Below are 115,343 nucleotides of genomic sequence, written 5' to 3'. Positions count from 1 at the left end.
CCGTATCTTAAAACCGGAAGCCGGACGCAGTAAGCTGGATCATAAAGTATACGGACGGGTATATGCCGACGGAAATATCATGGAAGGTTATCCCGAGATTACAAAAGATAACTGGAACGGTGGTATTCAGATTGAGACTCAGCCGAATACCGACGGATATACAGAGTATATGAGAAGCTACCAACCGTTCGAAATGCCATATATTAATATTATGAGTGCAAAGGACGCATACGATTATGTATTGAAACATGTAGGTGCAAATATCCCTTGCCGTGACATTGTAGACGAACGCGTTATCGAAGAAGTAAGAACCGGTATTCCTTATTACGAAAAGAAACTTCCGAAAGATGCATACGGTGATTTGACAGGATTATCTCCAAAGTCAATGGGTGAAGATGGACAGTTTAAATATCGTCGTCTGCCGAAAGACTCGTACAAACAAGGAATCATCACAGATATTCGCCAGATGGGCGGCTATCCCGAATACAAAGGTACTCCATACGTAGATACGGATGGCGATGGTATGCCGGATGAGTGGGAAAAAGCGAATGGACTGAATCCGAACGATCCGAGTGACGCCAATAAAGACTGTACCGGTGACGGATACACTAATATCGAAAAGTATATCAATGGTATCAGCACTAAGCACAAAGTAGATTGGAGAGACTTGAAAAACAACTATGATACTTTGGAGGAAAAAGGGAAGTTAATGTAAATGATGAAGTTAACGTAAACTAAGGTGCTGAAATGTCATTATTATACTAAAAAATAATATCAATGAAAAAGATACTGATAATTTCTCTGTTACTGCTCTCTACTTGGATGTCCGCCGGAGCAGTTGACCTGAACAAAGAGAACCGTGATCCGAAATATGTGGAGTCTATCATCAACCGTTCTCAGAAGATTGTAGATAAGTTGGGACTCACAGATAAACAGGTTGCTGAGGATGTCCGGAATATCATTGCCAACCGTTATTTCGAATTGAATGATATTTATGAGATACGCGATGCGAAAGTCAAGAAGGTAAAAGAATCCGGATTGACGGGTGAGGCTAAGAATGAAGCATTGAAAGCAGCCGAGAATGAAAAAGATGCGGCTTTATATCGTTCCCATTTCGCATTTCCCGCCAATTTATCTCTTTTCCTTGATGAGAAGCAGATAGAAGCGGTGAAGGACGGAATGACTTACGGGGTTGTGAAGGTGACCTACGATTCTCACCTCGACATGATTCCGACACTTAAAGAAGAAGAAAAAGCGCAAATATACGCTTGGTTGGTGGAAGCTCGTGAATTTGCTTTGGACGCTGAAAATTCAAATAAAAAACACGCTGCTTTTGGAAAATATAAAGGACGTATCAATAATTATCTGGCTAAACGCGGGTATGACTTGAAAAAAGAACGTGAAGAATGGTACAAACGTGTGAAAGCACGTGGAGGATCCTTATAAGATTCTCTTCCCATAATAAAAATGGTTAGTTTGTTTGATGACGGAAAGGGTGGCTCGGAGAGTCGCCCTTTTATCGTATATAAAATTCAATCGGAAGATGAAGAATCTATGAATATATTTGAGTACAAATTAGTCCTTTTATCGTCTCCTTTGTATAAAGGATACAATTTATAGATTATAATAGCAATGAAAAGGTTAAGAGATACATTAGCGGCAATAGGTATTTTATTTTTTGTTTCTTGCGGAGGAAGCAAGGACTATTATATGTTTACTTCGTTTCATGAACCCGCTGATGAGGGCTTAAGATATTTATATAGTGAAGACGGAATGCATTGGGACAGTATTCCCGGTGTCTGGCTGAAGCCCGAATTAGGACAACATCAACTGTTGCGGGACCCTTCGATGGTACGTACTCCCAACGGAACTTTTCATCTGGTCTGGACGACAAGCTGGAAAGGCGATCTAGGGTTCGGCTATGCAAACTCCAAAGACCTGATTCATTGGTCAGAGCAACAGATGATACCTGTCATGACAGAAGAACCGACCACAGTCAATGTATGGGCTCCGGAGATTTTCTATGATGAAGATAGTGAACAGTTCATGGTAGTATGGGCTTCTTGCATTCCCGGCCGTTTTGAGAGAGGAATAGAAGAGGAAAACAATAATCATCGTTTGTATTATATCACTACGAAAGACTTTAAGACTATTTCTAAAGCGAAAGTCTTGTATGATCCGGGATTCAGTTCGATTGATGCAGTCCTTGTAAAACGGGATAAGAACGACTATGTGATGGTACTTAAGGATAATACCCGCCCGGAACGCAATCTGAAAATTGCTTTTGCCGATTCCCTGACAGGACCTTACTCACCTGCGTCGCAACCATTTACCGAATCGTTTGTAGAAGGTCCGACTGTAGAAAAGATAGGAGAGGAGTATCTTGTTTACTTTGATGTCTATCAGAAAAAGATATACGGTGCTATGCGCACAAAAGATTTTATAAATTTTACCGATGTGACGAGTGAAGTAAGTGTACCTGCCGGACATAAACACGGAACAATATTCAAAGCTCCCGAATCGGTAGTAAAAGCGTTGTTGACACATACCCGCCTTAATCACTAATCATTCACCGATAATCACTAAATAACATGAATAACTCTACAAAGATTCTCTTTGCATTGGCTGCCGGATGGTTGACATCTACGGTTGCAGCGCAAGACAGAATCCATTACACAGGAAAAGAATTATCAAATCCTGCTTATCATGACGGGCAACTGTCTCCGGTAGTAGGAGTGCATAATATCCAATTGGTACGCGCCAACCGGGAACATCCCGATCCGTCGAACGGCAATGGATGGACATATAACCATCAACCGATGTTGGCCTATTGGAACGGCCAGTTTTATTATCAATATCTGGCTGATCCTTCGGACGAACATGTACCGCCTTCCCAAACATTTCTGATGACATCAAAGGATGGCTATCAATGGACGAATCCGGAAATTGTATTTCCGCCTTATAAAGTTCCGGACGGATATACCAAGGAATCTCGTCCGGGTATGCAAGCCAAAGACCTGATTGCTATTATGCACCAACGTGTAGGTTTCTATGTCTCCAAGTCCGGCCGATTAATAACAATGGGAAATTACGGAGTTGCCTTAGATAAGAAAGACGATCCGAACGATGGAAACGGTATCGGTCGGGTAGTACGCGAAATAAAAAAGGACGGTTCGTTCGGTCCTATTTATTTTATTTATTACAATCACGGATTTAACGAGAAGAACACCGATTATCCGTATTTCAAGAAAAGTAAAGACCGCGAGTTTGTGAAAGCCTGCCAGGAGATTCTTGACAATCCGCTGTATATGATGCAATGGGTAGAAGAGGCAGACCGTGAAGATCCTATTATCCCCTTAAAGAAAGGATATAAGGCATTTAACTGTTACACACTTCCCGACGGAAGAATTGCCAGCCTTTGGAAGCACGCGCTCACTTCTATCAGCGAAGACGGAGGATATACTTGGGAACAACCGGTACTCCGTGCTAAGGGATTTGTCAATAGTAATGCGAAAATCTGGGGACAACGTTTGAGTGACGGCACATACGCGACGGTATATAATCCTTCGGAATTCCGTTGGCCGTTGGCTATCTCATTGAGTAAGGACGGACTGGAGTATACAACGCTGAATCTGGTGCACGGTGAAATCACACCGATGCGTTACGGTGGTAATTATAAATCATACGGTCCTCAGTATCCTCGTGGCATACAGGAGGGGAACGGGATACCTGCAGATGGCGATTTATGGGTTTCTTATAGTGTGAACAAGGAAGATATGTGGATTTCCCGCATTCCTGTGCCGGTGGAACTCAATGCTTCTGCACACGCTAACGATGACTTTTCAAAGTCGAAAGCAATATCGGAATTGACTGATTGGAATATTTACTCTCCGGTTTGGGCTCCGGTTTCCCTGGATGGACAATGGTTGAAACTGCAAGATAAAGATCCTTTTGATTATGCAAAAGTGGAACGGAAAATTCCCGCTTCTAAAGAATTGAAAGTCTCCTTTGATTTGCAAGCCGGACAGAATGATAAAGGTACGCTTCAGATTGAATTTCTGGATGAGAATGGAATTGCCTGCTCCCGTTTGGAACTGACACCGGATGGCGTTTTTCGTGCAAAGGGTGGTTCCCGGTTTGCGAATATGATGAAGTATGAAGCAGGAAAAACCTATCATGTAGAAGCTGTCCTTTCAACTGCCGACCGTAATATTCAAATATATGTAGATGGCAAGAGGGTAGGGCTGAGGATGTTCTATGCTCCGGTGGCAAGTATCGAAAGAATAGCTTTCCGTACAGGCGTGCCACGTACATTCCCGACAGTGGATACTCCGGCCGACCAGACATACGATTTGCCCGGTGCCGGTGAACAGGAGCCGATAGCCGAATATCGTATAGCTAATGTAAAAACGTCTTCCACAGATAAGGATGCATCTTCCGCTTTCTTGAAGTATAAGGATTTCAGCCATTATGCGGATTATTTTAATGGAATGGAAGATGAGAATATCGTTCAAGCGATTCCTAATGCAAAAGCTTCGGAGTGGATGGAATACAACATTCCTTTGTTTGAATGCCCGCAACGTAATTTTGAAGAGATGTATTATTATCGTTGGTGGTCATTGCGCAAGCATATCAAGGAAACTCCTGTGGGATATGGTATGACGGAGTTTCTCGTTCAGCGTTCCTATTCTGATAAATATAACCTGATCGCTTGTGCGATCGGACATCATATTTATGAGAGCCGTTGGTTACGTGACCCGAAATATCTGGATCAGATTATTCATACATGGTATCGCGGTAATGATGGAGGACCGATGAAGAAAATGAATAAGTTCAGTTCATGGAATGCAGATGCGGTATTGGCACGCTATATGGTCGATGGCGACAAAGACTTTATGCTGGACATGAAGAAAGACCTGGAGACCGAGTATCAACGCTGGGAAAGTACGAACCGCTTGAAGAATGGATTGTACTGGCAGGGGGATGTGCAGGATGGAATGGAAGAATCTATCAGTGGCGGACGGAAGAAAAAATATGCCCGCCCGACAATCAATAGTTATATGTATGGTAATGCGAAAGCGCTTTCGTTGATGGGAATTCTTTCCGGTGACGAGGGGATGGCTATGAAATATGGTATGAGAGCAGACACGTTGAGAAATCTGGTAGAAAATGAGTTGTGGAATACCCGTCACCAGTTTTTTGAAACGATGCGTACAGACTCTTCAGCAAATGTCCGTGAAGCAATCGGATATATTCCCTGGTATTTCAACCTGCCGGATACGACAAAGAAATATGAAGTTGCCTGGAAAGAGATTCTGGATGAAAAAGGCTTCTCTGCTCCTTACGGATTGACTACTGCAGAGCGTCGTCATCCGGAATTCCGTACACGTGGAGTGGGTAAGTGTGAGTGGGACGGAGCTATCTGGCCGTTTGCTTCTGCACAGACATTGACAGCAATGGCTAACTTTATGAATAATTATCCGCAGACCGTATTGTCTGACAGTGTATATTTCCGTCAGATGGAATTGTATGTGGAGTCACAGTACCATCGTGGCCGTCCTTACATTGGCGAATATCTGGATGAGGTGACCGGTTATTGGTTGAAAGGGGATCAGGAGCGCAGCCGTTACTATAATCATTCTACTTTCAACGATCTGATGATTACAGGACTGATTGGACTTCGTCCGCGTCTGGATAATACAATTGAAGTAAATCCGTTGATCCCTGTCGACAAATGGGATTGGTTCTGCCTGGATAATGTACTATATCACGGTCATAATCTGACGATTCTTTGGGATAAGAATGGCGATCGTTATCATTGTGGAAAAGGCTTACGCATTTTTGTGGATGGTAAAGAAGTCGGTCATGCAGATACATTGACAAGAATCGTTTGCAAGGATGTACTCAAATAATCATTTATCTGATAATATAGATAGGATAGTCTGAACAATGAATATAAAGAAATATCTCCTTCTTTTTCTTTGCCTGCCATGTTTTATGCAGGCAAAGACTATAACAATCAGCCGCCTTACCTGTGAAATGCAGGAAGGTCTGGTAGTGGTCGAAGGTTCACCTCGCTTGGGATGGGTGATGGAATCGCCGGAAAATGGAACACGACAATCAGCTTATGAGATTGACATCCGGGAAGCTTTTACAGGACGTTCCGTTTGGAATAGTGGAAAAGTCTATTCTACGCAGAGCCAGCTGGTTTCTATAGAGGGGGCAGATATACGGCCTGATAATCCATTCAATTATAGTTGGCGGGTTCGTGTTTGGGATGAGACAGATGCACCCTCTGAATGGAGTCGTGAAGCAAAGTTCTGCTCTGCTTCTTCAAGACTCTCTGAAGGAAAATGGATTGGAGCTATCACTCGTCAGAATGCTCATTTACCGGAAGGACGCAAGTTTCATGGTGGAGAGTTGAAGAAACCGGAGGTAAAGGCAGCTTGGGAAGCAGTGGACACTTTAGCAAAGAAAAGTATTTGTTTGCGAAGAACATTCCAGGTGGGAGATAGGACAGAAGGGAATACAAACCGTCAATCGGGCAAGAAAATAGTAGAAGCAACCGCATACGTTTGTGGTTTGGGATTCTATGAATTCTCTTTGAATGGCAAGAAAGTAGGCAACAGTGAATTTGCTCCGCTGTGGAGTGATTATGATAAAACTGTTTACTATAACACGTATGATGTAACGGAACAATTGCGGCATGGTGAGAATGCCGTGGGAATCTTATTGGGGAATGGATTCTATAATGTGCAGGGAGGACGTTATCGCAAATTACAGATAAGTTTTGGTCCTCCTACACTTTTATTTGAACTGGTTATTAATTACGAAGACGGAACATCTACAACACTCCGTTCTGACAATGACTGGAAATATGATTTTAGTCCGATAACTTTCAATTGCATATATGGAGGTGAGGATTACGATGCGCGTCGTGAGCAAAAAGGATGGAATCAGGTTGGCTTTGATGATAGTCATTGGCGTCCGGTAGTTATACAGGAAGCTCCTAAAGGAATACTACGTCCACAGATGGCGCCTCCGGTGAAAATCATGGAACGATATGATATTCAAAAGGTAACCAAACTAAATGCAGAACAGGTTGCTTCAGCTTCTAAATCGACTAAAAGAACTGTCGATCCTTCTGCTTTCGTGTTGGATATGGGGCAAAATCTGGCTGGCTTTCCGGAAATAACAGTACGTGGCAAACGTGGACAGAAAGTGACTCTGCTCGTAGCCGAAGCATTGACGGATGAAGGTGCCTGTAATCAGCGACAAACGGGACGTCAACACTATTATGAATATACACTGAAAGGTGAAGGTGACGAAACCTGGCATCCTCGTTTCTCTTATTACGGTTTTAGATATATTCAAGTCGAGGGGGCTGTCTTAAAAGGTCAAAAGAATCCGCAGAGATTGCCTGTGTTGAAGAATATTCAATCCTGTTTCGTCTTTAATTCAGCTAAGAAAGTTTCCACTTTCGAATCATCCAACCGAATATTTAATGCTGCCCATCGATTGATCGAAAAAGCAGTGCGTAGCAATATGCAGTCTGTGTTTACAGATTGTCCGCATCGTGAAAAACTAGGCTGGCTGGAACAGGTGCATCTGAATGGTCCTGGGCTATTATACAACTATGATTTGACAGCTTATGCTCCGCAGATTATGCAGAATATGGCAGATGCGCAACATGCCAACGGTGCCATGCCGACAACTGCTCCGGAATACGTGGTTTTTGAAGGTCCGGGCATGGATGCATTTGCCGAATCTCCGGAATGGGGTGGTTCTCTGGTTATTTTCCCATTTATGTACTATGAGACGTATGGAGATGACTCGTTGATTAAGAAATATTATCCGAATATGCGCCGTTATGTGGATTATCTGAAGACTCGTGCAGAGATGGGTATTCTTTCTTTCGGCTTGGGAGATTGGTATGATTACGGAGATTTTCGTGCCGGATTCTCTAGGAATACACCGGTTCCCCTGGTGGCTACCGCGCATTATTATATGACAGTAATGTTTTTAATAAAAGCTGCGAAAATGGTTGGCAATGACTTTGACATTCATTATTATACTTCTTTGGCACATGAAATACTTGCCTCATTTAATAAATGTTTTCTCAATAAAGAGACAGCACAGTATGGTACAGGGAGCCAATGTAGTAATGCACTTCCGTTATTCCTCCAGATGACGCAGGATTCAGATGAACAAAGCAGTTATCAACCGGATGCAAAGTTGGATGAGAAAGTACTTATGAATCTGATTAAAGATGTGGAAGCACATGGCAATCGCTTAACGACCGGTGATGTGGGTAACCGCTATCTGATTCAGACACTGGCGCGTAATGGTCAGCACGAACTTATTTATAAGATGTTCAACCACGAAGAAGCTCCCGGATATGGCTTCCAGTTGAAATTCGGTGCAACAACCTTAACCGAGCAATGGGATCCCCGCCAAGGTTCTTCCTGGAATCATTTTATGATGGGACAGATTGATGAATGGTTCTTTAATTCACTGGTCGGTATTCGTCCATCTACAACCTATCAAAAGTTTATCATCGCTCCCCAGCCTGTAGGAGATTTGAAATATGTCAAAGCATCGTATGAAACTTTATACGGTACTATTGTTGTGGATTGGACTAGCCAGAATGGAACTTTCACTTTAAACATATCTGTTCCGGTGAATACTACGGCTGTTGTTTATCTTCCGGGAGAAAAAGAACCCAAAGAGATACAGAGTGGAACATATCAATTAGTTTGTGCAAAATGAAAGAACCTTTTGCATATATTTGTAGAATTAAAAAAACAATGTATTCATGATTTTTTAGAAGACAATGATGAAATATAATTTAATAATATCGATTATGAATTTACGGACAACTCTTCTCGTCTTTCTTTGCTTCTGTGCAACCACAGTTCTTCGTGCCGAGCGTGTGGATATGTTGAAGGCCGGTGCAAAAGCAAATGGTAAGGCTCTTAATACAAAGCTAATCAATTCAACGATTGATCGTTTGAACCGTGGCGGCGGAGGTACTCTTTTCTTTCCTGCCGGGACTTACCTGACAGGAAGTATCCATCTGAAAAGCAACATTACACTGGAGTTGGAAGCCGGAGCTACTTTGCTCTTTTCTGACAACTTCGATGACTACCTTCCTTTTGTCGAGGTTCGTCATGAAGGAGTGATGATGAAAAGCTTCCAGCCTTTGATCTATGCGGTAGATGCCGAGAATATTACCATCAAAGGAGAAGGAACTTTGGACGGACAGGGAAAGAAATGGTGGATGGAGTTCTTTCGTGTCATGATTGATTTGAAAGATAACGGCATGCGTGATATAAATAAATATCAACCGATGTGGGATGCAGCAAACGATACGACAGCGATTTATGCTGAAACAAACAAAGACTATGTCAGTACCTTGCAGCGCCGTTTCTTCCGTCCTCCGTTTATCCAACCCATCCGTTGCAAAGAGATAAAGATTGAAGGGGTAAAAATTGTCAATTCCCCCTTTTGGACGGTAAATCCGGAGTTTTGTGATAATGTGACCATCAAAGGCATTACAATTGATAACGTTCCTTCTCCTAATACGGATGGTATTAATCCCGAATCATGCCGCAATGTACATATAAGCGATTGCCATATTTCGGTAGGCGATGATTGTATCACGATAAAATCCGGTAGGGATGCCCAAGCCCGTCGATTGGGAGTACCTTGCGAAAATATCACCATAACCAACTGTACCATGCTTTCCGGTCATGGAGGCGTTGTTATCGGCAGTGAAATGAGTGGAAGTGTGCGCAAAGTCACCATCTCCAATTGTATATTCGACGGAACGGATCGTGGAATCCGCATCAAGTCAACCCGTGGAAGGGGAGGCGTGGTTGAAGATATTCGCGTCAGTAATATTGTAATGAGTAATATAAAACGGGAAGCTGTCGTGCTAAACCTGAAATACAGTAAAATGCCTGCAGAACCAAAGAGTGAACGCACCCCGATCTTCCGTAACGTACATATCAGTGGAATGACTGTGACAGATGTAAAGACTCCGATCAAAATAGTGGGTTTGGAAGAAGCGCCGATATCTGACATTGTTTTGCGTGATATTCATATTCAGGGAGGAAAACAGAAATGTATCTTCGAAAATTGTGAGCGTATCACGATGGATGACGTAATCGTCAATGGCAAAGTAATTAAAAGCCCCACAGATACCACAAATTAACACAGATATTTAATCCGGCTAATTTGTAAGAATAAGAAATCTGTGAGAATCTGTGTAATCTGTGGTGAAAAAACAACTTGTATAAATTAAAGATAAATGAAACGAATCCTTTTTACCATGCTTCTTGCCGCATCTCTTTCGGCTGAAGCGCAGACACAAACATACGAGACGGAATTTGCCCGTCCCTTGAATGAAGTACTGACGGATATTCAAAACCGTTTCGGAGTCCGCCTGAAATATGATATTGATACAGTAGGAAAAGTGTTGCCTTATGCCGACTTTCGTATTCGTCCTTATTCTGTAGAAGAATCCCTGACGAATGTATTGGCACCTTTCGATTATAAATTTGTCAAACAGAAAGGAAATATGTATAAGCTAAAAGCGTATGAATATCCACGTCGTACGGATGCAGACGGAGAAAAGATGCTGGCTTATCTGAATACTCTTTATGCAGATCGACAGGCTTTTGAACTTCGCGTTGATTCTTTGAAAAAAGAAGTGCGTCAACGTTTGGGTATCGACACTTTACTAGCTCAATGTGTTAAATCCAAACCTATTCTTTCGAAGATACGTAAGTTTGATGGCTATACAGTGCAGAATTTTGCACTTGAAACACTTCCCGGCTTATATGTTTGCGGTTCTATCTACACACCTCAATCAAAAGGAAAACATGCGTTGATTATTTGTCCTAACGGACATTTTGGTGGCGGACGTTATCGTGAGGACCAGCAACAACGTATGGGTACTTTAGCACGTATGGGAGCTATTTGTGTGGATTATGATTTGTTCGGATGGGGAGAGTCGGCTTTACAAGTTGGCAGTGCGGCACATCGTAGTAGTGCGGCGCACACTATTCAGGCAATGAATGGCTTGCTGATTCTTGAGTCTATGCTTGCGTCCCGTAAAGATATTGATACCAGTCGTATTGGTACAAATGGTGGTTCAGGAGGGGGCACTCATACTGTTTTGTTGAGTGTATTAGATGATCGTTTTACTGCTTCTGCTCCCGTGGTGAGCCTTGCTTCTCACTTTGACGGTGGCTGTCCGTGTGAAAGCGGAATGCCCATTCAACTTTCTGCAGGAGGAACCTGTAATGCGGAGCTAGCTGCTACTTTTGCCCCTCGTCCACAACTCGTGGTATCTGATGGTGGCGACTGGACGGCTAGTGTTCCTACTCTTGAATTTCCTTATTTGCAACGAATCTATGGATTCTATAACGCGAAAGACAAAGTAACGAATGTACATCTCCCCAAGGAGAAACATGACTTTGGTCCGAACAAACGGAATGCTGTTTATGATTTCTTCGCAGACGTGTTCAAGTTGGACAAAAAGATGCTGGATGAAAGCAAAGTTACCATTGAACCGGAATTTGCTATGTATAGTTTTGGAGAAAAAGGAGCTTTGCTTCCCGAAGGTGCAATCCGGTCATTTGACAAGGTAGCCGCCTATTTTGACAAGAAGGCCTTTGCTGATTTAAAATCAGATGCTTCTCTTGAAAAGAAAGCCATGGACTGGGTAGCTTCTTTAAAGTTGGATGATGAGAAAAAGGCAGGTTTTGCGACAACAGCTATTTATAACCATCTTCGTAAAGTTCGCGACTGGCACAATGAGCATCCCTATACAACAATTCCCGAGGGTATCAATCCTCTTACAGGCAAGCCGCTTTCCAAGCTCGACCGTGAAATGATTGCAGATTCTGCTATGCCGAAAGAAGTACATGAAAGGCTAATGAAAGAGTTACGCAGAGTATTGACTGAAGAACAGATAGAACAAATCCTCGATAAATATACGGTAGGTAAAGTTGCTTTTACCTTGAAAGGTTATCAGGCCATTGTGCCCAATATGACAGAGGAGGAAACTACTTACGTCCTGGAACAGTTGAAGCTGGCTCGCGAACAGGCTATTGACTATAAGAATATGAAGCAGATCTCTGCCATCTTCGAAATTTATAAAACCAAATGCGAACAGTATTTCAATGAGCACGGCCGTAACTGGCGTCAGATGTTCAAGGATTATGTGAATAAGCGAAACGCAGAAAAGAAGGCCCAAGGAAAGAAATAAAATGATGATAAATCTTTAATATTCCTATTTTTCGGAGTATAATTCGGGATAACTAAGAAGAACATAATAGAGCTATGCTTTGCAACTGACAAAGCATAGCTTTATCACTTCTAAAGCTATGCTTTACGTCTCAAAAAGCACGTCATTACTTTTTCTTCACGATTACTAAACATCTTTTTCGTAGAAAATGTGTTATTTTGTGGATGGCTAATAGAAATAGACATGATATGGATAAGCAAAAAGTAGCATTGGTCCTTTCTATGGGAGGAGCACGTGGAATAGCGCATATAGGAGTAATTGAGGAATTGCTCCGTCACAATTTTGAGATCACCTCTATTGCAGGAAGCTCGATGGGAGCTATGGTGGGGGCGATGTACGCTTCAGGAAAAATGGAAGAATGTAAGGAGTGGCTATATAGTTGGGATAAACGTAAGATGTGGGAATTGGCGGATATTACTTTAAGCCGGGATGGATTGGTGAAAGGTGACCGTTTTATCAAAGAACTGAAACAGATTATTCCGGACATGAATATTGAAGACTTACCTGTCCCTTATGTAGCCATGGCTACGGATATTGTCCGCGATCAGGAAGTGAGGTTTGACAGAGGGAGCTTACATGAAGCTATCCGTGCATCTATTTCTATCCCCATGCTTTTCCGTCCGTTGAGAAAAGACGGTATGGTTTTGATTGACGGAGGCATTCTGAATCCTCTTCCATTGAGTCATGTAAAACGCATTGAAGGAGATATCCTGATAGCTGTCGATGTGAATGCACCCCTCGATTCCGGAAAGAAAAAGAAAATATCTCCTTATAATCTATTGACAGAATCTTCAAGAATGATGATGCAACAAATCACTCGTTACCAGATAGAGCGTTGTCAGCCGGATATCTTAATTCAGATGTCCGGTGATACCTATGATATGTTGGAGTTTCATCATGCAGCTTCGATAGTGAAGACAGGAGTGGAAGTTACCCGAAGCGTGTTGAAAGAGTCTCGTGAAGATTAATGATATAATAAAGATATATCATTGTATCTGATAAATTCTCAAGTTACTCCAGATAAATCATCTTTTTCGTCATTCCTCCGTCAATCGTTATATTTTCTCCATTGATGAAATCATTGTTTTCTTCACAGAGAAACAAACACATACGGGCAATATCTTCCGGTTTACCTACTCGTCGTGAAGGATGCTGTGAATGATCTTCCGGCCGGAGTTGGTCATAATCATGAGTTTGTATCCATCCCGGAGCAATAGAGTTGACGGTGATATTCCATTCAGATAATGATAAAGCCAGTGCATGAGTTAAAGAATAGATACCACCTTTCGAAGCTGCGTAACCTTCACTTCCCGGTTCACTCATCAGGTAACGTGTGGAGCAGATATTGATAATCCGGCCGTATGGGTTAGGAGAGGACTGTTCTTTACGATGTATGGCAAGCAGGCGGGAGGTGATAAATACAGGGCGTAGGTTGATAGAAAGAATTTTGTCGAAATCCTCTACGCTCGTTTCGGTGATAGACGAAAATTGACTAATACCGACGTTGTTGACAATAATATCAATATCATTCCATTCGGAAAGAATACGTTGTATACAACTTTCAAGTGCATCCTTATCGCTGACATCGACTTTATGGAATATAGATCCGGTTGCTTTTGCAGTCTCTTGTCCCGCTATTTCATTTATATCACAAAAAGCGACTTGATCGCCGGACAGGCAAAAAGCTTCTACTATTGCCTTGCCTATACCTTCCGCTCCTCCTGTTACAAATATTCTTCTTTTGGAGGGGGATGATTTTGAGGTCATTGGAGTACACGAAGCCGATTCAGCCGGATGAACGGTTGTAGATTTCTTCTTACCATATTTCTGTGCTTGTTTCCAAGCAGCTTTTCTTGCTTCGTATAGCTCTTGCTGTTTTTCTATATAGTTGTCTGCCATCGTTCTTTTTATTTATTGCAAATGTAAAACATAAAACGGATAAATACAAAGAATCGACCGCTCGATTGAATAAGAACAACCGCTCGTATGCGGAGAAAGGACCGTAGGATTATGACAAATCGACCGCTCATTCCTATCCGAACGAGCGGTCGATTTATGTAAAATGACTATTCGATTTTTAGAACTTCAGCGGATCTATCCCAGCATATTTTATCCGTTGACGACGCCAAGTGTAAATGGCATGCAGCTTTCCATCTTTACCTTCAATAATGCTAGGATAAGAATATTGACTGATCGGGCTATCCTCCAATGTGAGAACAGGCTTCCAGCTGATTCCATCCTCCGATATAGCTACACAAAGCGGTGTGCGAGGGCCTTTCGGAGTTCCGGGCAATGTAGAGAAATTGTTATAAATAAGCACATGCCTGCCATCTTTCATTGTCACGGCGTCTGTACCGGAATTATTATTCGGAACATCCAGCAGCGTTACTTTGCTCCACGTATCGCCATTGTCACTGCTCCAGGCTGTTGCAATCTGTGCATTGCGCGTACGGCAGAGTATCTGCAATTTTCCGTCCTTATGCTTTAAAATACTAGGTTGTATCGCATAAATAGGTTTAGCGCCTTCCCCTTTGATGGCTTCCCCGCCTTCCTGATCATCCGTATTTATTCCTCCTTTTTTACGGTTCTGAGTCGGTACGGACAGTTCTGCTTCCAAAGGTCCTACCATTTTCCAGGTTTTTCCTTTATCATCAGAAATCTCGAAATGAACACGCCAGCCCTTACTGCCTTCCGTACTGGAGGGACAGATGATACGGCCGTTGATATATTCCGGCTTATTCTTGATAGGACCTAGAAAACCTTTGGGAAGAGGTTCACGCTTGCTCCAGGTCTTTCCTCCGTCACGCGAACGAACCAACCATCCTGTCCAGTCACTCACTTTCAGACCTATTTTGTAGAAGAGAATCAAATCTCCGCCCGGAACTTGAAACAGTACCGGATTCCAACACGCTTTCCGGCGTGCGATGAGTTTCCCTTTTGCATCTTTTACCGGTGTACAGGTGGAGTCGATTCCCGCTAATACAGCTTGCGGATCTTTGAGTGAAAACACACCGTCGGCAGCAAGTTTGGGAGCACTCCACTCTTTGGCGCCTTTCGGCTTACGGCATACCCAGATACAACAATCGGGATTGCGTTCTTTCGTTCCTCCAAAGAAAGAGGCAACAAGATCTCCGTTCTTCATCTCTACAATAGTAGCTCCGTGACATTCGGGGAAAACGGCCTTTTCGTACAGAAATTCATCACTTAGAATGGCTGTGTTCTTAGTCGGTATATCTACACTAAAATGATGTTTTCCCGAACCGATCTTCTCTTTTCGACCATCCGGCAAATGTACTTCGCCTGTTGTATTGGCAGGCAATTCAATATCCCATTCCAGATGCATGGGCGTTTTCTTCCATCGGCTGGTTATTTTTCCATAGATACTCATATAAGATGTATCTACATTGCTTAACTCTTGAATCTCAAAAGCCGGCTGGAAAATAATATGTTTGTAACCGGACTTCCAGCGGTCTGCCCGGATACCTGCCAGATTATTGAAACACCAAGGCAATAAATCTCCTAAAAGCATGATATGGTTGCCACTGTTCATTTCAGGATTTGCCGTATCACCGTTCCATAATTCCCAAATGGTGGTAGCACCTTTTCCAACCATATACCCCCACGAAGGATACGTTTTGTTGGTAGCCAGCAAGTAAGCCACATCGGCATAACCACGACGGCTTAATTCACGCAACAGCCATTGCACACCAATGACTCCGGTGCTGATATGTCCCTTATTGGTGGTAATAATGGAAGTTACGGCATTTTTGGCAACTTCATGGATGTAATTCTTTGGCACTAACCCGAAAGCAAGTGGCAGAATATTGGCAGTGACCGTATTATTACCATAGTAGATACTGTCCGGATATAATGTATGTCCCGGCACATGGGACGTTCCCTCTTTTATATGCAAGAAGCGGGCATTGAATGCGTCTTTCATACGATGTTCCAGATCTTCCCATTCTTCTGCATCGGCTTTCAGTCCTTGCAGGCTGGCAAAACGATGCATCAGTTGCAACACTTTCAAGTAATAGGCAGTGGCGATCAGCGCACCGTCAGTCTTGCGGGAAGGATCCTTACTGTGAATCAGCTCCAATGATTCGGGAGGAACACACCAGTCACCATATTTATCTTTGGTTATGATATATTCCTTTGTCATATAGTATTCACGGATATGAGCCACCCATTTTTTGATAGCTGGATAATTCTCCTCTATCGGACGTTTATCTCCGAAATTGGTAAAAAGCATATCACAAGCCATAGGCAACGCCGCAGGCCAAGTCACATTGTCCGAGTAATAGTTCCAGTAGGCCGGAGCGACATCGGGAATACAACCGTCTTCACGTTGCGCTTCGCGGATATCACGTGTCCATTTGGTATACATTGCGTAATTATCGAAAAGCATACTCTCTCCCCAACATCCCATGGTGCGGTCACCCAACCATGGTTGACGTTCATTCCGTTGCGGACAGTCTACCGGCATACCTTTATAATTACTCCGGATTCCCCAAAATGCATTACGGACAATCTTATTCAATGTCTCGTCAGAGCAACTGAAAGATCCTGTATGCGTCATCTCGTCTTCCACGACTTCAGCTACGAAGTCTCCAAGTTGCGCATCCGGATAATTGCTGACCTCCACATAACGGAAGCCATGATACACGAAACGAGGTGCCCACGTAGCGTCCTTCACTTCGCGTCCGCTTACGATATACGTATCTGTGGAACGGGCGTCACGTAGATTCCGGATAAAGAGTTCCCCATTGGCTTGCAAGGTTTCTGCAAAACGGAGACGAATACTGTCACCGGCTTCTCCTTTAATGCGGAAGCGCACCCAACCAGCCATATTCTGACCAAAATCAAGAATATACTTATCACCAAGTTTTTGGATGGAAACAGGTTTTAATGTATCCATTACTTTCATACCCGGCATTATTTGGGCACGCAATGTTCCTGAAGGAATACTGACTCTTTGTGCCGCTATCCAGCTTTTATCGTCATAACCGCTTTGTGTCCAGTTGCCCAATTCCTTGCGGGCATCATATTCTTCACCGTCATATTCGTTATTGCTACGGATAGCACCTTCGGTTGTCAGTTTCCATGAAGTGTTTGTAGCAATCGTTTCTTTACTGCCATCCGTATATTCCACAATCAAATTCAGGCGGAGTTTGGGATAGCCGAATGTCGGTATCTTGTACGGTTTGTAATTCTGGCGCATCGTATAGAAACGTCCGTTGCCCAATGTCACACCAATAGCATTCTCTTTTTGAAGTTGCGGCGTCACATCGTAAGTGTTGTACAGAATTGTTTTCCGATAGTCGGTAGGAGCGGGGGCCAACACTTGATCGCCGATACGCTGTCCGTTGATAAATAATTCATAAAGTCCCATTCCGGCAATGTGTACCGTTGCACGTTTCACCTCTTTGCTTAAAGCAAATTCTTTGCGGAGATAACGGGCTGCTAAGCGGCTCCATTGGGTTTCGCTGTCACCGGGAGCGGCACGGTCTAATCCAATCCACTGGCCTTGCCAGTCCGCTTCATTCAGCAATCCCATACTCCAAAAGGCCGGAGTACTCCAGTCCGCTTCCCCTCTATTGGTATAGACCTTCACTTTCCAATAATAGCAGGCATTACGCTTTAGCGGTTCCCCTTGATAAGCAATCCATTGGGAGGCGTCGGACTCTATCTTTCCTGAATCCCAAATATCTCCTTTTCCTTGCGCCAGCAAGTCGGCGGAAGAAGCAACAAGAATGTGATACGCTGTTTGCATCACATTCTGTTCATCCGATTCGATGCGCCAACCCAATCGGGGCTGGCGCACGTCGATACCTAGCGGATTCTTTAATTGCTCCGTTCGCAGTTCGGTTATGCCTATGGCTGCATAGGCATAACCTGCTAAAAACAGAAACGCAAAGAATGCTACTATAAATATTCTCTTGTTCATCATTTATCGCTGATATATTTCAGTTGGGCATCGGGAAGTTCCGTCCATGTCTTATCGAGGTAGTTTTTATTGCTGTCCACCACAATCAGAATATGATCGTTTCCACTGCAATAACCGCTATCGTGTTGGAAGGTATGCACACCGTTATTAAATTCACCTATATATTCCAGCTTACCGTCCTTTGTCGTATACCACCAGGCATTTTTCTTTGCCCCGCTAATCTTGCTGAAATCAACTTCCATCGGACGTCCGGTATAATTATACACCATCAGATAATCATTACCGCGTGTAGCGATGGCACGGTCGTAACGTTCTCCGTTCTTACCTGCGATGACAGACTGATCCGGTATACGTTCGAAGAACGGGAAAGTCAGCATCAGGTTTTTCAAATATTTCATTTGATTATAACCGGGATCATTCAATGCTTCATACCAAGGCTTCTTGGCTCCGTATGCACCACCCACACCCGGTTTGATAAACTGCATAATGGAATTATGCCCATACGTATGCCCGAAGGAACCGGCGAATACGGACCAATAAGCATAGCGGCGTACATCGTAATCTTTCCATAACAACTCGTTTTCGTCATGCAGGCCGTGAGGAATTTCTTCATAGATAGGTTCTCCATCGATAACCGGTTTCATGGGTTTCATAGCCATACTGCGCTCAACGAAACGCCAGTTGTCTTCTTCCGTATTCTCTTCGATGGGATAGTCTCCGTCGCCAAAACGTTGTCCGTAACGACGGTGTCCGCTTTGAAACATATTGAAGTCCAGCCAGGAAGCGTTGTTGAACCAAGTTGCTGAGGTTGTTCTGCCACGCGGATGGAAGGTCATCAGGTGATTCTTGTCGATTGCTTTGATAGAAGTTGCCAATGCCTCCCATTCGGCTGTTTTCACATCACCGCGAATATCTCCACCGATAAACCAAATGATATTCGGTTCGTCCTTATAACGTTCCGCCAGGAACTTTCCGTATGCTTTCGCCTGTTCGACAGTCATTTCTCCACGATTCACGGGACTTCCCCAGATACAAACCATACCGATATACAGCCCTTTTTTTGCAGCCGTACGAATGATATAATCCATGTGATCCCAATAACCATATATACCTTTCCGGTCGATGTTCTTGAAGTTATATCCGTCTATCATGGAATATTGTCCGTAGATATTCATGGATGGCACATTATTCAAGGTCTGAACTTGAATTACATTGTATCCGCGACGTTTGCACTGTTCCAGATAATATTCGGCTTCGTCACGATTCAGACGCTCTGGGAGCAACCATCCTGTTTCCCCCAACCAAAAGAAAGGAGTACCGTTTTCGTGTTTCAGATAACGTCCCTCTTCGGAAACTACTAGTTTACCGTTACTCCAGGGAATATACGTCTTTTGTGTTTTCTTTTGTGCCGCTACCGGGATAGCCAAAGTCAGCAGCAGTAGTAAGAGAGGAAGAATCTTGAATTTTCTCATTGTATTTTATCGTTTTTAGTTTATAATTCACCACAGATTACACGGATTAACACAGATTTTTTATCTGACAGAATGTTAGAAATGTCACATAATTATTTTAGAATCTCTGTTAATCTGTGTAATCTGTGGTGAAGATTATTTCTCAATCATTTTTTCAAATTCGATTGCAGCCAGGATAAATGCTCCTACTGACTTCGGATCATTCTCGATAATCGGTTCGCTGATATAATACTCAAATGAACCGTCACGGTATCTTTTAGAGTCTCCGCCCAGTCCGGCTACGGCACAACAATTGGTGATGGTATAACTTCCGTCTTCCTCCAGACGGGTGAAATTTCCGGTCATGCCGTTGAAAGCCTTTCTTACCGGTTCGATATATTCATTTCCGATATATCCTTTGTTAATGGCTTTGGCGAGCGTATAAACAAACAAGGCGGTTGCCGAAGACTCCAGGTAATTACCTTTACGTGCACCTTGATCAGTCACTTGATACCATGTACCGGATTGAGGGTCCTGATATTTTACAATCGCTTCGGCCAGCCCTTGAAGAATCTGTATGACGCTGTCCCGTCCTGCTGTTTCTTGTGGCAGATAATCCAGAACATCCACTATCGCAGCACCATACCATCCGATACTGCGGCTCCAGAAATTCGGAGAACACCCGGTTTCGGGATTTGCCCATTTCTGTTCTCGGCTTTCATCCCATCCGTGATAGTAAAGACCGGTAACCGGATCATACGTTTTACGGGCAATCAAAAGTATTTGCTTCACCGCTTCGTCAAACAAAGCCGGTTCCTGGAAAGTCGCACCATATTGTGCCAGATAGGGAGAAGCCATAAAGATACCGTCCAACCACATCTGATGGGTATATTTCAATTTGTGCCAGAAGCCTCCTTCACTGGTACGCGGTTGTTCGGCCATTTGCTTACGAAGCGTATCCATAGCCGTTTTGTAACGTTCATCTCCCGTCTTTGCGTAGAGGTCAAACAAAATCTTACCACCATTTACATTGTCGATATTGAAAGAAAGATATTTCATGGTCTTTATACGTCCGTCAGTGTCAATCAGACTATCCGCATAAATCTTGGCATACTCGTAATATGTACTGTCACCCGTATGTTTCCATTCTTCAAGCATTGATTTTACCACAAGACCATGCGTATATCCCCATCGTGGTTTTTTAGCTTTTTCAATCATCCAGGGCTCTGGGAAACGTTTCATTTCGGAACGTGCCATACGTTCACTCCACTTTTCGGTTTCTGCTTTCTTGGTGGTCGTACAAGCAATAAAGCAGACAATTCCGCAGGCAATAATCGCCTTAAATAAATTTTGATTCATATAGTTGAGTTTTTATTTTCCGATCAGGATATATTCTTTTCCCGCTTTTGTGGGCAGGTCATACAAATAGGTTTCCGTCAGCTCTATTTTATTCAATTTTGCTTTCCCGTTAATCAATGGTTTGGTAATAGCGGGGACGGCAAAGAGAGGATTAGGGTTCTCGCCTTTGGCAGATTTCAGTCCTTTACCTTTTAGCGGGTTGAGTGAGCGGAGACGACAGTTTCCTCCTTTGTGGGATTTTACTATCAGATGATTTACTTTTCCGTCTTTCCAACTCAAGTCAAGCTCAAAACCGCCACGTGCGATAATACCTTTCACCGAACCTTCCTTCCACAAAGTAGGGAGGGCGGGAAGTAAATAGATGAATCCGTCATAACTCTGCATCAGCATTTCTACGATTCCTGCCGTACAACCGAAGTTCCCGTCAATCTGAAAGGGTGGATGCGCATCGAACAAATTAGGATAAGTACCACCTTTTTTCTTTTCGTTGCGTACAAGAGTCAACTGATCTGTTATCAGCTTATAAGCATGGTCACCATCAAGCAGACGCGCCCAAAGACAAACTTTCCATCCCATACTCCAGCCGGTAGACGGATCCCCGCGATGGATGAGCGAGGTGCGTGCCGCATCAAACAATTCCGGTGTGCGATATGGAGAAATCTGATTGCTGGGGAACAATCCGTAAAGATGGGAGACATGACGATGTACGTCGTTCGGATCATCCCAATCGAACATCCACTCTTGCAATTGTCCCCAATGACCTATTTGCATAGGAGGCATTTCTTTCAAGCGTTGCTTTAGATGAGTTGCGAAATCTTTGTCGGTATCTAGAATTTCGGAAGCTGAGATAATAGCCGTCCAAAGATCGAAAATCAACTGATTATCCATCGTACATCCGGTGGCTGTCGTTGCCTTTCCATTACTGCCCGAATGTACATTCTCCGGTGAATTGCTAGGACAAACCACCAACCAGTTGTGTATCGGTTCCTTTACCATGATTTCATCGAAGAAACGGCCGGACTCTTTCAGTATAGGATAGATGGAACGCAGAAAATCGGTATCTCCGGTATATAGGTAACGTTCCCATAAATGCCGGCAGAGCCACGCTCCACCACTAGGCCACATACCCGAAGGGGCTTTGTCAATTGCTCCTGTGACGCGCCAGATATCTGTGTTGTGATGGAGTACCCAGCCATTCGCTCCATACATGATTCTAGCCGTTTCCTTGCCTGTCTCGCTGACCTCTTTTATCAGTCGGAAAAGAGGCTCGTTCAGCTCGCTAAGATTGGTAACTTCAGACGGCCAATAGTTCATCTCCAAGTTGATGTTGCAAGTGTATTTGCTGTCCCAAGAAGGAAACAATTTGTCATTCCAGATACCTTGCAAGTTAGCGGGTTGTCCTCCGGGTTGTGAAGAACAAATCAATAAGTAACGCCCGAACTGGAAGTAAGTAGCTACCAAATGAGCATCATTTGTATCTTTGAAGTTTTCTACACGTTTATCGGTTGTGATGTTTCCATATCGGTTTTTACCTAAGTTCAAAGATACTCTGGTCAAGTATCGGCGATAGAAATCGGTATGATTTTTTTGGGCTTCCGGAAATGGATGTTTCATTGCTTTGGAAAGATAGTCTTTAGCCCGTTCTATCTGATTTCCTGTGATATCCAGATAATTATTGAAATTGGTGGCTATTGACACGTAAATGACAGCTTCATCAGCTCCTTCTACCGAGAGAATTCCATCCGCACATGCTATTTTCCCACCTCTATTCCGTGCAGTCAACCGTCCTTGAAATTCCACTTTCCCTTTGAGACCTTCATGCCAAGAAGAGACACCGGAAAGCGTGACGCAATTTCCTTCCTCAGAGGAAATCATTACATCCTGATGAGGAGAGGTCAGTTGGGCATTAAAGGTTATTTGCCCCGGACGGCTGGCTGTCAGTCTGACCATTACCACTTGATCGGTAAATGAGGTAATCGCTTCGCGTTGGTATTGTACTCCGTCTACCTCATATCGCACGATGGCGCGGGCGGAATCCAGACTTAGCTCCCGATAGTAGTCCGAATAACGGGTATGTCCGGGAAAAGCGATTCGCAAGTCCCCGAAACTTTGATAAGGCATTCCCGAGTTTGTCTTAGCCATCACCTTCTCGGTAGCGAGAGTTTGCGCTTCGAGATATTTTCCTGCAAAGACCAGTTCACGCACTTTGGGAATATACTCAAGGGCGTCCGGGTTGGCGTTGTTGTTAGGGCGTCCCGCCCAAATGGTTTCTTCGTTTAGTTGTATTTGTTCTGTACCCGGTGTTCCATATACCATAGCTCCCAAACGGCCATTACCCAAAGGCAAGGCTTCCGTCCATACTTGTGCGGGACGGTCATACCATAACTTATATTCCTGCGTAGAAGTATTCGTTTCCTGTGCATGAATAGAAGTTACAGACAGCATGACGAGCGCATATCCGATCAATCTCTTTTTATTCATTATCATCTAACGTCTTTTATACTTTTATAAAAGGACGGTTGAACGGACATTTTGTACCCAATAAGTCGCTAAAAGAATGTAATTACTCGGACATTATTTTTATCTTTTCAATCGGCTGCTGTCTGACGGTATCCATTGGAACAGCCTGATAATGCACTTTGGAAAAATCAATAGAGTGCAAATCAATGCTGCGGATCGTACTGTTGTACATCGTTCGGAAATAGATAATCCGGTTATTCATATCCGTTGCTGATGTCCATTGCGTGGCACTTGGAATATCAGAAGGAACTTGTCCTAACGGAAATTCTATACCTTCGGGGATATCAAAGTTATTCAATATCTGAAAACATTGAAGAACCGTTTTCAGAGCTGTATCCTGTTGAGGAGCCGTTGCCTGATAGAAAGCCGCACGGACAAAGCGGGATGGGGGAGTCACGTCACCCGGAATACCAAGAAAACCACTTCCTGCGCCAAAAGAACTCAACTCAATGTTGCCAAGCCGTTGTGCGGGAGCTGTACCGGGAAACAAATTGACATAATTGTTCAGATTCGTAAGATGCCATTCGAAACCGGGAGAGTTGGTGAGCACACCCAGTTTGTTCTCATAAAAATGTAGCTCGCCATTAGTGATTTCAAGAACGAGCTGGCGTCCCGAAATATCTGCAAATCTCCAATGAACAGTCGAAGCGCGTGGATCAATATTGATAATATGCACCTTCCGGGCTGCCTCTTTTACTTCATCCACTGTAGCACATTTTCCTAATATCCAAGAGACAAGCTGTAGATCAGAGACGCTTTTCGCTTTTTTAGCAGAATCATACTTTTCGTATTGGCCATAATTCGGAAAATAGAATAATCCTGCCGAAAGTCCGGCTTCGTTCAGCCCTTCGGCAACAAACTCTTTTTGTTCGACAGCCAGCCCCACATATCCATAACGTGCCGTAAAAGACATACCGTCAATCCCGTCAGGTGTGTAAGACCGTTCGGTATAGCCTCGCGGAACAATAACATATTGACTGTTCAGATTACTTCCTCCCCATTCGATAGTGCGTGCGACAATTGTTGTGTCCTTTTGACTTTTTAGGGTGATACCGGTACAGGCTTTTATTGGAGACGGATAAAAGAATGCGCCGGCAACCAGCAATGCCATAGTTGCAGATAACTTTATTTTCATAATGATCGTTTTTTATATAACAAATTACTTTGAAAATAAGTTTGAAGGGAGACTGTCTTATTATCTGTATTTTTTTGTCATTTGAATATACTTTCCTATTTTTGAAGAAAAAAAGAAGAAAAGAACAATATGGAAACTATAAAGATTATACGATATCAATCGCCCGTGGGCGAGATGCTTGTCGGTTCTTACGGCGATAAGCTGTGTATTTGCGATTGGGCGGTGGAGAAACGGCGAGGTACGATAGACCGCCGCATACAGCGACATCTGAACGCGAAGTACGAAGAGGGGACTTCCGACATCATCGAACGGGCAATCGAGGAACTCGAAGAATATTTTGCCGGACACCGTAAGATATTCGACATTCCCGTTGTCTTTACCGGCTCGGAATTTCAATGCACCGTATGGGAAGAACTGATGAAAATACCCTATGGAACGACCATATCTTATGGCGAGCTTGCCTGCCGCATCCATAACCCGAAGGCTGTGCGTGCAGTCGCATCGGCCAATGCCACCAATCCTATCTCTATCTTTGTTCCCTGCCATCGGGTAATCGGCAGCAATCATAAACTCACGGGGTACGGAGGTGGTCTCGATGCAAAAAAAGGATTATTGGAGTTGGAATGTTCTAAAACGATGGGGCTCGGTTTATGGTAGATTTAATATACAAAATCACGAAAAGTGCCATTCACGCGAAACGGTGAGTGGCACTTTTTATTATTTTTCAGTGAAATAAATGGCTATATGCCTGTATTTGGACTTGCTGGGCGTACCGAAATAGGGGCTTCATTTTTTTGTTTTATTGAGTACAAAATATGGATAATTGCGTCTTTTTATAAAGATATTGTGTAAATTTTAAATTATCCATATTAATGAAACAGATAAAACTGTTACTTCTTTTAGCTTCCGCCTCCGTTACGGGAGCACTTGCGCAAAGCAATGGATTGACGGATATGAGTCAGAGCCGTTTTGCGAAGATGGCGAATACCGGAATCGGCGCCGTACATTGGACGGATGGATTCTGGGGAGATCGCTTTCAGGTATTTAGCCGGACTTCCCTGCAAAGTATGTGGAACACTTGGAACGCGCCGGAGATCTCTCACGGTTTCCGTAATTTTGAGATTGCTGCCGGGGTATGCAAAGGAGAGCATTGGGGACCTCCATTTCATGACGGAGATATGTATAAATGGATGGAAGGTGTGGCTTCTGTCTATGCAGTTAATAAAGATCCGGAGTTGGATAAGTTAATGGATAACTTTATTACTTGTGTTGTAAAAGCCCAACGTGCAGATGGTTATATACATACTCCTGTTATTATCGAAGAACTGAATAAAGGGATTGATTCCCATACAACAGCATTGGGTGATCAGCATAAACAGACGGTCATTGGAACGAAAGTAGGTGATGAGAATGAAAAAGGAGCTTTTGCCAATCGGCTGAACTTTGAGACTTATAATCTGGGACACTTGATGATGGCGGGTATTGTGCATCGTCGTGCCACCGGAAAGACTACTCTTTTTGATGCTGCTGTGAAAGCGACGGATTTTCTCTGTCATTTTTATGAAACGGCTTCTGCCGAACTGGCTCGCAATGCTATTTGTCCCTCTCATTATATGGGGGTGGTTGAAATGTACCGGGCTACCGGAAATCCCCGTTATCTGGAACTTTCAAAGAATCTGATTGATATCCGTGGTATGGTGGAGAACGGTACGGACGATAATCAGGACCGTATTCCTTTCCGCGATCAATATCGTGCGATGGGACATGCCGTACGCGCCAACTATCTGTATGCCGGAGTAGCGGATGTATATGCAGAAACCGGTGAGCAGCAATTAATGAAGAATCTGACTAGTATCTGGAATGATATTGTGACCCGGAAAATGTATGTGACCGGTGCTTGCGGTGCTCTTTATGATGGTACATCGCCCGATGGAACGTGTTATGAGCCGGATAGTATTCAGAAAGTGCATCAGAGTTATGGACGTCCCTATCAGTTGCCGAATAGTACTGCTCACAATGAAACGTGTGCCAATATCGGTAATATGCTGTTCAACTGGCGGATGCTGGAGGTGACAGGGGATGCGAAATATGCTGATCTTGTGGAGACTTGTCTTTATAATAGTGTATTGAGCGGTATTAGTCTGGATGGAAAGAAGTATTTCTACACGAATCCGCTTCGTATCAGTGCCGATCTTCCTTACACGCTTCGCTGGCCGAAGGAACGGACGGAATATATCAGTTGTTTCTGCTGTCCTCCGAACACATTGCGTACGCTGTGTCAGGCACAAAACTATGCATATACATTGAGTCCGGAAGGGATTTATTGCAATCTGTATGGGGCAAATACATTGACAACGACTTGGAAAGAGAAGGGAGAAGTAGCTCTGACGCAGGAAACGGATTATCCTTGGGATGGAAATGTACGCGTAACGTTGGATAAAGTTCCTCGTAAGGCGGGTACTTTCTCGCTCTTCTTACGTATTCCTGAATGGTGCGAAAAGGCTACGCTTACGGTGAATGGACAGCCGTTGCAAGTCAATGCGAAGGCAAATTCGTATGCGGAAGTAAATCGTGCATGGAAGAAGGGGGATGTAGTGGAATTAGTGATGGATATGCCTGTGCGTTTGCTCGAAGCTCATCCGTTGGCAGAGGAGATTCGTAATCAGGTGGTCGTGAAGCGCGGACCGTTGGTTTATTGTCTGGAAAATATGGATATAGCGAATGGAGAGAAGATTGATAATGTATTGATTCCTGCTGATATAAAATTGACTCCGAAGAAGATCACGATTGAGGGTAGTCCGATTGTAGCGCTCGAAGGTAAAGCGCGTCTGGCATCTGCAACTTCTTGGGAAGGAGTACTTTATCGTCCGGTGGTTCGGGCAGAGAAGACGGTGGATATTCGTTTGATTCCTTATTATGCCTGGGGAAATAGAGGAAAAGGAGAGATGACCGTATGGATGCCTCTTGCCAGATAAATCATGATACAGAAATGAAGAAATGAGGATGAGAAAGTTATTTTTGACGGCTATATGTATTTTGTGCAGTCATTGGTTATGGTCCGGTGAGATATGGGTTTCTCCCAAAGGTAATGACTTTAATGATGGAACCCGTAAAGCTCCCAAAGCAACGCTGACTGCTGCTTTACGGCAGGCGCGTGAGTGGCGGAGGATGGGAGATGACCGTGTACAGGGAGGAATCACTGTTTATATGGAGGGTGGAACGTACGCTCTGTATGAGCCGGTTTTTATTCGTCCGGAAGATAGTGGAACAAAGGAATCACCGACGGTGATCCGTTCGGCAGCCGATGAAGAGGTGGTGTTGAGTGGAGGAGTCCGTATCAAGAATTGGAAGAAACAAGGAAAGCTCTGGGTGGCAGATGTGCCGGCATTTAATGGGCGTCCATTGGATTTCCGTCAGTTGTGGGTGAATGGAGAAAAGGCTGTCCGTGCACGTGATGTAGAGGATTTCGAAAAGATGAACCGTATTTGCAGTGTGGATGAAAAGAATGAAATTCTTTATGTTCCTGCGGTTGCGGTACGCAGACTTATTGATAATAAGGGAAAATTGAAGGCTGAATATGCCGAGATGGTGATCCATCAGATGTGGTGTGTGGCTAATCTTCGGATTCGGTCTATTGAGGTGCAGGGAGATAGTGCGGCGGTACGTTTTCACCAGCCGGAAAGCCGGATTCAGTTTGAACATCCTTGGCCGCGTCCAATGGTGACGACGGACGGACATAATTCCGCTTTCTATCTGACGAATGCCCGTGAGCTATTGGATGTACCGGGCGAATGGTATCACGATATGGATGCCCGCAAAGTGTATTATTATCCACGGGAAGGAGAGAATATGCAGGAGGCGAAAGTGATGGTACCTGCCATTGAGACGTTAGTACAGGTAGAAGGTACTTTGGATCGTCCTGTGTGTCATATTCGTTTTGAGAAAATTACTTTTTCTTATACTACGTGGATGCGTCCGTCGGAGAAAGGACATGTGCCTCTTCAGGCAGGTATGTATCTGACAGATGGGTACCGGATTGATCCAAAGATGCAACGGGATTATCTGAATCATCCGTTGGATAATCAGGGATGGTTGGGTCGTCCTGCGGCTGCTGTCCGGATAGCTGCTGCCAGGCAGATTGATTTTGAGCGTTGCCGATTTGAACATCTGGGTTCTACCGGACTGGATTATGAAGAAGCGGTGCAGGGTGGTATTGTTCGTGGTTGTCTCTTTCGCGATATTGCTGGAAATGGTTTGCTGGCCGGTAGTTTTTCTCCGGCTGCTCACGAAACGCATTTGCCTTATGATCCTGCTGACCGCCGGGAAGTATGTACACACCAACAAATCAATAATTGCTATTTCACGGAAGTAGGTAATGAGGACTGGGGATGTCTCGCCATTGCTGCGGGGTATGTGAGTGATATTAATATCGAGCATAATGAAATTAGTGAAGTTCCTTATAGTGGCATCAGTCTTGGTTGGGGATGGACACAAACTGTGAATTGTATGCGTAATAACAGAGTTCATGCAAATCTGATTCATCATTATGCGAAACATATGTATGATGTAGCGGGTATTTACACACTCGGCTCACAGCCCAAAAGCTATGTAACGGAGAATTGTGTGCATAGTATCTATAAACCGGGGTATGTACACGATCCTAATCATTGGTTCTACCTTTATACAGATGAGGGTTCTTCTTTTATTACTGTTCGTGATAATTGGACGGAAGGGGAGAAGTATTTGCAAAATGCCAATGGTCCCGGAAATGTGTGGGAGAATAATGGTCCGAAAGTGGATGATGCTATTCGTGAACGTGCAGGATTGGAAGCTGAATACAAGGATTTGCTGAACATTCGATAGTAGTTGGTAACTCATTTAACTGCAATATGCGGTTCGTTCCACAGATATGGAACTAAAGGAAAACATATGTAGAACTAAAGGGAAACAGATGTGGAACTAAACATTAACAGTTGTAGAACGAATTGTTTCTTATAACGCAGTCGGTTAATAATAGAAAGAATAATGAAAAAGAAATATATGATATTACTCAGTGCCTTGTCTTTGGCAAGCAGCACATTTGCCCAGACCTGGATTTGGTATCCGGGAGATTATGAAATCTGGCTGGGAAATCAAATGAACAACCGTCGTACAGAACGGGGTGCATTTTTCCCTCCTTTCTGGAAAACGGACAGTCATTATGTAGTTGTTGAATTCAGCAAGCAACTGAATCTTTCCGAGCCGGAAGAGATTTTTATTGCTGCAGAAGGAAAGTATAATGTCAAGCTGGATGGAAAGCTTCAATTCGGTATGCCGGAGACGATGACTCTTCCTGCCGGTAAGCATAACCTGAACATCAAAGTCTGGAATCAGGCTACTCCTCCCACTATTTATGTAAAAGGGAAGACGGTGAATTCTGATTCCTCCTGGCGAGTGACTTACGAAGATAAAGAATGGATTGATGAGAGCGGAAAAGCCAGTGACACATCTGCTACGATCTATATGGATGCCGGATGTTGGAACTTTGACGGGGCTACCCAGCTTCCTTCTCAATTCAGTCTGATGCGTGAACCACAGCAATCTGTTGCAAAGACAGAACAGGCTGAAGGAGGTATTCTTTATGATTTTGGAAAAGAGACATTCGGATTCATCACATTGAAGAATCTTTCCGGAAAAGGAAAAATAGAGATTTATTATGGTGAAAGTCCGGAAGAAGCAAAGGATAAAGCATATTGTGAAACTTTGGACAAACTGTTGTTAGAACCGGGACAAGTGACTGACCTCGCCATCCGTAGCACTTCTCTCTTAAATAGTTCTGATAACGAATATACGTTGGAGAACAGTAAAGCTTTTCGATATGTCTACGTTACCCACGAACCGGGTGTACAAATAGGAGAAGTATCCATGCAATATGAATATCTTCCTGAAGAGTATCGTGGAAGTTTCCGTTGCAATGATGAAGAATTGAACCGTATCTGGGAAGTGGGGGCCTATACCATGCATCTCACTACCCGCGAGTTCTTTATTGACGGTATCAAACGTGACCGCTGGGTATGGAGTGGTGATGCTATACAAAGTTATCTGATGAATTATTATCTTTTCTTCGATAGTGAATCCGTGAAACGTACAATCTGGCTGCTTCGTGGCAAAGATCCTGTGACCAGCCATAGCAATACGATCATGGACTATACTTTCTATTGGTTCCTTAGCGTATATGATTATTATATGTATAGTGGTGACCGCCACTTTGTCAACCAACTGTATCCACGTATGCAAACGATGATGGATTATGTATTGGGACGTACAAATAAAAATGGTATGGTGGAAGGTATGACCGGTGATTGGGTATTTGTGGACTGGGCGGACGGCTATCTGGATAAAAAAGGAGAACTTTCTTTTGAGCAGGTTTTATTTTGCAGAAGTCTAGAAACAATGGCTTTGTGTGCTGATTTAGTTGGGGATGAGATTGGGAAGCAGAAGTATGAGAAGCTGGCCGCTGCTCTGAAAGCAAAGTTAGAACCTACTTTCTGGAACAATCAGAAACAGGCATTTGTGCATAATCGTGTGAATGGTCGGCAAAGTGATGCTGTGACGCGTTATGCCAATATGTTTTCTGTATTCTTCCAGTATCTGAACGCAGACAAGCAGCAAGCCATCAAGAACTCTGTTCTTCTGAATGACAGCATTCTGAAAATCACAACGCCTTATATGCGTTTTTATGAATTGGAAGCTCTTTGTGCTTTGGGTGAACAGGAGGCTGTCATGAAGGAAATGAAAGCTTACTGGGGCGGCATGTTGAAGGAGGGTGCTACCTCTTTCTGGGAAAAATACAACCCTGAAGAAACTGGAACGCAACATCTTGCCATGTACGGCCGTCCTTATGGCAAGAGTCTGTGTCATGCCTGGGGAGCAAGTCCTATCTATCTGCTCGGCAAATATTATTTGGGTGTGAAACCTGTGAAAGAAGGATATAAGGAATTTGCTATTGCTCCTGTATTGGGAGGACTGAAATGGATGGAAGGTACTGTACCCACTCCGAATGGCGATATCCATGTTTATATGAATGGCAAAACGATGAAAGTGAAAGCTACAGAAGGGGAAGGGTATTTGACGATCAATAGTCGTCGTCCACCCAAAGCAAATATCGGAACACCGGAGAAAGTATCGAAAGGAGTGTGGCGTCTTTGGATTGATTCACCCGAAGAAAGAATTGTTACCTATCATTTATAATTCATGGTTAATTAATATCAATCCACCATTGGCATTATCTTTATCACCAATATATTGCTTGTAAAGTGTAAAACACCTATATTTGCAACAAAACCATCAATAGAAAAGCGGATATAGCTGGTATAAATACAATATAAGAATGAAGCAGGAAGAGAAAAAAACTCGAAACAGACGGACCAATGAACAATTGGACAGGGATGTAATGTCCGAGCTCGAAAAGCTTGTGGCGGAACAGGGCTTCGGCAATGTCAATCTAAGCACTTTGACGAAAGCCGCAGGAATGGAAGCCAATGTATTCTATAGAAGATACGGTTCGATGGATAATCTCTATGACAAACTTGCCAAGCAATATGATTTTTGGATGAACAATGCCATCGATATTTCCAACTTGAATGTGTTGGGATCTAAAAAATTCTTTGCTGAAACATTCAAGATACTCTTCAAGAACTTGTCTGATAATCCCGTTATGCAAAAGCTGTTGCTTTACGAAATGTCAGTCGTCAATGATACCACAAAAAGAACAGCGGAAACACGAGACATCATGAACCTTAATTTGATTACATATTACGAAACGCTGTTTAAACCTGCAAATGTCAATATTAAAAGCATCGCCGCAATCTTGATCGGAGGAATTTACTATTTGATACTTCATAAGGAGTGTGCCAAAATCTGCACGATAGACTTTAATACCCCGGAAGGAGAAAAAGCCTTTTCAGAGGGAATAGACTTCTTGACTGATATCATTTTCAATAGATTGGAAGCGTATGAAAGAGACAGAAACGCAGTCCGGCAAATGCTGGCTGACGGTATAAGCGAGCTAAAGATATGCAAATACATGGGTATTAGTAAGAATGACTTGAAAATGTTGCTCTCAAAATAGACACGGTACAACTTTTTATATAGCCATATTTTATATGGCTATATTTTTTTATACAATGCGATTGGGATAATCGCATTTCCTTTTTTAAAAGGATTCAGATAAAATGATATTCATCTATAAATCAATATGCTAAAAACTTATTTGTTGTGTGTTTATTCGAAACACAGGCAAGTTTATTTAGCTCAAATCCCATAATATTTAAAATATATATCACATTTATAAGCAAAATACTTTTCTTATAATTTATTTATGCTACTTTTGTCGATTGAGTAATAAAACAAAAAAGCATGAAGAAAATTATGTTACTGCTCCTTTTCGGAGTAATGGTACTTACGAGTACGGCACAGGAAAAAGTTTACCAAATAGAAGAAATCACCGTTATCAACTATGGGGATGGCCGGTTGCTCTTTCGCTTGAACAATGAAGAAAAGACCCCGCTCAACGGCTCTCACCGCCTGATTGACGGCTACCATTCGGAGTACATTCTCGCTGACTTTAAGGATGGCATGTATCATGGTAATTACCGACATTTCAAAGAGAACAAACTACTTGAAGAGTGCCGTTACAAAGAGGGAAACAGGGATGGACTATACAAGCGCTATTATGGTGACGGACAGACCGTGCAAAGTGAGCGAACGTTTATAGACGGTAAACGCGATGGCAAATGGACTGAACATTTGTCGGACAACGCAGGTGATGTGACCCGCATCAGCTTCTACAAGAACGGCTTGCCCGACGGTCAGTGGAGCGAAACATGGAAAGACGGCAAGCCCCGTAGCAAAAGCAGCTATAAAGACGGCAAAAAAGAGGGTGTCTGGATTAGATATGGTAAAGGCGGCAAACCCGAAAAGTCTACCACTTACAAAAACGATGAAAAGAACGGAGAAGAGATTACTTATTTCACTGACGGCACTCCTGAAAAGTCGTCAAACTACCTCAATGGCAAATTGAACGGAGTAACAAAGGAATTCTATTTTGAATCAGGCAAATGTAAATCGGAATATACTTTCAAGAACGGTAAGCGTGAAGGAGCATATAAACGTTACTTTGATACCGGAAAGTTGCGGGAAGAGGGTCGTTGTGAAGCTGACAGCGAGGTCTATCGCAAGGAGTATTACGCTAACGGCAAGCTCAAATCGGTTGCCGAGCGCAAGGGCGGAGGCTGGAATACCATTGAAAGATATGATTCGGAGGGTAACAAAGAGTAAATATTATAATATCCCTATTCCAAGCAGGTAATATTTTGGCAATTTTACCATTTTTGATAAATATCAAATTGAATAATTGGTTGGCTTTAGCTGTATATATATGACAAGAAAACAGATGAAATGAAGCAACGGAAAAAAAAGAGCAACAAGCAATCGAGGCGTGAAATCATAGCCGATGTCAAGCGTAGAGAGGCTGAGTGGAGAAAGAAAAAGAGAAAGGAAAGGTGGCGTATATGCAAATCCCATATCATGTTGTGGGGCACATTTATATCTTTCTTCTCATTACTTATATTCGTCATGCTGTCAGATATACGTAATACCTTCACCAACGTCATGCTTGGATTGATAGCCATTAACGGTGGGATTTACCTGTTTATGTACATCCTGTCTAAAGAAGCCCGGAATCTGACCATCCGGATACCTCTGAAAAATGGCGAAAGTACGGGAAATACGCAATGGTTGCCGGATTTTTCGGAAACTTTGGTAGAGCCTGAATATTTAAGCCGGTGTGATGACAAACAGATTGTCATTGATAATGATTACGTATTGGCGAGGATTTTTCTATTTTTGCTCCTTTTTATTATCTTTTTAGCCTTGGTCTATTTTGCAGATGCCACTCCTTCAAAACTTACAACTGAAGATTATGGAAGTACATTACTGCTTCTTGAGTTGTACTTGCTTATTCTGACACTAGGAATAAGTGCCATTCTACAGCCTTGGCGGCGAATTGTTTTTGATCGTGTTTCCAGGACCGTAACTATACCAGGACGACTTCTGCTGCATAAAAAAGAAACGATACCTTATAGTCAGGCTGAACTCACGATTCGTTATTACATGGGGCGTGGTTCGCTAGGGTGTGTGTCAAGTATAATAATTTCCAATTCCAATTCACCCAGTCTGTTAAGTGGAGTTTCCTTGATGGACGGTGATATGGATAAAGCCAGACGTTTTGCCCGCTTCATACAACTATACATGGAGGAAGAGGAATTGCCGGATATACCGGAATTTGAGAAATACAGGAATAAGAAGGAGCAGGAACATACTGAAATTGAGAAAGAAATCCCTATATGGAAGAGATGAATGTACCTTTAGATGCAAGAAGGCTTCTTTATCACGAAGCAAAGACTGTATTAGAACAAGTATTTATATCTCCAAACAGTAAAGATGTGTGGAATTTTTAAAAATAGAAACAGTTATGGAAATGGAAACAGATAGAAACCGCCCCTCTACAATCAGAATTATAGCCGGAATCATTGTATTGTTATGCGGATTTCCGGCATTTGGGGTTTGTTGTTATGGAATGTGGCGCTTTACAAATTGGTCTTATGAGGAGCTATGGATTTTTGAGTATGTATGGGGTAAGCTATTAATACTCTTCGTATCCGGAATGATATTTTTGATGTCGATAGGACTGATTTTGGTAGGTGTATTAATCGCAACAAAGATATGGATGGGGAAAAGCAGAATGATGGAGCATATTATATATCCCTTTCCAACTGTATTAACGGCTGAACTTGCCGATAGCATGAATGTAGAAAGAGCTGATGATAAATTTTTCGTCTTCAATCCGAGTTCCTTAATCCGGAGTACTTTGATAGTCATCGGGGGGATTCTTTCATGCGTAGGAATAATCGTCATTTATCGAGAAATAAATGATCCATCTAGTGATCTTTATTCACCTCCCATAAGTGGAGGAATAGTAGCCTCTTTTTTTCTGCTTTTAAACGGATTACTTGCTCCTTCCCGTCGTTTTGTACTAGACAGAATGAAGGGTACTGTGACTTTTCCCCGCCATTTGTTTTTTCCACGTTGTACCATTCCCTTTTCAAAAGTAATTCCGGGGTATTCTAACGGAAACTTAGGTTTTGCACATCCTTACAGTGGAATTGTCATTCCTGTCCTTGGTGCGTATGATTCCGGCTGGTGGTCATTTTATGTCCTCTATATGGATAAAAATCGTCCGTTACCTCAAGGGGACACTTTCGATCCTTACAGGGAGAAAGACTTTTTACGCCGGAAGGCAGAAGGATTCCCTAAACCGATATATCCTAATACCATACTTGTTACAGATGCTTATATGGGTTATATATATGGTACGGATGAGTTTAAGCAGAGATTATCTAAAATAAAACACAGAATAGTATATTATTATGACAGAGTGTCATGGTATTGTCAGAAGCATGAAATAGAAATACCGAATGATAACGATTTGGTCTTAATCGGCATCTGGAAAAAACAATTTGTATTTAAGTTGTTTGCTCCTGAAAATGTGGAATATATCGTACTTCCCGACGACACTGTATTGACCGACTGTTTTCTTTGTGATAGTAACACAGCAGAGGTAAAATATATCAAATAGCCTGATATATTTACAATAGCGTTAGATTGATATAATAATTGGAAATGGGAATTTAATTAAGTGCAAACATTATCAGGGAGAGAGAAAAATGAGAAAAGGAAAGAAAGTAGAAAATGCTTGAAATAAGAATAGGATTATGGATATTAAGACACTTTTGATTATGGGATTACTAAGTTTGGGACTTGGCGGATGCGCTAATGCGCAAAATAAGCAAGGGAACTCAAATGTTAAGGAACTTACTAAAAAACAAAAAGAGAAGTTGAAAGAAATGTATGAGATGTACCGGTATTTTCAGATGAAACCGGGCATTTCCGAAAATGTGACTGTGGAAGAAAGGTCTGAACCTTTACCGTGGGTGGAAACGGAGAGGAAGGTTGATTCATTTCATGTGAAGGAGTGGCTTAGAAATGCCCAATTAGGGTTTGGAGAATTTTATATGGTAGACGGTAGATTGTTGCTACATGGTACATATGGGGCGTGCAAAGACCAGAGGGAGACAAAAGAATACCCGCAAGTGACACCCTCCGATAATCCTTATGAGAATAAACTTGCTAACATAAACATGCTTGGAAACATGAGAATCAACCTCATATCTCGCTTGCGGAGTACGGATGGAGATACACTGAAATTATCCACATTCTCTCGGTTGGATATTTCCGATGACAAAAAAGAACTGTCTATGTTGTTCCGCCCCATCTATGGAGACGCTGCCGACTTCGAGGGAGGTATCGAGGTAGAACTTCTTCCCCCTCTGCGCTGGAAACATGTACGCATCTCTCTTTTGCCGGAAGACGAAGGAAAAGCATATGAATTTGACGGTGTAAGATTCAATGTGTTCAAATCCAATCCCGGCGATGTGATACTTGAATATGACGTGAAGTATGCTGAACAAATGGATAACTGTAAACTTATTCTGATCAAGGGACAAAAGTTAATAGACCATGGCAATCAAATGACGAGTGGCGGCAAAGAAATATTGCAACTTTATAAACATCCTGACATGGGTTTTGGAGAGTGGTGTATCACCTTCATGGAAGTAAACTATGATTCGCTTGGAACAACACCGGAAGCGTTGAAACTTGCAACAGAAAACCACTATCAGCCGTCACCGGAAGAAATCCGTCACTTTCATGAAACATCAGGTGAGATAGTGGGATGTCAGCTAACGGATATACTAAACGATATTAATCCGAAAAGCTACAAGGAGTTTTATCAACAATGGATAGAAAAAGGCTATGAGGCTGCCATAGAGTTCAAGGGGAATTACGATGATGCAATGGGATGTTTCTATGAGCGTTATGGAAATGACAGTGAACCGTATATTGCTTTTTTACGTGGTGTAGACATCGGTTGTTCGTATGTGAAAGCTAGCCTGAAACCCGATTGGAATATTATAAATAGCTGTGCTATTGATTTTCTAAATAAATACAACAGTGCCGACGAGGATTCATTATTCAGTATTGTTGTAAAGCATAGAGAAGAATATATAAACCTTGTCGTATCACGAAGAGAGACATTATCATTCTTGACTGATAAAGATATAGAATATCTTTCAAAAGATATAGTTGAAGATGAAAGTCCAATCATGTATTGCTGGTATAAAACCAATACAGATGCAGATGCCATGTATATTTATAAACCGGACGAAACGACGAGTGATAAACCTCTTATTAAAGTTCGTTATCATCTGGGCGGAGATAAGCCGGAAATTATTTATCCTGAATAACTATCGGTTGTAAATGAGGGAAAAGAACGATCTGAATAATCACTTTTAAAATATATACGAAATGCGAACTATTACACGTGAATACAGGACTTTAAAGTAAGGATGATGAAATCGTACGATACCATCATGAGTTGCAGGAACGAAAACGATGTACAAAGAACAAGTCAAAGAGTGAACAGGAGATTTCGATATAACAATTTAACCAAAGAATATGAACAAGATTATAATGATTGCAGCCTTATCGGCAGTTTGTGCGTTTACGGGATGTAAAAATACGTCCAAACAAAGAGTCGGGAATACCAGTTCGGGAACCAACTTGCCTTCATGTCAGAAGACATCACAAGACAAACCGAATGTGATAGAGATTAGCGGTACACCGTATCTTGCACTGAATAAGTTACTGGTATTACCGGATGATGTGAAGACCGTGGCGATACCCTTGCCTGTTTCATTCTACAGCTATTATAAATATATACAAAATGGCGAAAATCCAGGATATCAACCTGCCGATAGTTTGATCTCTTTCTTAAAAGCACTCGGATTCGAGGGTGCGGAATTTCATACGTGTCATACGCTTCCGTTCAGAAATAAGAATATTCTTCCGGTATTACTTTGTCTATCCTTAGGAGACAACGACAGCTATCTGGTCGTGACCGTTGATGCCGAGCGAGGTAAAATAATTGACCATTTGAAAGTAGGCGAATCAACCGATAACGGTATAATTTCATTCCGTATAGATAAAGAGTTCAATATTGCGAAATTCAGCGCAGAAATAGTATACAATGAAACGGACAATACTTATGAAGAGGTCTATAAAGAGAAATTAGGTAGCTATCAAATCGGATCTGACGGCAAAATCAGAAAGGAAAGTATTTCAAAGGCAAGTCGATAATTTGTTATATTCGCTATTATTGTTGTCCGACAAAATGACAACAAGCATTGCGAAGTAATTCAAAATCCGAAAAAATATTTTATTATGAAACTAAAAACGATTTCAATAGCAGTGCTTGCAATTTTAGTTATGGGATGTAATCCCTCATCAAATAAATCAGTAAACAACACTATTAACAGTGAAATAAAAACTGATTCAACAGAATATTTAAAACCTGAAGATCTAAACATTACAGAAGAAAAGTGGCAAGAGATACTCGACAGAATAAAGGTCATTCGTAAACAAGAAGAGGAAGAAGGATTTGAAACCTATGTTTTTGAAGATATAGATCAAGAATTGGGTATATTTATTTTAAATAAACTCTTCGAAAAATGTGGTTGGCAACCTGTTGTAGATTCGCAATATGTTGAGCGTGTAAAGTATATTCTCGGAATAGACTTGGATGGTCATAAATACCCCATTGATAATAAATTTCAAAAGCGGAAGGACTATACAGCTTATTTCGTAAGTAATCCTGACCTACAATATGAATATGCTATTAATAAGAATGATGTCTATTTTTACCGAAATTTAGGAATTATATGTTCGGACATGCCTGTACCACAATCATTTGTTAAATCCAATGAATCAGGAGACTATTTTATTAATCGTGAATATTTTGACTTGTTTGATTATCATTGGAACAACTATTTGTTGAAAAACAACAAAGCAAGCTTAGCAAAATTAGTCAATGGAGAAGAATACTTTTATCCTGTCTACGATTTACTCTATATTTTTGGTTTTGACAAAGAGGAGATTATAAACAGAAAAATATTGCGAGAAAACAATGATAACTATAGTAATTACAATCATTTATTTGCAGCCCACGATATCTATGGAGAATTGGATATTAGGGCTGGATTGTTATCAACGGTTGTAAATCTAACCAGTAAAGATATTACTACATATTACTCTATGTTAGAAAATTATATTCGCTGTTGTGTAGAAGCCCCATTGGTTGCAGGTAATGACGGACAAGATGTTCTTTTCCAAGAGTTCAATGCTGACGAACGTCGTGAAATCATAGCACACTGCATCCCCACATTACAGTTCTTATACAATAAGTATTATTCTAATGGTAAAGATACCGTATGCCCCACTATATTGGAAGCAATCCAGACCGATCCAGAGATACTTCTTGAGTGGAAGACAAATGATTATTACAAGGATATAATAATTGGAAATGGGAATTTTAATTAAGTGCAAACATTATCAGGGAGAGAGAATGAAGAAAAGAAAAAAAGTAGAAATACCTATAAGCCACAAAATGCAAAATAGATTGCTTTTTCTATTGTCGCTATTTATGTTTGTCAATATGCAAACCGGCTGCACAAATCATCGCATTCCATTCAACCGGAAAGGTTGGGACGAATGGGACGGACATTATTATTCCAGAAAGTTCATGGTTGACGATTTGGTAAATAACCGTCTGAAGGTAGGAATGACTTACCGGGAAATACTGAACCTATTGGGAGAATCCTATTTTGTGAATGAAGAGGATTCGATGCCCGGCATCCGTTATGAAATAGACATTGAGTATCAACTCCTTGACATTGACACCTACAAGGGAAAAGACTTATTCATAAAATTCGGTAAAGACTCCTTAGTGGTCAGTTATAAACTTATTGATTGGAAATCCGGTTACATACCGGAAGCAGAGAACATATTGGATATACATTACATTTTAACCCAAAGGGGGCCCGTCGAAGTGGACGATTTGTTAGCAAAAGGATACAAAGTAATCGGCCGCTACAAATTGTACAATCCGCACCCCCGCCCGATAACATCCGCCGATGCTCGGTTTATCGCCGGAAAATTAAGCGGGTGGCTGAACTCCTCTTATCCTCAAAAGACATTCCGGCTCGCTTTGCAAAACCTCACGGCAGAAAGCATCAGTAATCACATGAAATATACGTTTACCATGCTATCTTACAAAAGAATTCTTGAAGGAGACTTTTATTGTCTGAAATTGCAAGCGGACGATAAGGAAACCGTTAGTATCTATATTGCTAAAGCTCTGTGCGATGACGAGGATTACGACGATACGGAAGAGTGTGTGGTATATCCTTTCTTCACAGAAGCATGGCATGAAAATATAATGGATTCTAACCCCTATAAACCGGGAGAATTATGGTAATTAAAAAACAGAAAATAATGAGATATAAAAAGACAGTTAGATTGATACTGATATCCGTAATCATTGTTGGAAGTATTGGACTCTTTTATTCCAACGTATTGCAACCTCCGTTTATTCATATAACTGATGGTAAAGATTTGGATATAAACCGAAGAGGAAGAGACAGTACCTATATCTATACCGAGGAAATATTGGTGGCACATCCTCCTAAGGATACTTTGGAGCGCATGAAAATGATGATAAACTATTATGATACAGCAGGCGTATCTTTAGCTGATTTAAAGAAGCAAGGAGATATAACATACTATTTTATGGGATTTTCGAAAAACACCTGTGCTACCCGGAAATTTCATTTAGAGAAACAAAGGAATGTAGAATGCAACAGTAATGAAACCTATATAGGAGCTATTTGCATTGCTCCCATAAAAGAAAGTCCTGATAAATGGAAGATTTCCATAAGTTATAATCTGGGGACAGAACCTGATGCCGATTATATCGGGTGTAAAACAAAGGATTACATTTTATATGATGAAAGAGATTCTAATTTTTATGAGAAGCATAAGGATGATGAAATAGTACGGTATTACCGTGAGTTACGAACGAAAACTACATATAAAGGGTGAATAAGTGATGGCAGAAATAAAGGAGTGTTTGTAATATGAGAAATAAAATATGGATTATGATAAGTGCATTGTTACTAACTAAAATTATGAAAATCGCTATACTATTACTTGTGCCGTTCCTATTTACAAGTTGCACAAAGACCGAATCAAATCCTTATGAAACATATTGCCCGTTGGACAATATCTGATATTCAAAAGAAAAAAATAATAAGTAATTATTTATATGTAGATAGTAGATATAACACGTTTCCTTTAATAGACTATCAATGGGAGGAAAAGCAACCAATAGATGGAGAAAGTGAATAGAAGCGGAATAAGCAATCAATATAAAAGCTATTTTAAACTATAAAATCAATGAATAATGTATTAAATATCATGAAATCAAGAGTGTTGCTATATTGCACATTGCTTGTCATCGTTTGCAGTTGTACCAAAGCGGTGAGGCAAAGTAAAGATTTTGACATTGTTGAAACGAACGAATATATAAATATATACAACTCCAAAGGAAAGCTGGACTCAGTGAAAATTACCCAAAAACAATTGATGTACGAGTCGAACGTACTGACTTCGGTAAATATATATACCGGTTTACATACATACACTTATCAGAATAACAGTCTCTATTCCATCACTGAGACAAGTGAACCGAAAAGAAATATAATAAGAACCACCTATTATAAAGATAAGTCTGAAGAAATTATTGAGCTTAGGAACAATAAAGATACAATTAACTATTATTTCTACCAATATCGGGATGATGATAAAAAGCAGCTTGAGTATACGCGGATGATACAACGGCTTAACGGTAAACCGATTATCGATATTGACATTAATGATAATTACGAAAAATGGTGCTTTTATCACAAAGACTACTTGTTTAAGATTATCAGGCATGACTTCAACAGTTCTCAGACTGAAGAAACCTATTTCTTTGATACCATTCCTGACAAAGAGGATTTGCAATCCATACCAAAATCAAAAAACAAGCAATTCATTAAATACCATACGTACAATACCATAAATGATACTTTAATTGAAAAATACTTCACCAATGGGGAGATTGATATGGTTATTAGGAAATACAACGATAACGGTAAACAGGTAGAGCACACCTACGCTACCGATGGCTTTGAAATACTTCATATCCGGTATAAAGAGAAAGATATGGATGTAACCGTGACAAGCTCTCCTTTCATGGGTAATAGTACAGATAGCGTATACACTAAAAATGGAAAAGATATGAGAGTAGTCCGAGTCGACGATGAGGCGAGATGTCTGATAACATACGACTATGACCGGTATGGCAATTTAACAAAAGAAGTGAGAAAAACCAAGTTCTTTTAATGATTATAACATGAAAGTACAGAAACCAATGACCACCTATTTGACAGCAGGGAGCAAAAGCTGCCTGTCTATTGCGATGATTGCTGGAAAGACGAAAGTGGAAGCATGGTGTCGAAAAATGAAAAAACAGACAAATGAGTACAAACAGGAGATTATTTCGTCTTCTTCTTAGTTAAGAAGTGAATTATATAATCTATAATATATATCAGAAGAATGAAAAATACCAGATTATTCATGTTTGCGGCATGCACACTTTTTTTAGCAGCGTGTGGCAGGCAAACCGTGAAGATTATGACTCCGCCGGATGCGTCAAATCGTGTTTTGTTTGGTGCGGAGCAGTTACAGGCTACCTTGGATAAAGCCGGTTATCAGGTAATGATGCAACAGGGAGACACTACATTCTCCGATCCCGAAATCAAAACAATCTTGCTGACGGAAGTGAATGACACGACACTCAAGAAAGAAGGTTTTCATATTTCGACGACCGGCAATCTGACCAGAGTGTCCGGCAGAGATGGGAGTGGCGTCATTTACGGATGTCGCGAACTGATAGACCGTGTGAATGATTCGGATGGTCGGTTGAATTTCCCGGAAGAATTAAAAGACGGTCCTGAAATGGTATTGCGTGGGGCTTGTGTAGGATTACAGAAGATGACCTACCTGCCGGGACATGGTGTATATGAATATCCGTATACTCCGGAAAGTTTCCCTTGGTTTTATGATAAAGAACAGTGGATTAAATATTTGGATATGCTGGTTGCCAATCGCATGAATTCATTGTATCTCTGGAATGGGCATCCGTTTGCTTCTTTGGTGAAACTGGAAGATTATCCGTTTGCACTGGAAGTAGATGAAGAAACATTCAAAAAGAATGAAGAAATGTTCTCTTTCCTCACAGAAGAAGCGGACAAGCGCGGTATCTTTGTGATACAGATGTTTTATAATATTATTCTTTCCAAACCTTTTGCTGAACATTACGGGCTGAAAACACAGGATCGTAATCGTCCTATTACTCCTTTGATTGCCGATTATACACGCAAGAGTATTGCCGCTTTCATAGAAAAATATCCCAATGTAGGACTACTTGTTTGCCTGGGTGAAGCGATGTGTACGGTAGAGGATGATGTGGAATGGTTTACAAAAACAATTATTCCCGGAGTGAAAGACGGATTACAGGCATTGGGACGTACGGATGAACCGCCTCTTTTGTTGCGTGCACACGACACGGACTGTAAACTGGTGATGGATGCTGCATTGCCGCTTTATAAGAATCTTTATACGATGCATAAATATAATGGTGAATCGTTGACAACTTACGAACCTCGTGGCCCCTGGTCGAAAATACATACGGATTTGAGTTCATTGGGTTCCATCCATATCAGTAACGTACATATCCTGGCCAATCTGGAACCGTTCCGTTGGGGCTCTCCGGATTTCGTACAGAAAGCGGTAACTGCCATGCATAATGTACACGGTGCCAATGCACTGCATCTTTATCCGCAGGCTTCTTATTGGGATTGGCCCTATACGGCTGATAAATTGCCGAACAACGAACGTGAGTTCCAATTGGATCGTGACTGGATTTGGTATCAGACATGGGGACGTTATGCATGGAATTGCCATCGCGATCGTACAGATGAGATGGGCTACTGGAACCATCAGTTAGGGAAGTTCTATGGAACATCTGACGAGAATGCAAACAATATCCGCGTAGCTTATGAAGAAAGTGGTGAGATTGCTCCAAAGCTATTACGTCGTTTCGGTATCACAGAGGGAAATCGCCAGACATTATTGCTGGGTATGTTTATGAGCCAACTTGTCAATCCATATAAATATACCATCTATCCGGGATTCTATGAAAGTTGCGGACCGGAAGGGGAGAAGCTGATAGAATATGTAGAGAAAGAATGGAAAAAGCAACCTCATGTAGGTGAAATGCCTTTGGATATTGTTGCTCAAGTAATAGAGCACGGGGATAAGGCAGTAGCGGCTATTGATAAGGCGGCCGCCTCCGTATCTTCAAATAAGGACGAATTTGCCCGTTTACAAAATGATATGCATTGTTATCGTGAATTTGCGTATGCGTTCAACCTGAAAGTGAAAGCCGCCAAGCTGGTATTGGATTATCAATGGGGCAAAGACATCAAAAACCTTGAAGAAGCTATTCCTTTGATGGAACAAAGCCTGGAGCATTATCGTAAATTGGTGGAATTGACAGACGAACATTACTTGTATGCCAACAGTATGCAGACAGCTCAACGTCGTATTCCTATCGGTGGAGATGATGGAAAGAATAAGACTTGGAAAGAATTGCTGGTACACTACGAAAAAGAATTGGAGAACTTCAAAGCTAATCTCGCCCTGTTGAAAGAAAAACAGAATGGAAATGCGGTGGCTGAAACTGTAGAGATTGCTGCCTGGGCTCCTGCAAACGTAAAACTGATCTCTAATTATCCGGCAGTGAAAGTGGAGGAGGGTACTTCTTTATTTGTCGATCTTCCGGGTAAGATAGAAGCAGTAGCTCCTGAATTGAAAGGAATGAAAGCGCTTCGTTTCAAAGGAAACGAGCAGAGAGAGAAAGGCACGAGTATCACTTTCGAAACAGATGCTCCGGTGAAATTATTAGTAGCCTATTTCAAAGATGACCAGAAAAAGTATGCAAAGGCTCCAAAACTGGAAATCGATGCATCAGCCAATGATTACGGTCAGGCGGAACCTGTGTTGACGAATGCTGTCCGTATCAACGGAATGCCTTTGGCAAATGTACATGCATATAGTTTTCCGGCCGGAAAGCATACACTGATGTTACCCAAAGGTTATCTGCAAGTGCTAGGATTTACTGCTGTAGAGATGAAGGTGCGTAATGCCGGACTTGCCGGGGATGAAGAAACAATGGATTGGTTATTTTACTAATATTTCACCACAGAGGACACGGAGGACACAGAGTTCTTCTCTCTCTTTTCCGTAAGTAAAACAGAGCGATAAATACGATTATAAATACGTAAGACTCTTTGTTACTCAAAAATAGTAAACCTCTGTGTCCTCCGTGTCCTCTGTGGTGAAAAATAAATTATCATTTAATGGTTATGCACTATTTAAGTATTAAACGATTAGAAAAAGTATCATGAAGAAGAAGTTATTGCTGACTGTTTTTAGTATAACCACTACCTTTTCTCTGTATGCGCAACACGAAGTCCCGCAGGAACGGATGGAGCAGATTTATGAAGAGGTGAAGACACCGTATAAGTACGGTCTTGCCATCGCACCGGCAGACAATCATCATAAGATCGATTGCCCTACCGTTTTCCGTCAGGGAGACAAGTGGTTGATGACCTACGTCGTCTATAACGGTAAAAGTGGAACGGACGGACGCGGATACGAGACATGGATAGCGGAAAGCGACAATTTGCTTGAATGGCGTACTTTGGGACGAATTCTTTCTTATCGGGATGGAAAATGGGACTGTAACCAGCGTGGCGGCTTTCCTGCATTACCGGATATGGAATGGGGTGGAAGCTATGAACTTCAAACTTATAAAGGCCGCCATTGGATGACGTATATCGGTGGCGAAGGCACCGGCTACGAAGCAGTGAAAGCTCCGCTTTACATCGGACTGGCATCAACAAAAGGAGATATTTCTACTGCCCACGAATGGGAATCTCTGGACAAACCGATCTTGAGCATCCATGATAAAGATGCCCAATGGTGGGAGAAACTGACTCAATATAAGAGTACTGTTTATTGGGATAAGGATAAAACGTTGGGCGCTCCGTTTGTAATGTATTACAATGCAGGTGGCCGTCATCCGGAAACGGATTTAAAAGGAGAACGTGTCGGCATCGCTCTTTCCAAGGATATGAAGACCTGGAAACGTTATCCGGGAAATCCGGTCTTTGCACATGAAGCGGATGGAACGATTACGGGAGATGCATATATCCAGAAGATGGGAGATGTGTATGTGATGTTCTATTTCTCAGCTTTTGAACCTTCGCGTAAATATAAGGCATTCAATACGTTTGCCGCCAGCTATGATTTGGTGAACTGGACTGACTGGAAAGGAGCCGACCTGGTTATCCCTTCCAAGAACTACGATGAATTGTTTGCTCATAAGAGTTATGTGGTAAAGCATGATGGAGTGGTTTATCATTTTTATTGTGCGGTAAACAACGCAGAGCAACGTGGCATTGCCATCGCTACCAGTAAGCCGATGGGACGTTCGGCGGTTCGCTTTCCGAAACCGGAAATTAAAAATCGTCGGTTAATCACTACATTGAATGAGGGTTGGAAGACTTGGATTACAGAGGCGACTCATTTGAAAGGTAATTTTATGATGCTTGCAAAGACGGTGAATATCCCTCATAATTGGGATGATTATTATGGATATCGCCAGTTGACACATGGAAATATGCATGGAACTGCCATGTATGTGAAAGACTTCACCGTCGATATAAAATCCGGGAAACGATATTTCCTTCGTTTTGATGGAGTGGGTACATACGCTACCATTAAAGTAAACGGAACGGACTTCGGACGTCATCCTGTTGGACGTACTACATTAACCTTGGACGTTACAGATGCAATGAAGCAGGGAACAAATCGTCTGGAAGTAAAAGCCGAGCATCCGGAAATGATTGCCGATATGCCTTGGGTATGTGGTGGATGTTCATCGGAATGGGGATTCAGTGAAGGGTCACAGCCCTTCGGTATTTTCCGTCCTGTGGTGCTGGAGGTGACCGATGAAATTCGTATAGAACCTTTTGGTGTACACATCTGGAATGATGAAAAGGCTGCTAACGTATTTGTTGAAACGGAGGTTAAGAATTATGGTAAGGCAACAGAAACGATAGAGTTGGTTAATAAACTAAGCAATGCCGATGGAAAACAAGTGTTCCGTTTGGTGGAGAAAGTAACTTTGGCTCCGGGAGAAATGAAAGTCGTTCGCCAGCAAGCTCCTGTCGAGAAACCTGTTTTGTGGGATACAGAAAATCCATATCTCTATAAACTAGCCAGTATGATTAAGCGTGATACAAAAACTACGGATGAAATCTCAACACCGTTTGGTATCCGTACCATTAGCTGGCCTGTCAAACGGAATGATGGAGATGGACGTTTTTACCTGAATGGAAAACCGGTGTTTATTAATGGGGTATGCGAGTACGAACATCAGTTTGGACAGAGCCATGCATTCAGCAATGAACAGGTGGCTGCAAGAGTAAAACAGATATGTGCGGCCGGGTTCAATGCATTCCGGGATGCTCACCAGCCCCATCATCTCGACTATCAGAAGTATTGGGATGAAGAGGGAATCCTGTTCTGGACACAATTATCTGCTCATGTATGGTATGATACTCCGGAGTTTCGCGAGAACTTCAAAAAGTTACTTCGTCAATGGGTGAAAGAACGTCGCAATTCTCCTTCAGTGGTAATGTGGGGATTACAGAATGAAAGTACTTTACCTCGTGAATTTGCACGGGAATGCAGTGATATTATTCGTGAGATGGACCCGACTGCAAAGACAATGCGTGTCATTACAACTTGTAATGGCGGTGAAGGTACAGACTGGAATGTGATTCAGAATTGGAGCGGTACGTATGGGGGAGATGTGACTAAATATAGTCGGGAACTTTCTCAAGCCAACCAATTATTGAATGGGGAATATGGAGCATGGAGAAGCATCGGTTTGCATACGGAACCGGGAGATTTCCAAGTGAATGGTGTGTGGAGTGAAGACCGTATGTGCCAGTTGATGGAAACCAAAATCCGTTTGGCGGAGCAGGTTAAAGATAGTGTTTGCGGACAGTTTCAGTGGATATACAGCAGCCATGACAATCCCGGACGTCGCCAACCGGATGAAGCATATCGCCAAATAGATAAAGTCGGTCCGTTCAATTACAAAGGATTGGTTACTCCGTGGGAAGAACCGTTGGATGTGTATTATATGTATCGTGCCAACTATGTTTCCGCAGCCAAAGATCCGATGGTCTATCTTGTATCCCATACATGGGCTGACCGTTTTGAGAAAGGACGTCGCCGTGCTACTATAGAGGCTTACAGTAATTGTGATTCAGTGTTGCTTTACAATGATATGACAAGTGAAAAGGCAACCTTCCTCGGACGTAAAAAGAACAATGGAGTGGGCACTCATTTTATGTGGGAAAACCGGGATATTCGCTATAATGTACTTCGTGCTGTGGGATATTATAAAGGCAAACCGGTAGCGGAAGACCTGATAGTGTTCAAGGGTTTGGAACAGGCCCCGAATTTCGAACTTCTTTATCAGGACGATAAAAAAATATTGAAAGGAGAGGCAGGATATAATTATCTATATCGTCTAAATTGCGGAGGAGATGATTATACGGATAGTTTCGGACAGTTGTGGTTGCAGGATAATACGAACTATTCCCATTCATGGGCAGAAAACTTCAAGGATCTGAATTCATATCTTGCCAGCCAACGTACTACCAATGATCCGATTCGTGGCACTCGTGACTGGAAGTTATTCCAACATTTCCGTTTCGGGCGTCATCAGTTGGAATATCGTTTCCCTGTGGCAGATGGAACCTATCGTATTGAACTGTATTTCACAGAACCCTGGCATGGCACAGGCGGAAGTGCTTCTACCGACTGTGAAGGGCTGCGTATCTTCGATGTTGCCGTGAATGATTCTGTCGTATTAGACGACTTGGATATCTGGGCAGAAAGTGGTCATGACGGAGTTTGCAAGAAGGTGATATATGCCACAGTGACAGGGGGAATGTTGAGAATTCATTTCCCGGAAGTGAAAGCTGGTCAAGCCTTGATTTCGGGTATCGCTATTGCTTCCACAAATGAGGAACTGAAACCGACGGTATTCCCAGCATCCGATTGGAGTTGGGAAAAGGCAGATAAAGAAGTGATGGAAAAGACTCCAAAAGAGTTGCTTCCTGAGGACAAGAACGCCCGTGTCAGTATATCATACGAAGCGGAAACAGCTACACTAAAAGGTAAATTCCAAAAGAAAGAACATCGTAAACAGATGGGAGTATTCTTTGGTAAAGGAAAAGGGAACAGCATTGAGTGGAATGTTTCTACCGGGCTGGCTCAAGTGTATGCGCTTCGCTTTAAGTATATGAATACTACCGGAAAACCAATGCCTGTCATCATGAAGTTCATAGATTCGAAAGGGGTGGTATTGAAAGAGGATGTATTGACCTTCCCGGAGACACCGGATAAATGGAAGATGATGAGCACCACTACCGGAACCTTTATCAATGCCGGACATTATAAAGTATTACTTTCGGCAGAAAAGATGGATGGGCTCGCTTTTGATGCGTTGGATATTCAATAACAAAATAGAGGTGTGTCAAAAACTCCCTTTCAATTTATAAGGGTTTGGACACACCTCTATTCTATTTCTCTACTTACTAAGTTTTATCCCATTTATTTGCCAGTCGTTTTGGGCTGTTCCTTCCGTGAAATTAAATAATTTTGTTTCGAGAGGTAATGGTTTGAATGTCAGAGAAAATTCGGCTTTTCCACTTTCCGGTAGAAAGAAATGCTCACCGGGAGTAATACCGTCTGCTTTTTGTAAGGTGTATGATGCACCCATCCCATCTACTAGTTGAGCATTCTTACTTACTTGTATCCAGTATTTAGGTATGTAATATGCATAAAAATGAACGATAGTAGCTGTATCAGTCAATTCTACTTGTTTCACTTCGAGGATATCAGTATTGGTTGATTCAAACTTTGGATGGTTAACAATTTTTTTATTAGCGTCTTGAGTGATACTCATCTCTCGTTTTGCCGCATCCAAATATCTACGTATTTTTAATTTTAGACTGCCTTCACCATAACCCGACCACATCTTCATTATTTTGCCTTCAGGAGAGATAAGAACATAATTAGGAATACCGTTGACATCATATACGGCATATAGCCCTGCGCATTGTTTCAGATCGCTCAAGTTTTGCCAGGTCATTTCATGTTGTGCAGAAGCAGCCTTCCATCTGCTTTGAGTATCCGAACTCAAACTAATGATAGTGAGCCGATCTTTATATTGCTCTTGAAGTTCTTTCATTTCAGGTAAAGCCATGATACAGGGACCACAACCGCTGCTCCAGAAATCAAGTAACATATATTTCCCTTTGAAATCAGCTAAATGATGTACCTTTCCATTCAAATCGTAAAGATCGGCATCTGCCATATCGTCTCCTTCTTTCACCGTTTTAGGAGGAAAGAGATTAACCTTAATTTCTTGTGCTTCGATGGAGGCTTTCTGTTCTTCGTTTAGTCTGTCATACAAAGCCAGTATTTCTTCTCTATGGGTAAACTTGGGATTATATTTCAAAGACATACTTAAACGAAGTAATTTTTCCATCCAGACATTGGTAATAGCGACTTCCTTCATTAAATTCAGTTCCCGCTGGCTGATAATGGCTAATATACTATCAGTCTTTGTACGTATTGTGTTCAGTTCAGCTTCCGAAGCAGAACGCATGCCATCTTCTTTGACTGCTAAACGTTGAAATTCGTCCCATAAATCGCGAGAGTCTTCTATGAATCTATTGTGTTCCTGTTGTTCTTTTGCCGGGCTGTCTACCTTCCATGTATAAATCAGAGAATTTGCACCTGTTATCTTAATTTGGGCGTCAGGAATGGCATAAATATCTAATGCCATTGGAGGGAAATCCGCACTGTGACACATGAGAGACAGATGATCTAAACCGCTTTCTCCTGCATTTCGTTTGAAAAAGAAAGTGCCATTACGTATCGTATCCGTGGCAACCACACTTCCTACACGTCCATCTGTCAGAAATAAAGAGGCGGGAGTTCCATCTTTCACTCCTTTTACCTCACCTTTAATTGTATACTCGTGCTGTGCTTGTGAAACAAGGCTACTTAATAAAAAGATGCTGCTCAATAGTATTTTTTTCATAATAATAATATTAGAAGTAATTAGATTCCACAAGGTAAAGCTTTTCTTTATAGAGTGTTACTCCTTTTATTGTTCTTTAATATTTCTGTAAAAGAAAAGGGTACAAAATGCCCTTTCGTCCGTCTACTTGATATGAAGAAAAAAGAACGAATGAAAATATATACTTTACTGCTTGGTGTCTTGTTTGTTAGCCCAATACAGGCACAAACAATACATGATTGGGAGAATCATCATGTTCTTCAGATTAATCGTGAACCGGCAAGAGCCGCTTTTATCCCTTTCTCTATACAGAAAGGAGACTGTTCGATGTCTTTGGATGGAACTTGGAAATTCCGTTGGACTCCTGTTCCCAATGAAAGAGTCCTGAATTTCTATCAGATAAACTTTGATGATAAAAGCTGGACAGATTTTCCTGTTCCGGCAAACTGGGAAGTGAACGGATATGGTACGCCTATTTATGTTTCAGCAGGTTACCCGTTCAAAATAGATCCTCCACGAGTGATGGGAGAACCCAAAACTGACTATACCACGTATAAAGAACGAAACCCTGTCGGACAATATCGCCGTACATTTGTTTTGCCAGCCGGATGGGAAGCAAACGGGCAGACTTTTCTACGGTTTGAGGGCGTAATGAGTGCCTTTTATGTTTGGATCAATGGCGAACGGGTAGGGTATAGCCAAGGCAGTATGGAACCGAGTGAATTTAACGTCACGGAGTATCTGAAATCCGGAGAAAATCAGATTTCATTGGAAGTTTACCGATATAGTGACGGTTCCTACCTGGAAGATCAGGATTTCTGGCGTTTTGGAGGTATTCACCGCAGTATTCACCTGATACATACTCCGGACATTCGTATCCGTGATTATGCTATACGCACTCTGCCTGCATCTGCCGGTAATTATAAAGACTTTATTTTGCAGATTGATCCGCAATTCAGTGTGTATAGAGGAATGACCGGTAAAGGTTATATTCTGCAAGGAGTATTAAAAGATGCTTCAGGCAAAGAAATTGTTGCATTGAAAGGCGATGTGGAAGATATACTTGATTTGGAGCATAAAGCAAGCCGGATGAATGAATGGTATCCGCAACGGGGACCTCGTAAAATGGGACGTTTATCAGCCGTTATAAAATCACCGGAAAGATGGACGGCAGAAACGCCCTATCTTTATAAGCTGCACTTAACCTTGCAAAATGAGGAAGGAAAAGTATTGGAACGGATAGAACAAGCTGTGGGCTTCCGTTCTGTAGAAATCAAAAAAGGACAACTGTTGGTGAATGGCAGTCCGGTTCGTTTTCGTGGAGTAAATCGCCATGAACATGATCCCCGAACGGCACGTGTCATGAGCGAGGAACGAATGCTTCAGGATATTCTTTTAATGAAACAGGCGAATATAAATGCAGTACGTACCAGTCATTATCCGAACGTCAGCCGTTGGTATGAGTTATGCGACAGCTTGGGACTGTATGTAATGGACGAAGCGGATATAGAGGAACATGGATTGCGCGGAACATTGGCAAGCACTCCCGACTGGCATGCAGCATTTATGGACCGTGCAGTTCGTATGGCGGAGCGTGATAAGAATTATCCAAGCATCGTCATGTGGAGCATGGGAAACGAGAGTGGTTATGGACCGAACTTCGCCGCTATCTCTGCATGGCTGCATGATTTTGACCCGACTCGTCCTGTACATTATGAAGGAGCACAAGGAGTGGATGGCGATCCTGACCCGAAAACTGTCGATGTTATCAGCCGCTTTTATACCCGGGTGAAACAAGAATACTTGAATCCCGGTATTGCCGAAGGAGAGGATAAAGAACGCGCTGAAAATGCACGTTGGGAACGGTTGCTGGAGATTGCGGAACGTACCAATGACGACCGTCCGGTAATGACAAGTGAATATGCACATTCCATGGGGAATGCATTGGGAAATTTCAAAGAATATTGGGATGAGATATATAGCAATCCCCGTATGCTGGGTGGTTTTATATGGGATTGGGTAGATCAGGGAATCTACAAAACTTTACCAGATGGCCGTACCATGGTGGCTTATGGTGGTGATTTTGGTGATAAACCGAATTTAAAGGCGTTCTGCTTTAATGGATTGCTGATGAGCGAGCGTGAAACTACGCCTAAATATTGGGAAGTAAAGAAAGTGTATGCACCCGTCGAACTAAAAATGGAAAACGGGAAACTGAAAGTGACGAACCGGAATCACCACACCGGCTTGTCTCAATATCGTTGCCTATGGACTGTGTCAATCGATGGAAAGCAGAAAGAGCAGGGAGAAATTACCTTACCGGAAATAGCTCCCGGAGGGAGTCAGACGATAGATTTGCCGACTTTCCGCTCATTATCAGGTGAGAGTTCTTTAAACAGGAAACGAACACAGAACAGCATGACAAATCCTGCTTCCGACTATCGATTAAAGGTAAGTATCGTCCTAAAATCCGATGCTCTTTGGGCTAAAGCAGGACACGAGATCGCTTGGGAACAGTTCTGCCTGCAGGAAGGAGATTTAATCTCAACTGATCTTGTAAATAAAGGAAGGTTAAAGATAAAAGAGGATGGTCGGCTTTTCACGGTCAGTGGACGTGACTTTTCCGTTCAATGGAAGAAAACTCAAACAGGAACGATGACTTCCCTTATCTATAATGGAAAAGAGATGTTACACAGTTCCGATGATTATCCTATTCAACCGTCAACACAGGTTTTTCGTGCTCCGACAGACAATGATAAAAGCTTTGGAAACTGGTTGGCTAAAGATTGGAAATTACATAAAATGGACAATCCGCAGGTCAGCATGGAGTCTTTCAGTCACGAAGTACGTCCGGACGGTGCGGTAGTAGTCCGAGTACGAAAAAATAATTTATATAAAGAGGGAAAAGTGACGACAACCTCCATCTATACTATTTGTTCGGATGGGACAATTGATTTGAAATCAAGTTTTATGCCACAAGGGACATTGCCCGAATTGCCTCGTTTAGGAATTGCATTCGGCATAGCACCTGCTTATAATACATTTACGTGGTATGGAAGAGGACCACAAGACAATTATCCGGATCGTAAGACTTCTGCTGCCATAGGGCTATGGAAAGGAACGGTAGATGAACAATATGTACATTATCCACGTCCACAGGATAGCGGTAACAAAGAGGAAGTACGTTATCTTACCTTGACGAATAAGCGCAATAAAGGTATTCGCATTGATGCGGTGGAAAATGTTTTTTCTGCATCCGCCTTGCACTATACTGCTCAGGATCTCTACAAAGAAACTCACGACTGTTGTTTGAAACCGCGTGCAGAAGTTATTTTGAGTCTGGATGCAGCTGTACTCGGATTAGGCAATAGCAGTTGTGGACCGGGTGTTCTAAAAAAATATGCAATTGAAAAGAAGGAACACACTTTACATATACGGATCAGTAAACTATGACATTATTAAAATAAAATAACAAGAATAACAATGAGAAAAGTAACCGCTTTATTATCGACTTTAGCGTTAGCAACTACTTTGACCGCCCAGAATCTTCCGCAGACGGAACGACAGTACCTTTCCGGTCGTGGTTGTGATGACATGGTAGAATGGGACTTCTTCTGTACCGACGGACGTAACTCCGGCAAATGGACGAAGATTGGTGTACCATCATGTTGGGAACTACAAGGATTCGGCACTTATCAGTATGGAATTACTTTTTATGGTAAACCATTTCCGGAAGGTGTTGCTGACGAGAAAGGTATGTACAAGTATGAATTCGAAGTACCGGAAAAGTTTCGGGGACAACAAGTAAATCTTGTATTCGAGGCTTCAATGACGGATACGGAAGTCAAAGTGAACGGGCGAAAGGTCGGCTCGAAACATCAGGGGGCGTTTTATCGTTTTTCATATAATGTCACTGACTTTTTGAAATATGGCAAAAAGAACCTGCTGGAAGTAACCGTAGCCAAAGAAAGTGAAAATGCTAGTGTAAATCTAGCCGAGCGCCGTGCTGATTATTGGAATTTCGGAGGTATCTTCCGACCGGTATTCCTGGAAGTAAAACCTGCTATTAATTTGCGGCACATTGCCATTGATGCACAGATGGATGGAACTTTCCGTGCCAATTGTTACAGTAATATTTCCAATGATGGAATGAGTATCCGCGCTCAGATTCTGGATAATAAAAACCAGAAACTGGCAGAAACCACCGTACCGGTGAAGACAGGAGGAGATTGGACATCTTTGCAATTGAAAGTTTCCAATCCGGCTTTGTGGACTGCGGAAACTCCTAATCTTTACAAAGCTCAATTCTCTCTGCTTGATAAGAACGGTAAAGTATTACATTATGAAACTGAGAGCTTCGGTTTCCGCACGATTGAAGTACACGAGAGTGACGGACTTTACATAAATGGGGTACGTATCAATGTAAGGGGTGTCAATCGGCATAGTTTCCGTCCGGAAAGCGGTCGTACGTTAAGTAAGGCAAAAAATATCGAGGACGTCCTGTTGATTAAAAGCATGAATATGAACGCTGTCCGCTTAAGTCATTATCCGGCAGACCCCGAATTCCTGGAAGCTTGTGATTCTCTCGGGCTCTATGTTATGGATGAGTTAGGAGGGTGGCATGGAAAATATGATACTCCGACCGGAGTACGCTTGATAGAGGGAATGATAGAACGTGATGTGAATCATCCGTCTATTATCTGGTGGAGCAATGGTAATGAAAAAGGATGGAATACCGAATTGGACGGAGAGTTTCATAAATACGACCCGCAGAAACGTCCGGTTATTCACCCGCAAGGCAACTTCTCCGGTTTTGAAACAATGCATTACCGCTCTTACGGAGAAAGCCAGAACTATATGCGTTTACCGCAAATCTTCATGCCCACAGAATTCTTGCATGGTTTGTACGATGGCGGTCATGGTGCCGGATTATATGATTATTGGGAAATGATGCGCAAGCATCCCCGTTGTATCGGTGGTTTCCTTTGGGTATTGGCAGATGAAGGAGTGAAGCGTGTGGACATGGATGGCTTCATTGATAATCAGGGAAACTTTGGAGCAGACGGTATTGTAGGACCACATCACGAAAAGGAGGGTAGCTACTACACTATCAAGCAGTTATGGAGTCCTGTACAGATTATGAATACTTCTATCGACAGGCTATTTGACGGTAAACTCTCAGTAGAGAACCGCTATGATTATCTAAATCTGAATACCTGCCAATTTGTTTGGAAACAAGTCAAGTTTCCTAAAGTGACAGATACTTCAAATGCTACTACTCAGATCCTGAAAGAGGGTAAAGTGCAAGGAAGTGATGTAGCGGCTCATGCTACCGGTATACAGGATCTTAAAACAAGCATTCTTTCCGATGCAGACGCTCTCTTTCTGACAGCTATTGATCAATACGGACACGAACTTTGGCGTTGGACTTTCCCTATAGATAAACTGAACCAACCGATAGAACAGTATTCTCCATTATCTAACCGCTCCACTTATACGGAAACAGAAAAGGAACTCACAGTAAAAGCAAATAACCGCACATTTGTATTCTCCAAAGTGGACGGACAACTGAAAGGAGTATCTATAGATAACCGTAAAATCAGTTTTGCTAATGGTCCTCGTTTTATAGCCGCTCGCCGTGCCGACCGTTCATTGGATCAGTTCTACAACCATGACGATGAGAAAGCAAAGGAGAAAGACCGGACTTACAGCGAATTTCCTGATGCAGCCGTATTTACTAATTTGGATGTAAAAGAAGACAGAGGGAACTTAATCGTTACAGCTCATTATAAATTGGGCAATTTGGATAAAGCTCAATGGACAATCAATCCAAGTGGGGTAGTTACGCTTGACTATACTTATAATTTCTCGGGTGTAGTAGACCTGATGGGAATCCGCTTTGATTATCCCGAAGATCAAGTACTTAGTAAACGTTGGTTGGGAGCAGGACCTTATCGTGTATGGCAGAATCGTATTCATGGTACACAGTACGATATTTGGGAAAATGACTATAACGATCCCATACCGGGCGAAACATTTACCTATCCGGAATTTAAAGGTTATTTCGGTAACGTTTCCTGGATGAATATTCGCACTAAAGAAGGCCTAATCAGTCTGACCAACGAAACTCCGAATTCTTATATCGGAATATATCAACCCCGTGACGGACGTGATCGTTTATTGTATACACTTCCGGAAAGTGGTATTTCTGTCTTGAATGTGATCCCTCCGGTGCGCAACAAAGTTAATTCTACTGATTTATGCGGACCTTCCTCGCAGCCTAAATGGGTGGACGGTTCTAAGACTGGACGCATCGTATTCCGATTCGAATGATATTTGCCGCCATATAATAGTATTTATTTTACGCTCAAAGAAGTTTCTTAATAACATCTTTGAGCGTAAAATAAATACTATTATCCTTGAATGAGTACAAAATAGCCCTATTTACGTCCTTTTTATAGAAAAAATATAGAAAGGAATGAAAAACCGACTAAAACAACAAATATTTGCATTTACCTTGTTGGTATGGACTGTTGCATATTCAAGTAACGCCCAACAAACAGGCTCACTTCGTGAACTATTCCAACACCCGTCCGATGAAGCGAAACCTTGGACATTCTGGTACTGGATGTATGGCGTTGTATCTAAAGAAGGAATTACTGCGGATTTAGAGGCTATGAAACATGCAGGGCTCGGAGGAACTTATCTAATGCCAATCAAGGGAGTTAAAGAAGGGGCAGAATATAATGGCAAAGCACAACAGCTGACTCCTGAATGGTGGAAAATGGTGCGTTTCAGTATGGAAGAAGCGGATCGGTTAGGGTTGAAGCTCGGAATGCATATTTGTGACGGTTTCGCATTAGCAGGAGGTCCTTGGATTACTCCGGAAGAGTCAATGCAAAAAGTAGTATGGAGCGATACGATTGTAGACGGAGGGAAACTCAACGCCATTCGTCTGCCAAAGCCGGAAACTTATGAAGGCTATTACAAAGACATTGCACTATTTGCTCTACCGACAGAAGATGAAACAGACGAAACGCCTACAAAGATTACTTGTGTCAATCTGACAACAACGAAAAATATAAAACCGGCTCAAACAGTGAATATGGATGCAGCAGGAGTGATCCGCTCTTCCTATCCTTGTTATATTCAATATGAATATGCACAACCGTTTACTTGCCGCAATATAGAGATCGTTCTAAATGGTAACAATTATCAAGCACATCGTTTGAAGGTAATGGCAAGTAGTGATGGGGTTAACTATCATTTTGTGAAACAGTTGATACCAGCCCGTCAAGGATGGCAGAATACGGATGAAAATTCCACTCATGCAATTCCTGCAACTACTGCCCGTTATTTCCGTTTCTACTGGACACCCGAAGGAAGTGAACCGGGAAGCGAAGATATGGACGCAGCAAAATGGAAACCGAACTTGAAAATCAAAGAACTGCGTTTACATAGAGAAGCCCGTTTGAATCAGTGGGAAGGAAAAGCCGGACTGGTATGGCGTGTTGCTGAATCTACTAAAGAAGAGGAAATAGGAAAGAAAGACTGTTATTCACTCTCACAGATTATCAACTTGACTGATCAATATAAGAATCTTCCGACCGATACCTCTAAAGAGAAAACATTGACGGCTATTCTCCCAAAAGGAAAATGGAAATTACTCCGTATGGGGCATACGTCTACCGGACATACGAATGCAACAGCCGGTGGGGGAAAGGGATTGGAATGTGATAAATTTAATCCTGTAACAGTACGAAAACAGTTTGATAATTGGTTCGCACAAGCATTTGTAAAGACCAACCCCGATGTAGCGCGTCGTGTATTGAAGTATATGCACGTGGATAGCTGGGAATGTGGAAGTCAGAATTGGAATTCTAATTTTGCCTCAGAATTTCAGAAACGTCGTGGTTATGACTTGATACCTTATCTGCCGTTGTTGGCGGGTATTCCGATAGAAAGTGCTGAACGAAGTGAAAAAATTCTGCATGATGTCCGTACAACAATTGCTGAATTGGTAGTAGATGTGTTCTATCAAGTATTAGCAGATTGTGCTAAAGAATACGATTGCCAGTTCTCAGCCGAATGTGTAGCCCCGACAATGATAAGCGACGGTTTACTACATTATCAAAAGGTAGATCTTCCTATGGGAGAATTTTGGCTGAACAGTCCTACACATGACAAACCGAATGATATGCTTGATGCTATCAGTGGAGCACATATCTACGGAAAAAATATTATTCAGGCTGAAGGATTCACCGAAGTACGCGGGATATGGGACGAATATCCCGCTATGCTGAAAGCATTGCTGGATCGTAACTACGCATTGGGAATCAATCGCCTTTTCTATCATGTATATGTACATAATCCTTGGCTGAATCGTAAGCCCGGCATGACATTGGATGGTATCGGTCTTTTCTTTCAAAGGGACCAGACTTGGTGGAATAAAGGTGCCAAAGCATTATCCGAATATGCTACCCGTTGCCAATCGTTATTACAATATGGGCGTCCGGTAACCGATATAGCCGTTTTTACAGGCGAAGAAATACCAAGACGTTCGGTACTGCCGGAACGTTTAGTTCCCTCCCTCCCGGGAATATTCGGTGATGAACGGGTGGCAAGCGAACGTATCCGTTTGGCAAACGAGGGACAGCCTTTGAGAGTACGTCCGGTAGGCGTTACGCATTCGGCAAATATGGCAGATCCAGAAAAGTGGGTGAATCCACTTCGCGGATATGCATACGATAGTTTTAATAAAGACGCACTGCTTCGTTTGGCAAAAGCGGAAAACGGTAGAATAACGCTACCAGGAGGAGCTAGTTATAAAGTGCTGGTACTACCTCTTCCACGTCCGATGAATCCCGAACCTATATTATCTCCGGAAGTACAGAAGAAGGTTAATGAGTTAAAAGAAGCAGGAGTGTTAATTCCTTCTCTTCCTTATACAGAAAATGATTTCTCAGAGTATGGATTAGAACGTGATATGATTGTGCCCGAAGATATTGCATGGACACATCGATGCGGTGCGCTCGGTGATATTTATTTCATAGCCAACCAGCGGGGGGAAACGCGTACATTCACTGCCAGTATGCGTATCAATAGAAAGCCGGAATGTTGGAATCCGGTAACGGGCGAGATGAATGCCCATCCTGCCTATCAGATAAAAGATAGCCGGACGGAAGTGACTCTTACATTGGCCCCCAATGAATCTGTTTTCATTGTATATCCCATAACGGAGAACAATGAAGGAAAAGGACAGGAAGCCCCGTTGCAAAGAGTACAAAAAAGCAAGGATAAGCCGACTGAAAAGTCCAAGAATATAGCGATAGAACCGGAAAAATATACTGTAACATTTGTGGCTGACAATCAAACTGTCGCTCGAAGGGAACTTTTCGACTGGAGCAAAGAAGAGGACAAGCAGATTCGATACTATTCCGGAACTGCTATTTATCAAACCACTTTCTCTTGGAAGAATAAACAGCAAAAAGGTCAAGAAGTGTATTTGCATTTGGGAACCGTTTACAATCTGGCTACCGTCTATGTCAATGGAATAGACTGTGGAACTGTTTGGACAGCTCCCTATCGGGCTAATATCACTGCAGCTCTGAAAAAGGGAACAAATGAACTTGAAATAGAAGTAACAAACACATGGGCAAATGCCTTGAAGGGGGCAGATGAGGGCAAAGCACCTTTTGAAGGTATCTGGACAAATGCAAAATACCGGAAACAGGAGGATACATTACTGCCGGCAGGATTGCTCGGTCCGCTATGGTTAGAGCAAAACAATAAGTAATTAACATAATAATATGATAATGAAAAATTCAAGACTCAAGATGAGCATTTTATTAGCTGGTTCTCTGTTGGCTACATGCTTGTCAACACAGGCAGAAGTAAAGTTACCTGCTATTTTTTCTGACGGCATGGTGATGCAACAACAGACAAGCACGAATCTATGGGGTACAGCCACTCCCAACAAAAAAGTAACGGTAACTACCGGCTGGAACGGGAAACACTATGTGGTTACAGCAGACAAAAATGGTGCATGGAAATTGTCTGTTTCCACTCCTGAAGCCGGAGGTCCTTATGATATCACTTTCAATGATGGAAATACCAAAACACTGAGTAACATTCTGATAGGCGAATTGTGGCTATGTTCCGGACAAAGCAATATGGAAATGCCTATGAAAGGATTCAAGAACCAACCAGTAGAAAATGCTAATATGGATATTCTTCACAGTAAGAATCCGAGTATTCGCCTGTTCACCGTAAAACGTACTTCTACTTTTACCCCACAGAACGATGTTATCGGATCATGGAAAGAAGCAACTCCGGTCAGTGTACGCGATTTCAGTGCGACAGCTTATTATTTCGGCAGACTGGTCAATGAAATATTGGATGTGCCGGTAGGTTTGGTTGTAGCTGCTTGGGGTGGTTCCGCCTGCGAAGCATGGATGACAGCTGATTGGCTGAAAGCCTTTCCCGATGCGAAAATTCCTAAATCCGAAGAGGATATAAAATCAAAGAACCGTACTCCGACCGTGCTTTACAATGGTATGTTACATCCTCTCATCGGCATGACTATGAAAGGCGTTATCTGGTATCAAGGGGAAGATAATTGGAATCGTGCCCATACCTATGCAGATATGTTTACGACGTTAATTAACGGATGGCGTGCCGAATGGAAACAAGGCGACTTCCCTTTCTATTATTGTCAGATAGCTCCGTATGATTATGGAATTATTACAGAAAAAGGTAAAGAGATCATCAACTCCGCCTATCTTCGGGAAGCTCAGTCTAAAGTTGAACATCGTGTGAAGAACAGTGGTATGGCAGTATTGCTAGATGCAGGTATGGAAAAAGGAATCCATCCTTCAAAGAAAAAAACAGCCGGCGAACGTTTGGCGCTTCTGGCACTGACGAAGACATACGGAATAGAAGGAGTAAATGGCGAAAGTCCTTATTATAAAAGTATCGAAATAAAGAATGATACGGTTATTGTAAGTTTCGAACGTGCCAATATGTGGATTAGCGGTAAAGATTGTTTTGAATCACAGAATTTTGAAGTGGCGGGAGAAGATAAAGTGTTCTATCCTGCAAAGGCATGGATTCAACGCAGTAAAATGCTGGTAAAGAGTGATAAAGTCCCTCATCCGGTAGCTGTTCGTTATGGATTCAAGAATTATGTAGAAGGAGACGTTTATTGTGACGGACTGCCTTTGGGATCTTTCCGTTCGGACAATTGGTGATCCTGTTCACCACACTGTGGTGAACGAAACAAACTAATGAAGTGATAAATTTATGAATTATTTACGTCGCATTTTTGTTCTTTTATTCGTATTTGTTAGCGTGTCAGCTCTTTGGAGTCGGCATGCTAATGTCATTTGGAACACTCCCAGTCGGAATTCCTCCGAATCCATGCCCTGCGGTGGTGGTGATATCGGCATGAATATATGGGTGGAGGAAGGTGATATACTATTCTATCTGAGTCGTAGCGGTACATTCGACGAGAACAACTGCCAACTGAAACAAGGACGTTTTAGGATTCGTCTGTTTCCTAATCCATTCAAAGATGCAAAAGATTTCCGACAGGAACTGAAATTGAAAGACGGGTATGTAGAAGTATCGGCAGGAGGCACACAGATACAGTTTTGGGCAGATGTTTATCATCCGGTAGTCCATGTGGAAATCACCAACGCACAACCTTTGCGGACAGAAGTCTCTTATGAGAACTGGCGGTATAAGGAACGAATGATCAGAAAAGGAGAGGGGCAACAATGCTCTTACAAATGGGCACCCCCGAAAGGAGCTGTTACCACTGCCGACTTTGTTTCTTTATCTTCCAAAAGGGAACTACCAGGAATGACAAAAGAAAGAAACTTGCTTTTATTCTATCACCGTAATCCCGAACAAACAGTTTTTGACATTGCCGTAGCGCAACAAGGAATGGAAAATGTCAAATCTCAAATGATGAATCCTTTAAAGCATCTGACTTTCGGTGGCTATCTTTTCGGGGATAATCTGGAATATACAGGTACAACAGATAGTATCTATGCCGGTACAGACTACCGTGCCTGGAACTTTCGCTCCTCAAAAGCTTCCCGGAAGGAGCAGTTCTGTATCGTCCTGCACACAGAACAGACAGCAATAGTAGAACAATGGGAACAAGACTTGCAAATCAATCTGCAAAGAATAGCCCCACAAGGAAAGATTTCGTCAAAAATTGTATCACAGGATAAAAAACAAACTCGTCTGTGGTGGAATGCCTTTTGGCAACGCAGCTTTATCGAACCTATTGGAAATACAGAAAACAAAAATGATAACGATATAAAAAAAATTACCCGAAACTACACTCTTTTCCGCTATATGCTAGGTTGCAATGCTTACGGTAGTGTCCCGACCAAATTCAATGGTGGATTATTTACCTTTGATCCCTGTCATATAGACGAAAAACAGGCCTTCACTCCTGATTACCGTAAATGGGGAGGAGGTACGATGACCGCACAGAATCAGCGGCTTGTATACTGGCCGATGTTGAAAAGCGGAGACTTCGATATGATGTCTTCCCAATTCGATTTCTACAACCGCATGCTGAAAAATGCAGAACTCCGTACCCAAGTATATTGGCAACACAATGGAGCATGTTTCTGTGAGCAAATAGAAAACTATGGTTTGCCTAATCCTGCGGAGTATGGCTTCAAACGTCCGGAATGGTTTGACAAAGGACTGGAATATAATGCATGGCTGGAGTATGAGTGGGATACTATACTGGAATTCTGTCAAATGATATTGGAAACCAAGAATTATGCAAATGCAGACATTACTCCATATCTGCCTTTAATTGAAAGCTCGCTGACATTCTTTGACGAACATTATCGCCAACTTGCTTCCCGTCGAGGACGGAAAGCGCTGGATGGTAACGGACATCTTGTCCTGTTTCCGGGCTCTGCCTGTGAAACCTATAAGATGACTAACAATGCCAGCAGTACAATTGCCGCTTTGAAGACTGTATTGGAAAATTATGGAAAGAAAGATGAAATGCTGAAAACGATTCCTCCGATTCCATTGCGGTACATAGAAATCAAGGATTCCTTGAATCCCACAGCTTCACCCGAACTGAAGCAAACGATTTCTCCTGCTGTAAGTTGGGAACGAATCAATAATGTAGAAACTCCGCAATTGTATCCTGTATTTCCCTGGCGCATCTACGGAGTAGGAAAAGAAAATCTTGAATTAGCCCGTAATACTTATTTCTATGATCCGGAAGCAATCAGATTCCGTTCTCATGTCGGGTGGAAACAAGATAACATTTGGGCAGCTTGTCTGGGATTGACCGAAGAAGCCAAAAGGTTGACCCTCGCCAAACTGTCAAACGGTCCACATCGTTTTCCTGCTTTTTGGGGACCGGGATATGACTGGACACCCGATCACAACTGGGGAGGTAGCGGTATGATAGGACTTCAAGAAATGCTATTGCAGACTAATGGTGAGCAAATACTCCTTTTCCCCGCATGGCCTAAAGAATGGGATATACATTTCAAGCTTCATGCACCGGGTGAAACGACAGTAGAAGCAACCTTGAAAGACGGAAAAGTTACAGACTTGAAAGTTCTTCCCGAAAGTCGGAAAAAGGACATAATAATAATGATTTAAAAAGTCTACATCCCTATATTATGAAATGAAAGAAGCCATAAATAAAAGTATTATGAATAAAAGACTGTTTTTAATTTTATCAGCTTTTCTATTGTTATTCTCACTGATAGAGAAAGGGTGGACAATAGAAACTTACCGCCCCGAAACATCAGTTGCCGGATTCATTCAGCTTCTCGGTAGCGGACGACAAGTGTATAACTTCAATCCGGGATGGAGATTTTTCAAGGGGGACATTCGTGGAGCCGAATCCGTTGATTTCGACGACCGTTCCTGGACAATTGTTTCCACTCCTCATACAGTAGAGTTAATGCCTGCCGAAGCTAGCGGCTGCCGTAACTATCAAGGTCCTGCCTGGTATCGCAAGCATTTCGTACTTCCTGCGGAAACCAAAGGGAAACAGGTCCTGATCCACTTTGAAGCAGCGATGGGAAAGCAAGTCCTTTACTTAAACGGAAAGCGTATTCAAGAACATATTGGCGGTTATCTTCCTTTTACTTTGGATTTGACAGCCAATGGTGTACAGGCAGGAGACTCTTGTCTGCTTGCCGTTTTTATAGACAATAGCAATGATAAATCCTTTCCTCCCGGCAAGCCCCAATATACGTTGGATTTTGCCTATCATGGCGGTATCTACCGTGATGTATGGATGATAGCTAAATCACCGGTATCCATTACTGACGCAATAGAGTCCCAGACTATTGCAGGTGGTGGAGTTTTTGTTCATTTCGACAAGATCAGTGAAAAGAGCGCACAAGTTTATGTAAATACGGAACTACAAAATAAGAATCAGCGTTCCGAAACCGTTACTGTGGAAACGGCTCTGACAGATACTGATGGAAAGGTTATCAGACGAGCTTCCGGCAAGCTTTCCCTGAAACCCGGAGAAAAGAAAACGATCCGGCAGCAGATAGAGATAAAGAACCCTAAACTGTGGTCACCCGATTCACCTTATTTATATAGAGTGCAATCACGAGTTAAAAAAGGCAATCAGTCCATTGACGGAGGCATCACACGTATCGGAATCCGCCAAGCGGAATTTCGTGGCAAAGATGGTTTCTGGCTGAACGGAAAACCCTTCGGACAATTAGTAGGAGCCAACCGTCATCAAGACTTTGCATACGTAGGCAATGCCCTGCCTAATTCTCAGCAATGGCGGGATGCAAAACGCCTGCGGGATGCCGGTTGCACAATTATCCGGGTAGCACACTATCCACAAGATCCTGCTTTTATGGATGCTTGCGATGAACTCGGTATGTTTGTTATCGTAGCTACTCCGGGATGGCAATATTGGAACAAGGATGTGAAATTCGGAGAATTGGTTCATCAAAACACCCGCGAAATGATTCGTCGTGACCGTAATCACCCATCTGTTTTGATGTGGGAACCTATTCTGAATGAAACCCGCTATCCGCTCGACTTTGCCTTGAAAGCACTCGAAATAACCAAAGAAGAATTTCCTTATCCGGGACGTCCCGTAGCTGCTGCCGATGTGCATTCCGCCGGTGTGAAAGAACATTATGACGTTGTTTACGGTTGGCCGGGAGATGACGAAAAGACTGATAGGCCGGAGCAATGTATTTTCACCCGTGAATTCGGAGAGAATGTAGACGATTGGTACGCTCACAACAACAATAACCGTGCGAGCCGCAGTTGGGGGGAACGTCCGCTGCTCGTACAGGCGCTGTCTTTGGCTAAAAGTTATGATGAGATGTACCGTACTACCGGTCAGTTTATCGGTGGAGCACAATGGCATCCGTTCGATCATCAGCGCGGTTATCATCCCGATCCTTATTGGGGAGGTATATATGATGCTTTCCGACAAAAGAAATATGCCTACGAAATGTTCCGTAGTCAATCACCCGCCAATCTTCACCATCCGCTGACAGAATGTGGACCAATGGTATTCATTGCTCATGAAATGTCACAGTTCTCCGACAAGGATGTAGTGATATTCAGTAACTGCGACTCGGTGCGTCTTTCTATCTATGATGGGACGAAATCATGGACTAAGCCTGTAATTCATGCCAAAGGGCATATGCCGAATGCGCCTGTTATATTCGAAGATGTATGGGATTTCTGGGAAGCACGCGGATATAGCTATACACAGAAGAACTGGCAGAAAGTAAATATGGTTGCCGAAGGTATCATTGACGGAAAAGTGGTGTGTACACAAAAGAAAATGCCTTCCCGTCGGTCTACCAAACTTCGTTTATATGCAGATACTCAAAAAGTAAATTTGATAGCGGACGGTTCGGATTTCATTGTGGTAGTTGCCGAAGTGACAGATGATAGCGGTAATGTGCGTCGTCTGGCAAAAGAAAATATTGTATTCACTGTAGAAGGAGAAGGACAAATTATTGGTGACGCTACCATTGGCGCCAATCCTCGTACTGTAGAATTCGGTTCGGCTCCTCTGTTGGTCCGGTCTACTCGGAAAGCCGGAAAGATTAAAGTGAAAGCTCATGTACAATTTGAAGGAACACAGGCTCCTACGGCTGCCGAATTGGAGTTTGAAAGTATCCCGGCCGAATTTCCTTTCTGCTACAAAGAACAAACAATCGCTTCACCTACGATGAAAACCGGTTTGTCGGAAAGGAAATCGGAAGGAAAGGTACAGCTCACCGAAGAAGAACGCCAACGAGTATTGGACGAAGTAGAACGCCAACAGACTGAATTCGGAACTGAAAAATAGCACAAGAAACAATAAGAAGATAGTGATTCTAGTCACTATCTTCAAAAAAAAGACTACCTTTGGGAGCATTAAAACCTCTATTATTATCATAAATGAGAAAACGGAATATTCTAATACTATTATTATCGTTGATGGGCGTATGTGCTTTTGCCTATCCAAATATGATTGTAGAACATTATACGGCTGAACGTGGTTTGCCCAATAACATCGTCAACTGCACTTTAAAAGGGACAGATGGATTTGTCTGGTTTGGCACATGGTACGGATTATGCAGCTTTGACGGAGCTAAATTCCGTTCGTATGATAATCGGGACGGTTTTTATTCTGCAGATATTCCTCCTCGCAAGATTCAGCGTATTGTGGAAGATAAGAATGGTTTTCTATGGCTCAAGACTATTGACCGCAAACTATATTTATTTGACAAGAAGCATGAAACTTTTCATGCCGTCTATGATGATGTAAAAGAATACTCCGAGAATATTCAGATTATCAAAATTCAAACGACAGAAGACGGAGACGTTCTACTGTTGACTAAAGATAAAAGTTTGTTGCGTGCACATACCGATGAAACAGGTAAGATTACAATGAAGCAGTTGCACGACTCACGCCCCAACGTGAACGTATATGATATGCGTTTGAAACATAATGTGTTTTGTGAAACTGCTGAATTTATTAATTGGATAGGTATGGACTACCAGATTCTGTCTCTTAGAAAAGGGAGTGCCTTGAAAGATAAACCTGCCGATTTTATTGGAAAAAAAGTTTCTGCCGATCCCAAATTATTCACTTGCGCTTCTTATAATTCCAAGTTCCTGTGGCTAGGAGATCAAAACGGGCATATCTATAGTATTGATCCTCAAAATGGGGTTGTGAATCGTTACGAGGTACCGGAGATCAAACAGGCTATCTCTCGTTTACTGGTCACCGAGTCCGGCTTGATGTATATAACTACCAATGACGGAGCATATGAATACAACATCGGTTACAAACAGCTAACCAAACTACCGTTTACAATCCCCCAAGAGAATAGTGGCATCATATTCTATGACAAATATGATAAAATATGGTTTCAGGAAGGCAATCACGCATTGATATATTATGATCCTCTGAATAAAAGCAGTCATCGTTTTACTTTTCCCAATCAGAATACCATTGGCAATTTTGAGATGCAGGATGCAGGTGAGCAAGGAATGTTTTTCCTCACTCCGGGCGGAGAAATTCTTCTTTTCGACAGGGATAAACTGGAAATGACCCGTATCAATCAAATGAAACCTTTTTCTGAGGATCTTCCCAATCAACTTTTTTTTCATTTGTTATTGGATAAAGATGGAATCCTTTGGTTAGCATCTACCGGTAGCGGGGTGTATCGAGTGAACTTCCCCCAAAAACAATTCCAGTTGCTGACCGATGTATCTCCCGTTCCAGTTTCTACGGAAAAACAGACATCCCGGAATCAAGGAATCCGTGCTCTCTATCAGGCACAAAACGGAGATATTTGGGTAGGAACCCGATGGCAGGCCCTATACCGTCTTGATCGTAATGGACAAGTGAAGCAGATTTTCTCGGACCAGAACTACCTGCTGGGAGCTGTCTATCATATTATGGAAGATAAAGACGGAAATCTATGGTTCTCTACCAAAGGTAATGGATTGGTGAAAGCTGAACCGGATATGAACTCACCTCATGGACTGCGTTTTACCCGTTACAAGAATGATCCGAAAGATTCAAACTCCATTAGTAATAATGACGTATACTTTACTTACCAAGATAGTCAGGAACGCATTTGGGTAGGATTATTGGGAGGAGGATTAAATCTGATTGCCGAAGAAAACGGAGAAGTTGTTTTCAAACATAAATACAACGGACTGAAACAGTATCCTCCTTATGGACTATATATGGAGGTACGCACAATGACAGAAGATGAAGACGGCCGGATATGGGTAGGAACAATGGATGGTTTAATGTCTTTCGACGGACATTTTGCAACACCCGAACAGATACAATTTGAGACTTACCGTCAAGTCAGCGAACGATCCAATGTCGCTGATAATGATATTTATGTGCTATATAAGGACACTGACTCACAAATCTGGGTAAGCGTATTTGGTGGAGGTCTGAACAAACTTGTTCGATATGATAAAGAAAAGCATGAACCGATCTTTAAATCATACGGCATACGTGAAGGAATGAATAATGACGTGGTCAAGTCAATTGTAGAAGATAAAAACGGAAATCTCTGGTTTACAACAGAAATCGGTTTGTCCTGCTTTAATAAAGCTACCGAACAGTTCCGCAATTATGATAAATATGACGGTTTCCTAAACGTAGAATTGGAAGAGGGAAGTACACTTCGTACATTAAACGGAGATTTATGGCTCGGTACACGACAAGGTATATTGGCATTTTCTCCGGATAAGTTGGAAACACAACACATGGACTATGATACACGTATTGTCGATTTCAAAGTATCCAATCGCGATCTGCGGAGTTTTCAGGATTGCCCCATTCTAAAAGAATCCATTATTTATACCGATGCGATTCAACTGAAATACAACCAGTCCATGTTCACAATAGAATTCGCCGCTCTGAATTTTTATAATCAGAACAGAGTATCTTATCGTTACATACTTGAAGGATATGAAAAAGAATGGCATTATAATGGAAAGAACCGGATTGCTTCTTATACCAATGTGCCTCCCGGTGATTATATTTTCCGTGTAGAAACGCTGGATGAAGCCAATCCCGAACTTGTTTCGAGCCGAACTTTAGCCGTTACGGTTCTTCCGCCCTGGTGGTTGAGTTGGTGGGCAATGATTATTTATGTCATACTTGGATTGGCAGCTCTTTATTTCGGTTTGCGCCTGGCTTTCTTCATGATCAAAATGAAGAATGATATCTATATCGAGCAAAAAGTATCGGAAATGAAAATTAAGTTCTTTACCAATATTTCCCATGAACTTCGCACTCCCTTGACATTGATAAAAGGACCTATACAGGAACTGAAAGAACGGGAAAAATTATCCCCGAAAGGATTGCAATATGTTGATCTGATGGAGAAGAATACCAACCAAATGTTACAATTGGTGAATCAGATATTGGATTTCCGGAAGATTCAGAATGGCAAGATGCGCCTGCATGTTTCTTTGATTGATTTTAATGAAATGATAGCTTCTTTCCAGAAAGAATTCCGTGTGCTTTCAGAAGAAAATGAAGTTAGTTTCACTTTCCAGTTACCGGACGAATCTATTATGGTATGGGCAGACAAGGAAAAATTAAGTATTGTCATCCGCAACATTATATCCAATGCGTTTAAGTTCACGCATTCCGGCGGAAGTATCTACGTCACTACCGGATTGACGGATGACGGAAAACGCTGTTTCGTACGGGTAGAAGATAATGGAGAGGGCATTCCACAAAGTAAGCTGACTGAAATATTCGAACGCTTCTCACAAGGAGAGAATACAAAGAATCCATACTATCAAGGTACAGGCATTGGTCTGGCACTTTCTAAAGAAATCGTAAACCTGCATCATGGCTCTATTTATGCTGAAAGTCCCGAAGGACAGGGAGCCGTATTTACAGTTGAACTTCTAATGGATAAGGAACACTATCGTCCGTCGGAAGTCGACTTCTATGTCAGCGACACGGAAACTGCTCCAACCGCTTCCGAAGAAGAAGCTGTTACGAATATTCCTTCGGTAGAAACTACAGAAGAAGAACCGGAAATAGACTCTTCACTACCGACCCTGTTATTAGTAGAAGATAACAGAGATCTTTGTCAACTGATAAAATTGCAATTAGAAGACAAATTCAACATCCATATTGCCAATAATGGAGTAGAAGGTTTGAAGAAAGTCCATCTTTACCATCCGGACATTGTGGTGACAGATCAGATGATGCCTGAGATGGACGGGCTGGAAATGTTACAGTCTATCCGTAAAGATTTCCAGATCAGCCATATTCCTGTAATAATACTGACTGCAAAGAATGATGAAGGTGCCAAGACAAAAGCCATAACTTTGGGTGCCAATGCTTATATAACCAAACCATTCAGCAAAGAATACCTGTTGGCACGAATCGACCAGTTATTGTCTGAGCGGAAATTATTCCGTGAACGTATCCGACAGCAAATGGAGAACCAGACAACGACGGAAGAGGATAGTTATGAACAGTACTTGGTAAAGAAAGATGTACAGTTCCTTGAGAAAATCCATCAAGTGATCGAAGAGAATATGGATGATAGTGATTTCAATATAGATACAATAGCTTCCGGTATCGGTTTGAGTCGTTCGGCATTCTTTAAAAAGTTGAAGAGCCTGACCGGGTTAGCCCCCGTAGATTTGGTTAAAGAAATTCGTCTGAACAAATCTATTGAACTAATTAAGAGTACGGATTTAAGTGTTTCCGAAATTGCTTTTGCTGTCGGATTCAAGGATTCCGGCTATTACAGTAAATGTTTCCGGAAGAAATATAACCAGACTCCCCGCGAATATATGAATGAATGGCGGAAAGGAGAGAAATAACCGGTTACAAAACGCTTTCTTAATCGTCTTTTTAGAAAACCTATTAAGATTCGAAAGAATGAACAACATCAAGAAAGTATTATCAGCATGGATGCTGGTTGCCTGTGTATTACCTGTGGCAGCGCAGTATCCGGTGATTCCGGACTCTGTAAAGGCAAGAGGGGCAAAACAAGAAGCCGAGTTTGAACATCAATCAAATGTAGCATGGGAAAAAGCTCTGCCGACAGTTTTGGAAGAGGCACAAAAAGGACGTCCCTATAAACCGTGGGCTTCAAAACCGGAAGATTTGGTAAAAAGTAATATCCCCGCTTTTCCCGGTGCGGAGGGAGGGGGAATGTATACTCCCGGTGGTCGTGGAGGGAAAGTAATCGTAGTCACCTCGCTCGAAGATTCCGGTCCCGGAACATTCCGTGAAGCTTGTGAAACGGGGGGAGCACGTATTATCGTCTTCAATGTATCGGGCATAATACATCTCAAGAGTCCTATCAGTGTACGTGCGCCGTATGTGACCATTGCCGGACAAACGGCTCCGGGAGACGGCATTTGTGTGACAGGACAGTCTTTTCTGATTGATACACACGATGTTGTTATCCGTCATATGCGTTTCCGTCGTGGTGCACAGGATGTTGCCTTTCGTGATGATGCGGTAGGCGGAAATGCAGTCGGGAATATCATGATAGACCACTGTTCGGCAAGTTGGGGACTGGATGAAAATATGTCTATCTACCGACACGTATACAATAGAGGTGCGGATGGACACGGACTGAAACTTCCGACTGTAAATATCACTATTCAGAACTCTATATTCTCCGAAGCGTTGGACACTTACAATCATGCTTTCGGCGCTACCATCGGCGGGCATAACAGTATGTTCTGCCGCAATCTATTTGCTTCCAATATCAGCCGTAACAGTTCGGTAGGGATGGACGGAGATTTCAATTTTGTTAATAATGTCGTATTTAATTGGTGGAATCGTTCAGTGGACGGAGGAGATAATAAAAGTTTCTATAACATGATTAATAATTACTTCAAACCGGGCCCCATTACTCCATTAGACAAACCGATCTCATATCGTATCCTCAAACCGGAAGCCGGACGTGACAAAAACCGTCCTTTATCTTTTGGAAAAGCTTATGTCAACGGAAATATCATTCATGGAAATGCAAAAGTGACAAAGAACAATTGGGATGGCGGTGTACAGCTAAAAGATGACGTAGACTCAGAAAAGTTCCTTCCGCAAATTAAATCGGACGAAGCATTCAAAATGCCTCCTGTCACTATAATGGATACTTCAAAAGCCTATAACTTTGTATTGGACAATGCAGGAGCCAACTTTCCAAAACGTGATGCGGTTGATTCCCGTGTGATCAAAACAGTACGGACGGGTAAAGCCATTTATGTAAAAGACGCTCCGGAATTTGTGTCACCATATGTAAAGAGACGTTTACCGGCAGACTCTTATAAACAAGGAATTATTACAGACATCCGTCAAGTAGGCGGGCTCCCCGAATATAAAGGAGAATCGTATGCCGATACAGATAATGACGGGATGCCGGATGTTTGGGAAGTTGCCAACGGGCTGAATCCGAACGATCCTTCCGACGCAGTGAAAGATTGTAATGGGGACGGCTATACTAACATTGAGAAATATATCAATGGTATCGATACAAAGAAGAAAGTGGATTGGACAGATTTGAAAAACAATCATGATACACTTTCTAAAAGGAAAAGTCTGTTTTAGCCAAATAAATTGATAATAAAGTTTATTGTAATGAATATACAAATAAGAACTATCCTTTTGGGATTATTAAGTATCGGGTTTGCGCAGAGTCATGCGCAAACCTTTGCTTTACAAGTAAAAGACGACCGGATTACTTACCTTAATGACGAATTGGGAAATAGGATTCTCGATTTCTCAACATGTGGTTATCAGGCTTCGGAACAGGATATTCCTTCCGTTCGGAATGTCGTATTTGTATCCTGGAAACCCGGAGATAATACAACAAGAATTCAACGTGCCATAGACTATGTAGCCTCCTTGCCTCCTGATATTTCAGGTTTCCGCGGTGCTGTGTTATTGGATAAAGGCGAGTTTTCCCTGTCCGGAAGTATCCGCATTGCTACATCCGGAATCGTATTACGGGGAATGGATAAAGAAAGTACAATATTATTAAAGAAAGGAGTGGATCGGGGTTCCCTTATCTATATGGAAGGAGAAAACGACTTGGTAATAAAAGATACATTACAAGTACTTTCAAACTATGTTCCGGTAAATACAAAAACGTTGGAAGTCGCTTTGGGGACTTCTCTGAAAAAAGGAGACCGGATTATGGTAACCCGTCCTTCCGGTAAGGAGTGGATTGCTTCTTTAGGTTGTAACATCTTTGGAGGAGGAATCAGCGCCTTAGGATGGAAAGAAGGGGATATGGATTTAGCATGGGACCGGGTTGTTAGCGATATTAATGGTAACCTGCTTACCTTAGATGCACCGTTGACTGTGGCATTGGATGCCAAATACGGTGTATCTACCATTATGACATACCAATGGAACGGACGTATTGATAACTGCGGTGTAGAGAATCTGACATTGGTCTCAGATTATGACAAACACTATCCGAAAGACGAGGATCATTGTTGGACAGGGATTTCCATCGAAGCTGCAGAAAACTGCTGGGTAAGACAAGTTAATTTCAGGCATTTTGCAGGAAGCGCCGTAATCGTTCAACGGACCGGTTCTAAAATCACTGTCGAGGATTGCATTTCGAAAAATCCCGTTTCCGAAATAGGAGGGATGCGCCGTTGTACTTTCCACACATTGGGACAGCAGACTTTATTCCAACGTTGTTATTCGGAACAAGGCATTCACGATTTCGCGGCCGGATTCTGCGCTGCCGGTCCTAATGCTTTCGTTCAATGCGATTCGTACCAATCTTTAGGATTCAGTGGTTCTATTGATGCTTGGGCGTGCGGTTTACTGTTTGATGTCGTCAATATCGATGGACATAATCTCACTTTTAAAAATTTGGGGCAGGATAAGAATGGAGCCGGTTGGAATACGGCCAACAGTTTGTTCTGGCAATGTACCGCTGCAGAAATAGAATGTTATACTCCGGCAAAAGATGCACAAAACCGTGCGTATGGTTGCTGGGCACAGTTCTCGGGAGACGGAGAATGGGCACAGTCTAATAATCATGTCCAGCCGCGCAGTATATTTTATGCCCAATTAGCGGAACGCCTGCAAAAAGAATCTGCAGACCGGGCACGTATCCTGCCTAGAAATACAAGCGCAACAAGTAGCCCTACCGTAGAAGTAGCTATGGCATTGGCAAAAGAAGCTTATAATCCTCGTTTGACATTGGAGTATTGGATCGAAGAAAATAAATTTATCCCTTCAGTCGTGCCAACAGGAGTCAAATCAATCGATGATATTAAAGAGAAAAAGACTATTTCAAACAAACAACGGACGCAACCGGAAATAAGTATTGTCAACGGACGTATTCAAATGGATGGTGTATTGCTTGTAGGAGGTAGTCATACAACTCCTTGGTGGAATGGAAAACTTAAAACCAACTTCTTGAAAAAAGCAAGCCCTGCCATCACCCGCTTTGTGCCGGGACGCGAAGGATTGGGACTGACTGACCGTATCGACTCTGTAGTCAGCTTCATGAAACAGAAGAACATACTTGTTTTTGATCAGAACTATGGATTGTGGTATGACCGCCGTCGGGATGACCATGAACGTATCCGCCGCCGGGATGGAGATGTATGGGGTCCATTTTACGAACAGCCATTCGGACGTAGTGGTCAGGGAACAGCTTGGGAAGGTTTAAGCAAATATGATTTGAAACGCCCCAATGCCTGGTACTGGTCGCGCTTGAAAGAATTTGCAGAGAAAGGAAGCAAAGATGGACTGCTTCTATTCCACGAAAACTACTTCCAGCATAATATTCTGGAAGCCGGAGCACATTGGGTGGACTGTCCGTGGAGAAGCAGTAATAACATCAATGAGACCGGATTTCCGGAACCCGTTCCATTTGCCGGAGACAAACGTATTTTCGTAGCAGATATGTTTTACGATATCAGTCATCCGGTACGCCGCGAGTTGCATAGGCAATATATTCGCCAATGTCTCAATAACTTCGCAGATAATTCGAATGTCATTCAACTGACAAGTGCAGAATTTACAGGACCGTTGCACTTCGTACAGTTCTGGTTGGATGTCATAGCCGAGTGGGAAGCTGAAACCGGAAAGAAAGCTAAAGTAGCATTGAGTACGACAAAGGATGTGCAGGATGCTATTCTTGCAGACCCTGAACGGGCTGCTGTGGTAGATGTTATTGATATTCGTTATTGGCATTATAAGAAGGATGGGATCTTTGCGCCGGAAGGTGGGAAAAACATGGCTCCCCGCCAGCATATGCGTAAGATGAAAGTAGGAAAGATAACCTTTAATGAAGCTTATAAGGCAGTGAGCGAATACCGCCGGAAGTTTCCTCAGAAAGCTGTAACTTTCTATGCGCAAAATTATCCTTCTATGGGATGGGCAGTATTTATGGCAAGTGGCTCGTGTCCTGTTATTCCGTGTAAAGACAAAGCTTTCTTAAAGGATGCGGCAGTTATGGAAGTGGAGGAGACCAATACTGATCAATATAAGAAATTGGTAAAATCTGATACGGGAAATATCATTTATTCCAAGTCTGGAACAGAAATTCCCATTCATTTATCGTCCGGAAAATATGTATTAAAGTACATTCACCCTGATTCGGGGAAAGTGGATATAATAAATAAATCACTGAAAATAAAAGGATTATATACTTTAAAGGTACCTGATAAGAAAGAAGGTATTTATTGGTTTCATAAGCTATAAGATAGAAAATCCCGTTGAATGATCTTCAACGGGATTTTTGCTTTATATCGGTAAATTCTAATAAAAGAGTGTTATAAAACATGATACTTATTTTTTCAATCCACAAACCAGATTTTACCTAAGGTTGTGACGGATACTGCCTAGTTTTGCAACATCAAATCAATCGAATTAATGCTATGATGGGACAAACTAATAATTCAACCGAAACTTTATTCGCTTCATTTCAAGCGGGGAATATGGCAGCTTTTTCTCAGCTATATGATTTATATATCAATATCCTTTTTAATTATGGGCTAAAGCTAACTTTGGATAAAGAGTTATTGAAAGATTGCATCCATGATGTTTTTGTGAAGCTTTATACTAAGAAAGATGAACTAGGAACTATTGATAATCTGAAATCCTATATGTTCATCTCATTAAAGAACAAGTTGTGCGATGAACTTCGTAAGCGTATGTATATGTCCGATACAGCTATTGAAGAAGTCGATATGCTGGCTCCTACAGATGTAGAAAATGATTATGCGGAAAAAGAACAGCGCAAAAATGAGTTTTTCCTTATTAAGCGTTTACTTAACCAATTATCCCCCCGCCAGCGCGAAGCACTCACTCTATATTATATAGAAGAAAAGAAATATGAAGATATTTGCGAAATTATGAACATGAATTATCAATCTGTACGCAACTTGATGTATCGCGGATTGACAAAGTTACGTGATTTGGCAAGTTAATTATGGTAAAAAGAGTGCTTTATTGAGTACATATACAGGATAACACCGTCCTATTTACGTAAACGCTTAAAAAGGATGTGATATGTATTCTAAGGTAAAAGATTTTTTGACGGATGATGACTTTATCAACTATGTGCTGGGGGTGGTTCCACAGTCAGCCTCCAAATGGGAGGCTTATTTCAAGGAACATCCGGATGAACTGGCAGACGCGGAAGAAGCCAAGGCGGTATTAATGGCTCCGACAGATGTTGCCTGTGATTTTACAATGGCTGAAAGCAAAGAATTAAAAGATAGGATTGTTAGTAGTATAAAAGATTTTTCGGGTATTTTATAATTAGGTTAGGTAGTTGCTATTTTTTTTGTACTTTTGCGCCCAATTAAAAATATCACATTCATGAAGACAAGCGAATCTTTATTATCGATAGGTAAATTTATAGCAGAATATTCGGCCCATTTAATGGGCGCAGGAGTACATACTTCGCGGGTAGTGCGCAATTCCAAACGTATTGGAGAAGCTTTCGGACTAGATGTAAAGTTAGGCGTATTTCATAAAAACATCATTCTGACAATTGTAGATAAAGAGACGAACGAAGCTTGTAATGAAGTTATCGATATCCCCGCACATCCCATTAGTTTTGAACACAACTCTGAGTTAAGTGCATTAAGTTGGGAAGCGGTAGACAATCATCTGTCATTGGAGGAACTGACAGCCAAATACAAGAAAATCGTTTCCGCCCCGATGATACATCCTCTCTTCGTCTTATTGTTAGTCGGATTCGCCAATGCATCATTCTGCAAATTGTTCGGTGGCGATTTAATATCTATGGGAATTGTCTTTTCTGCTACCATCACAGGATTCTATCTGAAACAGCAGATGCAAAAGAAAAAGCTGAATCATTACATTGTTTTTATCGTTTCAGCTTTTGTTGCTTCCCTTTGCGCTTCTACAGCCTTGATTTTCGATACAACTTCAGAGATAGCAATGGCTACCAGTGTACTTTATCTTGTTCCCGGTGTTCCTTTGATTAATGGAGTGATTGATATAGTCGAAGGATATGTACTGACCGGATTTGCCCGTCTGACAGAAGCCTCCTTGCTGATTGTCAGCATTGCTATCGGACTTTCTTTCACATTACTAATGGTAAAAAACAGTTTAATTTAATATGATAGCACTCGACATTCTTACTGACGGATTTTTTGCAGCAGTGGCAGGTATAGGATTTGGTGCGATTTCCGATCCTCCTTTGCGGGCATTTAAGATGATTGCCTTATTGGCGGCATTGGGACACGCTTGCCGTTTTTGTCTGATGACTTATTTAGGGGTAGATATTGCTACAGCTTCTTTATTTGCCGGCTTAGTAATCGGTTTTGGTAGTTTATGGTTAGGGAAAAAAGTATATTGCCCGATGACAGTACTTTATATTCCGGCTCTGCTTCCGATGATTCCGGGCAAATTTGCATACAACATGGTATTTTCACTTATCATGTGTTTGCAGAACGTGAATGACCCGGAAAATCTGGATAAGTTCATGTCAATGTTCTTCTCCAACAGCCTGGTAGCAAGCACGGTAATTTTCATGTTGGCAGTAGGAGCCACTTTCCCGATGTTCCTATTCCCACATAGAGCTTTTTCATTAACAAGACATTAAAACTACTTTTATGGAGATTTTTTGGAGAACAATTGCATATTATAATTCAGCTACCTGGCTTTTACAGACAGTCATCATTCTGATTGGTATTGCATTGACCGGATTGCTTATCAGTAAACCGCGCACATGGGTGAAGATGGCGATGAAGTTTTATATGATAGGACTTTATACATGGATTTCGGTAATCTACTACTATGTCTATTGCGAAGAACGTAGTTACAATGGAGTGATGGCTATGTTCTGGGGAGTAATGGCTATTATTTGGATATGGGATGCGATTACGGGATACACAACTTTCGAACGTACCCACAAATACGACATCCTGTCCTATGTCTTGTTGGCAATGCCATTCATATATCCTTTAGTATCATTAGCGCGCGGACTTTCCTTTCCGGAAATGACTTCTCCGGTAATGCCTTGTTCTGTGGTTGTGTTTACCATTGGGCTATTATTGCTGTTTGCTCACAAGGTGAATATGTTTTTAGTCCTTTTCCTTTGCCACTGGTCATTGATCGGATTATCCAAAACTTATTTCTTCCAGATTCCGGAAGATTTCCTGTTGGCAAGTGCCACAATTCCCGGATTGTACCTTTTCTTCAGAGAATATTTCCTGAACAATCTGCATGCCGACACCAAGCCGAAAGCCAAATATATCAATTGGCTATTGATAAGCGTTTGCGTCGGACTGGCTGTGTTGCTGACTACTACTATGTTTTTAGAATTAGTTCCGAAGAATTGATCCAGAACATATAGAAGATATTCAAATCAAAAAAGTCTTTCTAGCTTTAATGGCTATGAAAGACTTTTTGCATTATATCACATTTACTTAATTGCGTAGAATATCCGCAGAGCATACTGCATCACCGCATCAGGCAACCACTTTTTACTCTTTGCAAACAACACCTGTATCCAGGGACCTACTTTCGTTCGGAAAGGAGGATTTGTACGCTCCACTATTTTACAGATTGCAGCAGCCAACTTCCGTGGATGGCATCCATTACGTTCCTCTTTTTCTATGATCTCCAATGATTTCCGAAAACTTTCTCCATAATCGGTATTCAGTCTTGTTTGTTCGGAGATATTCCGATTATCAGTAAATCCGGTGTTGAAGTCTCCCGGTTCTACCACGCAAACCTTTATATTGAACGGATGGACCTCTAAAGCCAATGCTTCGCTATATCCTTCCACCGCAAATTTGGAAGCAGAATAAAATCCCTGATAAGGGATACCCATTACACCACCAATAGAGCTGATATTGATGATCTTCCCTTTTCGGTTTTTACGCATGACAGGCAATACCTCCCGGCACATATTCACTACACCAAAGAAATTGGTATTCATCTGTATGTTTACTTCCTCTTCCGTAGCAAGTTCCAATGCACCGCCAATACCCATCCCGGCATTATTAATCAGTACGTCAATCCGTCCCTGTTCCGATAGAATCCTATCAACAGCTTGACGGATAGAAAGTGAATTGGTAACATCAACAACCAGCATTTTCACCTCATTCATGTCTTCGGAAAGTTTCCGACTTGTTCCATAAACGATGTGCCCTTGTGCTGATAACATTTGAGCGGTAATCTTTCCAAACCCGGAAGATGCTCCGGTGATAAGTATGACTTGTGGTTGCATATTTTTTTATTTGCGGTATGGTACTAACTGCTCAATTATCATTTCTTCAGGATAGTAGTCATTTTCTCCCGCCAATCTTCACCATTCTTCGGCTGGAAAGTTTCAAATCCCAGTTCTTTGCCGATTTGGATATTCGAGGCACCATCATCTACAAATAAAGTTTCAGAAGGAATGATATTGCAATCATTCACCATATAATCGAATATTTCCGGTGCAGGTTTTGTGTGACCGACCTGATAAGACAGATATAGTTTATCACAGTAATCATTCAACGGCTTTTTCCTTGGCGAGAAATCAGGGCTGCATGCCCATGACATAACGAAAGGATTAGTATTACTTAAAATATACACATGATATGATTTTCTCAATTCTAATATATAATCGAGTTTATTTAGATTCACGTCATTGAAAAAGCCCATCCATGCCTGTTTGGTTTCCTCCATCGTCAATGAACGGCCACATAAATTCCCCAGTTGTTTCCGAAACTCATCCGCACTTAGCTTACCTTCTTCCAGTTCTTGAAAGATGCCGGTCTGGTGATATTTATCCAGACGGGTGTCGGCATCTGCCAGTCCCAGTTTGATAAATGCCTGAACCGCTTTGTCGCGATCAATATCCACAATCACACCACCGAAATCAAATACAATGTTTTTAATCATGATATATCATTTTTAATTTGCTACAAAGATATTATAAAATCATTAGAGACTTCTTCATTTTAGCACAGAAATAGTAACCTTTTATGCAATCGGGTAGTAGTCCCGTTATAACGTGACAATGGTCACCTTATAGGGTGATAAATGGCACGTTACAACGGGACATTTGTCATTCTGCAAGATGACTATTTATTTTCAGAAAGATGAGGAACTTTAAATATACGAAATTAAATAGTAAAAAACAAGAGTGGCACTTACTTTTCCTAATGCCCCAATGAGCTTTTCAGAGTTGGTATATTTTCGTTTAAACAAGCACTTTCAGTAATTCGGGTATAATAATCTGTAATATATATAGTTGAAAAATAAATTTCCTTGATTAACTTTGCAAAGTTAAAACATCATCAAGTTCAATTCTGACGATGTAGGACATTGACATTTAGATCTAACTACTATAAATTGAAAATTAATTAGTTTATGCTACGTACTATCAGACTTACAACCGCCATTGTGTGCTTTACACTTATTACCCTGCTCTTTCTCGACTTCACGGGTACATTGCACACATGGTTCGGATGGTTGGCGAAAATTCAATTTCTGCCGGCTTTATTAGCCTTGAACATAGGTATCGTATTGTTTTTAGTTGTACTTACATTCCTGTTCGGACGTATCTACTGCTCTGTTATTTGTCCGTTGGGAGTGTTTCAGGACATTGTTTCGTGGGTATCCGGCAAACAAAAGAAAAATCGGTTCCGTTATTCACCAGCAATGAAATGGTTGCGGTATGGCGTTTTAGGAGTATTCATTATTATGATGGTTGCAGGATTGAACTCTTTGGCTATCTTGCTGGCACCGTATAGTGCTTATGGCCGGATAGCTTCCAGTCTTTTTGCACCGGTCTGGCAATGGGGAAACAACCTGTTGGCGTACTTCGCCGAACGAATGGATAGTTATGCTTTTTATGAGGTAGATGTATGGATAAAGAGTCTTTCGACGATGCTGATCGCCATTGTTACCCTTGTTGTTCTTTTCATTCTGGCGTGGCGCAACGGACGAACCTATTGTAATACGATCTGCCCCGTAGGTACTGTATTAGGGTTTATATCCAAATATGCGATATTCAAACCGGTAATTGATACTTCCAAATGCAATAGTTGCGGTTTGTGTGCCCGCAATTGCAAAGCATCGTGTATTAATCCGAAAGCTCATGAAATAGATTATAGCCGTTGTGTGACTTGCATGGATTGCATCGGAAAGTGTAAGCATGGAGCCATTACATACACAAGACGGAAACCTAAGAACGAAACAGCTACGAGCGAAGATACGAAAGCAAAGTCTGTCACTACTGAACAGGTAGACAATGCTCGTCGTAGCTTCCTTTCAGCATCGGCCATTTTTGCAACAACTTCTGTACTGAAAGCACAAGAGAAAAAAGTAGACGGAGGATTGGCTACTATCGAAGATAAAAAGATTCCCCAAAGAGAAAACCCTATCTATCCTCCCGGTGCATTAAGCGCACGCAATTTCACTCAACATTGCACAGCCTGCCAATTATGTGTCTCTGTTTGTCCCAACCAGGTATTGCGCCCATCGGACAACCTATTGACATTGATGCAACCGGAAATGTCATACGAACGTGGATATTGCCGTCCCGAATGTACAAAATGTTCGGAAGTTTGTCCTGCCGGTGCTATTCATCTCACCAGTCTTGCCGAGAAATCAGCTATTCAGATCGGACATGCCGTATGGATTAAAGAGAACTGTGTACCTTTGACAGATGGAATGGAATGTGGCAACTGTGCCCGCCATTGTCCGACAGGTGCCATACAGATGGTAGCTTCCGATCCTGAAAAAACAGATTCTCCAAAGATTCCGGTAGTAAATGTAGAAAAATGTATCGGTTGTGGGGCGTGTGAGAACCTTTGTCCGTCCCGTCCTTTCAGCGCTATTTATGTGACAGGACATCAGATGCATAGAATTATTTGATCTAAATCAGTATAAGATTATGGAAGATAAAAATAAGAAAGATATAAATAGAAGAGATTTCATTAAGATTGTAGGTATTAGTGCAGCCACGTCGACAGGGCTATTATACGGATGCTCTTCAAAAGGTACTTCCTCTTCAAACAGCGCAACAGGAGAAGGAGAGGTGCCTACCGATAAAATGACTTACCGCACGTCTCCGACTACCGGTGACCGTGTTTCACTCTTGGGATATGGTTGTATGCGTTGGCCTCTCAAACCTGCTCCCAACGGTAATGGTGAAGTAATCGACCAGGATGCCGTGAATGGACTGATTGATTATGCAATCGCTCACGGAGTAAACTATTTCGATACATCTCCGGCATACGTACAGGGCTTTTCCGAAAAGGCAACGGGTATTGCATTGAGCCGTCATCCCCGTGACAAATATTATATCGCCACCAAGTTATCCAATTTCTCTCCCGATACATGGTCTCGTGAAGCATCGCTCAAGATGTACCACAAATCGTTTGCAGACCTGCAGGTAGATTACATTGATTATATGCTGCTTCACGGCATCGGCATGGGAGGAATGGAAGCCCTTAAAGGACGCTACCTGGATAACGGAATGCTTGACTTTCTGGTGAAAGAACGGGAGGCAGGACGTATCCGCAATTTGGGATTCTCCTATCATGGGGATATCGAAGTGTATGACTATCTGCTTTCACGGCACGATGAATTCAAGTGGGATTTCGTACAGATACAATTGAACTATGTAGACTGGAAACATGCCAAAGAAACCAATACCCGGAATACGGATGCTGAATATCTGTATGGAGAATTGCATAAACGAGGAATTCCATCTATCATCATGGAACCGCTTTTAGGAGGTCGTTTGTCTAAATTGAATGACAACCTGGTGGCACGGCTCAAACAACGCCGTCCGGAAAGCAGTGTCGCTTCCTGGGCTTTCCGTTTTGCCGGTTCATTTCCGGACATTCTGACTGTGTTAAGCGGCATGACTTATATGGAGCATCTGCAAGATAATCTCCGCACTTATTCTCCTTTGGAACCGTTGACAGATGAAGAAAAAGAGTTTCTCGAAGAAACGGCACAATTAATGTTGAAATATCCAACGATCCCTTGCAACGACTGCAAATATTGTATGCCATGTCCGTATGGGTTGGATATACCTGCTGTGTTGTTACATTACAACCGTTGCGTCAATGAAGGGAATGTCCCCAGGAACGGGCAGGATGAGAATTATGCAAAAGCCCGGCGTGCTTTTCTAGTCGGATATGACCGTAGCGTGCCAAAACTTCGTCAGGCAAGCCATTGCATCGGTTGTAACCAGTGTGTGGCACACTGTCCGCAGAACATTGATATTCCGAAAGAGCTGCATCGGATCGATCAGTTCGTAGAACAATTGAAACAAGGTACTTTATAAAAGAAAAGATGGAAGAATTAATCAATTTACTACATACGGGAGGATATTCCTGTACTATTGCCAACAAAGGAGAAATCCGTACTTTCACTCAACGCGGTATGGCTGATATCTATGATTTACTGACTCAGGAACCGGAGTTTCTTAAAGGAGCCTCGATTGCTGATAAGGTGGTTGGAAAGGGAGCTGCCGCCCTGATGATTCTGGGAGGTATCAAAGAGTTATATACTGATATTATCAGTACCAAAGCTCTGGAGTTGCTTCAGAAATCAGATATAAAAGTTGATTTTACAGAGGAAGTACCTTTTATCTGGAACCGTAACCATACAGGAGGATGTCCTGTAGAGACAATGTGCAGCGAAGTGGAATCAGCAGAAGAGATATTACCGCTAATTGGTGATTTCCTCGAAAGAATCAGAAGTAAAAAATAAAAGAGTAATTTGAACTTAAAAAACAATAAACATGGAAACAACTACTGTAAAGTTCTACTCACTAAATTACAACGATGTGAAAACCTATTGGGCAGCCTTGTTATTCATCGTTGGTAATATTCTTTTCCCCCAATTATTCCATCTCATGCCTCAAGGAGGAATAATCTGGCTACCAATCTATTTTTTCACACTGATTGGAGCTTATAAGTACGGATGGAAAGTCGGCTTATTGACAGCTATCCTTTCACCTATTATCAATTCCTTATTTTTCGGTATGCCCGCCCCTGCAGTATTACCCGCAATTTTACTGAAATCCATACTGCTTGCCATAACTGCCGGTTGGGCTGCACAACGTTTCGGACGTATTTCTATCCCGGTATTGATTGGTGTAGTACTTATTTATCAGGCCGTAGGTACTTTAGGAGAATGGATATATAATGGTAATTTTTACAGTGCTATTCAAGATTTCCGTATCGGAATTCCTGGGATGTGCCTGCAAGTATTAGGAGGCTATACATTCATCAAGTATCTGATTCGCAAATAAATAAATCAATCGGTCGCCTCTTCCTCTTCGGGTTCATCTTCTACTACAACAACAGGGGAGAGGCTTTTTCCTTCTTTAGCGTACGTGCTAGGACTCATTCGATAATATTTTTTAAATACTTCCCGAAAATACTTAGTTTCCGAGAAACCACTCATATCTGCTATTTCTCCGATATTATGTTCACCTTCTTTTAATAATCGTGCTGCATATTTTAAACGAGTCACCCGAATTAATGCTGTCGGAGATTGTCCAGTCAACGCTTTCAATTTACTATATAAACTAGTACGGCTCACACCCTGCAACTCACAAAGTTTGTCAACGCAAAAATCAGTATTATCGATATTCTTTTCAATATTTTTCTTGACCTCCGATATGAATTTCCAGTCGAGACTATTCATTCCATTTGCTGATGGTACAGGCTCGGAGCCTATTTCAAGATTAGCATACCGCTGACGCAATAAAGCACGGTTGGACAAAAGATTGGCAATACTTGCCTTCAATAACTTCACACTAAAGGGTTTGACGATATATTCATCTGCACCGATTGCGAGTCCATCAAGAATATTTTTCTCATCCCCCAAAGCTGTAAGTAATAATACCGGAATGTGTGAAGTTTCAACATCCTTCTTAATAGCAGCACAGAGTTCATCTCCTTGCATTTCAGGCATCATAACATCGGAAAGAATAAGTTCCGGCCAAAATTCTTTTACTATCACTAAAGCCTCCCTGCCATTACAACAGGCTTGCACATAATATTGAGGAGAAAGCAGACTAACCAAGTAAGAACGTAATTCATCATTATCTTCTACAATAAGGATACGTTGCATTTCTTTCTTGGCTGTGACAACTTCTGTATTTGCTACACTTGAAAAAACATTCGGAACTGTTAGTCCCGGTGTTTGTAGCTGAATCTTAGGGGAGGAAGCCGAAGTTGCCTCCTGAGTACTCTTATTGTTTTTGGGAAATATAATTTGAACAGTCGTCCCTTGATGTTCCACACTTTTAATATGAATCTTACCCTTGTGCAGACGAACCAACTTTCCAACCAACATTAGTCCTATGCCACTGCCCGTGACTTTAGAATTGATGGCATTACTGGCACGGAAATGAAGTTTGAACAACTTCCGTTGTTCAGAGGCAGGAATACCAATACCTGTATCACTAATAACCACCTTCCAAAAATCATTCATATCAGAGACAGAGACACTGACCTTGCCATTTTCTGCTGTATATTTCAATGAATTCGATATAATATTTTTCAGAATAGAATCCATTTTCTCTTTATCAAACCATACATTCAAGTAGTTGAAATTACTCTCATAAGTAAAATCTATATGTTTGATAGTAGCATACGAAGAGAAACTATTACATACATCCTTCAAATATGTGTTCAATTCATATTCTGAGATGCTCAACTCGGAAGAATATACGTCAGCACGTTCAAAGTTGATAAGATTAGTCGCCAATCGCAAAAGGGAGTCTACATTCCTTAATGCAGCCTTTGTACGGGTTATTCCGGTGTCAGTAAGCGGTTCTTCGTCTAGAAGTTCTTCCAAAGGCGCTTTTATCATAGTAAGTGGAGTCCGTATATCGTGAGCTGTATTAATAAAAAATTGGGTTTTCTCATCTGATATGTTCTTTTGTTTCCTGAGATTTATCACACGTAAAATAAAAGAGAATCCCCAAATAACCAATAGTACATAACATAGGATAGCCCACCAACTCAACCAAAAAGGGTGTGCGATAATGACTTTCATTGTACGTTCTTCAAAAATAACATCATGTTCTTCTCTAGATATAGCGCGTACGTGTAAAGTATATTTCCCCGGAGGCAGATTGGTGAAACGTATCAGACTATTTGTTCCCGGTTGTGTCCATTTTTCATAGAACCCTTCCAACTTCCAGGAATAAAGTGTATTACCCGGAGAATCATAATTGATAGTGGAGACTTTTAGAGAAAAGGTATTTTGGTCATGTTTCAGTTTCAACACATCTGTTTCGTCTATACATTCTTTTAAAGGAGAATCTTTGCCGTCCGGATAAACAGGCTGATAAGATACATGAAAATCACTGAATATCATTCTGGAGAATTTATAAGAAGGGAACTTTACATTCTCCGGAACTTCAATAGCCCCTTCCGTACTACCAAATACAAAACTTTTATTCATACGTAATGTACCCGAAGAAGCATTAAAATAGGCAGGTAATAATCCTTCTCCTCTAGTCCAGTTATGAAAATGTTTCTCTTTTGCAAAGAAACAAGTAATACCATTTTCCGTACTCATCATAATACGACCGTCCACTTCAGGTAAAATTGTAAAAATCCGATTGGAAACTAATGCGGAATTGTCTGTATAATAGTGCTCAAAAGACTGTTTCTGTATATTGTATACAAATATTCCTGCTCCATTCGTACCAATATATAGCAATCCATTATTTGCCTGGTAAAGTGAATTGATATATACACCTTCCAACTCTGATCCAACATATTGATATTTACCGGAATTTCTATCCAATAAGTATAATCCGGAGGCTGTTCCAATCCACATATGATCTTTGTCATGTTCAACAATTGAAGTGACAGATGACACTCCCGGATATAGGCGTACCTCATTCGTTCCTAAATCAAAGCACTTTAGATTATAATATCCCCCGGACCATATATTTCCTTTCGAGTCTTTTATCATATCACGGATATATTTATCGGGGCGCATATTAACGGAAGTAAGCAGGTATGGAGAGAAATATTCAACGGATAATTTATGCTTGTTTATTTTATAAATTCCCGAAGTATAGCCTCCTGCCCAGATTATGCCGGGAGAAACTTCACACAAAGTAATAAAGATATGATTTTTATCTTTTAATTGACGGTCAAAAGAACTTAGGAATGAATGCCATTGTCCTGTGGAGGAGTGGTATAAACTAATTCCATTGCTGGTTCCAAACCATAAGTCTCCATCGCTATCCTCAATTACCGCATGCACCTGATCATTGATTAATGATTGTTTATTACCCATTGAATGTTTCATCCAATGATAATTCTCATACCGATAATCTATAACAGTGATTCCGGTAGGGTAGTTGGAAAGCCAGATTCTCTTTTCTTCATCGACAAAAACATTATTAATATTATTACCATTCATTTCATTATAGCTTTGATAGTTGGCTACAATGTATTGCTCCATCTGGCAGGTATTTATATTAATCTTATAGACTCTCATCCCTTCAGTTGATATCAATAACTGTGATTCATCCAATGGTGCCATGCAGGTAATACTTACATCACTTAAATCAACTTCGGGCTTTATTATTTCCCGGTTATTCATATCATATACAAATAGGCCTCTCTCAAACGAACCGATAAGCAGTCGTTTTGATGCTTGATGGTAATATAATTCGTTTACCTGCACATGGAAATAATCCAATGTTTCGGTAGGAATAATTTTCAAAGTACCATTTTCCAATTTAAGATATCGAACACCAGTCTCCGTTGATATAAAAAAATGATGGTCGTCCACTTGTTCGATTGCGGTGATGTTGCTGTGTAGAATATTGGTAAATTGAAGTATCTGAGCATTTTCTGTGTTATACAGTAATATGGAGTGTTTACGGCATAACCAAATATTATTATTCCGGTCCATATAGCCGTAACTAATGGTTTCCAGACTATTCGGCAACTTATATACCAGCTTGAAATCATCATATTTCCTTTCATATTGGAAGACGCGTCCTTGTTTGCCAATCACCCATGTTCCTATATGGGGATTGGTATATATCCATCCTAAATGAATAGGAGATTCCAGAGAATTATCATCTTTATTCAGTTTATAATGTTTGATATCCTTGCCATTGTAGCGATCCATGCCTTCATTGGTAAGAAACCACATATATCCTTCAGCGTCTTTTTGTATACTGAATATCCTTCGATTGCTCAAACCTTCTTCTATCCCTATATATTTGTATGTTTGTGCAGTGACCCAAATAGGAAAAAAGAGGAGAATATAGATGATGTATTTCATATAGGCATTTGTTTTTAACTACTTCTAATAAGCTTTGGGAAATAAAAGTTAACAAACTTATACAAAAGCAATGAGAAAAACAAAGAAATACAGAATATTCTATTAAAAACTTTCATTTAGAAAGTTTTTTGTTACTAAAGTTGTTTTTTTTGACTTGCCAAGTTGCTTTTATAGACCCATATGCTAATAATGAAATAAACAATCGTCTGAATCCACAAAGTTATATATTCCGGTTTTATGTCTGCCATATCGGCACCCATAGAGTTTAGCTTTACAAAAGCAAGTGTACCCGGTGCAGCCGGAAGAATATAGTGTACTATTTTCCAATACCACGGCATTAATTCCATAGGATAAGAAACTCCGGAAAGAAATATTAATCCAACCGAGAAAAAAGCAATCATGAGTAATGGAGCTTCCGAATCTGCAAAATATCGCGAAGCAGCCAATCCTAAAAAAGAAGTGGCCATCAGATAAGGTATTAACAATAATATAATGTAGAATCCATTTCCAATATTAGGAATACTAAAGAAATAGGGAAGGAGTCCTAATAAGAAAAAAGAAAAGACTGCATATAAGGCACAATATACAAAAGTTTTTCCCGTCACCAAACGAATGGCAACTCCCCAGCCATACCCAAAAGGTGTATAAGCACGAATTCCTCTGTTGGCATGTTCGTCACCGGTCAACATACCTATCACCATTAGCAAAGTCTGGAAAATAATGATCATCATGACCGCCGGAATCAGATAAGAGCCATATCCTTCCGTATAATTATAGAGTGCAGTTCCCACTACATTTATCGGTTTTGCCATAGCTACTGCCAATAATCCTTGAGGGGGTAAAAAAACAGCACCATCCGACCGATATTTATCATTGATAGCTAACATGACACGTGAAGAAGCGCCTTGTAATGCTTCAAAATAGAGGAAGGCATCGGTCGTTGCATATAAAGAAAATACAGCTTCATCTCCGCGAAATACCCGCTCCTCAAAATCATGCGGCAAGTAAAGTATTCCTTGCACTTTTCCTTCTTTCATCCACTCTTTGGCTTCATGGTAGTCAATTGCCTGATCATAAATTTCCGCTTGAGGGGTCGCATCCAACCATCGAATAAAATTACGACTCAATTCGCTGTGGGAATTATCAACAACGACAACAGGAACATCCGTTACAATATTAGGAGCGTACATATAATTATAAAGCAATCCATACATGAAAATTCCTCCCATCAACACCAGTAAAACAGCATAGCTAGTACTTATGGCAAGAAACTCCCGACGGATAATAAATGATAGCTGTTGTAATTTACTTAATGTTTTCATATTTATGACTTTCTATAGCTCGTTTTAAATGGGGTAGTAATGATAAAGCCAACAAGGGGAAGATGCAGAGTATCACCATTGACGGCCAAAGATAGATGAATCCACCACCTCCGTAAAGCATGGTTTGTATCATCTCTGTAAAATGACGGACAGGGAACAGATAAGAGGCATCTCTTACTAACGGATACATATTAGAAACCGGAAAAGTTACTCCCGATAAAGTAGCCCCCAATGAACCTACCATAGAAACAACACTTATTACCAGAGAGACTGCCGGGAACAGGGAAAATATGAATAATCCGAGAGCCTGTGTAGCAATAACAAAGAGTACGGTTATCATGTTTATCAGCCACCAGCTTCCTTGAAAAGGAATATGCAGGATACCGAACATGACATAATTACCCAGCCATCCTATCAGAATATATATAAAGGTATAGGGGAGTAGTTTACCCAAAACGGCAGTTATCATATTGCCTTTAGCAGTAGCCAGCCAATCTGTAGCTGTGCGGAACTTGATTTCAATTCCGACTGTATACACAGTAGTCAGGAGAATCAATATCTGAAATAATACGAAAAAAAACGGCTGGCTCAGATAAACGGAATAATCCAAGCTCGGATTATATATCGGGTGGTTGTTGGCTTGTACCGGTAACAGGAATGTAGTAATTTGCTGTTGGTCTGCCCCGAGAGATACCGCTTCCATTACAATGGGAGATAAGGATACGGGAGCCAATGACGTTTCAAAAGCAGCCATGAGCTCACCACCTACTGACAACAAGGCATAATGATAATAATAGGAAAGAGTTGCATTCTTTCCGGTGATAGCATTCTGTTCAAATCTCGGAGGTATGGAAAGATACCCGTAGATTTCTTTTTTCTGTACGGCCTCACGGGCTGCAGCCTCATTTACATAATGTTTTACTACCTTAAAAGTGGGCACTGCAGAGATATTCCGTGTAATAGCCCGTGAAGTAACAGTATTGTCCTGGTCGATAATGCCTATCGGGATATTCTCCATCTGCCCGTTACCGAAAATGGTAGCCATAAAAAAGAGAGTAAACAACGGCAGGACAATACAGACACCGAAATAAAGGCGTCGTGACGTCATTCGCCGCCACTCTCTGAGCAGTACGGAGCGAAAAGGTGAATATGTTTGTGATAAATCCATTCTATGATTAATTTTATTTGCCGATTAATTTAGCGTTAGCAACACGGACATACCGGGACGCAGATCATCTACCTTTTGCGTCGGACGAGCATGAATCTCAAATGTACGCAAATCATAACTTCCGGTTTGCTTGGTTGATTTCCATGTGGCAAAGCTACCTAGCGGACTGATATAGTATATTTTAAATTCAACATCTTTTTTACCGATAGCAGGTATATCTGCGATGAAAGTTTCCCCCATTTTAAACTGCGGCATCAGATCTTCACGTACATTGAGAACAACATGTACGTCATCCATTACAACCAAACTCATGATAGGAGTACCCGGTGCAACCAGCTCTCCACGTTTTGGGAAGATGGTTGCTATTTGCCCGTCCTCCGGTGCTGTCAGCCGTGCATCGAGCAATAAAGCAGAAACTTCGTCCACTGTACTTCTGGCAGCGTCTACCATACTGGCGGCAGACGCTTTATCTTCTTTTTGTGCACCATCTACAGCCATCTGGTATTGTTCATACGCTGCACGTTCAGCTGCAACAGCCGCTTTATACATCGCTTCCACTTCATCTTTTCTCTGAGAAGTTACAACACTATCTTTATATAAAGTAAGAATACGATTATATGTTGTTTGAGCAAGACCGAGATCACTCTTTGTCTTGTTCCAGAGCTGTAATGCAGTAGCTACAATCTGGCGACGGGTTCCAGCATCTATTTTTTTATTCTGTTGTACGGCAACCTGTTCCAAAGCATTTACTTGTTGATACTTGGCATATATTTCAGGACTATTGATTACAACAAGAGTATCCCCTTGATGTACCCAATCACCTTCCCGGACAAAGAATGTGTCTATACGCCCGGGAAGTTTTCCACTAATACGAATTTCAGTCGCTTCCGCTTGCCCTTGAAGAACTAACGGTTGTTTATGCATCAATATAATTCCCAGCGCTGTAAAAACACCGACAGCGAACATAATAATGACGAAGGCCCATGAAAGGGTTCTACTAGCTAATTTCATTGTTTGTTACGGTTTAGGTTGATAGTTTGCAAATTGTTCAGGTGTGCCACAGAGTGAAAGTAGATTCATCAGTGCCACATCATATTCATAATATGCTGCCAAACGAGCCACCTTTACATTGGCAAGCATGGTTTCAGCATCAATAACTTCGGTAGAAGTTGCCATTCCTTCAGTGAAAGATTTCTTCCGGATACGAACCAATTCTTCACTTAAAGCAATTGTCGCATTCAATGCCTTCACATTATCCTGCGCTTTTTGCAACTGCGTATATAACTTATCTATACCAACAGCCAAATCATCACGAGCCTTCATTTGCCCTAAAGCAAGCGTCTGTTCCGTTAACTTCGATTGGCGTATTTTCTTCTCACGATCCAAACCATCGAACAGATTCCACGTAAACCCGATACCTATCATCGTACGCGGTAACAAATTACTCTGAATACCATGCGAATATAAGGTTTGTTTTCCGAAAAGGGCTATATTCGGCATATAGCCACTTTGTGCAATCCGCACTTCTTGCTTGGCAATATGCTGCTGCAACCGTAACTGGTTAAGCGCATAGTTCCCGCTGTTTACAGAGAAGTCAAAAAGCATCTTAGGAGGTATTGAATCATTCATAAAAAGGGGAGAAGTAGGTACTATATCGGTATCTGTATCTTTTTTATTCAGCAAAACTTTTAAAGCACTTTGCACTACTGTTTCTTCTTTTCGTGCAGCTTCCAATGCACGCTTAGCTTCATCCATATTTACTTGGGCAAAAAGTCTTCCGGCTTTATCAATCATACCTGCAGCTTCTAACTTCAAGGCATTCTCATAGTGCTTTTTCAATCCATTATATGTTTCTTCACGAACAATCACGACCTGTTGTGCCAACCGAAGGCCATAATAGCTCTCTGCCAATAAATTCTGTTGATTGGCGGATACTTGTGCCCGGTTCTCCCGTGCCAGATCAACCATCGTTCTTCCGATATTAGTTGCTCGGAAACGTTTTCCACCTGAAAAAAGGACCCATTCTGCAGACAAATCGACAGTAGTCAAGTTGCGTGGAGTCAAAGGAAATACAAGTGTGTTCGCACCTATTTTATCTAATATTGATGAGATGATCTGATCATCCGGAATAATAGAATGTACAAAGTCTTTCGCCGGGTCGGTAAACTGTGACAAAGGCTGCTTCACTTCAATCTTTTCCGACATATGCACAAATGCACCTGTGGACTGAAGACTGGGATACCAAAAAGCATTTAGTTTATCACGTTCCGCTTTGGCTATCTCAATACTTTTATCCGCAATTTTCAAGCTCCGATTGCCCAGATTGAGCAGATGCAATGATTCTTCAAAACTTAATGGTGTCTGTGCATCTATCTGACTGATGGAAAAAGGCAAAGTCAATAGTACAAAAAGTAACTTATTTTTTTTCATACTGGTTAGGTTATATCTTATATTGAGACATTCTAACAGATAAAAAGAGAAGTTTGTTCATTTCTACTTTTTCTTCCATTAAAAAGTAGAAGATTTTATTTGAGATATAAAAATTATGTTTACCTTTGCATCATCGTTTCATAGGGTTTCTTAGCCCGGAAACATTAGCAAGTATGCGGTAATAGCTCAGTTGGTAGAGCACTAGCTTCCCAAGCTGGGGGTCGCGAGTTCGAGCCTCGTTTACCGCTCGTTTGATAATCAGGCAGTTCATAGATAACTGCCTGATTTTTTATATGAATAAATTAATGTATGAAGAATAGGGCATTTCATGCATTTTTCGTATTTTTGCACCCTGTTTTAACACTCTGGAAAACTTAAATAGAAAAATATAATGGCAAAAGAACTGAAAGATCTAACCAAACGTAGTGAGAATTACTCACAGTGGTATAACGATTTGGTGGTAAAAGCTGATTTGGCAGAACAGTCTGCTGTGCGCGGATGTATGGTGATTAAGCCTTACGGATACGCTATCTGGGAAAAAATGCAACGTCAATTGGACGATATGTTCAAGGAAACAGGACACGTAAATGCATACTTCCCGCTATTAATCCCGAAATCATTCTTAAGTCGTGAAGCAGAACACGTAGAGGGCTTCGCAAAAGAGTGTGCCGTAGTAACTCATCACCGTTTGAAAAATTCTCCGGATGGAAAAGGAGTTATCGTGGATCCTGAAGCAAAATTGGAAGAAGAACTCATTATTCGTCCGACTTCTGAAACCATTATATGGAATACTTATAAAAATTGGATTAATTCCTATCGTGATCTGCCTATCTTATGTAATCAATGGGCTAACGTAATGCGTTGGGAAATGCGTACCCGTCTTTTCCTGCGTACTGCCGAATTCCTGTGGCAAGAGGGACATACCGCTCATGCTACCCGTGAAGAAGCAGAGGAAGAAGCAATCAGAATGTTGAATGTATATGGTGAATTTGCAGAAAAATATATGGCTGTTCCCGTTGTAAAGGGTGTGAAATCAGCCAATGAACGTTTTGCAGGTGCACTTGACACTTACACAATAGAAGCCATGATGCAGGACGGAAAAGCATTGCAAAGTGGTACTTCCCACTTCCTGGGACAAAACTTTGCAAAGGCATTCGATGTTCAGTTCGTTAACAAGGAAAACAAGATGGAGTATGTTTGGGCTACTTCATGGGGTGTTTCTACTCGTTTGATGGGTGCATTGATTATGACTCACTCGGATGACAACGGATTGGTATTACCTCCACATTTGGCTCCGATTCAGGTAGTAATCGTTCCTATCTATAAGAATGACGAACAACTGAAACAAATTGATGCTAAAGTAGAAGGCATTGTAGCTAAGTTGAAAGCACTGGGCATCTCTGTGAAATATGATAATGCAGATAACAAACGCCCGGGCTTCAAATTCGCTGATTATGAATTGAAGGGTGTACCTGTTCGTTTGGTTATGGGTGGTCGCGATCTTGAAAACAACACGATGGAAGTGATGCGCCGTGATACACTGGAAAAAGAAACAGTTACCTGTGAAGGCATTGAAACATACGTTCAGAACCTGCTTGAAGAAATGCAGGCTAATATCTACAAAAAAGCATTGGACTATCGTAATTCCAAGATTACAACAGTAGATACCTACGATGAATTTAAAGAAAAGATCGAAGAAGGCGGATTTATTCTGGCTCATTGGGATGGAACTACCGAAACAGAAGAAAAGATTAAGGAAGAAACCAAAGCAACTATTCGTTGTATTCCGTTTGATTCATTTGTTCCGGGCGACAAAGAACCGGGTAAATGTATGGTCACAGGTAAACCATCTGCTTGCCGCGTCATATTTGCACGTTCTTATTAAATAGAAATTGTATATCATTATAAAAAGGATGAAAGCGATTGAATCGTTTTCATCCTTTTCTTTTTTCCTTCCATTTCAGTTTTATTTCAGAAATATCCCTTTTCTTTGCAGTATGTAAAAAAGAAAGGAGAACAAAATTATGAAGGTATTGATTGTAGAAGACGAACCCTCTTTGAGAGAACTGATTCAATGTTCACTTGAAAAAGAACGTTACGTGGTAGAAACAGCCAGTGACTTCAATTCTGCTTTACGCAAAATAGAAGATTACGACTATGATTGTATCTTATTGGACATCATGCTGCCGGACGGAAGCGGACTTGATCTTCTTGAACGATTGAAAGCGCTCCATAAACGGGAAAATGTGATTATTATTTCCGCCAAAGACTCTCTGGAAGACAAAGTCTTGGGATTGGAACTCGGGGCGGATGATTATTTGCCGAAACCCTTTCATCTGGTTGAATTAAATGCACGTATTAAAAGCGTGATTCGCCGTCATCAGCACGATGGAGAAATTGATATCCGCCAAGGCAATGTACGGATAGAACCGGATAAATATCGTGTCTTTGTGAATGATCTGGAAGTGGAACTAAATAGAAAAGAGTATGATATCCTATTATATTTCATCAACCGCCCCGGAAGATTAATCAATAAAAATACCTTGGCCGAATCTGTATGGGGAGATCATATCGATCAGGTTGATAATTTTGATTTCATATATGCGCAAATCAAGAATCTCCGCAAAAAGCTCAAAGATTCCGGTGCAACGATTGAAATCAAAGCGGTTTATGGATTTGGATATAAAATGGTGGTAGAATAAAAAAGAAAGAGATTATTGTCCATGAAATTAATATATTACATCATTCTTCGTATTACACTTGCTCTGACCCTTATACTGACAGTCTGGGCTATCTTCTTTTATGTTACGATGATCGATGAAGTCAACGATGAAGTGGATGACGCTTTGGAAGATTATTCGGAAACCATCATTATCCGGGCATTGGCAGGAGAGGAGCTACCTTCTAAAACCAATGGCTCCAACAATCAATATTATATGATGGAAGTAAGCAAAAAGTATGCGGAAAGCCGGGAGGATATTCAGTATAAAGACTCTATGGTATACATTGAAGAAAAAGGAGAGACCGAGCCGGCACGTATTCTTACTACTATCTTTAAAGATGATGAAGGACGATACCACGAACTGACAGTATCGACCCCCAGCATTGAAAAAGATGATTTGAGAAATGCCATCCAGGTGTGGATTATATTTCTATATGTAGCTTTATTATTCTGCATTATTATCATTTCCGTATGGGTATTTTACCGGAATATGCGACCGCTCTATGTACTTCTACACTGGCTGGACGGTTATCAAACAGGAAAAAGAAATAAACCTTTGAGTAATGATACTCAAATCACGGAATTCCGGAAATTAAACGAGGCTGCCATTCGTTATGTGGAACGTACAGAGCAGATGTTCGAACAACAAAAACAGTTTATCGGAAATGCTTCACACGAGATACAAACTCCACTTGCTATCTGCCGTAACCGATTGGAAATGTTGATGGAAGATGATTCGCTATCAGAAAAACAACTGGAAGAACTGATGAAAACGCATCAGACTTTAGAATACATCACTAAATTAAACAAATCCCTGTTATTGCTTTCCAAGATTGATAATGGTCAGTTTACGGATACCAAAGAATTGGAACTCAATGTACTTCTCAAACAATATCTGCAAGATTACGAAGAAGTTTATGATTATCGCAACATAGAAGTCACGATAGATGAACAAGGTGTTTTTAAGGTGACAATGAACGAATCTCTGGCTGTTGCTTTACTCACTAACCTCCTGAAAAATGCATTTGTACATAATATTGACGGGGGACATATCCGAATCACCATCACTAAGAATAGTATTACCTTCCGAAATTCGGGAGTGGAACATCCGCTAGACAAGAAACATATCTTCGAACGTTTCTATCAGGGTAGTAAAAAAGAAGGATCTACAGGGCTGGGATTAGCTATAGCCGATTCCATCTGTCGTTTGCAACATCTGAATATAAAATATTACTTCGAGCAGAATGAACATTGCTTCGAGATTTCCCAATTATAAGATTCCCCCAGAAAACAAACACAGAGGATACGGATTTAAAGTGAATGACCTGTCGGTTATGTTATCATAAACCAATTTGTCAGGTATATCCATTCACCTGTTTCTCCGTGTCCTCTGCGTCTTTTATAGTAAGCAGGTTATCGGGATCGTATTTCTCTCCTCATAAACATGATATAAGAAATAGCGAAGCAAATAACCGTTGCCGCAATCAATCCGGTCAGTTGTGGCCATACAACCAAAAGACTTTGTCCTAATGGGAGCGGACTAGGGATAGCTCCCTGTACCTGTTCCATAGTCAATGGCCCCAAACTTCTGACAGAAGGCATCAATAATGTGGTGGTAGCTTCATTAAACAGTTCACTCGGCGCCAAACGCATCAACCCTAGAATAAACTTCTGATAACTGATAATCTGATAAGGTGATGCCATCTGTGACGGACTCAATCCTTTTGCCACCAAATTAACAATCATGGTATAGAATACGCTAAAAAACAGCCAAACGGCCACAGATGCTAATGCAGAAGTCGCTGCCTGACGGAAACGGAGCGAAAACAGAATAGCCAGATTCAACCAGAATGCTACATAAAAGATACTGGTAATGATGAAGAAAACAATTCTCCAAAACTCTTCTGCCGTAGGAGGAATACCAATAGCAATCAGCCCACATCCCATCACCAGAAAGCCCAATACAAACAACATGATACCTATCACAATCAAAGCAGCCACAAACTTCGCATTGATAATGCAATCGCGATGAATAGGCTGGGACAGCATACGGCTCAATGTTCCTTTATTTTGTTCGGAATTGACTGCATCAAATCCCAAAGCGATTCCCAATAGGGGACCTAAGAAGTTAATAAACAGCACAAAAGAGGGGAGAGTCCCATCTGAAACCGTAAACAACTTCAAGAAAAGAAACGAACCGTCCGGATCATTAGGTTTGATGGCTTCACTAATATTGGTGAGTGCTGTATATAGCGACCCCATACAGGTAAGTGCTATAATACCTATTAGTATAATAAAACGCCAACTTTTGACATGATCGGAAATTTCCTTGTTGACGATAACCCAAAAAGGATGATTGACTTTATTCATGTCTTTCTCCTCCTTCCTCAAAATAATGGTTATAAATATCAGACAATTCCTGCTTCTTATCTTTCAATTCTGCCATATCGATCAGAGCAAGTAATTGGCCATTACTGAACAAACCTACCCGGTCACACACTTTCTGTACCTGATCCAGATGATGGGAAGAGAAAAGTACAGTCAGTCCTTCTTCTTTACTCAACCAGCGAATCAGTTCGATAAATTCCTGAACACCTGCAGGGTCAATCCCTGAAGTCGGCTCATCGAGAATAATAATCTCCGGATTTTTAATAAGTACATCAGCCAATCCCAACCGCTGTCTCATACCACGAGAATATTTCCCGGTCTTTTTGGCTAACTGATCTTCAAGGCCTACCCGCTTCATCAGTTCCATAGCCTTGGTTTTTGCCTCTTTATCAGAAATTCCATTTAATCGCGCTGTATAGATCAAATTCTCCGGTCCTGTCATATCATCATAGAATCCTACATCTTCTGGCAAATACCCAATTTTCCTTTTTACTTCAATGGGGTGTGTAGTAGAATTGATTCCACAAATTTCAACTGTTCCCGAAGTAGGCTCTGTCAATCCCAACATCATTAAGATAGTAGTTGATTTTCCAGCACCATTCGGTCCCAGCAATCCGAAGATTTCTCCTTTCCGGATATTCAGGCGAATATGATCTACAGCAGTGAAATTACCGTATTGTTTGGTCAAATCGGTAAGTACGATCACTTGTTCGCCCATAATTTACCTCCTTCCATATTTACGGAACAGATAGTAAACCACGCCGATGGTGGCAATAATGATAAGAACGCCTACCCATCCCCATATCATCGGAGTTTTTACTGCAACTCTGAACTGCGCATCGGCATTTACTTCAGGAGTTTTTGCCATGATGGTAGTCACATAGTCGCCTGGCAATGCTTTTTTAGAAGCTTTCAATGTAGCCATAACCGTTGATGTCTCTCCGGCTTTTAGTGCATCGATTTTTGAAGGTTCGAAAGTTACTTCCCAGTCAGCAGGTTTATTGGCAGACAGCTGAATATCTTTCAGTAATGAAGAGCCTGTGTTTCTGACTTCCAGTTCTATTTTCTTTATATCACCTGCTGTGACATCTGTACTCAATAACCCACGGGGAGTAGTCAGTTCCATTTGATAAGAGCCGGTAACAACCACTTCCAGTTCCAATTCGGCGGAAGTGGTACCTGTAGCGGCGCGTACCGGAATTTTGTAACTGCCGGCTTCTACATTGGCAGGAGGAGTAATATCTATACTTACATTTTGAGTACTGTTGGCTTCCACTTGCGCAGAAGTGGCTTGCTTATAGTTAGGTTTAAAAACTACATTCCAACCTCTGGGTGCATTAGCCATCAAAGCATATAACTGCTGGTCGGCAGTCTGATTCTTTAAAGTGGCGCTGAAAGTGAAGGTTGATTTAGAATTTCCCTGCATGTTGGGTTGGTCGGTAGTAAATTCAGTCTGGTATGTTCCTTTTTGAGCAACCACCACATCCAATGGAAGTTTAGCGTTTCCGGCATATACCACAAAGTGATAATTACCTTTATTCACCTTTAATGGAACTTCGACTTTTAAATTGAAAGTCTTTTTCTCTTTGGGAAGTACCGATAGTTGGCTAAGGCTCCAGCCACCGGATTTCATTTCGTGTTTCCAACTGGCGGACAATCCGCTGACAGAAAGATTTGCGTTCGTCAACTGGTCTGTGTTGTTGATAAGATCAATACTGTAGTCAATTGACGCTCCGGGAGATACGGAGATTTTTGTGTAAGGTGTGTACAGAATCACGCTCTTAGGGATAGAATCATTTGCGTGTGTGTTATTAATGGGAATCAATCCCAACAGAATAGCTAATAATAAAAAACAATTTGTTCTCATAGTCATAAAAAAGTTCTTATGGTTATTTAATATGAATACTGTCAAATTTGTGGTTGCAAAAATAAGGGATGTGTTTATTAGTAGGTTTAAAAGAATCCTAAAGAATCTAATTCAAGAATATCATGCTGCCAACCTATTTGCCATACTTCACTATTTTTCGATTTTTCTTTCGAAATTTCCCGAAATTCCCAAATCTTTTCAGAATCTGTTCTCATCTTTGCCATATAAATTAAATGATAATAGTAAAACCAATTAAAAAACAACGATTATGAAAAAGTTAGTATTCTTATTAGTCTGTCTTTTTACTTTACAAACAGTAGCGCGTGCGGATGATGACAAACCAATTCAAGTAACACAAATGCCACAACCGGCCCAACTGTTTATCAAACAACATTTCCCAAAGAACAAAGTAGCATTGGCAAAAATGGAAAATGATTTCTTCTACAAAAGTTATGAAGTGATTTTCACAAACGGCAATAAGGTAGAATTTGACAAGAAAGGAAATTGGACTGAAATAGATTGTAAACATACAGTTGTTCCTACAGCAACAATTCCTACAGCTATTCAGAAATATGTAACGACTAATTATCCTGACACAAAAGTATTGAAAATAGAACGAGATAAAAAAGAGTACGAAGTAAAACTCTCTAATCGAGTAGAACTAAAATTCGACTTGAAGTTCAATCTGATTGATATTGATAATTAAATAAAACAAAGGGAGAATAGCATCCCAGATAACATATTAAACGATGATTGGTGAGGTTATAGAAAGACACCAATCATCGTTTAATAATCATTTAATCAGCTATTATATGCTAAAACGGAGCAACCCAGAGCATAAATATCAAACCCTTTCTGCTCTCTTTTCTCTACAATACCCAATCCTGGGATAAACCCTATGACAGTTGCTGCCAAAAATATTGGCAAAACATCGGACTGTATTGTGCCATACATTATCTATGACCGCCTACGCAAGGTTGTTATCCTAAAAGACAAACCTTGTTTATGGCTGGAGACGTTGTCTCTTCACTGCCGATTTAGCAGTCCCATCGATATGGGTACTATCTACCGGTTGCTGTTCAGTCCTTTCCGCCTTTTCTTGTTTACGCTTATTACGTATTTTCCATTTATTCCAGAAAAACAGATCGCTCCACTTATTAAAATCCTTCTTATACATAATACCCACCCCTTGCGTGGTCAGATTTGTTTTTGTATAATAACGGTCATTCGTTTCATTATATGCCTTCAGACGAATATCACCCGAACGATTAATCAGCCATTCCGCTTCAAAGTCACCGACAAAATTCGTATTCGCCATCGGGTTATCCCGATAACCGAAATTTCCATTGATCAGTAACCGGTTATTCAGCAACTGTCCGGAAAGAATGCCTTCCACTTCCATATCCGTCCAACCTTTGTCTCCTGTACTCAGATTCGTTCCGATATTCCAGTTATTCGTCTCAAAAACCTGCGACAGCGCATTGTTCAACTGACCGGACAGAGTAGAGGAGAGCACCGATGACATGACATTCGAGTTCTGATTATTATTACGAGCGTCTTCCGTATAGAACTTACCAATTCCCAACAAATAAAGAATCTGCATATTCATCTGCTCTTCGGTGCTGATATAATTGCGTACCAATGTCTGTACCTCATCTCTTTCATTCGGAAGTTCAATACCCAATTTGATAGTAGGACGCACCAGCATACCACTCAAATTCATTATACAATTAACCCGCACATTGGGTTGCTGTATAATGGTCGAAGCATCCGGTATCAAATCATTCAGCGAAGCGGAGTTCACAGTGTAAGAAGCCTGTATATCCATATTCGCATCCAAAGGCGCACCATTGAAAGTAATTGTACTTCCATCCTTAATCACAAAGTCCTTGCGAATCACTTCTTGCAAACTGAATTTATACACTCCTTGATTAATCCGGTAATTACCGAACATCCTGACATCTCCTTTATTATAAAATTCCGTCCGGATATTTCCCGTCCCTTTTCCTGTGATATAATCTCCGGCAACCGGATCCATAATAATCCGCATAGTAGCGTCGGGAGTTGCATCCACCAGAATATTCAACCGGATATCCGTTTTTTGCTCTTCTGTTTCCGCTTGACGTTTCTGTTGTATCTGGTCATAATAAGAGATAATCTGAACAGAGTCCTGGATGGTCCGACGCGGTGTTTTGTCAACGAATTTAATAAACTGATTGCTCGTGGCCGACGCTACACTACCATTAATATAAGTAAAAGTCGTATTCCTATTCGTTGTCATGGCGGCATTCACTTCCAGTCCTTGTGCGGCATTACCGGACAACATTACATTTCCGGTTCCATATACAGTTCCATAGAAAGGCATATCCGCCGATTCTTTCGTATTCATCACAAGCATATTATCAGCCTGTATCTCGAAACGATAATTCAGATTCTTGAAATGTTTATAATGCAGATATCCGTTTAATTTTCCCGTATGTCCCTCCATATCGGAAATATGTATATTATTGAATGTCAATCCGCCAGGAGCCAGATGAATGGTATCTTTGATGGCAAAGTGAGTATTCAGAATATCAAAGTTCATAGATGCATCTGTCATTACTGCACCATCCAGATTCAATCCCTTGAACTTGCCATAAAAATGCACCTTACCTGTTCCGCGTCCTTTTATATCATTAGCAATGCTTCTCATATAGTGTTCGAGGAACTTCAAATTCAATTCATTCGCTTCAATATTCAAATCAAGTCCGCTCTCCGGTTTCAACGGATAAATAATACCCGTGACGTGCGAAGGAGAAGGAGCAATATCCTGGATAAACGCATCCAACCGGATTCCTCTATTCTCATTGTCCCATTCACCATATATATCCAAATCTCCCAATCGTCCCTGATTGAGAGAGAAATTCTTTATAAACAAACGAGTATTCATGACAGGTTTCTTCAACACACCGCACGCGTATGCCGTTCCCGTAGCATCTCCCTCAAAATTTACATCATCCGATATACTGGCAATATCAAACACATATCCCATATTGATATCCTTCAAGTCAACCTTGACCGAGTCTTCGGGATTGTCAGACAGACGTCCGTTGATACGCACATAACGGTCTTGATGGCTGAAATAGAAATTGTTCACATCCACCTTTCCCGAATCCACTACCACTTGCGAAGGATGTATTTTCCAAAGCGTGTCATTCAATATAATATCAGTAGGCTTCACGTCTACCGTTGCCTTTAAGAGCGGTTTTTCTCCTTCCGTACGGAGAAACTTAGCTACAGCCGCCAACTGTCCGCTATACGTTACAGCCGCATTATTACCCCAATTCAAGGTTGTACTGACATTATCATCTTTGGCTTGCGCATCCAAAGAAAGATTAACCGCTCCTTTCTTTTTCAGATTGGTCAAACGAACTAACGCACGAATATGATCTGCTGGATTCTCACAAAGAACCATACCCGATTCTATAAAATTATTCTTATATTGCAAACGGGGAAAATACCCCTCTACACGCAGACGCTGCAAAGGATCGTTGAAATATCCTTTCAAAGTAGAATGGGTATATATGGTCAATGGAATATCAAAGATGGTAGATAGAATATCCGTATTATAGATATGTATATCAAACTGAAAATTATTATGCGTTTCAATTTCTTTTTTAGGCGGTAATATCAGAGACGGAATATATTTCCGCATAATATTAAGAATACTGGCGGGCAAGGTATGGTATTGAAATTTCCCTTCTACATCGGCCGTCAGAAACTCGGAAGTCAGCTTCAATTGGTTTTCGTCATTTTTCTTTGTAGCCCGAATATTCATGTTCTTCATGAAATACTCTTTATCCGGAGCCGTAAATTCCAAACTATCGACATTGATTTCTCCAATCATCTCTTCTATGGAACCACCTGTGAAGTTGGCCCTTAATTTCAAAGAAAACTCCGCATCCGCATATTTAGTAGTAAGATTAAGATCATGCGGACGCACCTTGTGTACTACCGCCAGAAAATTGAAGGTAGGAACTTTGGACGTGACATTGACATCCCCGTTCAGATAGACGGAACCATTCGGATCGTCCAATGCTACCTTACCGTTAAAGCCACCCCGCTTATATTCTCCGTCCAGCGTGATATTTTCATATCTGTATCTACTATAATCTATTGAAGCAATCAGCCCTTTCAGTTCTACAGTTGGGCGCTGATTTGTGATATGCCGTCCATGCACATCCAGATTGAAAGTTATTTCTCCCAACTGTTCATTAGCCAATAGTTCCCCCAGCTTGAAGTCCGTTGTTTTCACCGCACCGGAGTAAGCGAACAACCCTTTGCTCTTATCCGCACTTAACTTTAAGTCGGTTTTCACATCTCCCAGACTTGTACGCAACTGACCGTACGTTACCAAGTCTGTGAAATATCCGGAAATTTCTCCGCGAAAACTAATATTTCCCAAACGTTCGAGAACGGGAGGAACTCCATTATAATCCGGATTCAAGTTACGCACTAAAAAGCCTACCCCGCGGGTATTGGCCGAAAGTTCGGAAAGAGTACCATACACATACGCATCCTGCGGATGTGATAAATCCTGCAACGAGACATCCCCTCTAAGACGGAATTGCTGTTCTTCCGACACAATCTCCAAATGCGAACAGTTCAACTGGTCTACAGTTCCTTTTACTTCCATGTCCAACGTTATCGGTTCCTTGAAATGGGAAAGAACCGGCACAAAAGGAGAGATGTCCTTCAATGTAATCTGCGACGGTAACGTACGGAAAGAGAAATGCACTTTCTCCGCAAAATGCTCGAAAGCTTGTAAACTGTCATACACCAAGTGGATAGTATCCATTTTTAAAGAAGTCTCGGGCAGTTCAATAGCAAAATTATCAATGCTTGTCTGTTTATTGTTGGCTACCAGCTTCAAGCTCATTTTCTTCAAAGAAAATCCGGACATCTTCTCATCAAGGCTCAATCGCTTGATTCCCAGATTGACCGAATCTTTGCTCAATGCCTTCAAAGATATATTGGCTATAATATTCTGAAGTTGGATATGCTTGGCATTAAATTTTCCCGGAGTCTCTTCTTCCGAAAGTACATGATAGGACATTCTTCCACGACGAATCAATATTGAATTGATACGCAAATCAAGCGAACTCTCTTTCTTTACAGTGTCTTTGGAAGCAAAAGCATCCAGAACAAATTTAAAGTTAGGAGGAGTATCCGGTGTTTCCTTGCGAAGATTAATATTGAAACCGAAAAGCTGCACACTGCTGATAGAAATCTTTCCCTTAAAAAAAGGCACGATATCGAACTTGGCAGACAAACGGGTGACTTTCAACATTTCCTGTCCACTTTGGTCATCAAGCAATACATCATCAATGATAATACGGTTCAATAATCCCATATTGATTCTGCCGATTACCACTTTCGTCTTCAACACTTCGGAAAGTTCGTCGGCGACAAACGCACTCATCGCTTGCTGAACATTTGGTATGTTCAGCAAAGCAATAGTTCCGATATATACTCCCAGTACAATACCAACTACCCAGCGTACAGTCTTTTTCAGCGTTCTGATAAGCGATTACTTTTATTTTGCGAACAAAAATATAAAATAGTTCGTTATGAATCGTAGTTTTATGATTACTTTTGCACCGTTTAATAGTTTAAATAACTTATGAGTGCAATAATATTAGGAATTGAGTCCTCCTGTGATGATACGTCGGCAGCCGTTATCAAGGATGGTTATCTGCTGTCAAATGTGGTAGCAAGTCAAGCCGTACACGAAGCATACGGTGGAGTAGTACCCGAATTGGCTTCACGGGCACACCAGCAAAATATCGTACCGGTAGTACACGAAGCGTTGAAACGTGCCGGAGTCACTAAGGAAGAGTTGAGTGCAGTAGCTTTTACACGTGGTCCCGGATTAATGGGGTCCTTGCTTGTCGGAGTCTCTTTCGCTAAAGGATTCGCTCGTTCTCTCGGAATTCCTATGATTGATGTTAATCATCTGACAGGTCATGTTTTAGCTCATTTTATTAAAGCTGAAGGAGAAGAAAATAAACAGCCGCAATTTCCATTCCTTTGCCTCTTAGTGTCCGGAGGAAATTCGCAGATTATATTGGTAAAGGCCTATAATGACATGGAGATTCTCGGCCAGACAATTGACGACGCCGCCGGTGAAGCAATCGATAAATGTTCAAAGGTTATGGGATTAGGATATCCGGGCGGCCCCATTATCGACAAGCTGGCACGCCAGGGAAATCCGAAAGCATATACATTCAGCAAACCTCATATTCCGGGATTGGATTATAGTTTCAGCGGACTGAAAACTTCATTTTTATATTCATTGCGCGACTGGATGAAGGAAGATCCTGATTTTATCGAACATCATAAAGTGGATCTGGCAGCTTCATTGGAAGCAACGGTAGTGGATATCCTTATGGACAAACTGCGAAAAGCTGCGAAAGAGTATAAGATAAAAGAGGTGGCCGTAGCGGGAGGAGTTTCCGCAAATAACGGATTGCGTAATGCTTTCCGGGAACATGCGGAAAAGTATGGCTGGAATATCTTTATACCTAAATTCAGCTATACCACTGACAACGCGGCTATGATTGCCATTACCGGATATTTCAAATATCTGGATAAAGATTTCTGCTCTATTGAGCTTCCGGCTTATTCTCGTGTCACCCTATAAAGTTGTTTTTCTATTGTCACTTTTTCGTCTAATCATTTGTATGATAGCTGCTTAACAGGTGATAATAGGAGTGACAATAGGTGATAATAGTGACAATTGATGATGAAATAGGTGACAATAACCGTATTTTTGCATCGGGATAACGGCATATAAGCATTGGGATACGGTAACTTTTGCCGTTTGTCTTGGTAGAATTAGGATAATATGACGGTAGCATTAATAGGTTTCCTCTATTCTATTTCTTTGTTTCACGCACGGGAACCCGTAGGTTGACGTACGTGAAACGAACGGTCCACATACACGAAACATAAAGTCCACGTACGTGGAACGAGAGAAAGGAGCAGGAAGAATAGCTTAATGAAGTAGGGATATTCTTATAATATAATAGGTATATATAATAAATAAAGCAGGAGAAATATGTTTGCCGAGCTTATAACCATTGGTGATGAACTGCTGATAGGGCAGGTAGTCGATACAAATTCCGCCTGGATGGGACGGGAGTTAAATAATATAGGAATTGAAGTCCTTCGCATCGTATCGGTTCGCGATAGGGAAGAAGAGATCCTGGAAGCGATTGATAATGCGATGAAAAGGGCAAATATTGTTTTAGTGACCGGAGGACTGGGCCCTACTAAAGATGATATTACCAAACAAACACTGTGTAAGTACTTCAATACTGAACTGATATTCAGCGAAGAAGTCTTCGAAAACGTGAAACGGGTATTGGCCGGTAAAATACCAATGAATAAACTGAATAAAGGTCAGGCAATGGTTCCGAAGAACTGTACGGTAATCAACAACCCGGTAGGAAGTGCTTCTGTGAGCTGGTTCGAGAGAGACGGCAAAGTACTTGTATCTATGCCGGGAGTACCACAGGAAATGACTGCCGTAATGACTGAAAGCGTATTACCCAAACTGCATGAGAGGTTTCAAACAGATGTCATTATGCATCAGACTTTCTTAGTACAACATTACCCCGAATCCGTGTTGGCGGAGAAATTAGAAGCTTGGGAGGTCGCCTTACCGGATTGCATCAAACTGGCATATCTGCCCAAACTGGGAATTATCCGTCTGAGATTGACCGGACGCGGACATGACAGGAAAGAAGTGGAAACTCTTCTGAACCGTGAGAAAGCAAAATTGGAAACAATATTGGGCGAAGACATTTTCAGCGAAGAAGATACTCCGTTGGAAATCATCATCGGAGAGTTACTGAAAAAGAGGAAATTAACCGTATCCACCGCAGAAAGTTGCACAGGTGGAAGCATTGCGGAGCGACTGACATCTATCGCCGGAAGTTCGGAATATTTTAAAGGTAGCATAGTGGCTTATTCCAATGAAGTGAAGAAGGACCTTTTGCACGTGTCTTCCGAGACATTGGAAAAGTATGGAGCCGTTAGTGAAGAAACGGTGATTGAAATGGTAAAAGGTGCGATGAAAGCATTGAAAACTGACTGCGCTGTCGCCACATCGGGAATAGCCGGACCGGGAGGAGGCACTCCGGAGAAACCTGTGGGGACTGTATGGATAGCTGCTGGTTATAAAAACGAAATTCGGACATACAAGCAGGAAACAAATCGCGGAAGAGCCATGAATATTGAAAGAGCCGGCAATAATGCGTTGCTAATGCTCCGAGATTTACTCAAATAAAGAAAAATAGCTGCTTATAAGTGAATTATTTTAAGAAATTCTTGTTTTATACGGATAAAAGTACTTACTTTGCGTCCTGTTTGAAATAAGTATAGATATAAAACTATAAAAATAAGATAGAAATGTCGAAGATTTGTCAAATTACCGGAAAGAAAGCCATGATTGGCAACAATGTTTCACACTCAAAGAGAAGAACTAAAAGAACCTTTGATTTGAACTTGTTTAACAAAAAGTTCTACTATGTAGAACAAGATTGTTGGATCAGCCTTAGCATTTGCGCTAACGGACTGCGTATTATCAACAAAAAAGGACTGGACGCTGCGCTGACTGAAGCTGTGGCTAAAGGTTATTGTGATTGGAAAAGCATTAAAGTAATCGGCTAAACGTAGAGGAGAAAACTTACAATGGCAAAGAAAGCAAAAGGTAACAGAGTACAGGTGATTCTGGAATGTACAGAACACAAAGACAGTGGAATGCCGGGAACATCTCGTTATATCACAACTAAGAACAGAAAGAATACTACAGAAAGACTTGAGTTGAAGAAATACAACCCGATTCTGAAAAGAGTAACAGTACACAAAGAAATTAAATAATAAAGAAGTATAACCCATGGCAAAGAAAACAGTAGCAAGTTTGCACGATGGTTCTAAAGAAGGTCGTGCTTATACCAAGGTTATCAAAATGGTAAAATCTCCGAAAACCGGAGCATACGTTTTTGATGAACAAATGGTTCCGAACGAAAAAGTACAAGACTTTTTCAAAAAATAATCGAGATAGCATACACGCTATAAATTCAAAATCCTCTCATTGATAACAATGAGGGGATTTTTTATTGCTTCTTTTTTTACTTTTCCAATCCTTTGTTATATCTTTGTAGCATAATGTATCATACAAACATCTATAAATATGGGATTTTTTAGTTTTTTTTCCAAGGAAAAGAAGGAAACTTTAGATAAAGGATTATCTAAAACCAAAGAGAGTGTCTTTAGTAAGATAGCTCGTGCCGTAGCCGGTAAGTCAAAGGTAGATGACGAAGTGTTGGATAATCTGGAAGAAGTGCTGATCACATCTGACGTAGGTGTGGAAACCACTTTAAATATCATTAAGCGCATAGAAAAACGTGCAGCGGAAGATAAATATGTGAATACTCAGGAGTTGAATCATATATTGCGCGATGAAATAGCCGCTTTATTGACTGAAAATAATTCTGGAGATGTAGCCGATTTTGATGTAGCTATTGACAAGAAGCCATACGTAATTATGGTTGTGGGAGTTAATGGAGTAGGCAAGACCACAACAATCGGTAAACTGGCTTATCAATTCAAAAAAGCAGGCAAGTCCGTTTACTTGGGAGCTGCCGACACATTCCGTGCTGCCGCAGTAGAACAGCTTATGATATGGGGAGAACGAGTAGGTGTGCCTGTCATTAAACAAAAAATGGGTGCCGACCCTGCATCGGTGGCATACGATACCCTTAGTTCTGCGGTTGCCAACAATGCGGATATTGTAATTATTGATACTGCCGGACGTCTTCACAACAAAGTCGGTTTGATGAACGAGCTGACAAAGATAAAGAATGTGATGCGGAAAGTAGTGCCCGATGCTCCTAATGAGGTTCTATTGGTATTGGACGGTTCTACAGGTCAGAATGCTTTTGAACAGGCAAAACAGTTCACTCTGGCAACGGAAGTGACAGCGATGGCCATTACAAAACTGGATGGTACAGCGAAGGGAGGAGTTGTAATCGGCATATCAGATCAATTCAAGATTCCCGTTAAATATATCGGATTAGGTGAAGGCATAGAAGACTTACAAGTATTCCGTAAGAATGAGTTTGTAGATTCTTTGTTTGGAGAGAATGCATGAAAAAAAGAAGAATTGATATAATCACTCTGGGATGTTCTAAAAATCTGGTAGACTCGGAACAATTGATACGTCAATTGGAAGAAGTCGGATACAGTGTGACTCATGATACGGAAAATCCGCAAGGTGAAATAGCTGTTATTAATACATGCGGTTTTATCGGTGACGCAAAAGAGGAATCTATCAATATGATTCTGGAATTTGCCGAAAGGAAAGAAGAAGGTGATTTGAAAAAGCTTTTCGTAATGGGTTGCCTTTCCGAACGTTACCTTAAAGAATTGGCAATCGAGATACCGCAGGTAGATAAGTTCTATGGCAAGTTCAATTGGAAGGAACTGTTGCAGGATTTAGGACAGACGTATCATGATGAATTATATATCGAACGGACATTAACGACTCCCCGACATTATGCTTATTTGAAAATATCAGAAGGGTGTGACCGGAAATGTTCCTATTGCGCTATTCCTATCATCACAGGGCGTCACATATCCAAACCGATTGATGAAATTCTTGATGAAGTCCGGTATCTGGTATCTCAAGGTGTAAAAGAGTTTCAAGTGATTGCACAGGAACTGACTTATTATGGGGTCGATCTATATAAGAAACAAATGCTTCCGGAACTAATTGAACGTATCTCCGACATTCCGGGTGTAGAGTGGATCCGCCTTCATTACGCCTATCCTGCGCATTTTCCGACTGATTTGTTCCGGGTTATGCGTGAACGCGACAATGTATGCAAATATATGGACATTGCCCTCCAGCACATCAGTGACAAGATGTTGAGATTAATGCGACGTCAAGTCACTAAGGAGGATACTTATAAATTGATTGAGCAATTCCGTAAAGAAGTGCCGGGCATTCATCTACGGACAACTTTAATGGTGGGACATCCGGGAGAGACAGAAGAGGACTTTGAAGAACTGAAAGAGTTTGTACGCAAAGTGCGTTTTGACCGAATGGGAGCTTTTGCCTATTCCGAAGAGGAGGGAACTTATGCTGCGGAAGCGTACGAAGACTCTATCCCGCAAGAAGTTAAACAAGCCAGACTTGATGAGCTGATGGATATCCAGCAAGGAATCTCAGCTGAATTAAGCGCCGCTAAAATCGGAAAACAAATGAAAATTATCATTGACCGGTTGGAGGGGGATTATTATATCGGACGAACAGAATTCGACTCACCGGAGGTGGATCCGGAGGTTCTGATTAATAGTTCTGAAAAAGAGCTTGAGATTGGGCAGTTCTATCAGGTGGAAGTGATAGATGCGGATGATTTTGATTTATATGCAAAGGTTATAAATGTATGAATAATAAGGAATTTACATCCGAGCTAGCGGAAAGACTAGGATATACCATCAAAGATACTTCTGAATTAATCAATTCTTTGTTGGCTAGCATGACGCAAGAGTTGGAAGAAGGCAACATGATTGCGGTACAGGGGTTCGGTTCTTTTGAAGTAAAGAAAAAGGCGGAACGCATTTCCATAAATCCGGCAAGCAAACAGCGTATGTTGGTGCCCCCAAAACTGGTATTATCTTATAGACCTAGTAATACATTGAAAGATAAGTTTAAATAAATATATTCCCCGTTATGAATGAAAGACTAACAATTCAAGATCTTACTGACTTATTGGCAGCAAAACATAGCATGACCAAAAAGGATGCTGAGGCGTTCGTAAAAGAGTTTTTTCTTCTGATAGAGCAAGCCTTAGAGAGTGAGAATACTGTAAAAATCAAAGGATTGGGTACTTTCAAACTTATTGATGTAGATAGTCGGGAAAGTGTTAATGTGAACACTGGGGAACGTTTTCAAATAAAAGGCCATACCAAAGTCTCGTTTTCTCCGGATACAAATTTAAGAGATACGATAAACAAGCCTTTTGCACACTTTGAGACGGTTGTTTTAAATGAGAATACTGTTTTAGAGGACACTCCTATAGAAGAAACGGAAGAAGAGGAAAGCGGGGAAGAAGTAATTCCGACAGTCATACCGGAACCTATCGAGCCACAATCCCAGCCTAAGGAAGAGGTAATTGTAGAAACCAATCCTGAGGAAAACATAGAACAGCCTCAAAAGGAGGAAGAGCCGGAAGAGGAAAAAGAAGAAATATCTCTTACAGAGATACAACCTATTGTAGAAACACAAGTTGTAGAACCACAATCTGTTGTCGTAGAACCGAAAACAGTTCCTGTAGAAAAGAAAGAAATAATTACTGCGGAGGAGATTATAGAACAAGAGCTTCTGAGGGCAAATCTAAAACCGGAAAGTACGATAGTGCGGTCGCAAGAAGAAAAGGGAGAGATGGCAAAAGGGGCAGAAGTGGCACAGACAGCTATACAGCCGACTCCCCAAAAGAATATTCCCGATTCTTCTGTAAAAGAGACATCGCCTGTTCCTT

76 protein-coding genes and 1 tRNA gene (2 of these 77 only partly in view) are annotated in these 115,343 nt (G+C 41.5%); 58 read left to right on the top strand and 19 right to left on the bottom strand.

Annotation, left to right across the window (positions count from 1 at the left end):
• The 8 genes from ACNOGP_RS16055 to ACNOGP_RS16020 all read left to right on the top strand — a co-directional run.
• Nucleotides 1–715, top strand: partial view of a polysaccharide lyase gene (locus tag ACNOGP_RS16055; protein ID WP_186967580.1) — the end only. 1,025 nt of this gene lie to the left of the window's left edge; only the last 715 of its 1,740 coding nucleotides appear in the window; its start codon lies beyond the left edge, outside the window; it ends in the stop codon at nt 713–715.
• Between the two features lie 62 nt (nt 716–777).
• A complete protein-coding gene (locus tag ACNOGP_RS16050) occupies nt 778–1,446 on the top strand; it encodes a DUF3826 domain-containing protein (protein ID WP_186967581.1) in 669 nt (222 codons plus the stop codon).
• Nucleotides 1,447–1,632: 186 nt separating this feature from the next.
• Nucleotides 1,633–2,565, top strand: coding sequence for a glycoside hydrolase family 43 protein (locus ACNOGP_RS16045; RefSeq protein ID WP_418213196.1), 933 nt, complete (start codon nt 1,633–1,635; stop codon nt 2,563–2,565).
• A 26-nt stretch (nt 2,566–2,591) separates the two neighbouring features.
• A complete protein-coding gene (locus tag ACNOGP_RS16040; protein ID WP_418213195.1) occupies nt 2,592–5,912 on the top strand; it encodes an MGH1-like glycoside hydrolase domain-containing protein in 3,321 nt (1,106 codons plus the stop codon).
• A 37-nt stretch (nt 5,913–5,949) separates the two neighbouring features.
• On the top strand, nt 5,950–8,769 hold the full coding sequence (locus tag ACNOGP_RS16035; RefSeq protein ID WP_418213194.1) for a glycoside hydrolase family 78 protein: 2,820 nt from the start codon (nt 5,950–5,952) through the stop codon (nt 8,767–8,769).
• A 94-nt stretch (nt 8,770–8,863) separates the two neighbouring features.
• Nucleotides 8,864–10,216, top strand: a complete 1,353-nt coding sequence (locus ACNOGP_RS16030) for a glycoside hydrolase family 28 protein (protein ID WP_418213193.1) — start codon at nt 8,864–8,866, stop codon at nt 10,214–10,216.
• Between the two features lie 96 nt (nt 10,217–10,312).
• Entirely contained in the window at nt 10,313–12,277 is a 1,965-nt protein-coding gene (locus tag ACNOGP_RS16025; protein ID WP_418213192.1) for a 6-O-methylesterase, read from the top strand.
• A 203-nt stretch (nt 12,278–12,480) separates the two neighbouring features.
• The gene (locus ACNOGP_RS16020; RefSeq protein ID WP_418213191.1) at nt 12,481–13,284 is read left to right on the top strand and encodes a patatin-like phospholipase family protein; all 804 of its coding nucleotides are present in this window, start codon (nt 12,481–12,483) and stop codon (nt 13,282–13,284) included.
• 43 nt (nt 13,285–13,327) lie between these two features.
• On the opposite strand, the gene ACNOGP_RS16015 is transcribed toward ACNOGP_RS16020, so the two are convergent.
• The 6 genes from ACNOGP_RS16015 to ACNOGP_RS15990 form a co-directional block, all read right to left on the bottom strand.
• The gene (locus ACNOGP_RS16015; RefSeq protein ID WP_007760152.1) at nt 13,328–14,215 is read right to left on the bottom strand and encodes an SDR family NAD(P)-dependent oxidoreductase; all 888 of its coding nucleotides are present in this window, start codon (nt 14,213–14,215) and stop codon (nt 13,328–13,330) included.
• A 178-nt stretch (nt 14,216–14,393) separates the two neighbouring features.
• Nucleotides 14,394–18,260, bottom strand: coding sequence for a family 78 glycoside hydrolase catalytic domain (locus tag ACNOGP_RS16010; RefSeq protein ID WP_418214769.1), 3,867 nt, complete (start codon nt 18,258–18,260; stop codon nt 14,394–14,396).
• A complete protein-coding gene (locus tag ACNOGP_RS16005) occupies nt 18,260–19,732 on the bottom strand; it encodes a glycoside hydrolase family 140 protein (protein ID WP_418213190.1) in 1,473 nt (490 codons plus the stop codon). Before ACNOGP_RS16005 ends, ACNOGP_RS16010 begins: the two co-directional genes overlap by 1 nt.
• A 135-nt stretch (nt 19,733–19,867) precedes the next feature.
• Complete coding sequence (locus ACNOGP_RS16000; RefSeq protein WP_418213189.1) at nt 19,868–21,070, bottom strand: glycoside hydrolase family 88/105 protein; 1,203 nt, start codon at nt 21,068–21,070, stop codon at nt 19,868–19,870.
• 12 nt (nt 21,071–21,082) lie between these two features.
• Nucleotides 21,083–23,551, bottom strand: coding sequence for a glycosyl hydrolase family 95 catalytic domain-containing protein (locus ACNOGP_RS15995; protein ID WP_418214768.1), 2,469 nt, complete (start codon nt 23,549–23,551; stop codon nt 21,083–21,085).
• Between the two features lie 82 nt (nt 23,552–23,633).
• Nucleotides 23,634–24,725, bottom strand: coding sequence for a linear amide C-N hydrolase (locus ACNOGP_RS15990; RefSeq protein WP_418213188.1), 1,092 nt, complete (start codon nt 24,723–24,725; stop codon nt 23,634–23,636).
• A gap of 129 nt (nt 24,726–24,854) precedes the next feature.
• Between ACNOGP_RS15990 and ACNOGP_RS15985 the strand changes: the two genes are divergently transcribed.
• The 18 genes from ACNOGP_RS15985 to ACNOGP_RS15900 all read left to right on the top strand — a co-directional run bounded on the left by ACNOGP_RS15985 (nt 24,855) and on the right by ACNOGP_RS15900 (nt 50,490).
• Complete coding sequence (locus tag ACNOGP_RS15985) at nt 24,855–25,382, top strand: methylated-DNA--[protein]-cysteine S-methyltransferase (RefSeq protein ID WP_418213187.1); 528 nt, start codon at nt 24,855–24,857, stop codon at nt 25,380–25,382.
• A gap of 215 nt (nt 25,383–25,597) precedes the next feature.
• Nucleotides 25,598–27,700, top strand: coding sequence for an aceric acid hydrolase (locus ACNOGP_RS15980; RefSeq protein WP_418213186.1), 2,103 nt, complete (start codon nt 25,598–25,600; stop codon nt 27,698–27,700).
• Nucleotides 27,701–27,728: 28 nt separating this feature from the next.
• The gene (locus ACNOGP_RS15975) at nt 27,729–29,588 is read left to right on the top strand and encodes a right-handed parallel beta-helix repeat-containing protein (protein WP_418213185.1); all 1,860 of its coding nucleotides are present in this window, start codon (nt 27,729–27,731) and stop codon (nt 29,586–29,588) included.
• A 162-nt stretch (nt 29,589–29,750) separates the two neighbouring features.
• Entirely contained in the window at nt 29,751–31,955 is a 2,205-nt protein-coding gene (locus ACNOGP_RS15970; RefSeq protein WP_418213184.1) for an alpha-L-rhamnosidase C-terminal domain-containing protein, read from the top strand.
• A gap of 139 nt (nt 31,956–32,094) precedes the next feature.
• Nucleotides 32,095–32,835 (top strand): TetR/AcrR family transcriptional regulator, encoded by a 741-nt coding sequence (locus ACNOGP_RS15965; protein WP_195476406.1) that lies wholly within the window; start codon nt 32,095–32,097, stop codon nt 32,833–32,835.
• 287 nt (nt 32,836–33,122) lie between these two features.
• Nucleotides 33,123–34,043, top strand: coding sequence for a toxin-antitoxin system YwqK family antitoxin (locus ACNOGP_RS15960; RefSeq protein WP_418213183.1), 921 nt, complete (start codon nt 33,123–33,125; stop codon nt 34,041–34,043).
• Between the two features lie 120 nt (nt 34,044–34,163).
• The gene (locus ACNOGP_RS15955; RefSeq protein ID WP_418213182.1) at nt 34,164–35,123 is read left to right on the top strand and encodes a hypothetical protein; all 960 of its coding nucleotides are present in this window, start codon (nt 34,164–34,166) and stop codon (nt 35,121–35,123) included.
• A gap of 121 nt (nt 35,124–35,244) precedes the next feature.
• Nucleotides 35,245–36,402, top strand: coding sequence for a hypothetical protein (locus ACNOGP_RS15950; RefSeq protein WP_418213181.1), 1,158 nt, complete (start codon nt 35,245–35,247; stop codon nt 36,400–36,402).
• Nucleotides 36,403–36,538: 136 nt separating this feature from the next.
• A complete protein-coding gene (locus ACNOGP_RS15945; protein ID WP_418213180.1) occupies nt 36,539–38,128 on the top strand; it encodes a hypothetical protein in 1,590 nt (529 codons plus the stop codon).
• A gap of 211 nt (nt 38,129–38,339) precedes the next feature.
• Complete coding sequence (locus ACNOGP_RS15940; RefSeq protein WP_418213179.1) at nt 38,340–39,020, top strand: hypothetical protein; 681 nt, start codon at nt 38,340–38,342, stop codon at nt 39,018–39,020.
• An 84-nt stretch (nt 39,021–39,104) separates the two neighbouring features.
• Nucleotides 39,105–40,259 carry a hypothetical protein gene (locus ACNOGP_RS15935; RefSeq protein WP_418213178.1) on the top strand — a complete coding sequence of 385 codons (1,155 nt, stop codon included), beginning with the start codon at nt 39,105–39,107 and terminating at the stop codon, nt 40,257–40,259.
• A gap of 25 nt (nt 40,260–40,284) precedes the next feature.
• Nucleotides 40,285–41,196 carry a hypothetical protein gene (locus tag ACNOGP_RS15930; protein WP_418213177.1) on the top strand — a complete coding sequence of 304 codons (912 nt, stop codon included), beginning with the start codon at nt 40,285–40,287 and terminating at the stop codon, nt 41,194–41,196.
• A 17-nt stretch (nt 41,197–41,213) separates the two neighbouring features.
• Nucleotides 41,214–41,819 (top strand): hypothetical protein, encoded by a 606-nt coding sequence (locus ACNOGP_RS15925; RefSeq protein ID WP_418213176.1) that lies wholly within the window; start codon nt 41,214–41,216, stop codon nt 41,817–41,819.
• Between the two features lie 156 nt (nt 41,820–41,975).
• Nucleotides 41,976–42,125 carry a hypothetical protein gene (locus ACNOGP_RS15920; protein ID WP_418210679.1) on the top strand — a complete coding sequence of 50 codons (150 nt, stop codon included), beginning with the start codon at nt 41,976–41,978 and terminating at the stop codon, nt 42,123–42,125.
• A 48-nt stretch (nt 42,126–42,173) separates the two neighbouring features.
• Nucleotides 42,174–43,163 carry a hypothetical protein gene (locus tag ACNOGP_RS15915; protein ID WP_418213175.1) on the top strand — a complete coding sequence of 330 codons (990 nt, stop codon included), beginning with the start codon at nt 42,174–42,176 and terminating at the stop codon, nt 43,161–43,163.
• 10 nt (nt 43,164–43,173) lie between these two features.
• Nucleotides 43,174–43,335: a hypothetical protein gene (locus ACNOGP_RS15910; protein WP_418213174.1), complete on the top strand. Its 162-nt coding sequence runs from the start codon at nt 43,174–43,176 to the stop codon at nt 43,333–43,335.
• Nucleotides 43,336–43,376: 41 nt separating this feature from the next.
• Complete coding sequence (locus ACNOGP_RS15905; protein ID WP_418213173.1) at nt 43,377–46,076, top strand: hypothetical protein; 2,700 nt, start codon at nt 43,377–43,379, stop codon at nt 46,074–46,076.
• Nucleotides 46,077–46,287: 211 nt separating this feature from the next.
• Entirely contained in the window at nt 46,288–50,490 is a 4,203-nt protein-coding gene (locus ACNOGP_RS15900) for a beta-d-glucuronidase/beta-L-arabinofuranosidase (protein ID WP_418213172.1), read from the top strand.
• A gap of 69 nt (nt 50,491–50,559) precedes the next feature.
• Here the strand turns inward: ACNOGP_RS15900 and ACNOGP_RS15895 are convergent, their stop codons facing one another.
• Complete coding sequence (locus ACNOGP_RS15895) at nt 50,560–52,086, bottom strand: redoxin domain-containing protein (RefSeq protein ID WP_418214767.1); 1,527 nt, start codon at nt 52,084–52,086, stop codon at nt 50,560–50,562.
• A gap of 126 nt (nt 52,087–52,212) precedes the next feature.
• Here ACNOGP_RS15895 and ACNOGP_RS15890 point away from each other — a divergent pair, with 126 nt between their 5' ends.
• The 14 genes from ACNOGP_RS15890 to ACNOGP_RS15825 all read left to right on the top strand — a co-directional run bounded on the left by ACNOGP_RS15890 (nt 52,213) and on the right by ACNOGP_RS15825 (nt 80,910).
• Nucleotides 52,213–55,512 (top strand): glycoside hydrolase family 2 TIM barrel-domain containing protein, encoded by a 3,300-nt coding sequence (locus ACNOGP_RS15890; protein ID WP_418213171.1) that lies wholly within the window; start codon nt 52,213–52,215, stop codon nt 55,510–55,512.
• A gap of 30 nt (nt 55,513–55,542) precedes the next feature.
• Entirely contained in the window at nt 55,543–58,392 is a 2,850-nt protein-coding gene (locus ACNOGP_RS15885; RefSeq protein WP_418213170.1) for a glycoside hydrolase family 2 protein, read from the top strand.
• A gap of 145 nt (nt 58,393–58,537) precedes the next feature.
• Nucleotides 58,538–61,855, top strand: a complete 3,318-nt coding sequence (locus ACNOGP_RS15880; RefSeq protein WP_418213169.1) for a glycosyl hydrolase — start codon at nt 58,538–58,540, stop codon at nt 61,853–61,855.
• A 19-nt stretch (nt 61,856–61,874) separates the two neighbouring features.
• Nucleotides 61,875–63,308 (top strand): sialate O-acetylesterase, encoded by a 1,434-nt coding sequence (locus ACNOGP_RS15875; RefSeq protein WP_418213168.1) that lies wholly within the window; start codon nt 61,875–61,877, stop codon nt 63,306–63,308.
• 52 nt (nt 63,309–63,360) lie between these two features.
• Entirely contained in the window at nt 63,361–65,712 is a 2,352-nt protein-coding gene (locus ACNOGP_RS15870; RefSeq protein WP_418213167.1) for a DUF5703 domain-containing protein, read from the top strand.
• Between the two features lie 52 nt (nt 65,713–65,764).
• On the top strand, nt 65,765–68,404 hold the full coding sequence (locus ACNOGP_RS15865) for a glycoside hydrolase family 2 protein (protein ID WP_418213166.1): 2,640 nt from the start codon (nt 65,765–65,767) through the stop codon (nt 68,402–68,404).
• Between the two features lie 92 nt (nt 68,405–68,496).
• Entirely contained in the window at nt 68,497–72,927 is a 4,431-nt protein-coding gene (locus tag ACNOGP_RS15860) for a two-component regulator propeller domain-containing protein (RefSeq protein WP_418213165.1), read from the top strand.
• A 58-nt stretch (nt 72,928–72,985) separates the two neighbouring features.
• Nucleotides 72,986–74,668, top strand: coding sequence for a polysaccharide lyase (locus tag ACNOGP_RS15855; RefSeq protein ID WP_418213164.1), 1,683 nt, complete (start codon nt 72,986–72,988; stop codon nt 74,666–74,668).
• Between the two features lie 30 nt (nt 74,669–74,698).
• Nucleotides 74,699–77,794, top strand: a complete 3,096-nt coding sequence (locus tag ACNOGP_RS15850) for a DUF6298 domain-containing protein (protein ID WP_418213163.1) — start codon at nt 74,699–74,701, stop codon at nt 77,792–77,794.
• A gap of 176 nt (nt 77,795–77,970) precedes the next feature.
• Entirely contained in the window at nt 77,971–78,522 is a 552-nt protein-coding gene (locus tag ACNOGP_RS15845; protein WP_029425867.1) for an RNA polymerase sigma factor, read from the top strand.
• 82 nt (nt 78,523–78,604) lie between these two features.
• Nucleotides 78,605–78,856 carry a hypothetical protein gene (locus tag ACNOGP_RS15840; RefSeq protein WP_007752857.1) on the top strand — a complete coding sequence of 84 codons (252 nt, stop codon included), beginning with the start codon at nt 78,605–78,607 and terminating at the stop codon, nt 78,854–78,856.
• A 60-nt stretch (nt 78,857–78,916) separates the two neighbouring features.
• A complete protein-coding gene (locus tag ACNOGP_RS15835; RefSeq protein WP_007752854.1) occupies nt 78,917–79,684 on the top strand; it encodes a threonine/serine exporter family protein in 768 nt (255 codons plus the stop codon).
• Between the two features lies 1 nt (nt 79,685).
• The gene (locus ACNOGP_RS15830; RefSeq protein WP_007760308.1) at nt 79,686–80,171 is read left to right on the top strand and encodes a threonine/serine exporter family protein; all 486 of its coding nucleotides are present in this window, start codon (nt 79,686–79,688) and stop codon (nt 80,169–80,171) included.
• Between the two features lie 10 nt (nt 80,172–80,181).
• A complete protein-coding gene (locus tag ACNOGP_RS15825) occupies nt 80,182–80,910 on the top strand; it encodes a DUF6064 family protein (protein WP_007760310.1) in 729 nt (242 codons plus the stop codon).
• Nucleotides 80,911–80,993: 83 nt separating this feature from the next.
• Here the strand turns inward: ACNOGP_RS15825 and ACNOGP_RS15820 are convergent, their stop codons facing one another.
• Together ACNOGP_RS15820 and ACNOGP_RS15815 are read right to left on the bottom strand one after the other, a co-directional pair.
• Nucleotides 80,994–81,803 (bottom strand): SDR family oxidoreductase, encoded by an 810-nt coding sequence (locus tag ACNOGP_RS15820; protein ID WP_418213162.1) that lies wholly within the window; start codon nt 81,801–81,803, stop codon nt 80,994–80,996.
• A 38-nt stretch (nt 81,804–81,841) separates the two neighbouring features.
• The gene (locus tag ACNOGP_RS15815) at nt 81,842–82,462 is read right to left on the bottom strand and encodes an HAD family hydrolase (protein ID WP_418213161.1); all 621 of its coding nucleotides are present in this window, start codon (nt 82,460–82,462) and stop codon (nt 81,842–81,844) included.
• Between the two features lie 471 nt (nt 82,463–82,933).
• Between ACNOGP_RS15815 and ACNOGP_RS15810 the strand changes: the two genes are divergently transcribed.
• From ACNOGP_RS15810 to ACNOGP_RS15795, 4 genes are read left to right on the top strand one after another with little or no spacing between them, the layout of a single operon-like run.
• Complete coding sequence (locus tag ACNOGP_RS15810; RefSeq protein ID WP_195476352.1) at nt 82,934–84,442, top strand: 4Fe-4S binding protein; 1,509 nt, start codon at nt 82,934–82,936, stop codon at nt 84,440–84,442.
• 19 nt (nt 84,443–84,461) lie between these two features.
• Nucleotides 84,462–85,865: an aldo/keto reductase gene (locus ACNOGP_RS15805; RefSeq protein ID WP_418213160.1), complete on the top strand. Its 1,404-nt coding sequence runs from the start codon at nt 84,462–84,464 to the stop codon at nt 85,863–85,865.
• A gap of 8 nt (nt 85,866–85,873) precedes the next feature.
• The gene (locus tag ACNOGP_RS15800) at nt 85,874–86,293 is read left to right on the top strand and encodes a DUF1893 domain-containing protein (protein WP_418213159.1); all 420 of its coding nucleotides are present in this window, start codon (nt 85,874–85,876) and stop codon (nt 86,291–86,293) included.
• Between the two features lie 31 nt (nt 86,294–86,324).
• Nucleotides 86,325–86,837 (top strand): ECF transporter S component, encoded by a 513-nt coding sequence (locus ACNOGP_RS15795; protein ID WP_195532877.1) that lies wholly within the window; start codon nt 86,325–86,327, stop codon nt 86,835–86,837.
• Nucleotides 86,838–86,842: 5 nt separating this feature from the next.
• Here the strand turns inward: ACNOGP_RS15795 and ACNOGP_RS15790 are convergent, their stop codons facing one another.
• The 5 genes from ACNOGP_RS15790 to ACNOGP_RS15770 all read right to left on the bottom strand — a co-directional run bounded on the left by ACNOGP_RS15790 (nt 86,843) and on the right by ACNOGP_RS15770 (nt 95,776).
• Nucleotides 86,843–90,856: a two-component regulator propeller domain-containing protein gene (locus ACNOGP_RS15790; protein WP_418213158.1), complete on the bottom strand. Its 4,014-nt coding sequence runs from the start codon at nt 90,854–90,856 to the stop codon at nt 86,843–86,845.
• Nucleotides 90,857–90,990: 134 nt separating this feature from the next.
• Nucleotides 90,991–92,178: an ABC transporter permease gene (locus ACNOGP_RS15785; RefSeq protein WP_418213157.1), complete on the bottom strand. Its 1,188-nt coding sequence runs from the start codon at nt 92,176–92,178 to the stop codon at nt 90,991–90,993.
• The gene (locus tag ACNOGP_RS15780; protein WP_418213156.1) at nt 92,162–93,346 is read right to left on the bottom strand and encodes an ABC transporter permease; all 1,185 of its coding nucleotides are present in this window, start codon (nt 93,344–93,346) and stop codon (nt 92,162–92,164) included. The genes ACNOGP_RS15785 and ACNOGP_RS15780 overlap by 17 nt, the downstream gene beginning before the upstream one ends.
• 24 nt (nt 93,347–93,370) lie before the next feature.
• On the bottom strand, nt 93,371–94,357 hold the full coding sequence (locus ACNOGP_RS15775) for an HlyD family secretion protein (protein ID WP_418213155.1): 987 nt from the start codon (nt 94,355–94,357) through the stop codon (nt 93,371–93,373).
• Nucleotides 94,358–94,363: 6 nt separating this feature from the next.
• Nucleotides 94,364–95,776 (bottom strand): TolC family protein, encoded by a 1,413-nt coding sequence (locus ACNOGP_RS15770; protein ID WP_418213154.1) that lies wholly within the window; start codon nt 95,774–95,776, stop codon nt 94,364–94,366.
• A gap of 175 nt (nt 95,777–95,951) precedes the next feature.
• On the opposite strand from ACNOGP_RS15770, the gene ACNOGP_RS15765 reads away from it, so the two are divergent.
• The 4 genes from ACNOGP_RS15765 (at nt 95,952) to ACNOGP_RS15750 (ending at nt 99,774) form a co-directional block, all read left to right on the top strand.
• A tRNA-Gly gene (locus ACNOGP_RS15765) sits at nt 95,952–96,024 on the top strand.
• Between the two features lie 143 nt (nt 96,025–96,167).
• Complete coding sequence (gene proS, locus ACNOGP_RS15760; protein ID WP_143866007.1) at nt 96,168–97,661, top strand: proline--tRNA ligase; 1,494 nt, start codon at nt 96,168–96,170, stop codon at nt 97,659–97,661.
• A gap of 139 nt (nt 97,662–97,800) precedes the next feature.
• Nucleotides 97,801–98,478, top strand: coding sequence for a response regulator transcription factor (locus ACNOGP_RS15755; protein WP_122138471.1), 678 nt, complete (start codon nt 97,801–97,803; stop codon nt 98,476–98,478).
• A gap of 21 nt (nt 98,479–98,499) precedes the next feature.
• A complete protein-coding gene (locus tag ACNOGP_RS15750; RefSeq protein WP_418213153.1) occupies nt 98,500–99,774 on the top strand; it encodes a sensor histidine kinase in 1,275 nt (424 codons plus the stop codon).
• A gap of 137 nt (nt 99,775–99,911) precedes the next feature.
• On the opposite strand, the gene ACNOGP_RS15745 is transcribed toward ACNOGP_RS15750, so the two are convergent.
• The 4 genes from ACNOGP_RS15745 to ACNOGP_RS15730 all read right to left on the bottom strand — a co-directional run bounded on the left by ACNOGP_RS15745 (nt 99,912) and on the right by ACNOGP_RS15730 (nt 102,977).
• A complete protein-coding gene (locus ACNOGP_RS15745) occupies nt 99,912–100,868 on the bottom strand; it encodes an ABC transporter permease (protein WP_004295992.1) in 957 nt (318 codons plus the stop codon).
• Entirely contained in the window at nt 100,861–101,604 is a 744-nt protein-coding gene (locus ACNOGP_RS15740) for an ABC transporter ATP-binding protein (RefSeq protein WP_004295990.1), read from the bottom strand. The genes ACNOGP_RS15745 and ACNOGP_RS15740 overlap by 8 nt, the downstream gene beginning before the upstream one ends.
• A 3-nt stretch (nt 101,605–101,607) precedes the next feature.
• Nucleotides 101,608–102,759, bottom strand: a complete 1,152-nt coding sequence (locus ACNOGP_RS15735) for an NEW3 domain-containing protein (protein WP_186967627.1) — start codon at nt 102,757–102,759, stop codon at nt 101,608–101,610.
• An 80-nt stretch (nt 102,760–102,839) separates the two neighbouring features.
• Nucleotides 102,840–102,977, bottom strand: a complete 138-nt coding sequence (locus ACNOGP_RS15730) for a hypothetical protein (RefSeq protein ID WP_153260234.1) — start codon at nt 102,975–102,977, stop codon at nt 102,840–102,842.
• Nucleotides 102,978–103,021: 44 nt separating this feature from the next.
• On the opposite strand from ACNOGP_RS15730, the gene ACNOGP_RS15725 reads away from it, so the two are divergent.
• Nucleotides 103,022–103,459, top strand: a complete 438-nt coding sequence (locus tag ACNOGP_RS15725; protein ID WP_143866015.1) for a PepSY-like domain-containing protein — start codon at nt 103,022–103,024, stop codon at nt 103,457–103,459.
• Between the two features lie 297 nt (nt 103,460–103,756).
• Here the strand turns inward: ACNOGP_RS15725 and ACNOGP_RS15720 are convergent, their stop codons facing one another.
• The gene (locus ACNOGP_RS15720; protein WP_418213152.1) at nt 103,757–108,214 is read right to left on the bottom strand and encodes a translocation/assembly module TamB domain-containing protein; all 4,458 of its coding nucleotides are present in this window, start codon (nt 108,212–108,214) and stop codon (nt 103,757–103,759) included.
• A gap of 201 nt (nt 108,215–108,415) precedes the next feature.
• Here ACNOGP_RS15720 and tsaD point away from each other — a divergent pair, with 201 nt between their 5' ends.
• The 9 genes from tsaD to ACNOGP_RS15675 form a co-directional block, all read left to right on the top strand.
• Complete coding sequence (gene tsaD / locus ACNOGP_RS15715) at nt 108,416–109,435, top strand: tRNA (adenosine(37)-N6)-threonylcarbamoyltransferase complex transferase subunit TsaD (RefSeq protein ID WP_007758239.1); 1,020 nt, start codon at nt 108,416–108,418, stop codon at nt 109,433–109,435.
• Between the two features lie 417 nt (nt 109,436–109,852).
• Nucleotides 109,853–111,085, top strand: coding sequence for a competence/damage-inducible protein A (locus tag ACNOGP_RS15710; RefSeq protein WP_418213151.1), 1,233 nt, complete (start codon nt 109,853–109,855; stop codon nt 111,083–111,085).
• 122 nt (nt 111,086–111,207) lie between these two features.
• Nucleotides 111,208–111,468 (top strand): 50S ribosomal protein L28, encoded by a 261-nt coding sequence (gene rpmB, locus ACNOGP_RS15705; protein ID WP_004295983.1) that lies wholly within the window; start codon nt 111,208–111,210, stop codon nt 111,466–111,468.
• 21 nt (nt 111,469–111,489) lie between these two features.
• Nucleotides 111,490–111,678: a 50S ribosomal protein L33 gene (gene rpmG / locus ACNOGP_RS15700; protein ID WP_002560155.1), complete on the top strand. Its 189-nt coding sequence runs from the start codon at nt 111,490–111,492 to the stop codon at nt 111,676–111,678.
• 16 nt (nt 111,679–111,694) lie between these two features.
• Nucleotides 111,695–111,853, top strand: coding sequence for a DUF4295 domain-containing protein (locus ACNOGP_RS15695; protein ID WP_007758236.1), 159 nt, complete (start codon nt 111,695–111,697; stop codon nt 111,851–111,853).
• Between the two features lie 138 nt (nt 111,854–111,991).
• On the top strand, nt 111,992–112,951 hold the full coding sequence (ftsY, locus tag ACNOGP_RS15690; RefSeq protein WP_007760403.1) for a signal recognition particle-docking protein FtsY: 960 nt from the start codon (nt 111,992–111,994) through the stop codon (nt 112,949–112,951).
• Nucleotides 112,948–114,252 carry a 30S ribosomal protein S12 methylthiotransferase RimO gene (rimO, locus tag ACNOGP_RS15685; protein WP_007758234.1) on the top strand — a complete coding sequence of 435 codons (1,305 nt, stop codon included), beginning with the start codon at nt 112,948–112,950 and terminating at the stop codon, nt 114,250–114,252. Before ftsY ends, rimO begins: the two co-directional genes overlap by 4 nt.
• Nucleotides 114,249–114,521, top strand: a complete 273-nt coding sequence (locus tag ACNOGP_RS15680) for an HU family DNA-binding protein (RefSeq protein ID WP_007758232.1) — start codon at nt 114,249–114,251, stop codon at nt 114,519–114,521. Before rimO ends, ACNOGP_RS15680 begins: the two co-directional genes overlap by 4 nt.
• Nucleotides 114,522–114,535: 14 nt before the next feature.
• On the top strand, nt 114,536–115,343 hold the 5' portion of the coding sequence (locus tag ACNOGP_RS15675) for an HU family DNA-binding protein (RefSeq protein ID WP_418213150.1). 518 nt of this gene lie beyond the right edge of the window; 808 of the gene's 1,326 nt are visible here — the first part of the coding sequence; its start codon is at nt 114,536–114,538; its stop codon lies beyond the right edge, outside the window.

Source organism: Bacteroides difficilis, assembly GCF_048319815.1.
In the GTDB taxonomy this organism is placed as follows: Bacteria; Bacteroidota; Bacteroidia; order Bacteroidales; family Bacteroidaceae; genus Bacteroides; species Bacteroides zhangwenhongii.
This window is presented reverse-complemented; position numbering and strand designations above follow the sequence as displayed.

What these genes read in the sequence shown, in the direction of transcription:
- ACNOGP_RS15820 (WP_418213162.1), bottom strand. Translation starts at nt 81,803, where the DNA reads ATGCAACCACAAGTCATACTTATCACCGGAGCATCTTCCGGGTTTGGA.
- ACNOGP_RS16045 (WP_418213196.1), top strand. Translation starts at nt 1,633, where the DNA reads ATGAAAAGGTTAAGAGATACATTAGCGGCAATAGGTATTTTATTTTTT.
- ACNOGP_RS16040 (WP_418213195.1), top strand. Translation starts at nt 2,592, where the DNA reads ATGAATAACTCTACAAAGATTCTCTTTGCATTGGCTGCCGGATGGTTG.
- ACNOGP_RS15865 (WP_418213166.1), top strand. Translation starts at nt 65,765, where the DNA reads ATGAATAAAAGACTGTTTTTAATTTTATCAGCTTTTCTATTGTTATTC.
- ACNOGP_RS15790 (WP_418213158.1), bottom strand. Translation starts at nt 90,856, where the DNA reads ATGAAATACATCATCTATATTCTCCTCTTTTTTCCTATTTGGGTCACT.
- ACNOGP_RS15800 (WP_418213159.1), top strand. Translation starts at nt 85,874, where the DNA reads ATGGAAGAATTAATCAATTTACTACATACGGGAGGATATTCCTGTACT.
- ACNOGP_RS15785 (WP_418213157.1), bottom strand. Translation starts at nt 92,178, where the DNA reads ATGAAAACATTAAGTAAATTACAACAGCTATCATTTATTATCCGTCGG.
- ACNOGP_RS15915 (WP_418213175.1), top strand. Translation starts at nt 42,174, where the DNA reads ATGAATAATGTATTAAATATCATGAAATCAAGAGTGTTGCTATATTGC.
- tsaD (WP_007758239.1), top strand. Translation starts at nt 108,416, where the DNA reads ATGAGTGCAATAATATTAGGAATTGAGTCCTCCTGTGATGATACGTCG.
- ACNOGP_RS15770 (WP_418213154.1), bottom strand. Translation starts at nt 95,776, where the DNA reads ATGAAAAAAAATAAGTTACTTTTTGTACTATTGACTTTGCCTTTTTCC.
- ACNOGP_RS15910 (WP_418213174.1), top strand. Translation starts at nt 43,174, where the DNA reads ATGAAAGTACAGAAACCAATGACCACCTATTTGACAGCAGGGAGCAAA.
- ACNOGP_RS16015 (WP_007760152.1), bottom strand. Translation starts at nt 14,215, where the DNA reads ATGGCAGACAACTATATAGAAAAACAGCAAGAGCTATACGAAGCAAGA.
- ACNOGP_RS15870 (WP_418213167.1), top strand. Translation starts at nt 63,361, where the DNA reads ATGAATTATTTACGTCGCATTTTTGTTCTTTTATTCGTATTTGTTAGC.
- ACNOGP_RS15930 (WP_418213177.1), top strand. Translation starts at nt 40,285, where the DNA reads ATGAAGAAAAGAAAAAAAGTAGAAATACCTATAAGCCACAAAATGCAA.
- ACNOGP_RS15955 (WP_418213182.1), top strand. Translation starts at nt 34,164, where the DNA reads ATGAAGCAACGGAAAAAAAAGAGCAACAAGCAATCGAGGCGTGAAATC.
- ACNOGP_RS16000 (WP_418213189.1), bottom strand. Translation starts at nt 21,070, where the DNA reads ATGAATCAAAATTTATTTAAGGCGATTATTGCCTGCGGAATTGTCTGC.
- ACNOGP_RS16050 (WP_186967581.1), top strand. Translation starts at nt 778, where the DNA reads ATGAAAAAGATACTGATAATTTCTCTGTTACTGCTCTCTACTTGGATG.
- ACNOGP_RS15970 (WP_418213184.1), top strand. Translation starts at nt 29,751, where the DNA reads ATGAAAAAGAAATATATGATATTACTCAGTGCCTTGTCTTTGGCAAGC.
- ACNOGP_RS15720 (WP_418213152.1), bottom strand. Translation starts at nt 108,214, where the DNA reads ATGAGTGCGTTTGTCGCCGACGAACTTTCCGAAGTGTTGAAGACGAAA.
- ACNOGP_RS15960 (WP_418213183.1), top strand. Translation starts at nt 33,123, where the DNA reads ATGAAGAAAATTATGTTACTGCTCCTTTTCGGAGTAATGGTACTTACG.
- ftsY (WP_007760403.1), top strand. Translation starts at nt 111,992, where the DNA reads ATGGGATTTTTTAGTTTTTTTTCCAAGGAAAAGAAGGAAACTTTAGAT.
- ACNOGP_RS15725 (WP_143866015.1), top strand. Translation starts at nt 103,022, where the DNA reads ATGAAAAAGTTAGTATTCTTATTAGTCTGTCTTTTTACTTTACAAACA.
- proS (WP_143866007.1), top strand. Translation starts at nt 96,168, where the DNA reads ATGGCAAAAGAACTGAAAGATCTAACCAAACGTAGTGAGAATTACTCA.
- ACNOGP_RS16025 (WP_418213192.1), top strand. Translation starts at nt 10,313, where the DNA reads ATGAAACGAATCCTTTTTACCATGCTTCTTGCCGCATCTCTTTCGGCT.
- ACNOGP_RS15830 (WP_007760308.1), top strand. Translation starts at nt 79,686, where the DNA reads ATGATAGCACTCGACATTCTTACTGACGGATTTTTTGCAGCAGTGGCA.
- ACNOGP_RS15695 (WP_007758236.1), top strand. Translation starts at nt 111,695, where the DNA reads ATGGCAAAGAAAACAGTAGCAAGTTTGCACGATGGTTCTAAAGAAGGT.
- ACNOGP_RS15845 (WP_029425867.1), top strand. Translation starts at nt 77,971, where the DNA reads ATGATGGGACAAACTAATAATTCAACCGAAACTTTATTCGCTTCATTT.
- ACNOGP_RS16030 (WP_418213193.1), top strand. Translation starts at nt 8,864, where the DNA reads ATGAATTTACGGACAACTCTTCTCGTCTTTCTTTGCTTCTGTGCAACC.
- ACNOGP_RS15835 (WP_007752854.1), top strand. Translation starts at nt 78,917, where the DNA reads ATGAAGACAAGCGAATCTTTATTATCGATAGGTAAATTTATAGCAGAA.
- ACNOGP_RS15775 (WP_418213155.1), bottom strand. Translation starts at nt 94,357, where the DNA reads ATGAAATTAGCTAGTAGAACCCTTTCATGGGCCTTCGTCATTATTATG.
- ACNOGP_RS16010 (WP_418214769.1), bottom strand. Translation starts at nt 18,260, where the DNA reads ATGAACAAGAGAATATTTATAGTAGCATTCTTTGCGTTTCTGTTTTTA.
- ACNOGP_RS15890 (WP_418213171.1), top strand. Translation starts at nt 52,213, where the DNA reads ATGAAGAAAAAAGAACGAATGAAAATATATACTTTACTGCTTGGTGTC.
- ACNOGP_RS15985 (WP_418213187.1), top strand. Translation starts at nt 24,855, where the DNA reads ATGGAAACTATAAAGATTATACGATATCAATCGCCCGTGGGCGAGATG.
- ACNOGP_RS15780 (WP_418213156.1), bottom strand. Translation starts at nt 93,346, where the DNA reads ATGGATTTATCACAAACATATTCACCTTTTCGCTCCGTACTGCTCAGA.
- ACNOGP_RS15815 (WP_418213161.1), bottom strand. Translation starts at nt 82,462, where the DNA reads ATGATTAAAAACATTGTATTTGATTTCGGTGGTGTGATTGTGGATATT.
- ACNOGP_RS15710 (WP_418213151.1), top strand. Translation starts at nt 109,853, where the DNA reads ATGTTTGCCGAGCTTATAACCATTGGTGATGAACTGCTGATAGGGCAG.
- ACNOGP_RS15905 (WP_418213173.1), top strand. Translation starts at nt 43,377, where the DNA reads ATGAAAAATACCAGATTATTCATGTTTGCGGCATGCACACTTTTTTTA.
- ACNOGP_RS15875 (WP_418213168.1), top strand. Translation starts at nt 61,875, where the DNA reads ATGAAAAATTCAAGACTCAAGATGAGCATTTTATTAGCTGGTTCTCTG.
- ACNOGP_RS15825 (WP_007760310.1), top strand. Translation starts at nt 80,182, where the DNA reads ATGGAGATTTTTTGGAGAACAATTGCATATTATAATTCAGCTACCTGG.
- ACNOGP_RS15795 (WP_195532877.1), top strand. Translation starts at nt 86,325, where the DNA reads ATGGAAACAACTACTGTAAAGTTCTACTCACTAAATTACAACGATGTG.
- ACNOGP_RS15945 (WP_418213180.1), top strand. Translation starts at nt 36,539, where the DNA reads ATGGATATTAAGACACTTTTGATTATGGGATTACTAAGTTTGGGACTT.
- ACNOGP_RS15885 (WP_418213170.1), top strand. Translation starts at nt 55,543, where the DNA reads ATGAGAAAAGTAACCGCTTTATTATCGACTTTAGCGTTAGCAACTACT.
- ACNOGP_RS15950 (WP_418213181.1), top strand. Translation starts at nt 35,245, where the DNA reads ATGGAAACAGATAGAAACCGCCCCTCTACAATCAGAATTATAGCCGGA.
- ACNOGP_RS15750 (WP_418213153.1), top strand. Translation starts at nt 98,500, where the DNA reads ATGAAATTAATATATTACATCATTCTTCGTATTACACTTGCTCTGACC.
- ACNOGP_RS15925 (WP_418213176.1), top strand. Translation starts at nt 41,214, where the DNA reads ATGAGATATAAAAAGACAGTTAGATTGATACTGATATCCGTAATCATT.
- rimO (WP_007758234.1), top strand. Translation starts at nt 112,948, where the DNA reads ATGAAAAAAAGAAGAATTGATATAATCACTCTGGGATGTTCTAAAAAT.
- ACNOGP_RS15680 (WP_007758232.1), top strand. Translation starts at nt 114,249, where the DNA reads ATGAATAATAAGGAATTTACATCCGAGCTAGCGGAAAGACTAGGATAT.
- ACNOGP_RS15940 (WP_418213179.1), top strand. Translation starts at nt 38,340, where the DNA reads ATGAACAAGATTATAATGATTGCAGCCTTATCGGCAGTTTGTGCGTTT.
- ACNOGP_RS15880 (WP_418213169.1), top strand. Translation starts at nt 58,538, where the DNA reads ATGAAAAACCGACTAAAACAACAAATATTTGCATTTACCTTGTTGGTA.
- ACNOGP_RS15990 (WP_418213188.1), bottom strand. Translation starts at nt 24,725, where the DNA reads ATGAAAATAAAGTTATCTGCAACTATGGCATTGCTGGTTGCCGGCGCA.
- rpmB (WP_004295983.1), top strand. Translation starts at nt 111,208, where the DNA reads ATGTCGAAGATTTGTCAAATTACCGGAAAGAAAGCCATGATTGGCAAC.
- ACNOGP_RS15730 (WP_153260234.1), bottom strand. Translation starts at nt 102,977, where the DNA reads ATGGCAAAGATGAGAACAGATTCTGAAAAGATTTGGGAATTTCGGGAA.
- ACNOGP_RS15935 (WP_418213178.1), top strand. Translation starts at nt 39,105, where the DNA reads ATGAAACTAAAAACGATTTCAATAGCAGTGCTTGCAATTTTAGTTATG.
- ACNOGP_RS15975 (WP_418213185.1), top strand. Translation starts at nt 27,729, where the DNA reads ATGAGAAAGTTATTTTTGACGGCTATATGTATTTTGTGCAGTCATTGG.
- ACNOGP_RS15850 (WP_418213163.1), top strand. Translation starts at nt 74,699, where the DNA reads ATGAATATACAAATAAGAACTATCCTTTTGGGATTATTAAGTATCGGG.
- ACNOGP_RS15745 (WP_004295992.1), bottom strand. Translation starts at nt 100,868, where the DNA reads ATGAATAAAGTCAATCATCCTTTTTGGGTTATCGTCAACAAGGAAATT.
- ACNOGP_RS15860 (WP_418213165.1), top strand. Translation starts at nt 68,497, where the DNA reads ATGAGAAAACGGAATATTCTAATACTATTATTATCGTTGATGGGCGTA.
- ACNOGP_RS15755 (WP_122138471.1), top strand. Translation starts at nt 97,801, where the DNA reads ATGAAGGTATTGATTGTAGAAGACGAACCCTCTTTGAGAGAACTGATT.
- ACNOGP_RS16035 (WP_418213194.1), top strand. Translation starts at nt 5,950, where the DNA reads ATGAATATAAAGAAATATCTCCTTCTTTTTCTTTGCCTGCCATGTTTT.
- ACNOGP_RS16020 (WP_418213191.1), top strand. Translation starts at nt 12,481, where the DNA reads ATGGCTAATAGAAATAGACATGATATGGATAAGCAAAAAGTAGCATTG.
- ACNOGP_RS15965 (WP_195476406.1), top strand. Translation starts at nt 32,095, where the DNA reads ATGAAGCAGGAAGAGAAAAAAACTCGAAACAGACGGACCAATGAACAA.
- ACNOGP_RS15810 (WP_195476352.1), top strand. Translation starts at nt 82,934, where the DNA reads ATGCTACGTACTATCAGACTTACAACCGCCATTGTGTGCTTTACACTT.
- ACNOGP_RS15980 (WP_418213186.1), top strand. Translation starts at nt 25,598, where the DNA reads ATGAAACAGATAAAACTGTTACTTCTTTTAGCTTCCGCCTCCGTTACG.
- ACNOGP_RS16005 (WP_418213190.1), bottom strand. Translation starts at nt 19,732, where the DNA reads ATGAGAAAATTCAAGATTCTTCCTCTCTTACTACTGCTGCTGACTTTG.
- ACNOGP_RS15920 (WP_418210679.1), top strand. Translation starts at nt 41,976, where the DNA reads ATGAAACATATTGCCCGTTGGACAATATCTGATATTCAAAAGAAAAAA.
- ACNOGP_RS15855 (WP_418213164.1), top strand. Translation starts at nt 72,986, where the DNA reads ATGAACAACATCAAGAAAGTATTATCAGCATGGATGCTGGTTGCCTGT.
- ACNOGP_RS15900 (WP_418213172.1), top strand. Translation starts at nt 46,288, where the DNA reads ATGAAGAAGAAGTTATTGCTGACTGTTTTTAGTATAACCACTACCTTT.
- ACNOGP_RS15735 (WP_186967627.1), bottom strand. Translation starts at nt 102,759, where the DNA reads ATGACTATGAGAACAAATTGTTTTTTATTATTAGCTATTCTGTTGGGA.
- ACNOGP_RS15805 (WP_418213160.1), top strand. Translation starts at nt 84,462, where the DNA reads ATGGAAGATAAAAATAAGAAAGATATAAATAGAAGAGATTTCATTAAG.
- ACNOGP_RS15995 (WP_418214768.1), bottom strand. Translation starts at nt 23,551, where the DNA reads ATGAATAAAAAGAGATTGATCGGATATGCGCTCGTCATGCTGTCTGTA.
- rpmG (WP_002560155.1), top strand. Translation starts at nt 111,490, where the DNA reads ATGGCAAAGAAAGCAAAAGGTAACAGAGTACAGGTGATTCTGGAATGT.
- ACNOGP_RS15740 (WP_004295990.1), bottom strand. Translation starts at nt 101,604, where the DNA reads ATGGGCGAACAAGTGATCGTACTTACCGATTTGACCAAACAATACGGT.
- ACNOGP_RS15840 (WP_007752857.1), top strand. Translation starts at nt 78,605, where the DNA reads ATGTATTCTAAGGTAAAAGATTTTTTGACGGATGATGACTTTATCAAC.